Origin of the sequence: Ciceribacter sp. T2.26MG-112.2, from assembly GCF_900492205.1 — a bacterium.
GTDB lineage: Bacteria > Pseudomonadota > Alphaproteobacteria > Rhizobiales > Rhizobiaceae > Allorhizobium > Allorhizobium naphthalenivorans_A.
This window is the reverse complement of sequence record NZ_UEYQ01000001.1, coordinates 603,271-714,440: the sequence shown is the minus strand read 5'-3', so window position 1 is coordinate 714,440 and position 111,170 is coordinate 603,271. Positions and strand designations below refer to the sequence as shown.

Here is a 111,170-nt window from a genome sequence, read left to right as displayed (position 1 = left end):
GAAGCTTATCCTTTCAACTGCGCTCGCAACCCTCATGGCTCTGCCGGCCTTTGCCCCGGCTGAGGCACAGGAGCCGAAGCAAGGCGGCAACATGGTCGTTACCTACAAGGACGACGTCGCGACGCTCGATCCTGCGATCGGCTATGACTGGCAGAACTGGTCGATGATCAAGTCGGTCTTCGACGGCCTGATGGACTACGAGCCCGGCACGACCAACCTGCGTCCGGGCCTCGCCGAGAGCTATGAGATTTCCGAGGATAGCCTGACCTACACCTTCAAGCTGCGCCCGGGCGTCAAGTTCCACAACGGCCGCGAGCTTGTCGCCGACGACGTCGTCTATTCGATCAACCGCGTCATCAATCCCGCCACCCAGTCGCCGGGCCAGGGTTTCTTCTCCATGATCGACGGCTATGACGCTGCCGCGGCAGGCAAGGTCGCGACCGTTACGGGCGTTTCCGCCCCCGATGCGAGCACTGTCGTCTTCAAGCTTTCGCGCCCCGATGCAACCTTCCTCCACGTCATGGCGCTGAACTTCTCGTCTGTCGTGCCGAAGGAAGCGGTTGAGGAAGCCGGCGCAGACTTCGGCAAGAAGCCGGTCGGGACGGGCGCATTCAAGCTGACCGAGTGGACGCTCGGCCAGCGCCTCGTGTTCGAGAAGAACGCCGACTACTGGATCTCGGGTGTGCCCTATCTCGACAGCTTCACGGTCGAAGTCGGCCAGGAACCGGTCGTCGCCCTGCTGCGGGCCCAGAACGGCGAAGTGGACATTCCGGGCGACGGCATTCCGCCGGCCAAGTTCGTGGAAGTGATGAAGGACGAGGCGCAGAAGAGCCTCGTGGTCGAAGGCGGCCAGTTGCATACCGGCTATATCACCATGAACGTCACAAAGGCACCGTTCGACAAGGTCGAGGTGCGCCGTGCCGTCAACATGGCGATCAACAAGGATCGCATCGTTCAGGTCATCAACGGCCGCGCCGTTCCGGCAACCCAGCCGCTTCCGCCCTCCATGCCGGGCTACACCAAGGGCTATGACGGCTACAAGTTTGATCAGGAAGGCGCAAAGAAGCTGCTTGCCGACGCTGGTTACGCAGACGGCTTCGAGACCGAGCTGTTCGTCATGAATACCGACCCCAACCCGCGCATCGCCCAGGCGATCCAGCAAGACCTGAAGGCCATCGGCATCAACGCGTCGATCAAGTCGCTGGCCCAGGCCAACGTGATCGAGGCTGGCGGTGCCGGCAACGCTCCGATGATCTGGTCCGGCGGCATGGCGTGGATCGCCGACTTCCCGGATCCGGCAAACTTCTATGGCCCGATCCTGGGTTGCAGCGGTGCAGTCGAAGGCGGCTGGAACTGGTCGAAGTACTGCAACGCGGACCTCGACAAGCTGGCAGCGGAGGCCGATTCCATTGTCGACCCGGCCAAGGTGGACGAGCGTCTCGCCAAGTGGTCCGAGATCTACATGAAGGTGATGGAAGACGCGCCCTGGGCACCGGTGTTCAACGAACAGCGCTACACGCTGAAGTCCGCCCGCATGGGCGGTGACGACGCGCTCTTCGTCGATCCGGTTTCGATCCCGGTCAACTACGACTACGTCTTCATCAAGGAGTGATGCAGCCATGTGCAAGCACTGCAACCACACGATCCACGCCCACCAGCACCATTTCGGCTGGGACAATTCCTTTTCCCCCGCGTTGACGGCGGCACCGGGCGAAACGATCCTGTTCCAGTGCCTTGACAGTTCTGGGGGCCAACTCGGCCCCCAGTCCACCGTCGAGGATGTGATGGCGCTGGAATTTGCCAAGATCAATCCGGTCTCCGGTCCGATCTACGTTGACGGCGCAAAGCCGGGCGATGTGCTCAAGGTAACGATCGAGAGCTTCACGCCGCAGCTTCGCGACGGCACGGGCTTTGGCTGGACGGCAAACATTCCCGGCTTCGGCCTGCTTGCCGATCAGTTCACCGACCCGGCGCTCAATGTCTGGAAGTTCGACGCGACGAGCATGGAGCCGGCCCTGTTCGGCAAGAACGGCCGCGTGCCGCTCAAGCCCTTTGCCGGCACCATCGGCAATGCGCTGGCCGAAAAGGGTCACCATACGGTTGTGCCGCCGCGGCGCGTCGGTGGCAATCTCGACATCCGCGACCTGTCCGCCGGAACGACGCTCTATCTGCCGGTCGAGGTCGATGGTGCGCTGTTTTCGGTTGGTGATACCCACGCCGCACAAGGCGATGGCGAGGTTTGCGGTACCGCGATCGAAAGCCCGTTCGATGTCGTGCTGACGCTCGACCTCATCAAGGACCAGCCGCTGAAGACCCCGCGCTTCACGACGCCGGGCTCGGTCACGCGTCATCTCGACGCCAAGGGCTATGAGGTCACGACAGGCATCGGCCCGGACCTTTGGGCCGCGGCCAGGGACGCCGTCGCCAACATGGTCGATCTTCTCGCAGCGACGCAGAAGATGGATCCGGTCGACGCCTACATGCTCGTCTCGACCTGTGGCGATCTTCGTATTTCCGAGATCGTCGACATGCCGAACGTCGTGGTCAGCTTCTACTTCCCGAGGTCCGTCTTCGAATGACCGCAGCCATGCTTTCTCCCGTGATCGATGCAACAGCCGACGTGGTCTTGTCGGTTCGCGACCTGCAAGTCTCTGCCCGCTCGCACCAGGGGCTCATTCCGCTGGTCGACGGACTGAGCTTCGATCTTCATCGGGGCGAGACGCTTGCGATCGCGGGAGAAAGCGGCTCGGGCAAGTCGATCACGTCGCTCGCCTGCATGGGGCTTCTGCCGGCACCCGCAGTTCGGGTGACGGGCGGCTCCATCCGCTTCGGCGAAACGGAACTGACGACCCTGCCCGAGAAGACGATGCAGGCGATGCGCGGCGCGCGCATCGCCATGATCTTCCAGGAGCCGATGACCGCGCTCAATCCCGTCATGAGCATCGGTCGCCAATTGATCGAGGCGATCCGCGCGCACGAGCCGCTTTCGGTGTCGCAGGCGAGAGCGCGCGCGCTCGAAGCGGTCAAGGCGGTGCGCCTGTCGCAGCCCGAAAAGCGGCTCGAACAATATCCGCACGAGCTTTCGGGCGGCATGCGCCAGCGCGTGATGATCGCCATGGCGATCGCGCTGCGCCCTGCCGTTCTGATTGCCGACGAACCGACGACGGCGCTGGACGTGACCGTGCAGCGCGAAGTGCTCGATCTGCTCAGAGACCTGCAGAAGGAACTCGGGACGGCCGTCATCCTGATTACCCATGATATGGGCGTGGTCGCCGAGATGGCCGATCGCGTCATCGTCATGCGCAAGGGCAAGATGGTTGAAACTGCATCGACGGTCGACCTGTTCGACGCCCCCAAAGAGCAGTACACGCGCGACCTGCTCGCCGCCGTGCCGCGCATCGGCGCCGGGGCCTTTCGGCCGGCGCCGGAAACGCGCGACGTGCTGGTGCGCTATGATGACGTGTCGGTGCGGTTCCCGATCCGCAAGGGCCTTCTCGGCCGGGTTGCTGCGCATGTCCATGCGGTCGAGCATGTCTCGCTCGAGATCTTCAAAGGGGAAACGCTGTCGCTGGTCGGCGAGTCCGGCTGCGGCAAGTCGACCATGGCCAAGGCACTGGTCGGGCTCGTGCCCCATTCCGGCCGCATCGAGATCAACGGCCAGGCCATGCATGATCTCGATGCCACTGGGCGCAAGGCGATCCGCCGCGATCTCCAGATCGTCTTCCAGGACCCCATGGCGGCACTCGATGCGCGCATGACCGTCGGCGAGCTGATCCGCGAGCCGCTGGTGATCCATGGCATCGGCACGCCGGCCGAACAGAAGGCGCGCGTACGCGAACTGCTGGAGCGGGTCGAGATGTCGCCGAGCGCCTACAATCGCTACCCGCATCAGTTTTCCGGAGGCCAGCGCCAGCGCATCTGCATTGCTCGTGCGCTTGCGCTGAAGCCGAAGCTGATCGTCTGCGACGAAAGCGTTGCGGCACTCGACGTGTCGATCCAGGCCAAGGTGCTGGACCTGCTGCGCGACCTGCAGAAGGAAAGCGGCGTCACCTACCTCTTCATCAGCCACGACATGGCGGTGGTGGAGAACATCTCCGACCGCGTCGCCGTGATGTATCTCGGCCAGATCGTCGAGATGGGAACCCGCGCGCAGCTCTTCGGCAATCCTCAGCATCCCTATACCAGGCGCCTCCTCGACGCGGTCCCCGTTCCCGACCCGCGTCGCGAAAGGGTGCCCGGCCTGCGCTTGGCTGGCGAGATCCCGAGCCCGGTGTGGAAGGTCGGCGAAGGCCCGGAACGGGCGCTGCTCGTCGATATCGGCGGCGGACACTTCGTTGCCCATGCGTCAGCGCCGGGATTGAGCTGACGGCAAGATTGCCAGCGGTATGCAGCCGACGTTCACGAGTGACAGCCTATCTTGCGCTGGCGGGCGAGAAGGAGTGCCGCGCCAGCAAGCCACTTCAGACCAGCAAGTCTCGCCTACTGCTGCCGACGCCCATACCCATCGAGACCGACTGTCATAGCATTGCTATGATGTGCAGTTGAGGGACTTGGCCGATCGGTACCGATTACCAATCAGGTTGGCCGGTTGCCGCAAAACCCGCGACCAGGATATCGACCACCGCCTGAAGTCTTGGCTCCATTTCGAGCCCGGCCACGACAGCCTGCTCCACATGAGCGGGATGGACGAATACCGTGACCGCGTCGCGCACCACGCCGGCAGCGGCATCGAGATCCCGGATGCGGAACTCGCCCCGCGCTATCCCATCCTCCAACACCTGCCGGACGAGTGCAGTCATCCGCCGCGCGTAATCGGCGACGAGGTCCGGGCGCTCCGCCAGGATCCGGCGATAGAGACCGTGGATCTCCGGGTCGTCTCCGAGCTTGGCGCGTTTGCTGCGATGGAGCGCCAGGACGAGGCCGCGAAGCCGCTCCGCCGCAGAACCATCGGATTTTGCGAAGCGGGCCGCCAGATCGGCCTCTTCGGCCATCGTCCGCGCAGCAAGAGCATCGAAAATGTCCGACTTCGACCGGAAGTACCGGTAGATCGCCGAATGCGACAGGCCCATGGCCTTGGCGATATCGACGACGTTGGTCTTGGCCTCACCGAAGCGGCGGACCTGCTCGGCAGCCGTGTCGAGAATGCGATCACGATGATCAGGCGCGTCGTTTGTCATGCGCAGCTCTTAGCCGACATACCGGCGGGCTGCAACATGTAACAGATTTCAGAAAATGTATTGTGTAGTATGTCTAGGCGTGGCACTCTGGGACAAACGACACCCGGGAGACCCGCCATGAGCCACCTTGCCGCACAGACTTCGCCTCGCCTGACCCTCGTCACCGGGGGATCCGGTTTCGTCGGTGGACATCTCATCCGCCGCCTGCTGGCCGATGGTTGGAGAGTTCGCGCGCTCGCTCGCAGCGCCGAAGCGCGGGCGGGCGTTCAGGCGCTCGGCGCCACCCCGGTTGAGGCCGACCTTGCTGACCGCCTCGCGCTGAGCCGTGGGATGGAAGGGGTGGACGTCGTGTTCCACGTCGCGGCGCATTTCAAGCTCTGGGGGCCGATGGCCCTGTTCCGCCGGATCAACGTCGAAGGTACCCGCAACGTCGTCGAGGCGGCTGAGCGAGCTGGCGTGCGTCGCATCGTCTATGTCAGCGCCGCCGCCGTCGTCATGGGCCGCCCCGAACCGATGCGGGCCGTGACCGAGGACATGGCCCTGCAAAGGATGCCGTTCGCTCCTTACGCGGCATCCAAGGCCGAGGCGGAAGAGATGCTGCTGGCGGCGAACGGGAGGCGCGCGGGCTTCTCCACCGTAGCCATCCGCCCACCCTTCATCTGGGGTCCGCACATGCCGGCCCTCGACCATATGGTCGAGACGGTGCGTGCCGGGCGGTTTCAATGGGTCGCGGGCGGCGCACAGGCCCTTTCCACCTGCCATGTCGACAACCTCTGCCACGCGCTGGTCCTCGCCGCCGATCGCGGAGCAGGCGGGCGAGCCTGGTTCGTGAGCGACGGCGAGGATACGACGCTGAAGTCGTTCCTGACGCGCCTGCTCAATAGCCGCGGCGTGACGCCCAGCGATCGCGCCGTGCCGTTCGGCATCGCCTGGACGATGGCCGGCGTGATGGGCGCGGCCTGGCGGATCTTCCGCCGCAAGGGCGAGCCGCCGATTACGCGGCAAATGCTGCGGCTGATCGGCAAGGATTTCACCATCGATATTCGCCGCGCGCGGGAGGAGCTTGGCTATTCCCCGGTGACTTCGGTGGCCGATGGCATGCGCGGGATGCAGCCCCTGGAAGCAACTTCGGTTCGCACGGCCACCGACGGCAACCGTCTGGCGGCCGCGTCATGAGCCTTGTGGCGGTTCGCATGGGCGGCGACGGCGCAACCTTTCTCCGGGTGTGGCTGTCGGACCCGCTCGCGATTGCAGCCATCGCGCCTTCGGGCTGAAGATCTCGCGGGGCCGAGGCGTGCGAGTTCGCGCCTTGCCAAAATCGTAGCTTCGAGCCGACTAGGCCTATTCGGGAATGTTAAACGATCGGCGGAAATATGAACGGACGGCTTCCATCGCCGGTGTAAATTCTACATTGCGCCGCCAGGCGAGGCCGACATCCATGGAGGGGATCGGATCGACCAGCGAAATGGTTTCGATCCGCCGACCTTCGAGCGACCAGGGTCGATGCACCATATCGGACAGGATCGCGACCCCCTGACTGTTGGCCACCAATGAACGCACGGCCTCGACGGAGGAGGTACGAAGCGTGATCTTCGGCAGATAGGCCGACTGGCTCCAGTATTTCAACGTACTGTGCGACGCCTCGTCCACGGTCAGCATGATGTAATCTTCTTCCGAGACTTCCTTGAGACCAACCTTGTCCTTTTCAAGCAACCCGTGGCGCGCCGGCAGCCAGAGGCGGCGCTGCGAGCTCAACAGCTTTTCTGTCATCAGTTCCGGATTGAGAATATTCGACGTCAACATGACGGCGATGTCGTAGCGGTTGGTGAGCAATCCTTCCTCGACCGATTCCCGGTTGAGTTCGAACAACTGGATGTCAATGGCCGGAAACTGGCGCTTCAACCGCTCGATATGGAACGGCAGGAAATAGCCGATGACGGTATAGGTCGTGGCGATGCTCAGGGTGCCCTCGACCTTGTCGGTGACGAGATTGAGCTGCGTCGCTTCTTCAACCTTCTGCAGGATCTCATAAGCCTGCGAGAGAAACCTGCGGCCGGCTGACGTCAGATCCATCCCGTGCGGCGTCCGTTCGAACAGCCCTGCGCCGACCGTCCGTTCAAGGTCCTTGATCGCCGTCGTCACTGCCGACTGCGAGATCGAGAGGTTGACGGCGGCTTGGGAGACCTGCCCGGCCTCCGCCGTGGCAATGAAGTAGCGGATCTGTCTGAGGCTGAGCGACATTGTCATCCATCATTCTGAATCGAGAATACTGAGTATCTGAAAATAAGATCGAAGAGCGCGAGGATTGCAGAACTGGGAGACTCGCCTTTTCCAACATGCGTCAACACTCTGATTTTCATAGGGAAAGGCAAATCCCAGCGCAGCTCGGTCACATATGAATATCAGATAACAACATTCTGAAAATAGAATTTTTCAAATGAAACTTTTCTTCCTACGGTTTTCTGACAAATACGCAGGCATTGCGCTGCGTTGCACAAAATGCAGGCAGGACAGGGAAGAAAAGTGGCACTCGAGGTCGTAGACATCAATTGTGATCTGGGCGAGGCCTTTGGCCGCTGGCGTGTCGGCGACACCGAAGACAGCGCCCTCATGGGACTGATCAGTTCCGCCAACATCGCGGCCGGTTTCCATGCCGGTGATCCGAACCTGATGGACAACACCGTGCGCGTGGCCGTCGAGCACGGCGTCGGCATCGGCGCGCATCCTGGCTACAACGACCTCCAGGGGTTCGGTCGCCGCAAGATCAACGGCACGGCGCGCGAACTGGTCAACGACATCGTCTATCAGGTCGGCGCGATCCGCGAATTCGCCCGTCGCCACGGCGCCTCTCTCCAGCATGTGAAACCGCATGGAGCGCTTTACATGGAGATGGCGGTCAATCCGGAGTTCGCCCAGCTCTTCGTTCAGTACATGCGCACGGTGGCCCCCAATGCCTATGTGTTCTGCATGGCGGGCTCGGCGACGGAGACCGCGGCACTCGAGGTCGGCCAGCCGCTGGTGCGCGAATTCTATGCCGACCGCGACTACGACGAGAGCGGTTCGATCGTGTTTACCCGTGATGTCGGCCGACCGGACCCGATGGCGATCGCCCGCAAGGTGGTGCGCGCCTGCAAGGAAGGGCTGGTCACCACGGTCAGCGGCAAGGAAATCGAGGTGCCGTTCGAATCCATCTGCTTCCATTCCGATACGCTCGGCGCCTTGGACATCGTGCGCAACATGCGCGAAGCCCTGATCGCCGAAGGCATCCGCATCGCCCCCATTTCAGAAATCGTCAGATAACCGGAGACCACCATGAGCAAGCTCGAGATCAGATCGCCTCTGCCCGGCACCTTCTACCGCAAGCCCTCGCCGGACGCCGCGCCCTATAAGGCTGACGGTGACCAGGTGGCCGTCGGTGACGTGATCGGCCTGATCGAGGTGATGAAGACCTTCCACGAGGTCCACGCCGATGCCGCCGGCAAGATCACCTTCGTCGCCGACGACCAGGAGCCGATCATGGCCGGCCAGGCTATTGCCGAGGTCGAGGCATGACGATCCGCTCGATCCTCATTGCCAATCGGGGCGAGATCGCGGTGAGGATCATCCGCGCCGCCCAGGCGCTGGGCATCCGGACCGTCCAGGTCCATTCGGCGGCCGACCGCGACATGCTGGCGGTCAAGCTCGCCGACCAGTCGGTGGAAATCGGGCCGCCATCGGCCGCCAAATCCTATCTCAACATCGAGGCCGTTCTGAAGGCCGCCAGGGAAACCGGCGTCGATGCGGTCCATCCCGGCTACGGCTTCCTCTCGGAGAACGCTGCCTTTGCCCAGGCTGTCGAAGATGCCGGCCTGATATTCGTCGGACCCAAGGCCGGCGCGATCAGCCTGCTCGGCGACAAGGTCGAGGCTCGCAAGGTCGCCCAGCGCGCCGGCGTGCCGACCGTTCCCGGCTCCGAAGGTCGCATCGACGACCTCGAAACGGCCTGCGCCATCGTCGAGCAGATCGGTTTTCCGGTCATGATCAAGGCCGCTGCCGGCGGCGGTGGCCGCGGCATCCGCATCGCCGAGACCATGGCCGATTTCGAGCGCCATTTCCCGCAGGCCTCGGCCGAGGCGCTTGCCGCCTTCGGTGACGGCGGCCTTTATGTCGAAAAGGTCATCACCCGCGCCCGCCATGTCGAGGTTCAGATCCTCGGCGATGGCACAGATGCCGTCCATTGCTTCGAGCGCGAGTGCTCGCTGCAGCGTCGCCGCCAGAAGGTCTGGGAAGAAGCGCCCTCCTTCCGTCTGCCGGAAGACGTGCGCCAGGAACTGTGCGCCAGTGCCGTGGCGCTCGCCCGCGAGGTCAACTACCGCGGCGCCGGCACGGTCGAATATCTCTACGACGAGGTGAGCGGCGAGTTCTACTTCATCGAGGTCAATACCCGCATCCAGGTCGAACATCCGGTCACCGAAATGATCACCGGCATCGACCTCGTGCAGGAGATGATCAAGGTTGCCGGCGGTGCGAAGCTCTCGGTCCGCCAGGAAGACATCCGCGTCACTGGCCATGCGATCGAATGCCGGATCAATGCCGAGGACCCTGCGCGCGGCTTCCTGCCCGGCCCCGGCACGATCGAGGCGCTCGGCGTCCCGACCGGCGAGGGCGTTCGCTTCGACACCATGCTCTACGAGGGCTACACGGTTCCGCCCTTCTACGATTCGCTGCTTGGCAAGCTGATCGTCTGGGGCGAGACCCGCGACGCCTGCATCGCCCGGCTCGCCGAAGCGCTCGACAATCTCGAGATCCGCGGGCTTGCCACCACCATTCCGCTCCACCAGGCCCTTGCCGCCGACCCGTCGGTTGCCTCGGGCGATGTCCATACGCGGTTCCTCGAACCCTGGCTGGAGACGGATTTCCCGGCCTTTGTCGCATCCAAGGAGGTTGCCTGATGCCCATGCGCTATACATTCGGGGGTGACGAACACCTCTTCGTCGAATGCTCGGAGGAAATGTCGCTCGAGGCCTTCTTCAACTCGCTGTCGATGACCACCGGCATCAAGGAAGCCAAGATCAAGGGCGTGACCGAAATCTGCCCGGCCAATGCTTCCTTCCAGATCAAGTTCGATCCGGATGTCATTCATCCGAACGACATCCTGAAGGAAGTCCAGGCGATCGAAGTGGCGGCCGCCAAGTCCGAGCCGGTCATCACCACCCGCATCGTCGAGATCCCGGTCTTCTACAACGACCCGTGGACCCACGAGACGCTGATGCGCTTCCGCGAGCGTCACCAGGAGCCGACCGGCACCGACCTCGAATACGCCGCCCGCATCAACGACTACGGCTCGGTCGACGACTTCGTCGCCGCCCATTCCGGCTCGCCCTGGTTCGTCTCGATGGTCGGCTTCGTCTCGGGCCTGCCCTTCATGTACCAGATGGTCGAGCGCCAGCGGCAGATCCAGGTGCCGAAATACCTGCGCCCCCGCACCGACACCCCGCGCCTGACCGTTGGACACGGCGGCTGCTTCGGCTGCATCTATTCGGTGCGCGGTGCCGGCGGCTATCAGATGTTCGGCATCACTCCCATGCCGATCTACGACCCGACCCAGACCACCTCCTACCTCAAGGATTTCATGGTGTTCTTCCGTCCGGGCGACATCGTCAAGTTCAAGCCGATCGATCGCGAAGCCTATGACCAGGCCGTCGAAGATGTCGACAAGGGCCGGTTCGCCCCGCCAATCCGCGAAGTGAAATTCGATCTGCGTGAATTCCAGAAAGACATTGACGGGTACAACGCGAAGCTGGAGGGCGTTCTCCATGGCCATTAAGGTTCTCCATCAGGGTCTTGCCACTTCCGTCCAGGATCTCGGCCGTCCCGGCTATTTCCACCTCGGTATTCCGCTCGGCGGCGCCATGGACCGACTGGCGATGAAGGCCGCCAACCTGCTCGTCGGCAATGAGGAAGGGGCCGCCGGCCTCGAAGCCGTGTTCATCGGCCCGAAGCTGGAATTCACCGAAGACGCCATGGTCGCCGTCACCGGCGCCGACATGCCGATCAAGGTTGATGGCGAGGAAAAGCCCGGCTGGACCGCCTTCAAGGTCAAGGCCGGCCAGGTCCTGACCTTCGATTTCCTCAAGACCGGCGCGCGCATCTATATCGCCGTTTCCGGGGGCATCGACGTGCCGCTGGCGCTCGGGTCGCGCTCGACCTATGCCATCGGCGCGCTCGGCGGCTTCAAGGGCCGGCCGATCGCCATTGGCGACGAACTGCCGGTCGGCACGGCCGGCAAGGCGGTCGAGGGCAAGTCCATTCCCGAAAATCTGCGCCGCCGGCCGGGGATGCCGGCCGAACTGCGCGTGCTGCCGGGCCTCTACTGGCACCGCCTCACCGACGAGGCGGGCAGGAATTTCTTCGAGGACACCTGGAAGGTGGCGCCGGAGGCCGACCGCATGGGATATCGCTTCCGCGGCGGCCGCAAGCTCGACTTCGTCGACCGTGTCCCGCCTTTCGGCGCGGGCTCCGATCCCTCGAACATCGTCGACGCCTGCTACCCTTACGGCTCCATCCAGGTGCCGGGCGGAACCGAACCGATCATCCTGCATCGCGATGCCGTCTCCGGCGGCGGCTATTTCATGCTCGGCACGGTGATCTCCGCCGACATGGACCTGATCGGCCAGTTGCAGCCGCATACGCCAACCCGTTTCGTCAAGGTGGACATGGAAACCGCCCTGACCGCCCGGAAGGACCGGGCCGCGCTGGTCGACCAGATCCGCGCGCTTTTCTGACCACGCAGCCAAAGACTTCAAACAGGGGAACGACCATGAAACACAAGATCCTAATGACGCTTGCAAGCTCCGCCCTGGCGCTTGCCGTTGCCAGCCCGGTGCTTGCCGAGGCCTGGTATCCTTACCCGGCCCAGGCGATCGAGCCGGCCTTCGCCGCTGACGGCAAGTCGGTCGACGTATCCTACTCGCCGCTCGAAAAGGCGGAAAAGCCGTGGAACATCTGCGTCTCCTTCCCGCACATGAAGGATGCCTACTGGCTCGGCGTCGACTACGGCGTCGCCGAACAGGCCAAGGACCTCGGCGTCAAGATGAACCTCGTCGAAGCCGGCGGCTACACCGAGCTCAACAAGCAGATCAGCCAGATCGAGGACTGCGTCGCCGGTGGTGCCGAGGCCGTGGTCATCGGCGCGATCTCGTTCGACGGGTTGAACAACCTCGTCAGCGAAATCAAGAAGAAGAACATCCCGGTCATCGACGTCATCAACGGCATGTCCTCGCCGGACCTGACCGCCAAGTCGCTCGTCTCCTTCTACACCATGGGCTACGAGACCGGCGCCTATCTCGCCAAGAAGCATCCCGCAGGTTCGGAAGAAGTGAAGGTCGGCTGGTTCCCGGGTCCGGCCGGCGCCGGCTGGGTCGAGGCCGCCAACAAGGGCTTCCTCGAAGCGATCAAGGGTTCTGCCGTCAAGGCGCTCGAGCCGAAATACGGCGACACCGGCAAGGAAGCCCAGCTGAAGCTCGTCGAAGACGTGCTCCAGGCCGAGCCTGACGTGCGCTACGTCGCCGGCACTGCCGTTACCGCCGAGGCAGCCCAGGGCCTGATCCGCGAACGCGGTCTCAAGGGCAAGGTCGACCTTCTCGCCTTCTACATGACGCCCGGCGTCTACGAAGGCATCAAGCGCGGTTTCATTCTTGCGGCTCCGGCCGACTCCATGGTCGTCCAGGGCCGCATCGCCATCGACCAGGCCGTGCGGGCGCTGGAAGGCAAGGAACTGGTGAAGCATGTCGGACCGAAGATCTTCGTCGTCGATCCGTCGAATGTCGAGAGCGTCCCGCAGACCAACATCCTGCCGCCGGACGGCTTCAAGCCGGTCTTTTCGGTCAACTGATACCCCAAGGGCTCGGCGCGCGAATGCGCCGGGCCCGCCCCCTAATTTTTCTAGCAATATTGCCTTACGGACCGATGCGGATGGCCTTGAACGCACCCCTTGTCGAAATGACCGGCATCGCCAAGTCCTATCCGGGCGTGCGCGCGCTGGACGGCGTCGACTTCTCGCTCGAACGCGGCGAAGTGCACGTGCTGTTCGGCGAGAACGGTGCCGGGAAGTCGACACTGATCTCCATTCTTGCCGGCGTAACCACCCCGACCGAGGGGGTGATCCGCATCGACGGTGAAGAAAAGCACTTTTCTTCGGTCAAGGACGCACGGGCCGCCGGCATCGGCGCCGTGTTCCAGGAATTTTCCCTGGTCCCGACCATGACCGTGGCGGAAAACATTTTCCTCGGCCAGGAACCGCGCAAAATGGGCCTGGTCGACCGCCGCGGCATGGTCGAGGAGGCCCGTTCGCTCTTTGCCGGACTGGGATTTGCCATCGATGTGCGCCGCTCGGTCATCTCGCTATCGCGCGCCGAACAGCAGATGGTCGAAATCGCCAAGGCGCTGCACCAGCAGGCGCGTATCCTCATTCTCGACGAACCGACCGCCTCGCTCACCGAACGCGAGACGGAGAAACTGTTCGAATTCATCGGCCAGGCCAAGGCCCGGGGCGTCGGCATCGTCTACATCTCCCACCGCATCCAGGAATTCAAGGCGATCGCCAACCGCATTACCGTGCTGCGCGACGGCCGGCTGATCGGCACGATCGGCGCCGAGAACCTTTCGGAAACCGTGCTGGTCGAGATGATGACCGGGCGAAAGATGGACGAGATCTATCCGCATATCGAACGCAAGACACAGGCTGAGCCGGTGCTGTCGATCCGTGGCCTCAAGGCCTGGGGCGTCGACGGAGTCGACATCGATGTCCGGCGCGGTGAAGTGCTGGGGGTCGCCGGCCTCGTCGGCTCCGGCAAGTCGCGCACCTTCCGCGCCGTCATGGGCCTGCTGCCGGTCGAAGGCGGCACTGTGAGTGTCCATGGCCATGACCGCACCGGCGCACCGACGCGCAGGCTGCTGCAAGACGGCGTCTTCTTCCTGCCCTCCGACCGCAAGGAGGAGGGGCTGCTGCTCGGCGCCTCCGCCCGCACCAACATCGCCCTTTCCGTCCTCAACCGTCGCGAAACCAATGCCGGCCTCGGCCTCATCTCGCCCGGTGGCGTGAAGGCGCTGACCAGTGAGATCGGCGGCAAGGTCGATCTCAGCGAAGCCTTTCTCGAGCGCACCGCCTCCAAGCTCTCCGGCGGCAACCAGCAGAAGATCCTGTTCGGCAAGAGCTTCGGCGAGGACTACGACATCTACATCTTCGACGAACCCACCGTCGGCGTCGACGTTGGCACGCGGGCCGCGCTCTATCGCATCATCAAGGCGATCGCCGAGGCCGGAAAGGCCGTCGTGGTGATCTCCTCCGACCTCCCCGAGGCCATGCACCTCGCCCATCGCCTGATCGTCTTCCGTAATGGCCGGATCTCGGCGGAATTCGAGGGCGAAGCCATTCAGGAACAGGCGGTTCTCGGCGCCTTCTTCGATCAGGAAAGAAAATCAGCATGAACACCCAGCTGGAAACCGCGTCGCCCGCCGACGCCAAGCCAACCTTCTCCGCTCTTTCGGCGCTCAAGGCCGTCTTCATCAAGCTCGGCGTGCTGCCCTTCTTCCTCGTGGCGGCCCTCATCCTGTTCACGCTCGCCTCGAAACAGTTCCTGACGCTCGACAACCTCACCAACGTGGCGCGCCAGTCGGTCTATCTCGTGCTCGTCTCGCTCGGGCAGATGCTGGTACTGGTCACCGGCGGCTTCGATCTGGCGGTCGGCACGTCGATCGCGCTGACCTCCGTCGTCTCGGCTTCGGTCATGGTCTACTTCGCCGCGCAGTTCCCCGACATGGTCTGGCTGGTCATCCTGCTCGGGGTACTTTCGGGCTTCCTCGCTGCGCTCGCCATCGGTTCGCTGAACGGCCTCGGCATCGCCCAGTTCGGCGTCTCGCCCTTCATCATGACGCTGGGCGCGCAATCGGTCGGCGCCGGCATCGCGCTTTATCTCACCGGCGGCGTGCCGATCGGCAATCTGCCGTACGAATTCGGCGATTTCTTCGGTTTCGGCCGCATCTTCGGCGTGCCTGTCCCGGTCCTGGTGGCGATCGTTGCCATCGTCGGCATGTGGATCCTGATGAACCGCACGCGTAGCGGCGCCCGCATCTACGCCATCGGCGGCAACATCAAGGCCGCAAACCTCTCCGGCATCAACACCAAGCGCACGCTGTTCCTCGCCTACATCCTCTGCGCCCTTTTGGCCTCGGTCGCCGGCGTGTTGCTGACCGCCCGCGTCGAGAGTGGTGAGACCAATCTCGGCGGCACGATCGCGCTGGAATCGATCGCGGCCTGCGTCATCGCCGGCGTGTCGCTGCGCGGCGGTATCGGCCGGGTGGAAAGCGTAGTGCTCGGCGCCTTCTTCATCGTGCTGGTGCAGAACGGCATGAACCTGATGCAGATCGGTTCCTACATGCAGATGGTACTGCTGGGCTCGCTGCTCATCCTCGCCGTCGTCATCGACCAGTTCCGCTACCGGATGCTCATCGGGAACCGCTGAATGCTCTGGTCCTTGGTTGTCCAATCAGCCGAGGTGGACGCAGAAGGCTCGGCACGCTCAGATTGAGTTCCTTATTCGCTCCAGGATCGATAGGAATTCCGCGATCAGCGGGCTATTCTTGTTGTCCCGCCGATAGGCGATCTTGTGCGTCGATGAAAAGCCGAAGGCGGCGGGCCGGATGGCGCGCAATTCGCCCCGCGCCACCCATGGTTCGGCGAAATGGCAGGGCAGAAAGCCGATGAACTGGCCCGAAAGGATGAGCATGACCTGCGCTTCCATTGCTACGACCGAGGCGCTCGCGCGCGGATGGCCGACCAGATAGAGGTCGTCGAAATGGCGGTAACGCCGGACAGAGAAGCGCGCGCCGGCAATGACCCGCTGGTCGATCTCATGGTCCGGTCTGTCGAACAGCGGGTGCTCGCGGCCACAATAGAGATTGTGCGGCTCGCTGGCGAAGTCACGGTAGGTCAGGCCGGGAGAACGCTGTGAAAACGGCCCGATGGCGATATCGCGATCACCGTCTGCAACCTTCTGTTCCAGCTCCGAGGGCGTGCCCAGTTCAAGGTCGATGAAGATTTCCGCATCCGGCCGCATGAACTCGGCGATCGCCCTTTGCACCCCCAGTTGCTTGCTGGTCATCACACCGTCCGACGCGCCCAGCCGCAGGCGGCCGGAAAGATTGCCACTCGCCGCACTGACGCGCTGGGTGAAATCGTCGATGTCGCGGAATAGCTTGACGGCAGCGTCATAGGTGGCCCGACCGAGTTCGGTCAGCCGAAACTGCTGCCTGCCGCGATGACACAACTGGCCGCCGACCCGCTTTTCCAACTCGGCCAGGTGGGTGCTCAGCGTCGACTGCGACAGGTTCAGCGCCAGTTGCGCATCCGAAAAGCCATTGGCATCCGCAAGCACGACGAAAACGCGGAGCAGACGGATATCGATATTGTCGAGGCGACGCATTGGCGAGACTCACATTGACGTTCTTCGATGTAATATCCCAAATATTGTGATTTACTCCAATGTAAAAATGCATGACGCTGCCTCAAATTCAAAAAAGGGGAACAACATGAACAAGACACTTGGACTGACGACCGCGATCGCCCTGATCGTGTCTTCGACGAATGCTTTCGCTGCGGACCAGATCCGCATTCTCGCGCCGACCTGGCTCGGCTTTGCGCCGGTCCACGTGGCGCTGGCCAATGGATGCTTCGAACAGGAGAAGCTCGACGTCACGATCAACTTCGAGGACGACCTCAGCAATGTGATGGCGGCCATGGCGCGCGGCGACGTCGAGATCCAGATGCGCAGCGTCGGCGAGTATCAGGGCCGTCCACGCGACAAGACGACACCCGGGATCATCATCGGCACGATCGACGAATCCGTCGGCGGTGACGGCGTGATCGCCGACGGCAGCATCAAGACGGTTGCCGACCTCAAGGGCAAGACCATCGCCGCCGAACCCAATATTCCGGCGCGTCTCCTGCTGCAGATGGAACTCAAGCAGGCCGGCCTCACTCTCAAGGACCTGGACATCAAGGAGATTTCCACGGCCGACACGGGCGCCGTTTTCGTCGATGACAGCATTGCCGCGGTCGCCACTTACGAACCCTTCATGTCGCAGGCCATCAAGGCTTCCTCCCGCGAGGGCGCCAAGGTCCTGATCTCCTCGAAGGATCATCGCGGCCTCATCATCGACGCCATCATCGCGCGCAACGACGACCTCAAGGCGTCGCCGGACAAGTATGGGCGTTTCCTGAAGTGCATCTATGAGGCGGTCGACTTCATCAAGGCCGAGCCGCAGAAGTTCGCCGAGATCGCCGCTCCGAGCTTCGGCCTGACGCCCGAAGAGGTGCTGGACGTGGTCAATGGCAGCCTGGCCTACACCACGCTCGCGGAAGCCCAGGCCTATATGGGTGAGCCGGGCAAACCGGGCAGCCTGTTCGGGATCTTCGATACGGTGATGGCGCTCAATCTGGAGAATGGCGCAGCCGACAACCAGCTGGTGGCGGCCGAGCAGATCGACAGCACTATCATCGCGACCGTCGGCAAGTGAGTTCGGACCGGCACGCGCGGATGTTTCGGAAACTGTTCACCTTTCGAGGCGGGAAGTCGCCGGCCGTCGAACTGATCGTCGGTCTGGCGGCGGCGGCGATCCTGCTGGGTTTCTGGGAACTGGTGGCGCGGCTCGGCCTCGTCAAGCCGCAGTTCCTTCCGTCCCCCGGCGACGTTCTGGCGGCGCTCTGGCGCATGCTGACGCAGCAGGATCTGCTCTGGCATACGGCAGTCTCCGCGGGGCGCGTCTGGTCGGCTTTCCTGCTGGCCGCGCTCATGGCAATCCCGATCGGCATGCTGATGAGCAGCTATCGCATCGTCGGGGCGTCGCTCGAGCCGATGATCGATTTCATCCGTTACCTGCCGGTACCGGCTCTCGTGCCCTTGTCGATCATCTGGTTCGGCGTGGGCGAGTCCACCAAGATCTTCCTGCTGTGGCTCGGTACCTTCTTCCAGCTCGTGCTGTTCGTGGCGGACGATGCCCGCCGCGTGCCCAACGAATATGTCGAGGTGGCCCGCACCGTCGGTGCGCGGTCGCGGCAGGTGATGACGGACGTGATCTTCAGGGCCATGGGGCCGTCGCTGCTCGACAATCTCAGGATCACGCTCGGCTGGTGCTGGACCTATCTGATCATCGCCGAAATCGTCGCGGCCGATTCCGGCATAGGTTTCGTCATCTGGTCGGCGCGCCGTTACGTCAAGACGCCCGAGGTCATGGCCGGCGTTCTCGTCATCGGCCTGGTCGGCCTGGTGACCGACCAGCTGCTGCGTGTCCTGCATCGCAGGATCTTCCAATATGTGTGAGCCCTCCATGGCAGAGAATTACTTGGCATTCGAGGGCGTGACGAAGAGCTTCGGCCCGATGGACGTCGTCACGAAGACCGATCTTTCGATCGGTCGCGGCAGCTTCGTCGTCTTCCTCGGACCGTCCGGCTGCGGCAAGACCACGCTGATGCGCATGGTGGGCGGCCTCGATACGCCCTCCACCGGCCAGATCCGGCTCGGCGGCGATATCGTGCGTGCCCCCGACCGACGCCGCGGCATGGTCTTCCAGGCCTATTCCTCCTTTCCCTGGCTGACCGTTGCCGAAAACATCGCCTTCGGCATGCGCTACCGTTCCGACATTTCCACGCAGGAAAAGGCGGAGCGCAAGGCGCACTATCTGAAGCTGGTGGGGCTCGAGGAATTCGCCGACGCCTATCCGTCGCGCATTTCCGGCGGCATGCGCCAGCGCGTCGCCATCGCCCGCACGCTTGCCGCCGGTTCCGAAGTCCTGCTGATGGACGAGCCGTTCGGTGCACTCGATGCCCTGACCCGCGAACGTCTGCAGGTGCAACTGAGGGCGTTGCAGATCTCCGAGCAGAAGACCGTGATTTTCGTCACGCATGACGTCGAGGAGGCCGTTTTCCTCGCCGACCGCGTCGTGCTGTTTTCAAAGCGGCCGGCGCGCATCGTCGCCGACATCGACGTCAACGCCGCTCTCGGCGTGGAGCGACCATTGGAGATCCGCGAAACACAGGGCTTCTTCGACCTTCGCAACAAGATCCTCCATCTCATCCGCAACGAAACGGGAGACCCCGTATGAACGGCATGTTTTCGGGCCGCACGGTGGTGATCACCGGGGCAAGCCGCGGGATCGGGCTCGGCATCGCCCGGGCCTTTAACCGCGAGGGCGCGCGGCTCCATCTGATAGCCGACGATCCGGCCGTTCACGAACGGGCGGCCGAACTCGGCGCCACCGCCGCTCAGGCGGACATTGCTGACGGCGCGCGCGTCGACGCCGCGTTGAAGGACGTGGGACCGATCGACGTGCTGGTCAACAATGCGGGCCTGGAGCGGCTGACACCGCTCGACGATGCGAGCCCCGAGGGGTTTGCCACCTTCCGCCGCATCATCGACATCAACATTGCGGGCACGGCGCTGGTCACGAGGCGTGCGCTCCGGTCCATGTCTTCGGGCGGGGCTATCGTCAACACGGCGTCGATATGGGGACGGGTGGCGGAGGCGCAGTTCGACGCCTATGTGGCCTCGAAACACGCGATCATCGGGCTCACCAAGACCTGGGCGAAGGAGCTCGGGCCGCGCAATATCCGCGTCAACGCCGTCTGCCCCGGCTGGGTGAGAACGGAGGCCTCGATGCGTTCGCTGGGGCTCATGGCATCGTCGCAAGGGGTTAGCGAAGACAGTCTTCTCGAAGACATCGTCGGCGGGCAGGCTCTGCCCGGCCTGATGGAGCCCGACGACATGGGAGAGGTCTATCTTTTCCTCGCATCCGACAGGGCGAAGAACATCACCGGCCAGTCGATCGGCGCCGATCGGGGAGAAGTTCCATGGTGAATCCGTTGATGGGCAAGAGGGCCCTGGTGACCGGGGCGGCGAGCGGCATCGGCCGTGCTGTCGCGGAGGCGCTTGCGGCCGAGGGCGCCACGGTGATCGGACTGGATCTCAGGCCGCAGGAGGGAAATATCGCCATCCTCGCCTGCGATCTCGCGGACGAGGGGCAGATCGTCTCCTGCGTCGGCGAGGCAGTGCAGCGGTTGGGCGGGCTCGACATCCTCATCAACAATGCGGGCATCCTCGAAGAATCCCCGCTGGGGAGCATCACCACCGCCCATATCGATCGCATGTTCGCGGTCAATGTGCGGGGAGCAATTCTTGTGGTGCGGGAAGCACTGCCGCATCTGCCCGATGGAGGACGGATCATCAACATCGCTTCCGAACTGGCCTATCTCGGCAGGGCGGATACGTCCATCTATTGCGCCACCAAGGCGGCGATCCTCGGCCTGACCCGGTCCTGGGCAAGGGAACTCGCGCCGAAGATCCTGGTCAATGCCGTTGCTCCCGGTCCGACCGACACCCCGCTTCTGGCCTTCGAGACCCTGACGGCGGACCAGAAGGCGGCCGAGACGGCCAATCCCATGGGACGGATCGGCAGGCCTGAGGAGGTGGCGGCGGCCGTGGTTTTTCTCGCCGGGCCGGGTGCCACCTTCTTCACCGGACAATGCCTGGGCGCCAATGGCGGCGCGGCGATGATTTGAGGACCTCACGATGAACGACAGCGTATTCTGGGCCGAACAGACCTGGCCCGAGGCGGCCGCGAAGGTGGCGGGCGGCGCACCGATATTCCTGCCGCTCGGCGCGACCGAGCAGCACGGCCATCACATGGCACTCAATGTCGACGTCGTGCTGCCGACGTCCATATGTGAGACGGTCGCGAGAGCCGTTGGCGGGCTCGTCCTGCCCACCGTCCCCTATGGCAACCGTTCGCAGCCGAAGACCGGCGGCGGATCGGCCTTCGGCGGCACGATCAATCTGACGGCCCACACGTTCTCGCTCGTGGTGCGCGACGTCCTGTGCGAGCTCTACCGGCAGAAGGTCCGGCGGATCGTGGTGGTTAACGGCCATTACGAGAACATCTGGCCCGCGGTCGAAGGCATTGAGCTGGCACTGGATGCGATCGGCCGCGACCGCTGCGACGGGCTGACGATCCTCAGGCTCGACCACTGGGATCTGGTCCAGCCGTCGACCATCGATCGGATTTTCCCGGACGGCTATCCCGGCATCGAGCTTGAACATGCGAGCGTGATCGAGACTTCCATGATGCTGGCGCTGCGCCCCGAGCTCGTGGATCTCGGTCGATCGCTTCACGACGGGCCGGCGAAGTTCAAGCCTTATGACCGCTATCCTGTTCCGCTCGCCGACGTGCCGCCTTCGGGCGTGCTGTCCATGACAGCGGGATCGCAGGCGGAAAAAGGCAATTGGCTGCTGACCGATGTGGTCAGCCGCATGACGCAGATCATTCGAGACGAATTCAGCATTGGAGGCCATCATGATCAACGCTAAGCATCAGCCGGTGGACGCCGCCGAGGTTCCGCGCTTTGCCGGCCAGGCGACGTTCATGCGGCTTCCGGCCGTGCCGTCCGCCGAGGGGCTCGACATCGCCCTGGTCGGGATTCCCTGGGACGGCGGAACCACCAACCGGGCCGGCGCCCGTCATGGACCGCGCGAGATCCGCAGCCAGTCGAGCCTGATGCGCAAGGTGCATCATGTTTCCAAGATCGCGCCCTTCAGCCTCGCCAATATCGCCGACGTCGGCGATCTCTCGGTCAATCCGATCGACCTGATGGACGCGCTGAAGCGCATCGAGGAAGGCATTGCCAGCATCATCGCGGTCGGGGCCATTCCGCTTTCCGCCGGTGGCGACCACCTGACGACGCTGCCGGTGCTGCGTGCGGTGGCCCGGCACAGACCGGTCGGGCTCATCCATTTCGATGCCCATTCCGACACCAATGACAGCTATTTCGGCGGCAACCGCTATACCCATGGCACGCCGTTCCGGCGCGCCATCGAGGAGGGATTGCTCGACCCGAAGCGAATGGTGCAGATCGGCATTCGCGGTTCGATCTATGAGACCGACGAGCATGCCTGGGCCGTCGAGCAGGGCATCCGCATCATCTATATGGAAGAGTTCACCCACCGCGGCGCGGCCGAGGTGATCGCCGAAGCGAAGGCGATCGTCGGTTCGGCGCCGACCTATGTGACCTTCGATATCGACAGCATCGACCCGTCCATGGCACCGGGCACCGGTACGCCGGAGGTCGGCGGCTTCACCACGCGCGAGGCACAGCAGATGATCCGTCTGCTGGAAGGCGTCGATATCGTCGGCGCCGACGTCGTCGAGGTAGCGCCACCCTTCGATCTCGCCGGCATGACGGCGATCGCCGGCGCGACGATGATGTTCGAACTGATGTGCGTGATCGCGGCGAAATTCCGGTCGTGACGCGACCGGTGTCATTGCTACCCGCCGCACCCGCACCTCGTGCATCGTGGCTTTCACGGCTTTCTTCATCAAGGTAAAAGGGCGGGTGGCACCCCACCGTACGTGTGCATCGACAGGCGGCGAGCGGACAAGGGCGGCCAAGGCGTGAGACGAAGTTGGAGAAGATTGTCGATGAGCCTAACCACCTCGCTCTATCCCGAGAGAAATATTGTGGACCGCGCGGCACTGGCAAGACTGCAAGCCGCAGGTTGCCGGGAGCGTCGCACGCGCCTTTCCAATTGGCTCGTTGAGGTTGGCCTGGATGGGGCCGTGATCACGCGACCTCAACATCTGACATACTTTTTTGGGTTGCATGGATGGAGAAGTTCGCCAGCTTCGGGTTTCGTTGGCCGTGATGGCTTCGGTTTGATCTCGGTCGGCAATTCAATGGAGTCTGACGTCTACGCCGATGAAACAGTCCGGTTCGACGATTCGATGTTCGCGACCACTGACGAAGACCGCGAGCGAGCGGCAATTGCCGCGTTGGATATTCGCCTGGCTAAGACGAAGGGGCTCGGCGCTGATTGCACCGAAATCGCAGGACGGACCATCACTCCGATATACAATCAAATCTTGTCGATGCGCCGACGCAAGCATCCGGATGAAGTCGCGCTCATTTCCGCAGCCATTGCCGTTAATGAAGCTGGATACCGTGCGATTGCGCCGCATATCGCCCCCGGACTTCTGGAAACGGAAGTGTTTGCCCTATTTCAGGGAGCTGCAATTGTGGCTGCGGGACAGACGATGGGCGAGCTAGGAAACGATTTTCGTGGGGGACAGCCGGGCGGGCGACCTCGACCCGTGCCCCTGGTGGAGGGCGATCTTCTCCCCGTGGACGCCGGAGCGGTTGTCGCAAACTATTTTTCCGATATGTGCCGGACTTTCGCTGTGGCGGGGACACGAGCGCCCCCTCAGGAGGAAGCCTTCAGCCGCGTTGTTCATGCACTGTCAATAGCCGAAGACATGATCCGGCCGGGCGTTCGATGCGGGACAGTTTGCCAGGAGATTTCATCCATCCTGAATAGCGTCCGCGGCGACTGGCGCTTTGACCATCACCTAGGCCATGGGTTAGGCCTGAACCCGGTCGAGCGTCCCTTCATAAATTCGGGTTCGAACGACATCTTTGAAGAGGGTTGCACGTTCACGCTCGAACCCGGCTTGTACGGAGACAATCTCCGCGGTGGAATACGTCTCGAGCAGAATTACGTCATAGAAAATGGCGCCCTTCGCCGGTTATCCAGCTTACCGCTGGACATCTGAAAATGCCGCGGACCCGAAAGCTCGCACTGGGAAGGCACCGCCATTCCGATGTATTCATTGTTGGCTATCTGGCCGCCAGTGACAGTGTGTTGCGATCGTCCGCGCATTGATCCTGTCGCCGCTCATCCCGATGCTGGATGAGCCGGAAGAAGCCTGAAGGCAGCTCGCGCGAGGCACGGCACGTGAAGCGAAGTTGCGGTGGGATCAGGGGCCGGCCGCCGCCATGACCTTCCCGAGTGCCTCGACGAGCATGTCGGCATTTGCGCGCGAAAAGACGAGCGGCGGGCGGATCTTCAGCACGTTGGCGCGGGGGCCGGATGCGCTGATGAGGACGCGGCGTTCGCGAAGGCCGTTGACGATGCGGGCGGTGAGGGCAGCGTCCGGGCTCCTGGTCGCCGGGTCGGAGACGATCTCGACGCCGATGAAGAGGCCGGCGCCACGGACGTCGCCGATTGCGGGGTGGCGGTCGGCCAGATCCTTCAGGCCGTCCATCAGATAGCGGCCGACGTCGAGCGCATTCTGCTGCAGGCCATCGATGCGGATCGTGTCGAGCACCGCCTTGCCGGCGGCGGCAGCGACCGGGTTTCCGCCGAAGGTGTTGAAGTAGCGCGCCTTCGGGCCGAACTCGGCGATGACCTCCGGCCGCAGCACGATGCCGGCCATCGGGTAACCGTTGCCCATCGGTTTGCCGAGCGTCACCATGTCGGGGGAAATGCCGTGGCGCTCGAAGCCCCACATGGCCTCGCCGGTGCGGCCGAAACCGGGCTGCACCTCGTCGGCGACGAAGAGGCCACCGGCCTCGTGGATGGCGTCCACCGCCGGTTTCAGGAAGCCCTTCGGACCGGCGAAGATGCCGTCGCTGGAAAAGATCGTATCGACGATCAGCATGGCCGGCTTGATGCCGTGGCGCCTCAGGTCGGCGATGGCGGCGCGGACGTCGCGGCCGAACTTCTCCATCGTCTCCTCGGGCGAATGGCGGTAGCTGTCGGGGGCGGGCACCGTGCGCACGTGGGGCCCAAGCGTCACGGATTCGCCGAGCGAGGGCGAGAATTCGGCAACGGCGCTGGTGAGGCCATGATAGGCGAGATCGGTGGCGATGATGCCGGTGCCGCCGGTGACGAAGCGGGCGATGCGCACGGCAAGGTCGTTTGCCTCGCTGCCCGTGCAGGTGAACATCGCCTGGCTCAGCCCCTCGGGGAAGGTTGCAGTCAGGCTTTCGGCATAGTCGACGATGCCTTCATGCAGATAGCGCGTATGGGTGTTGAGAATGGCGGTCTGTCTGGTAATCGCCTCGACGACGCGCGGATGGCAGTGGCCGAGCGAGGCGACGTTGTTGTAGGCGTCGAGATAAGGTTCGCCCGCCGCATCGTAAAGGAAGACGCCTTCGCCGCGTACGAGATGCAGCGGCTTCTCGTAGAACAGGCGGTAGGCCGGGCCGAGCACCTTTTCCCGGCGGGCGATGAGCGCTCGTTCGCCCTCGCTCAGCTGTTCGAAATCCTCGCGAGAGAAAGCATTCACCATCGACATGATCAGGCCTCGGAAAGGTTGGGGACGAGCCTTCTCAGCCCGGCCGCGGTGAGATCGGCAGTGTTCTGCAGGCCACGCCAGGCGGTGGCGTGGTTGCGCATGATATAATCGCGATTTTCCGGGAAGTGGGCCGAGCGCCATTCGGCGATGATGATCGACATGGCGAGGCGCGCCCGGGTGAGAAGGGGCAGGAGCTCGATCTCGGCCTCCTCGAGCGCGCGTGCCGACTGGTAGCCTTCCAGGAAAGCGCTGATGCGGGCGGCCCAGTTGTCGGTTGCGAGATGATAGGAGAGGGCGACGGCGAGGTCGTTGACGACCGGCGCATAGACCATGTCGCCGAAATCGATGATGCCAACCACGCGCGTCGGCTCCGCCGGATCGAGCAGGATATTGTGCGGGTTGAAGTCGTTGTGGATGATCTGCCGGCGCCTGATCGCGGCAATCGCCGGAAGGGCACTCTCGAACTCGGCCAGAACCGCGTCAACCTGGGCGCGACGCTCCGGGGCCACGTGGTCGATCACGGCGGCAAGATCGAGCGTGTGGGAAATGTCCCACATCAGCTTTCCTTCGGGCGGGCGTCCGGCATAATTTTCAAGGCCCAGCCCGAGTTCGGCGAGTGCCCGGCCGACATTGCGGCTTTGGGCTTCGCTGGCCGGCGTGCGGTATTGCAGTTCGCCGTGGAGGAAGGTGAGGAGGCGCATGATGCGCGGACCTTCGGAAGTGAACAAGGTGTGGCAGGGCTTGCCTTCGAGGGTTGGCAAGAGCCGCGGCACGGGTACGCCGGGAGCGGCGACCTGAAGATGGAGGAGGGCGCCGTCCTGAAAGTCCAGCGTTGCCGGATCCTCGGCGGGATTGGCGATCTTCAGGATGAAGGCGGTCCCATCCGTCGCGGTAAAGAGAAAGGTCTCGTCACGCTCGCTGGACAGGCGCTTGACCACGCCGTTCAGGCCATAGACGGCGCGAACGGCGGCCTGTGCATCGTCGAGCGACGTGGGGCTCCATGTCGCAGACATCGAATCCGTCTTCCTGGCGGCCGATTGCTCGGTCATGATTTCTCCGTTGCGTGCGTTTACCCCGCCGGCTGTCGAGGCGGATACCCGCGGTCTTTCAGCACGGGCCGGCATTGCCGCGCTCCTTGTTCGTGTGAACACGTCGCCGGCGGCTAGCGATACTTGAAACACGCAAAAAAAGATGCATCAAGTATCTTGTCACTTTATTTTGCGGATTGGGCCCCATGACCGAGTTTTCGACACTGGAATATGCGAACCTCAACAGCGTCGTTTACGGCGCGTTGTGCGATGCGCTGATGCAGGGTCGGTTCCAGCCCGGCGATCGGTTGAAGATCCGGGATCTCGCCGAGCAGTTCGGCACAAGTGTCACGCCGATCCGCGATGCCATCCTGCGTCTCGTCAACGACGAGGCCGTTACCTTCCGCTCGCCGCGCGACATCCGCATCGCCGGCCTCAGCGAAGAACGCTATCGCGAGATCCGCGCCATTCGCGTGCGCCTTGAGGGGCTTGCTGCGGAAACCGCCGCCCAGGTCGCGACAAGTGCCGAAATCCAGGCCCTGGAGCAGATCGTGCGCGAGAACGAGGCCGCGATCGCGGAGGGAGACCGGTTGCGGGGGACGCAACTCAACCAGGCCTTCCACTTCATGCTGCCGAAGATCGCCGGGCTTCCGGTGCTCACCAGCATCTTGCGCAGGCTCTGGCTGCAGATGGGGCCGCATATTTCCGGCGCCTATCTCGCCGGCGGCCGGGCGATGATCGACCATCACTATCCGGTCATCGAGGCGCTGAAGCGGCACGATCCGGCGGCGGCCTCCATGGCGATCGTCGACGATATCCTGTTGGGTGGAAAGCCGATCCTGGACCGCATCGCCAGCAGCGCGGAGCGGGAGGCCCGTCGCGCTTGACGGCAGCGAGAACAGAGGGCTTGCAATTCATCAGCCGCTGATTACGATGTATCAAGCATCAAGGAGAATTCAGCATGACCGAAGAGCGCCGCTACATGTTGCTGACGGGGGCCAGCCGCGGCATCGGGCATGCGACGGTCAAGCTCTTTCAATCGAAAGGCTGGCGCATTCTGACCGTGTCCCGTCAGCCCTTTTCCGAGGAATGCGCCTGGCCCTCCGCCCGGGAAAGCCACATCCAGGCCGATCTCGCCGATCTTACGCAGATCGACCGGCTTGCGGCGACGGTGCGCGAGCGGCTGCCGCACGGCAAGCTGCACGCGCTCGTCAACAATGCCGGGATTTCGCCCAAGGGCCCCAACAGAAGCCGGCTCGGTGTGATGGACACGGATGCGAGCGTCTGGATGCAGGTGCTCAACGTCAATCTCGTCTCGACCGCGCTGATCGCCCGGGCGCTGATGCCGGAACTCGAGGCGGCCAAGGGCTCGATCGTCAACGTCACCTCGATCGCAGGTTCGCGCGTTCATCCGTTTGCCGGTGTCGCCTATGCGGCGTCCAAGGCGGGGCTGGCGTCGCTGACGCGCGAAATGGCGCATGAGTTCGGCCGACGCGGCGTGCGCGCCAATGCGATAGCGCCGGGCGAGATCGAAACCTCGATTCTTTCGCCCGGCACCGATGCGCTCGTCGCCGCCGAAGTGCCGATGGGAAGGTTGGGCGAACCGCGCGAAGTCGCGGAAACCATCTACTTCCTGTGCACCGAACAGTCCTCCTACATCAATGGAGCGGAAATCCACATCAACGGAGGGCAGCACGTCTGACAAAGGTCAAGCGATCCGAATTGTCCGTTGACCGGCAATGACCGGAATGCATCAATCGGTCGATACGTCCAGGGGAGAAGGATGTGACGACCGAAGTGACCGCAGCCAAAGCCGCAAAGGAATGGCAGGCGGTCCGCGTGATTACGTCACGGAGCCTGCACCGGCTCAACACAACGAAGAAAAGGGGAATGTGATGAAGACAATCATGAAATCCGGCTTCCTGGCGGCAGCTGCCGCAGTGCTCTCGGTCGGCCTCGCTGCACCGGTCGTCGCACGCGACCTGACTGTCGTCTCGTGGGGCGGCAACTACCAGGACGCCCAGCGCAACATCTACTTCAAGCCGTTCTCGGAAAAACTCGGCAAGCCTGTGCTCGACGAGGCCTGGGACGGGGGCATCGGCGTCATCCAGTCGAAGGTCAAGGCCGGGGCGCCGAACTGGGATGTGGTCCAGGTCGAAGCCGAAGAGCTGGCGCTCGGCTGTTCCGACGGCCTCTACGAGAAGATCGACTGGGACAAGATGGGCGGCAAGGACAAGTTCCTCGACAGCGCCGTCAATGACTGCGGAGTCGGCGCCATCGTCTGGTCGACGGCGATTGCCTATGACGGCGACAAGCTTGCTGCGGGGCCGGCATCCTGGGCCGACTTCTGGAACGTTGAGAAGTTCCCCGGCAAGCGTTCGCTGCGCAAGGGGCCGAAATACACGCTCGAATTCGCCCTGCTTGCCGATGGCGTCTCCAAGGACGAGCTCTATGACGTGCTCGGCACCGACGAAGGTATCGAACGCGCCTTCAAGAAGCTCGACGAGTTGAAGCCGAACATCGTCTGGTGGGAATCCGGTGCGCAGCCGCTGCAGTTCCTGGCTTCGGGCGAAGTGGTCATGACCTCGGCCTATAACGGCCGCATCACCGGCATCAACCGCTCGGAAGGCAAGAACTTCAAGGTCGTCTTCCCCGGCTCCATCTATGCGGTCGACAGCTGGGTCGTGCTGAAGGACGCTGAAAACAAGGATGCCGCGCAGGACTTCATCGCCTTCGCCAGCCTGCCGGAAAACCAGTCCAAGCTGCCGGAATTCGTCGCTTACGGCCTGCCGAACAAGGACGCGGCCGCCAAGGTGCCGGCGGAGTTCGCCAAGGATCTGCCGACAGACCCGGCGAACCTGCCGGATGCCATTCCGCTCAATGTCGATTTCTGGATCGACAATGCGGAAACGCTGACTGAGCGCTTCAACGCCTGGCTGGCCCAGTAGGAACATCCGGGGGAAGGCGCTCGCATCGGGTGCCTTCCCCGCATGGCCTGGTGCGTTCCGCAAAGCGCACTTCTCGCCTCAAGCGATGGAGTCTTCCGTGGCCGAATTCATTCGATTTGACCGCATTACCAAATTCTACGGCCCGCTCTGCGTGGTCAAGGACCTCGATCTCGGCATCGAGAAGGGCGAATTCGTCAGCCTGCTCGGACCATCGGGCTCCGGCAAGACGACGCTGCTGATGATGCTTGCCGGCTTCGAACAGCCGACCTCGGGCAGTATCGTGGTCGATGGAAGGGCCATCAACGCGGTGCCGACCCACAAACGGGACATGGGCGTCGTCTTCCAGAGCTATGCGCTTTTCCCCCACATGTCCGTCGGCGACAACATCGCCTTTCCGCTGCAGATGCGCGGCGTCGGCAAGGCGGAGATCGGCGAGCGCGTCAGCCGCGCGCTCGACATGGTTCAGATGTCGGCCCTTGCCGACCGCCGCCCCATCCAGCTCTCAGGCGGCCAGCAGCAGCGCGTGGCGCTGGCCCGCGCCCTCGTTTTCGAGCCGCGTGTCGTCCTGATGGACGAACCGCTCGGGGCGCTCGACAAGCAGTTGCGTGAGCAGATGCAACTCGACATCCGCGACCTGCATCGTCGCCTTGGGCTTACCATCGTCTTCGTCACGCACGACCAGTCCGAAGCGCTCACCATGTCGGACCGGGTCGCCGTCTTCAACAGGGGCAATATCGAGCAGATCGGCACGCCGCGCGAGGTCTATGACGCACCGGCGACGCGTTTCGTGGCCGAGTTCATCGGCGAGACGAATCTCTTTGAAGCTGTTGTGGAATCGGTGAACGGAGAGGAAGCGGTCGTGCGGCTTCCGTCCGGCGCACAGGTTATCTCGGTCGTTTCCGGCGGTGTCGCCCCCGGCCAGGACGTGCTTCTCTCCATCCGTCCGGAACGGGTGGAGCTTGCAGAGACGCGAGGCGAGGCGCGCAACGTACTGGAAACGGAGGTGACCGATTCCGTCTACCAGGGAGATCATCTGCGGGTGCAATTGCACAACTCCATCCATCCGCTGATTGCCAAGCTTGGTCGGCGTTCGCGCGAATTTTCGCCCGGCACCAAGGTCTTTGCGACCTTTGCGGCCGATGATTGTCGGGTCATCGTGCCATGAGCGCAGCCTCCTCCCGCACGGGGCGGTCGCTTTTCCTGCTGGCGCCGCTCATGCTCTTCCTCATCGGCTTCTTCGTCTGGCCGCTCTTCAGCATGATGTCGCAGTCGGTGTCCGATCCCGCCGTATTGCGCCTGTTGCCACGAAGCGCCGAGGTCCTCGCCGATTGGGACCGCACGTCGCCACCGACAATGGAAATGCAGGCTGCGGTCATCGAGGACCTGAAGGCGGTCGATGACGATCAGGCGCTTGGCGACATGGTGCGCCGTCTCAACAGCGCCAGGTCGGGTTTCCGAACGCTGATGGGCAAGACAATGACGGCCGTCGGCGATAGGGCAAATCCGCCCGTCGATCTCGTTTCCATCGACAAGCGCTGGGAGAAACCGGAATTCTGGCTGGCGATCGCCGACGCGCTCTCGCCTTATACCGACCGCAACCTGCTCGCGGCGGTCGATCTCGGGCGAAACGCTGCGGGCGAGATCGAACAGCTGCCGGCGGACCAGTCGGTCAACCGCGTAATCCTGCTGCGCACCTTCTGGATCGCCGCGCTCGTTACCTTCGCCTGCGCCTGCATCGGCTACCCTTACGCCATCATCGCCGCATCGCTTGCCGGCTGGAAGCGCGACCTGATGCTGGCCGCCGTCCTGTTGCCGCTGTGGACCTCGCTCCTGGTGCGCACCGCGGCCTGGTTCATCCTGTTGCAGGAAAAGGGACTGATCAACGATCTCCTGCTGACGCTCGGCATCGTCAATTCGCCGCTCGCGCTGATCTTCAACCGCACCGGTGTCATCATCGCCATGACCCATGTGCTGCTGCCCTTCATGGTCCTGCCGATTTATTCGGTGCTGATCACCATTCCCAAGAACCTGATGCCGGCCGCCGCATCGCTCGGCGCCCATCCGCTGCGCGCCTTCCTGCGCGTACTCTTGCCGCTCAGCCTGCGCGGCGTCGCTTCCGGCGGACTGCTCGTCTTCATCTCGGCGATCGGCTATTACATCACGCCTGCACTGATCGGCGGGCCGGGCGATCAGATGATCTCGTCGATCATCGCCTTCTACGCCACCGGTTCGGCGAACTGGGGCATGGCGGGCGCGCTCGGTGTCGTGCTGCTCGTTGCGACCCTGTTGCTTTACAGTGTCTATGCGCGGCTTTCCCGCGACGAGCCCGGGAGGCACTGACGATGCCGATGAAAATCGCCAAGGCAACCTTCGCCACGCTGACCATCCTCTTCCTCGTCGCGCCCCTGATCGCCATCCTGCCTCTGGCGTTCACCTCGAGCGTCATCCTCACCTATCCCATCCCCTCCTGGTCGCTGCGCTGGTTCGAGGAACTGTTCTTTGCCGATGCCTGGCGGCGGGCGATCGTCAACAGCCTGATAATCGGAACGGGTACCACGCTGCTGGCCACCGTGCTCGGCACTGCCGCCTCGGTCGGCCTGCGTAACCGGCTGCTTTTCTTCCGCGGCTCCATCCGCACGCTCTTCCTTCTGCCGATGGTCGTGCCGGCCGTCGTGCTCGGTGTCGGCATGCAAGTTCTGCTGTCGGGGTTTGGCCTCACCAACAGCTATCTCGGGGTGATCATCGCTCACACCGTCGTCGCCGTTCCCTTCGTGGTGGTGAGCGTCACCGGAGCGCTGGCCGGGATCGACGAGCGCGTGGAACTGGCCGCGCAGAGCCTCGGCGCTTCGCCGTCGACGGTCTTTCGTCGCATCACGCTGCCGCTTGCCATGCCGGGCGTTCTGTCCGGTGCGGTGCTCGCCTTTGCCACCTCGCTCGACGAGGTTGTGTTGACGCTTTTCGTTGCGGGTCCCAACCAGCGCACGCTGGCGCGGCAGATGTTTTCCTCGATCCGTGAGAACATCAGCCCGGCGATCGCCGCGGCCGCCTTCCTGTTCATTGCGGCGACCGTGATCATCGGGCTCATCCTGATGCTGTCGAGATCAATGCTGACCAAGCGCACCGGGTGATCAGAACCTGCGAACCACCCTGTCCCTTTGTCGATGCGGATGGCTGTCGGGAACCGGATAGGGGGGCTGGGCCTTATGTCGAGCGACGAGCACGACAGGAAGGCATGACACGGTGGGCGGCAAGGCCGAGACAAAACTGGTTTATCTCGAGAGCCTGCAAAGCGGGATATCCAGACGGCAAGCCGGAAGAGGTTTTGTCTACAAGGATGCCGCTGGCAAACGGGTCAAGGATCCCGCCGTTCTCGACAGGATCAACGCCCTCGGCATTCCGCCGGCCTATGGCGACGTCGTCATCTCGGAAGATCCGTCCTCGCACCTGCAGGCCATCGGCTTCGATACGCGCGGACGCAAACAGTATCTCTATCATCCCGAATGGCGTGCCATGCGGGATCAAGCCAAGTTCGAACGCCTCCTGCCATTTGCAACCGTGCTTCCCGACATTCGTCAACGCGTCGACGGAGATCTGCGCAAACAGCGCATCGGAATGGGGAAGGCGGTCGCGACGGTGGTGTGGATGCTGGACAATCTCTTCATCCGTATAGGCAATATCGACTATGTGCGAACCAATGGATCCTACGGCCTGACGACGCTCAGGAACCGCCACGTCAATGTCGACGGCTCCAGGATCCGTTTTCGCTTTCGCGGGAAGTCGGGCAAGGAATGGAATCTCGTTCACACGGATAGACGTATCGCCAACGTGGTACGCAGACTGCAGGATCTGCCGGGACAGTCATTGTTCCAGTATCTCGATGACGATGGAAGCCGCCGGCCGGTGTCGTCCCACGACGTCAATTCGTATATCCGCGAAATCTCGGGAGAGGATTTCACGTCGCGGCAATTCAGGACATGGGGCGCAACGTGCATGGCGGTCGCCGCCCTTGCGCCGGTAGAGGTTGCAGACTCCGAGAGGATGGTGAGCCGGCAGATCAACGAGGCGGTGGACGCGGTTGCGGCGAAACTGGTCAATACCCGCACGGTGTGCCGCAGCAACTACATCCATCCCTCTGTCATCGAGGGGTTCAGGGCGGGAACACTCGGAAATGTCCTTACCTTGCCGAAGACCAGGAGCAGGAAGCTCCTGGACTGGATGACGCAGGACGAGATCCGTACGCTGCAGTGGCTGAAGTCACGGTAAATGTCGAGCACCCAGCCTGAACCAAAGGGTTCCCAGGACCGAAGCCTTTGCGACGACAGTCCATGCGAAGGAGCCGTGAACGCGACTATGCCAAGCAAATAGCTGAGGCGATCGATGGTCTCCGCTCAAGGCCGTCGCCAAGTCTCTGATTGCTGTTGCCATCGACCGTAGCGCGCTTATCCGTGCTCATATCGACTGAAAGCCACCAATGAGCTGACGCAGGCCGAACAGTGCGCCGACGATGATGCAGAGCAGCGTGACCGGCCCGGACCAGGCGAGGGCGGCGATGCCGGACACACCTTGCCCGACCGAGCAGCCCATCGCGATGACGCCGCCTATTCCCATCAGGGCCGCGCCGCCGACCTGGCGGCGCAGTTCCCTCGGGTCTTCGCAAGCTTCCCAGACGAACGTACCCTTGAACATCGAGCCGATGAACGCGCCGGCGGCCACGCCGGCGACCGAGCCGACGGAAAAATTGATGCCGCCCGCGGTCGCCGTCATCAGATAGATCAATGTCCTGCCCAAGGGGGCGGTGAAGGAAGGGCCTTCGGGGGATATGGCGCCGAGGCTGAACTGAGACAGATAGGAGGTGCCGGCGAAGCACCATGTCACGGCGAGGCCGGCGGCAACGGCCCAGGCGATCATCCGCCGGTCCTGGCGCAGTCGCTCATAGGAGAGGGCCCAGACAAGGCAGGCCAATGCCGACGCGACGATCGTCGCGATGACCGGAATGCCGAGGGTCGCTTGAAGATCGTCGGCGATGCCGTGCGGACTGACTGCCTCGGATTGGGGAAACAGGAATATTCGCAGTGGAGCAAGGGGTCCGGACAGGGCGACGAAGGCGGCGATGCCCATGACCACGACCAGGACGAGCGAGCGGAGGTCGCCGCCGCCGAAACGGGCAAGCGCCCCAAAGCCGCAATTTCCCGCCATCGCCATGCCGTAACCGAACATGAGGCCACCGACAATCGAAGCGAACGGGTCCCAGTCGAAGGCCTGGTACAGTGTGCCCTTCAGATCGATCAGCCCCGCCAGCGCTCCGAACTGTGTGCCAAGGATAGCGACGCCGAGCACGATGCCCCAGGAGCGCAGGCGCTTCTGCTCAGTGCCATAGACGGCGGATTCAAGGGCGGCGAGCGTGCACAAGCTGCCCAGCCGCCAGGCAAGGCCAAGGACCAGGCCGCCCGCCAAGCCGACCAAAGCGGCCAGAAGGCCGACCGGCAATGTCTCCACGCTATTCACCTCCCAATGAACTCACAGGAACAGGGTTTCCTCAGAAGAGGTTGGCCAAGAATATGATGGTCTGCCTGACCTTGTCATCCTGTATCGAATAATAGATTGCGTTTCCGTCTCGCTGGGCCGACACTAGGCCTTCCAGACGGAGGCGGGCGAGCTGCTGGCTGACCACCGCCTGGCGCGCGCAGAGCAGATTCTCAAGCTCGGTCACGCTTCTCGGGCCCTCCAGCAGATGGCACAGGATGGTCAGTCGGCCGTCATGCCCCAATGCCTTGAGGAATTGCGAGACGGTCGTCGGGTCGGAGATCAGCCCGTCCAGAGCGCCGTCTCTCAGCGCCGGTTCAACGAAATCGTCCACGTCCCCAACAATCCTTCAATCCGCTGCCTTGCTCGCAAGGCTGCCCAAACGGGTTCAGGCCCCATTCAGACAGTCAATATCGCACGTGGGCGGCGGCGCGTCGATGGTGCGATGTCGCGTTCCAGTCGTTATCCCAAGGCCCGGACCGATCGCGCTCCACTGCTCTCAGCGGTCTTCGTCGGCCAGGTGACCGCCCGCCCTGGTGATCATCTCACCCAGCAGGGCCCAGAAGAAATCCTCTCCCGGATATCCCTCGATGCGGCCGGCCTCCACGCCGTCGACGATCAGCACGAAGGTCGGCGTGAAGGCGGGTGGCCGGTTGATCGCAATGCCCGGGGGCAGGTCGGCATGGAAGTCGAGCCGGCGAAGCGGCGCGGCGCGGCCCTCGCTGGTCTTCGGGTATTTCGGTGACACCTCTGCATCCCAGCGGGCGCAATACATGCAACCGGGCTGCTCGAACATCAGGAGCTCCATCGCGGCCCTTGCCGGCGCGGACACCAGCATTACGAAAGCGACAAGAAGGGGCAGCAGGCATCGGGACATATTGACAGACTACATAGAAATATAGAGATATTCTAATTTCAATCCCCTGCGAAAGCAATCCGTGCTTCGCAGGGTCCGAAAGATCCATGTACGGCGCTTGGGAGGGAGCCATGCTCGAGATCAGTTACGGCGGCGCGATCGTCGCTGGACTACTGTCTTTCCTTTCGCCGTGCATCCTGCCGATGGTGCCGTTCTACCTGTCCTACATGGCCGGCCTGTCGGTGCAGGAATTGCGCGGAGCGGACGGCATACCGGCGGGTGCGCAGCGCAGGTTGTTCATCCAGTCGGTCGCCTTTGCGCTCGGTGTCACGACCATCTTCGTCCTGCTGGGGCTGAGTGCGACGGCGCTGGGGCATGTTTTCCTGAAATGGAAGGAGCCGCTCTCCTGGCTGGCGGCCGCGATGCTGATCGCCTTCGGGCTGCATTTTCTCGGTGTCTTCCGCATCGGCTTGTTCTACCGCGAGGCGCGGGTTCAGTCGGGGGCCAATCCGACGACCCTCGGGGGGGCCTATCTGATGGGGCTGGCCTTCGGCTTCGGCTGGACCCCTTGCGTCGGGCCCGCCCTTGCCGCCATCCTGATGGTCGCAAGCGGCATGGGTGACCTCTGGCGCGGGGGCTTGCTGCTTCTCGCCTATGGCGTGGGCATGACTCTGCCTTTCGTCGTGGCCGCCCTTTTCGCCCGCCCGTTCCTCGCCTTCGTCGGGCGCCACCGCGCGATGATGGGGCATGTGGAAAAACTTATGGGAGTGATGCTGATCGTCTTCGGCATCCTGATCGCCACCAATTCCGTCAACCTGATCGCCGATTTCCTGCTGCGAAACTTCGACTGGTCGGCAACACTGCAATAATGGGGAGGAAGAGACCATGCGCCTGTCACAGTTCTTTCTTGCGCTCGCGCTGCTGATCGTGACGGCCGTGCCGTCGTTGCCGGTTGCGGCCGCCGAACTCGGCGATGACGGGCTGCACAAGCCGGCCTGGCTGCGCGAGACGTTCAAGGACCTGCGGGAGGACCTGGCGGATGCCAGGGCCGAAGGCAAGCGACTGATGCTGATCGTCGAGCAACGCGGCTGCATCTACTGCACCAAGATGCATGAAGAGGTGTTTTCCGATCCCAAGATCGAGAGCTTGATCAGGGACAATTATTTCGTCGTGCAACTCAATCTGTTCGGCGATGTGGAGGTGACCGACTTCGACGGAACCGTTCTTGCCGAAAAGGAGATGGTGACCCGATGGGGTCTGATGTTCACGCCGACCCTGATCTTCCTGCCTGAGGAAGTCGCTTCGAATCAGACCGCGGCGCAGGCTTCCGTAGCGACCATGCCGGGCGCTTTCGGCAAGGGGACCACCGAGGCCCTTTTGGTCTGGGTTCGGGACCGCGGCTATGAGTCGGGCGAACATTTCCAGAAGTTTCTGGCGAAGCGGGTCAATCCGTGAGGCAAAAACATGATAAACATCAATAACATAACAGGTTATTCAAAAATATATATATAGGCATTGTCATAGATTACGAGTGCAGGTAACCTACGTTTGGAGAGATGAGGGAGGAGACAATGAAATGGCAGCTCTGTCTGGCAGCGACGATCGCTATTGCAAGCGCGACGCCAGCCTCAAGTGAAACCGCGCCGTCGAGCGTGGCCTTTGAAGAAGGGGCCATCGCGACTTCGCTTTCCGGCAAGCCGGGAGACACGGCGTCGGGCATCAAGGTCATGACCACGAATGCGCTGGGCAATTGCGTGGCGTGTCATACGATCGCGGCGCTGCCCGAGGTGCAGTTCCCCGGGGACATCGCGCCGCCGCTCGATGGCGTCGCGGACCGCTACAGCGAAGCGCAACTGCGCGGCATCGTCGCGAATGCGAAGAAGACATTCGAAGGCAGCTTCATGCCCGCCTTCTACAAGACCGACGGTTTTATCCGTCCCGGTGACGGCTTTACCGGCAAGGCGGCGAAGGGCGAGCTTGCGCCGATCCTCACTGCCCAGCAGATCGAGGACGTCGTCGCTTACCTGATGACGCTCAAGGAATAGGACGAGGAGAAACAAGACATGACTATCACCAGACGTGACATGCTGCTGATCGGCCTGGGGGGCGTCGTTGCCGTCGCTCTGCCGGGTTTGGCAAGCGCTGCGACGACAGAAGAACTAACGAAGGCGTTCACCGGCGGGGCGGCGGAATCGTCCGACGGCATCACGCTGACTGCACCTGAAATCGCTGAAAACGGCAATACCGTGCCGATCTCGGTCGATGCGCCGGGCGCCGTCTCCATCATGCTGTTGGCAAGCGGCAATCCGGAGCCGGCCGTCGCGACGTTCACCTTCGGGCCTGCGGCGGGAAGCCAGATGGCTGCGACGCGTATTCGCCTTGCCAAGACGCAGGACGTGATTGCGCTCGCCAAGATGGCCGACGGTTCCATCAAGAAGGCGCAGGCAACGGTCAAGGTTACCATCGGCGGCTGCGGCGGCTGAGTTCAAGGGAGGATTTTTTTATGGCAGATGATGCAAAACCACGCGTGAAGGTACCGAAGTCGGCCAAGGCTGGCGAAGTCGTGACCTTGAAGGCGCTGATCAGCCACAAGATGGAATCGGGTCAGCGCAAGGATGCTGAGGGCAAGCTCATTCCGCGTTCGATCATCAACCGGTTCACCTGCGACCTCAACGGGGTCAACGTGATCGACGTGACGATCGAGCCCGCGGTCTCGACGAACCCCTATTTCGAGTTTGATGCCAAGGTCGATGCCGCAGGCGAATTCACCTTCACCTGGTATGACGACGATGGTTCCATCTACACGGACAAGAAGCCGATCGAGGTCGCCTGATTTTTCGCTCGATACGATCTCTGGGAGGAGGGCTCATGCAGGACAGGAGCAAGACCAAACTTATCGCGGTAGCGGCAGCATGCGGATTTCTAGCCGCCGCTGTCGCCCATGCGGAACCGGTCGACGATACGCTGACCGTCGAGACTGACGACGGCCCCGTCGAATTCGTCACCAAGACGGCGGCGCCAGAGTTCCTCAAGGATAAACTGGATACGATCTATTCCGGATGGCTGTTCCGCGAGGACGAGACGCGGGAACTGCAGAAGGACGACTTCGACAATCCCGGCATGGTATTTGCCGATCGCGGCCTCGACAACTGGAACAAGGCCATTGGCAAGAACGGCGAATCCTGCGCGGGCTGTCACCAGGGACCCGAGAGCATGGCAGGCCTGCGTGCCGTCACGCCGCGGGTCGATCCGGCCTCCGGCAAGCTGATGCTCGTCGAGAACTACATCAACGAGTGCGTCACCGAGCGGATGGGACAGGAAGCCTGGGGCATGACGTCCGACAAGATGAAGGACATGCTCTCGCTGATCTCGATGCAGTCGCGCGGTCACAAGGTCAATGTCGCCATCGACGGTCCCGCCCAGTCCTTCTGGGAAAAGGGCAAGGAGATCTACTACACCCGCTTCGGCCAGCTGGAAATGTCCTGTGCCAACTGTCACGAGGACAACTACGGAAAGATGATCCGTGCCGACCACCTTTCCCAGGGGCAGATCAACGGGTTTCCCGCCTATCGTCTGAAGGATGCCGGCGTGCTGAGTGCACAACAGCGCTTCGTCGGCTGCGTGCGCGATACGCGGGCCGAAACCTTCAAGGCGGGTTCGGACGAATTCAAGGCGCTGGAACTCTATGTCGCCTCGCGCGGCAACGGGCTTTCGGTCGAGGGCGTCTCGGTTCGCCACTGATGAACAGTCATGCCTGCCAGGTCGGTCGACCCGGCAGGCATGACGACCAATACAACTGAACAAGGCAGGCCTGACCGTGTCATCGACGCGGAACGGGAACCTGTATCTGCCGGAGGACATGCGGGATGATTACCCGTCGGGAATTTTTACAGGCCTCGATGGCCGCGTCGGCGATCGTGGGCGTTTCGGGCTTCGGCAATTTCGCCCGGCTGGCTGCCCAGCAGGCTCTCACCCAGGAGCAGTTGCTGGCGTTCGAGGATTTCGGCAATGTCACGCTGATCCATGTGACCGACATCCATGCGCAGTTGAAGCCGATCTGGTTCCGCGAGCCCGAGGTCAATCTCGGCGTCGGCGATGCGAAGGGTCACGTGCCCCATGTCACCGGTTCCGACTTCCTGAAAATGTTCAACATCGCGCCCGGCTCGCGTGATGCCTATGCGCTGACACACGAGGACTTCTCGTCGCTCGCCAAGGCCTATGGCCGTATGGGCGGCATGGACCGGGTGGCGACGGTCGTGAAAGCGATCCGGGCGGCCCGGCCCGACGCCCTTCTCCTCGACGGTGGCGACACCTGGCATGGGTCCATGACCAGCCTTTTGACCAAGGGGCAGGACATGGTCAATGTCATGAACGCGCTTGGCGTCGAGGCGATGACCAGTCACTGGGAGTGGACCTACGGGACCGAGCGCGTCAAGGAAATCGTCGACGGGCTGCCCTTCCCCTTCCTCGGCGCCAATATCTTCGATGCGGAATGGGACGAGCCGGCCTTCGAGCCGTACAAGATCTTCGAAAAGGGCGGCGTGCGCATTGCCGTCATCGGGCAGGCCTTCCCCTACATGCCGATCGCCAATCCGAAGTGGATGTTCCCGGAATACTCCTTCGGCATCCGCGAGGAACGCATGCAGGAGGTCGTCGACGAGGTGCGGGCGGAGGGCGTCGATCTGGTCGTCTGCCTGTCGCATAACGGCTTCGACGTCGACCGCAAGATGGCCAGCCGCGTCAAGGGGATCGACGTCATCCTGAGCGGACACACGCATGATGCCGTGCCGGAACCGGTGCTCATCGGCGAGACCATCCTGATCGCGTCGGGTTCGAACGGCAAATTCATCAGCCGGATCGACCTCGACGTTCGCGACGGCAAGATGATGGGTTTCCGTCACAAGCTCGTACCGATCTTCTCCGACGTGATCACGCCGGATCCTGACATGGCGGCGCTGATCGACGGCGAGCGGGCGCCATACAAGGCGCAGCTCGAGGAACAGATCGGCACCACCGAAAGCCTGCTCTACCGCCGCGGCAATTTCAACGGGACCTGGGACGACCTGATCTGCGATGCGATCCGCAGCGAGCGCGACGCACAGATCGCCATGTCGCCCGGCGTTCGCTGGGGTACGTCGCTCTTGCCTGGCGACCCGATCACCCGCGAAGACATCCACAACGTCACGTCCATGACCTATGGTGCCTGCTATCGCACCGAGATGACCGGCGAGACGATCAGGACGATCCTGGAAGATGTCGCCGACAATATCTTCAACCCGGATCCCTACTACCAGCAGGGCGGTGACATGGTCCGCGTCGGCGGTCTGTCCTATGCCATCGACGTGACGAAGCCGATCGGCGAACGGATCAGCGAGATTTCGCTGACAGACAGCGGACAAGCCATCGAGGCCGGCAAGTCCTACACGGTGGCGGGCTGGGCCAGCGTCAACGAAGGGACCGAGGGGCCGCAGATCTGGGATGTCCTCGAGGCGCATGTCCGCAAGATCGGCACTGTCAAACTCGAACCCAATACCACTGTCCGCGTCAGCGGAATCTGATTGACAGCAAGGAGCTTTCGCCATGTCCGACGAAACGAATAACGGGACGTCCCGCCGCGGCTTCCTGCGCCAGGCGGCACTGACCGGCGCAGGCATCGTGGCCGGTGCGACGACCGCCCGTGCCAGCGAACCTGATCCGAAGATCACCGAGGTACAGGAGTGGGCCACCGCCTTTGGTGATCCGGTCGATGCGGCACCCTATGGGACGCCGATCCGCTTCGAATCCCATGTCGTGCGCCGCAATGTCGAGTGGCTGACGGAAAGCCCCGTCTCCTCGATCAACTTCACCCCCATTCACGCCCTGGAAGGGACCATCACGCCGCAGGGCTGCGCGTTCGAGCGCCATCATTCCGGCGCGATCGAACTGAGCAAGCAGGACTACCGCCTGATGATCAACGGGCTGGTCGAAAAGCCGCTGGTCTTTACCTTCGAGGACCTGTTGCGCTTTCCCCGCACGATCAACACCGCCTTCCTGGAATGCGCCGCCAATGGCGGCATGGAATGGGGCGGCGCCCAGCTCGAGGGCTGCCAGTTCACCCAAGGCATGATCCATAACATGGAATATACCGGCGTGCCCTTGCGGCTGCTGCTCGAGGAAGCGGGCGTCAAGCCCGAGGGAAAATGGATCTATGCCGAGGGCGCCGATGCAAGCTCGAACGGCCGATCCATCCCGATCGAGAAGGCGCTCGACGATGTCATGGTGGCGTTCTTCGCCAATGGCGAGGCCTTGCGCAAGGAGCACGGCTACCCGGTGCGCCTGGTGGTGCCCGGTTGGGAAGGCAATATGTGGATCAAATGGCTCCGGCGGATTGGCGTCTACGACAAGGCGGTGGAAAGCCGCGAGGAGACCTCGAAATACACCGACCTGATGCCCGACGGCCGGGCCCGGAAATGGACCTGGACCATGGACACGAAATCCGTGATCACGTCGCCCAGTCCCCAGGCGCCGATCCGGCACGGCAAGGGACCGCTGGTGCTGACCGGTCTCGCCTGGTCGGGCAATGGCAAGATCAAGCGGGTCGACGTCTCGCTCGACGGTGGTGTCAACTGGCAGGAGGCACGGATCTCCGGGGATATCAAGTCCAAGGCGCTGACGCGCTTCCATCTCGACATCGATTGGGACGGCAGCGAGATGCTGCTGCAATCCCGCGCGATCGACGAGACGGGCTATGTCCAGCCGACCAAGGATGCATTGCGCGAAATCCGTGGTCTGAACAACGTCTATCACAACAACGGGATCCAGACCTGGTGGGTCAAAGCCGATGGAGAGGTCGAGAATGTCGAAGTTGCGTAACCGTTTGGCCTGCACGGCGCTGGGCCTCCTGTTTCTGGCAACGCCGGCACTGGCCGAAAAACTGGGCCTGGGTCGTCCGGCCCTGCCCGAGGAGGTTTCAGCCTGGGACGTTGCCATTCTTCCCGACGGTACCGGGCTGCGTCCCGGCTCCGGGGACGTGGCGACAGGCGATGAGGTGTTCGCGGAGAAATGCGCGACCTGCCACGGCGAGTTCGCCGAGGGCCTTGACGCCTGGCCGGTTCTCGCGGGCGGCGAAGGCACCCTCACCGACCGGCGGCCGGTCAAGACGATCGGCAGCTACTGGCCCTATCTCTCGACCGTATGGGACTATGTCCACCGGTCCATGCCGTTCGGCTCGGCCCAGACGGTGACGGTCGACGAAACCTATGCGATCACCGCCTTCCTGCTGTATTCGAACGGCCTGGTGGACGAGGACTTCACGCTTTCGAACGAGAATTTTAAGGAAGTCGTGCTGCCCAATGCAGACGGTTTCTATGTCGATGACCGCCCCGAAACCGAGTATCCGAAGTTCCGCGTCGAGCCCTGCATGAAGGATTGCGGCCCGGCGGTGAAGGTCACCAAGCGTGCCGTCGAGCTCAAGGTCACCCCGACCGACGCGGATGGTCGCCCGGCTGGAACCATACCAGCCTATGACGAGGCGAGTGCCGGCGAACCTGCCGCTGCCCCAAGCACTGACACCGCCGAGGCGGCGCCGGTCGAGGGGCAGGAGCAGGCAGCAACGGCGCCTTCAACCGAAGCGGCGCAAGCGGCACCTACCGCTGCGGCAGAGGCACCGCCGGCGACGGACGCAGCGACAGCACCGGCCCCCGCCTCGACGGAAACGGCCGGCGTCGATCCGGCCCTGATCGACCAGGGGAAGAATGTCTTCAAGAAGTGCTCCGCCTGTCACAAGGTCGGGGAGGGAGCCAAGAACGGCACGGGGCCGCAGTTGAACGGCATTGTCGGTTCTGCGGCCGGCCATGCGGAAGGGTTCAAATATTCCAAGGCCCTTGCCGAAAAGGCCGCTGCGGGACTAACCTGGAATGATGCGGAACTTCAGGCGTTCCTCGAGAACCCGAAAGACTTCATGAAGGGCACGAAGATGACTTTTGCGGGCCTGAAGAAGGCGGAGGACCGCGCAGCGGTCATTGCCTATCTGCGCAGCATCGGGAAGTGATGCACGCCCATGCGGTGGAGCCTCGCAGCCATCGCCGCCTCATGGATCGCTGCCGGCTTCACGCCGGCCGCGGGTCAGTCCCTCGGCGATGCGACGCGCGGCGCTGACCTCTTCAAGAATGAGTGCTCCGCTTGCCACCAGGTGGGAAGCGGGGCCCAAAACCGGATAGGGCCGAAGTTGAACGGCGTCTTCGGCCGCAGAGCCGGCTCCATCGAGGGGTTCAAGTATTCCAAGTCGATCGCCCGCATGGGCGCGGACGGTCTGGAATGGCACCTCGAGACTCTCGACGCCTACCTGACAAATCCGAAGACGCTCGTTTCGGGAACCCGGATGAACTATCCGGGATTGGCCAAGCCGGAAGATCGGGCTGCGATCCTCGCCTATCTGCGCCTATGGTCCGACAATCCGCGCGACATTCCCGAGGCCGATCCCACGGCATCCAAGCGCGAGGTGGAACTCGACCCGGCCGTCCTCGCCATCCAGGGCGATCCCGACTTCGGGCAATATCTCTCTTCCGAGTGCACGACATGCCATCAGAGCGACGGTTCGGACAAGGGCATCCCGTCGATCACCAACTGGCCCACGCAAGACTTCGTCATGGCCATGCACGCCTACAAGCGCAAGCTGAGGCCACATCCGGTCATGCAGATGATGGCGGGCCGGCTTTCGGACGACGAGATCGCCGCGCTGGCCGCCTATTTCGAAGGCGTCGACTAGCAAGAGACATGGACTGAACCGCACGACAACAGCCAATCTGGGAGAGAGCACATGAGGCTGACGAGACGGAATTTCATCGGAACCGGTATTGCCACCGCGGCCCTTCTCCATGCGCCTGCGGTGATCGGCCAGTCGAAGCCGAAGGTCGTCGTGATCGGAGGGGGCGCGGGCGGAGCGACTGCCGCGCGCTATCTGGCGAAGGACAGCGCCGGGGCGCTCGACGTCGTGCTCGTGGAGGCCAATCCGCTCTACACGACCTGCTTCTTCTCCAATCTCTACATCGGCGGTTTCCAGGAGTTCGAGAGCCTGCAGCACGGCTATGACAAGATCGCCGCCGGCGGCGTCACGGTGATCAACGACCTGGCGACCGCGGTCGACCGGACGGCCAAGACCGTCACACTGGCGGGAGGGCAGACGCTCAACTACGATCGCCTGATCCTGTCGCCGGGCATCGACTTCAAGGAAGGCTCGGTGCCCGGATGGTCGCTGGATGCGGCGGAGAAAATGCCGCATGCCTACAAGGCCGGCCCGCAGACGCAGCTCCTGAAGAAGATGGTCGAGGAAATGCCTCAGGGCGGGGTCTTCGCCATGATTGCGCCCCCCAATCCCTACCGCTGCCCCCCCGGCCCTTACGAGCGTGTCAGCATGGTTGCGCATGTGCTGAAGCAGAAGAACCCCACGGCCAAGATCCTGGTGCTGGACCCGAAGGACAAGTATTCCAAGCAGGCCTTGTTCGAGGAAGGCTGGCTGAAACATTATGACGGAATGGTCGAATGGATCGGTCCGGAATTCGGTGGCGGTGCCGTCGAGGTTCGACCCGACACGATGGAGGTCGTCGTCGAAGGGACCGCCCAGAAGGTCGATGTCTGCAATGTCATTCCGGGTCAGGTTGCCGGCAAGATTGCCCAGATCGCCGGCGTCACCGACGACAAGGGCTGGGCTCCGGTGCATCCCGACAGCATGAAGGCGAAGGCCGACGCGAACGTCTACGTGCTTGGAGATTCAAGCGCGCAGGGCGACATGCCGAAGTCCGCCTTCTCCGCCAATAGCCAGGCCAAGGTCGCCGCCATGTCCGTTCGTGGCGAACTGCTGGCCTCGAAGGTGTTCCCGGCAAAGTATTCCAACACCTGCTGGTCGCTGATTGCGCCGGATGACGGCGTGAAGGTCGGGGCCTCCTACCAGCCGACGCCGGAGAAAATCGCATCGGTCGAAAGCTTCATCAGCCAGACGGGCGAAGACGCGGCCCTGCGCAAGGCGACCTATGAAGAGAGCCTTGGCTGGTATGCCGGGATCACGTCGGACATCTTCGGATAACTCACAATCACCGGGCGTCGCAGAAGCGCCGGTATAACGCGGGAAGACAGACATGCTGAACAGACGAACCTTTCTTGGCGCCGCGGCGATGTCCGCGGTGATGCTTCCGGCCACGAGGATCTGGGCCGGCTCGAACGTAAAACTCGGCACCATCCAGATCGACACCTTGTCGGACGGCAACCTCGTCCTTCCCGCCGATTTCATCCTCGGCGGCATGCCGCAAGCGGAGCTGAAGGTCATCGTCGAGAAGTTCGGGCTGTCCACCCAACAGCTGACCCCTCCCTGCAACGTGACCCTCGTTCGCGATGGCACCAATACGGTCTTGTTCGACGTTGGCGCAGGGCCCGATTTCCAGCCTTCCGCCGGAAAGCTGGCGGAGGCGCTGGAGGCGCTCGATGTGGCATTCGAAGACGTCACGCATGTCGTCTTCACCCATGGACACCCGGATCATCTGTGGGGGATGCTCGACGAATTCGACGAGCCGATCTTTGCCAATGCGGTCCACATGATGGGGCAGGCGGAATTCGATTACTGGACCGATCCGGACACTGCCCAGACCATCGGCGACGCCAGGACCACCTTTGCCGTCGGTGCCGCCCGTCGGCTCGGCGTCGTCGCGGACCGCATGACTTTCATCGCCGACGGGCAGGAGATCCTGCCCGGAATGGCGGCGCGGCTGACGCCCGGCCATACGCCCGGTCACATGGCGTTCGAGATCCGCTCCGGCTCCGACAGCGTCATGGTTGTCGGCGATGCGATCGGCAATCACCATGTCGCCTTCGAGCGGCCGAAATGGCCCTCGGGATCGGATCAGGACGGGGAGCGTGCCGCGACGACGCGGGCGGCGCTGCTCGACCAACTGGCGGCGGACAAGATGCGCCTCATCGGCTTTCATCTGCCCGATGGCGGGATTGGTCGTGTCGAGAAGGACGGCACTGCCTACAGGTTTGTCGCCGAAAGCTGATTGGCTGCTCTGGGCTCGCCTGCCCGCTGGTCGACGATCAAGTCGGTTGCGACGGCGCCGATCCACATGCACAGAAGCGCAAGCCAGGCGGTCGCCGCGAACACGGAGCCGCCGGTCACGCCCGCGCCAATGGCGCATCCGCCGGCGAGCATGGCGCCGAAACCCATCAGCGCCGCGCCAAGCATGGAGCGGCGCATCTGGCTTTCATCGCTGAACCCTTGAAACTTCAATTCGCGTGACAGCAGGGCGGCCAGGAAGGCGCCAATGACCACGCCGGGCACCAGGCCGATGTCGAAATCCAGTACCGGGTCTTCGGTCAGGAAGAACATCAACATGCTGGCCGACGGTCCGGAGAAGGTGACCGAGTTCACGGAGACGGGCTCGAAGGCGGATTGGGACAGCGAGAATGTCAGGACCCAGCCGACGGCGACGGCAAAACCGACGCCGGAGGCGAAGACCAGCTTCGGCCAACCGAGACGGTGGCGGATCGCCAGCCATATCGCGCCTGCGGCGATGATCAGGCCGAGTGCAAGGGCTGTTCCCGGCGGTGCGGAGACCGAGGCAAGCAGGTCGACATTCTGTCCGGCCGGGGTGGTCCAAAGCGAAGCCAGATAGGTTCTCGCCGGTGCAAGCCAGCCATGCAGTGCCATCTGCGCGACAACGGCGAAGATCAGGCCCGAGACCACGGACCGCAAATTGCCTGTCGAGGCGAGCACCAAGAGGCGCCCCGAGCATCCCCGGGCAAGAACCATTCCCACGCCGAACATCAAACCGCCGATAATCGCGCCGGACCAACTGCCGGTGATCGACATGACGCGCGAGGCGTCCGGACGGAAAAGTCCCATCAGAACGGCCGACTGGACCCATACCAAAGCCGTGGAGAAGGTCAGCAGCCAAACGGCGATCTTCGGTCCAAGCGATCCGCGGGCGAATTCGACGGTCGCTGCCCTAAGGCAGAACGAGGAACGCTGTGCGGCGACGCCAAAGATGCCACCCGTGACCAGCCCGAAAAGGACGGCCAGGTGCGTTTCGTCGAAACGGTCAAGCAGTGGCGTCACATCCATTCGAGGGGCTTTCTCCCAATCCGGGGTCAAACGGCCAGCGCAATCCATCGCTTTCGATGTGGAAACCGACACATTCACAGGTAGCTATATCAAAATGCCTGCCGTGCATAAACAGCGCGATTGTCGCAGGGCTTACAAACTTTGCCGCCGACGGCCGGGGATACACTGTCGGGTGTCCCAGCAATTCCGATGCGGTGACGTTCTCCCGCCAAAGCGCTTCTTGGCGGCTTCCTTGCAGGACGCCGGGGAAGAGCAAGCGGGCGGCAATGTCGGCTTGCTTGTTCTGGATCAACAATGGCCGCAAGCGCAGTCGCTATATTAAAAGATGAGGTCTTTGCAAAAGGGAGAGCAGACATGGGAATCATCGAAAGAGTCGGCATGCGGCTCGAACGCCAGTCGCATTTGATGAGCGTGATGATGGAGCGGCTGGGCGTCGACCAGGAACTGGCGGGACAGGAGCAACTCGGACTGGGCCTGGCCCGGGCCGTGCGGTCCTGCATGTTCTGTCACCACAGCGCCGAATGTGAGGAATGGCTTTCCGCCCATGGCGAACGCCAACCGGAAGCCGGCCCGGAATTCTGTGGCAACAGGCGCTTCTTCGGTGCTCACAGCTGATTGCCGGTCCGCAACAGGAGCCTTTGTTTCGTTCCCAAAGACTCCAAGGGTCGAGCCGGAGGTGCCGGTGCTGTCCGCTCTCGATCCTATCCGCCGAACGCTGTCGTTGGCGCCATTCGATGCTGGGTTCTTGCGCAGGCTAGGCGGTGTTTCTTTTCAAGGTCACCGCAACAGACAGGCCACCCTCGTTACGATTGCGGAAGTCAAGGCGCCCGCCGAGGCGCTCGACGGCCATCTGGACAATCGATAGACCAAGGCCGCTGCCGGACGAGGCGCTGAGCGGCCCCCGGTAGAAGCGTTCGACCGCTCGCGTCTGCTCGGTTTCGGACATGCCGGGTCCGACATCGTCGATCTCGATCGTCAGGCCATCGGCAGAGGTGCTGACGGTGCAGACGGCCTCGGTGCCTTGGGGAGCATGCTGAAGCGCGTTTTCCAGGAGGTTTCGCAGGGCGAGCCGCAACAGGGTCCGATCGGTCGGGATTGAAATCGCGCCACTCTCGGCATCGCGGCGAACATTGATGCGCACATCCCGCTGAGCCGCCACGGGCGACAGTTCGGCGGAAAGCTCTTCGAGCAGTCGATACACGTCGACCGGGTCGCGTGCGACGGCATCGTCCCGTGCATCCACGCGCGCCATGTCGATCAACTGGCGGACCATGCGGCTGGTGCGGTCGACGCTGCTGAGGATCTGGCCGAGCGCCTGACGGCGCGTGTCGGGATCATCGCTGCGAATGGCGATCTGCGCCTGGGTTCTGAGGCCGGCCAGCGGTGTCTTCAATTCATGGGCGGCGTAGGCGGTGAAGTCGCTCTCCCTTGCGCGCACGTCTTCGACGCGCCGGAAGAGACTGTTCAATGCGGCGATCATCGGCCGGATTTCGCGGGGCGCCGGTGCTTCGGGAAGGGGATGAAGCTCGGTCGCGGAGCGGGACGAAAGGCTGGCCGCGATCCGGTTGAGGGGGGCAAGGCCGCGACCGACGCTCAACCAGATGAGCAATGCCAGCAGGGGGAGGATGGCCAGGGCCGGAATCAGCAGGCCCTTGATCACGTCACCCACCAGCCGCTCGCGGATCTCGAGGCTGTCGCCGACCAGGACCCGGACCCCGAGCGTCGGATTGATCACGGCAAAGACCCGCCAGCGCTCCCCGTTGATCTCGGTTTCGGCGAAGCCTTCCCGGTGGTCGGCGAGAGAGGTGGCCGGCGCGCTTTCCGACCGGCTGACAAGCGTTCCCTGCAAGGACCAGATCTGACAGGACAGCTGGCGATTGTAGTCACCCTCTACACGCTCGAACTCGCTGCTCGGCTGCCGGGCATTGGCGGCATCCACCGCCGCGGCCACATCGATATGGTGGTCGGTGATCAGGGAACTGACCATGCGCGCGGCTTCGGTGAGGCGCGCATCGAGCACTCGCTCGACCTCGGCCTGGGTGTTGCTATAGGTCCAGACGACGGCAAAAAGCCAGACCGCGCCGGTGGTGGCGAGCAAGATGGTGAAAAGCCGGAAGCGGATCGAGATCATGGTGTATCGTCCTTCAGCCGGTAGCCGACGCCGCGCACGGTTTCGATCAGGTCAGGGCCGAGCTTGGCGCGGATCTTGTGCACGTGGACCTCGACGGTGTTGCTCTCGACATCCTCTTGCCAGCCATAGAGCTTCTGCTCCAGCGCCGTCTTGGACTGGATGGTGCCCGGGTTGTCCATCAAGGCCTGCAGGATGGTGAATTCCCGACGCGACAGCGGCACGGTCCGGCCGTCGCGTTCGGCGCTCATGCGCGCCGGGTCCAGCGTGACGCCACGCCATTGCGGCCGGCTTTCCGCTCGCCCCTGCGCCCTGCGGATGATGGCGCGCAGGCGTGCGGCCAGTTCGTCGAGGTCGAAGGGCTTGCCGAGATAGTCGTCGGCGCCGGCGTCGAGGCCGGCGATCCGATCGCCCACCTCGTCGCGGGCGGTGAGCAGCAGGACCGGCGTGCGCTCGCCCGAGGCGCGCAACTGGGCCAGCACATCGAGACCGGAGCCGTCCGGCAGCATCAAGTCGAGTACGATGGCGTCGAAGCGGTTGACGGCAACGGCTTCGCAGGCGTCGGCCACGCGGCCGACCGCGTCGACGGTGAAGCCGAGCATGTTCAGCCCGACCTTCAAGCCATCCGACAGGACCTCGTCGTCCTCAACCACCAGCAGACGCATCACACCTCCGTGAACCTGACCTTGGCCGCCTCCATGCGCGGTTCACCTTAAGCCTGCCTTAAGGTAGCCGGTCGATCGGTGCCCCCAACGACAAATGGTGCGCCGCCGGAAGGACGCAAGGCATGAACTTTTCCAAACCCGTCATCGGGCTCCTGTTTTCCGCTCTGTTTGCCATCCCCGTCGGCGCGCTCGAACGGCCGCTCGACATGGACAAGGCATTCGTCTTCAGCGCCGAGCGAAGCGAGGAGGGCCGGGTTTCCCTGCGCTGGGACATCCAAAAGGGCTATTACCTCTACCGCGAATATCTTGCCGCCGCGACCCCGGACGGACGGCCGGTCGCGCTGGAAACCAGGCCCGGCACGCTCAAGGACGATCCAGGCTTCGGAAAGGTAGAGGTCTACTTCGATCATGCAGAGGCACTCGCATCGACAGATGCCGCGGCAATCGAAGTCACCTACCAGGGATGCCAGGACCAGGGTATCTGCTATCCGCCGACCACGCGCACGATAGAACTCGCTGCCCTCGCGGCGGAGAGCGGGAGCAAGTGGACGCCGCCCGGCACAACGGAGACGGGTGCCTCTACGCCGATCTCCGTCGAGACGCCGACAGTAGCAGTCGAAACGGGTTCGGCCGCCGGCGTCACCGGACTGGCCAGTGCCGCCTCGCCGTCGGCCGGCATGGTCGAGGGTTTCCTCGCCCGTGGCGGCGTACCGCTGCTTCTGGCGGCCTTTCTCGGCCTCGGCATGCTGCTCGCCTTCACCCCTTGCGTCTTCCCCATGTACCCCATAGTCGCCGCGACGCTGGCCCGCGAAGGTGAGCGTCTGACGGCGCGGCGCGGTTTCCTGCTTTCCCTGACCTATGGGCTGGGGCTGGCGACTGCCTTCGGCATGCTCGGTCTTGTTGCCGCCTGGTCCGGGCAAAACCTGCAATTTGCCCTGCAGTCGCCGGTGACGATCGCCCTGACCGCCATACTGTTCGTCGTCCTCGGTCTCGCCAGCTTCGGTCTGTTCGAATTGCAGCTGCCGGCGGCTTTCACCCGGCGGTTCGTGGGCAAGAAGACAAACGGTTCCGGATCGATCGCGTCGGTGGCGGCGCTCGGTTTCACTTCCGCCCTGATCATCGGGCCCTGTGTCACCGCGCCTCTGGCGGGCGCCCTTCTCTACATCGCCGGCTCGGGTGACCTTTTTCTCGGCGCGGCGGCGCTCTTTGCCCTCGGGCTCGGCAAATCCGTTCCGCTCGTCGTGATGGCCACGTTCGGCTCGGGAATACTGCCGCGTGCCGGTGCCTGGATGGAGCGCGTCCGCCAGATCTTCGGTTTCCTCTTCATCGCCACGGCCGTCTGGCTTGCCGAGCCGCTGCTGCCGGTAGCGGCCGTGCTGGCGCTCTGGTCGATCCTTCTCGTCACCTTCGGCGTGTTCATCGGCGCTTTCGACAGCCTGCGCCCCGAAACCGGTGCAATGGCTCGGCTCGGCAAGTCCGCGGGCCTGCTCTCTGCGCTTTACGGCGCGGTGCTCGTTGTCGGTCTGGCGGCGGGTGCCAGCGATCCCCTGGCGCCGCTCGCGCCATTTTCTGCAGGTAGTACCACCCTGTCCCCGGCCGGTGTGTCGAAGAAGGACTTCTCCCCGATTGCATCCGCGCGCGAGCTCGAAACCCTGCTTGCCGCGAGCGCCAAGGGAAAAAGGCCTGCCCTCGTCTATGTCACGGCCGACTGGTGTGTCAGCTGCCGGACGATCGAAAGAAGTGTCTTGTCGCATCCCGAAGTCGGCGATGCGCTGGCCGGTTTCGATCGGCTGAGCGTCGATCTCACGACGAACAATGCGGATCTCTCCGGCTTGATGAAATCCCTCGATATCATCGGTCCGCCGACCATGCTGTTCTTCGACGGGACGGCGGAAGTGCCGGAAACCCGGCTTGTCGGCGAGGTCGACACGGTCAATCTGGTCCGCTCCGCCGGGCGAGCACAGGGGGCCGTGCAATGAATGCAGTGTCCATTGGTCCGCTGGCCTTCGACGTCGAAAGACTGGCCGCGATCCTCGGCATCGGCGCCTTCGTCGCGCTGGCGAGCCTGCTTTCCTCCCGTGTCGACAGTCGTCTGGGGCCCTGGTCGACGATGACGCTTGTTCTCGGTCTGATCGGCGCGCGCGCCGGTCATGTCCTCGCACACTGGGAAAGTTTCCTCGCCGAGCCGTGGCGCATCCTGGCCTTCTGGCAGGGTGGCTTTTCGGCGACCGGGACTCTGGCCGGCATCCTGATCGCGGCCGTGCCCCTGCTCCGGCGGTCATCCCGTCTGATGCCATGGGCGGCAGGCAGCCTGGCGGCCGGTGCTGTTGCCTGGTTCTCGATCCTTGCACTGCTTGGCAGCAATGGGGCAATCGCCGCGCCCGACACGCGGCTGGCGACGCTGGATGGCCGCTCCATCGCCCTTTCCGAACGGGATGGCCGCCCGCTCGTCGTCAACCTCTGGGCAAGCTGGTGCCCGCCCTGCCGGCGCGAAATGCCGATGATGGCGGAGATGGCGCGCCGCCATCCGCAGATCGATTTCGTCTTCGCCAACCAGGGAGAGGCGCAAGAACGGGTCGCGGACTATCTCGCCGATGCCGGCCTCGCGATCGACACCGTGATCGCCGACCGGACCTCGCTTCTGTCGCGGCACTACAAGGCGCCGGGCCTGCCCGCGACGCTCTTCATCCACCCCGACGGCACGCTCGCCGCATCCCATCTCGGGGAGATCTCGCGCGAGACCCTGTCGGAACAGATCAAACGAATTGCAGCTCCGCTTGCGGAAAAGGACATATGAATGCGTAAATCCATCCAACCGGGGCCGGTGCGCCGTGTGCGGCTCCTGGCCCTGCCCCTGGTCCTGCTTTCCCTGTCGGCCTGCGTGCAGACGACAAAGCCAGCCGTCGAACCGGAGGTGGCGAAAGTCGACCCGTCCGTCGCCAGCATGTATGCGGCGATCGACGACGGCGGGAACTTGATCCCCGCCGTGGATGCGACGAAGATCGAGTCGAAGAATGTGCGCCAGTTGGTCGATTACCAGACCAAGGAGCCGCCGGGCACCATCGTCGTCGATCCGCACGCACGCTTCCTCTATCTCGTCATGGAGAACGGCAAGGCCATGCGCTACGGCGTCGGCGTCGCCAAGGCAGGCCTCGAATTCGTCGGCGAGGCGGACATCGCCCGCAAGGCGCAATGGCCGGGCTGGACGCCGACCCAGGACATGATCAAGCGGGATCCCGAGCGCTACGAGCCGCTCGCCAAGGGATTGCCGGGCGGGCTCAAGAACCCGCTCGGTGCCCGTGCGCTCTATCTCTACAAGGGCGGGCAGGACACGCTCTATCGTATCCATGGAACCAACGAGCCCTGGTCGATCGGCAAGTCCGTCTCGTCCGGCTGCATCCGCATGCTCAACCAGGACATCATCGATCTGCACAGTCGCGTGCCGAAGGGGTCGCGCGTTGTCGTGCTCGGCCCCGAACAATCCGGAAAAGGAGAAATCTGATGCTCACCCGCAGGAACCTGATCAATGCCACGCTCGGTACCGTGGCCCTGTCGACCCTCATGCCGCGTCTCTCATTTGCACAGGACGTCACCAAGGAAGAGATCTACTTCGACAAGGATGCCCCCGTGCTCGGCAATCCGAAGGGCGACGTCACCCTCGTCGAATTCTTCGACTACCAGTGCCCCTATTGCAAGAAATCGCATCCGACGGTGAAGAAGCTGGTTGAGCAGGACGGCAATATCCGCCTCGTGCTGAAGGACTGGCCGGTCTTCGGCGGTGCCTCGATCTTTGCCGCCCAGGCCGTTCTCGGCGCCGCCCAGATCGGCCAATATGAAAAGGCAATGGAAGCCCTGATGCGCACCTCCGGCAAGCTGACGGAGGAGGTGGTGGAGAAAGCGCTGACGGGCGCCGGCCTGAAGATGCAGGACATCGTCGCGGCCGTGAACAAGCACAGTGGCAAGATTTCCGGTCTGCTCGACCGCAACTACAGCCAGGCGCTCGCCCTGAATTTCGTCGGCACGCCGTCCTTCGTCATCGGGTCGCACCTCTATCCCGGCGTACTGGATGAGAAGGGGCTCAAGGAGGCCATTGCCACGGCACGGGGATGAACGGGCGCAGCCAACCTGACCGGCCGGCTCGGCGGGACGGGTTGGCTGCGTGCGCGAAAACCGGCTAGATGAGCTTGCGCCGCAGGATGAGCGGGCCATAGAAAGCCGCGAAGCTCAGGAAGGCGATGATCCATAACAGGCCGGCGAGCGGCAGGAGGATCATCGTGTATTCCGGGGCGAGCGCCACGCCGATGCGCAGCAGGGTCGCCAGCACGATCGGGATGTAGATGCCGATCGTGGTCGAGGCGGGCGAGCGCAGCGCCTGGCCGGAATGGCCGCGCGTGGCCCGGGTCATCACGGCCAGCGTCATGGCCCCGATCGCCCCGGATGTCCAGGCATGGACACCGGCGGTGCGCAAGCCGGGATCGTCGAGCAGCAGGGCAGCCCCGGTCATCAGGAAGCCGAGCGGAATGAAGAAGAAGGCGATGTGCAGGATCGTCACCAGTGGTTCGGCCAGCGTGCGCTCCGGCCTCCAGCGGAGTTGACGGAGAAACTGGGCGAACCCGGCCATGATGAGCAGAAGGCCGGCGTAAGGGGTGAGGGCGGTGATGCCGGTGGCGATCGGCCATGCGGCAAGCGCGAGGCCGGAGAGCACCATGGCCGAAAGGTCGAAGCGGTTGAAGGCCGGAGGGATCGCACCCGGATTGTTCTGGCGCAGCCAGTTGCCGGTGAAGCTCGGGATAATGCGGCCGCCGATGAGCGAGATCAGGAAGATGATGGTCGCGATGGCAATCCGGTCGGCAAGTTCGATGCGGCCGTAGCGGTCGAATTCCCAGAAGAAGGTCAGTTGCGCGGCAAACAGTATGCCGATGACGGCGATGACCTTGTAGTTGCGGCTGTTGCGGGCAGCGACCAGTTCCCTGAGTATCAGACCTGCCAGGCCCGGAAGGAAGGCGCCGGCCATGACCATGGCGGTCAAAAGACCGATGGTTTCCGAGCCTGCGATCGCCAGACGGCCGGCGAGCCAGAGCCCGAACAGCAGGGCGAGGGGCCAGCCGGTAAATGCCTTGCGGCCGGTCCAGTTGGGCACGGCGGTGAGGAGGAAACCGGCGATCACGGCGGGGACGAAGCCGAACAACAGTTCGTGCTGATGCCAGACGATCGGTGAAAGGGCCGTCGGAACGTGGATGAAGCCGAGAAACCACGGCACCCAGAGCGCGATCATCAGTGCGGCATGCAGGGCGGCGAGGAGGAAGAAGGGGCGAAAACCGCCGGAGAAGAAATGGGCGATCAGCGAGGGGGAGTGTTTATCGACGGGGTGGGACATTCTCAGCAGCTTTCGGAGGCAAGGGTTGTGGCTCGCGGTCGCGGGCGATCAGGCAAAGACGTCCCGCCCCTCGGCCTTGGCGGCAAGAAGTGTTTCGATCATCAGCCGCTCTGAGGAGACGTGGCGGCGCAGGCCTTCGAGGAAACCCTGCAGCATGTAGCGAACCGTCTCGGGCGGCAGCGGGCATTTTCCCTCGGCCACGGTCTCGAGCGTCTTGACCATTTCCTCGCTGGCCAATCCGTCACAGCGATGCTCGGCCTTCAGCCGTTCGATCATCATGGCGGCGAAGCAGGAGCCGGCGTTCCTGTCGAAGTCGGGAAAGAGGATTTGCTCCTCGAGCCTGTGCGCCTCGGTCAGCAGCGGGCCGAGGGTTTCGCTGACCTCGCGGCACGTGGCGCTGTCGACGTCGAAGGGAATGGAGTCGGCAATCTCCTCGAGCGTCAGGCAAAGGCCAAGCAGCCCGGCATGGTTGCGCTCAAGCGCGACGATTCCTGCTGCATCGAGATCAATGGTCAAGGACATGTTCGTTTCTCCCTGGAGCAGGCCGGAGCTTGACCGGTGCCAACCGATCGGCCGGTTCAACGCCCGCCACTCTTCCGACTGCAATCCCACCCTGCGTCAGGTCACGCAGGCCTTCTTTGTCGAGACGCAAGGAATTGTGCGACGCACCGGATTGCGGCGCGTCGCCGGCTAGCGTCTCCCGGGCGGCAGATTGAGCTGCCAGTTCGTCACCAGGCGCACCAGCCAGTCGACGAAGACCCTGACCTTGTTGCTCAGGTGCCGGTTGGGGGGATAGACGACATAGAGGGCAATCGGCTCGGTGCGCCATTCTGGAAGGACGCGCACGAGGTCGCCCTTTGCCAGCGCCTCTGCCGCCATGAAATGGGGGAGCGGAGAGATGCCGAGACCGTTCAAGGCCGCCGTCAGATAGCTGCGCGCATCGTTTACGGCGACGAGATAGCGACCGTTGACCTCGATCTTCTCACCGTCCCTTTCGAAGTCGAAGGCCATGGTTCGATTGTTCTGGGCCATGAAATAGCTGACGCAGTGATGTCTGTCCTCCAGTTCCAGGGGGTGTTGCGGGGTTCCGTGCCTTTCCAGGTACCCCGGCGCGGCGCAGGTGATCATGGATAGTTCCGACACCCGACGGGCGATCAGCGACTGGTCGGCCGGAACGCCGCCGCGCAAGGCGCAGTCGACATTTTCCGCGAGATAGTCGACGGGACGGTCGCCAACGCCGAGGTCGATGCGGATCTCCGGAAAGCGGGCGTGAAAATCGTGAAGGGCCGGGATGACGATCCAGTCGGCAAAGGCGCCCGCCATTTCCACGCGCAGCCGGCCGCTCGGCGCCATCTGCGAGTTTGAGAGGCTGGTGTCGAGTTCGTCGAGCTGGGCGATGATCTGCGTTGCCCGCTCGTAATACAAGGCGCCGTCCGTGGTCACCATGACGCGCCGGGTAGTGCGGTTCAAGAGCTTGGTATGAAGGTGCGCCTCCAGCCCCTGGATGAGATTGGTGACCGTCGCCTTGGGCAGGCTGAGCGCTTCGGCGGCGCGGGTGAAATTGCCCGTTTCGACCACCCGGACGAATGCGCGCATGGCTGATAGCTGATCCATGTGTCGGTTCCTGTCAGTATGCGATGCGAAATTGTTCGAGATCTTGAATAGTGCGCTCGCATTTGCCGTACTTGTTCAATAATGCGAATAAAGTACATTGGTTCTCAAGAGAAGCCAATCATGCCGAGGGATGGTGAAAACAGCCGGCCCTCAACATGTGCTTGGATTGAACTCCTGTATCTGAAATGCCGATCGGTGCCCGGTAAGACCGCCTTTGGCAACTTCCCGGTGACCCGAGCCGTTGGCCGTTTAACAAGGGAAGGGTTGTTGTCATGCGCATTCCCCGCTACCTGCCGGTTCTGATCCCGCTCTTTGTGAGCGCGGTCCGGGTCCTGTGGCGCGCGGAGTGAATGTTCGATGCCTGTCGAGATCAAGGATATGACGCTGGACAATGTGGCCGTTGGGCCCATTGCCGTTCGGGTCTACCAGGGAGCGGAATATGGCAAGGGTCCTCCGGTCCTGATCTATTTCCACGCGGGTGGGTTTCGTCATGTAGGGCTTGGCGATTGCCCGATGGCGGAATGTCTCGCCGGGACGGGCGCGATCGTCGTGGTGCCGGATTACAATGCCCTCGGTTCGGTTTTCCCCAAGCCGCTCGAGGTGGGATTTGCCCTCTTCTCCTACATGGCGAAGAAGCGGGCAGGCTTCGGTGACCGCAAGTCCTTGCTGCTGGTCGGCGGCTCGGAAGCTGGCGGCAATATCGCTGCTGCGGTCAGCCTCAAGGCGCGCGACCATTTCGCCGACGAACTGGACGGTCAGGTGCTGGTCTCACCGCTGCTCGACCCCTTCATGGGGACGCCCTCGTTCCGCAAGGCCGAAGCAATCGGCATGCGGGATCTCTGGGCGGAGGGATGGAGCCATTATCTGAGCGGCGGGATCTGCCATCCGTATGCGGCTCCGTCCGGTTGTTCTCGGTTGGCGGGACTTGCGCCGGCGCTGCTGCTTTCGTCGGAGGATGATCCGCTTCTCGACGAGACCCTCTCCTATGCCCAGCGACTGAAGAGCGCGGGTGTCGAGGTTCGACAGCATGTCCTTCCCGCCAGGGCAGGCTGGCCATCGGTATATGGCGGGAAGACGGAGGAAGCCCCGAGTTGGCAGGAAAGCGCAAGCAGCGAGTTCGCAGGCTTCGTACGCGACATCTGCGCTCGCAGAGCTGATTTGAAGACGATTTGATCTTAAGCGGCCGTGAGGGCCGCAAGGAGCTAGACCATGACAGAGAAAGCAAGACGCTGGGCCCTCCTGGGCACCGGCCTGGGACTGGCTGCGTCCATTTCGGCCGCCGCACTATTCCTCGACACGCCGTTCAGCCGAGCCGCCGCGGAGACGGCGGCGGGTGCCGCGACCGCCGCTCCGCCGGCGACGCCGGTGACCGTGGCCGTGGTAAAGAGCCGCGACGTCACCACCTGGCAGGAATTTTCGGGCCGGCTGGAAGCCGTGGACCGGGTCGAGATCCGTCCCCGTGTCGGCGGGGCGATCCAGTCCGTCAATTTCCGCGAGGGCGCGTTGGTGAAGGCCGGAGACCTCCTCTTCACCATCGATCCCGCGCCCTATGAGGCGACCGTTGCCCAGGCCAATGGGCAGGTCGCCTCCGCGGAAGCCCGTGTGGCGCTGGCGAATACCGAACTCGAACGCGGCCGCCGGCTGGCGAGCAATCGCACGATCTCGCAGAGCGATCTCGACCAGCGTCAGCACGCCGTTGCCGAAGCGGAAGCCGCGCTGAAGACGGCCCAGGCCGTTCTTCGTTCCGCCGAACTCGAGCTGGACTATACCAAGGTGCGCGCACCCGTTTCCGGCCGCGCCGGCAAGATCGAGATCACCGTCGGAAACCTCGTCGCTGCGGGCTCCACCTCGTCGGCATTGACGACGCTGGTCTCGTCCGACCCGATCTATGCCAGCTTCAACGCCAGCGAGGAGATCGTCGCGCGGGCGCTTTCCAGGCTGCCGGCGACCGACGGCGCGCTGCCGCCGATCGACCAGATCCCGGTCGAGATCGGCACGCTCGCCGACGAAGGGACACCGATCAAGGGCAAGCTGCAACTGATCGGCAATGAAGTGGATGCCTCGAGCGGCACCATCCCGGTTCGCGCCGTGATCGACAATCCGCACGGGCTGCTGATCCCCGGGCAGTTCGTGCGCATTCGCATGGGCGAACCGCGACCGGACAACCGGATCCTTGTCAGCGAAAAGGCGATCGGAACCGATCAGGACAAGAAGTTCGTCTTCATCGTCGATGCCGAAAACAAGGTGGCCTATCGCCCGGTCGAGCTCGGCGGCATTGCCGATGGCGAGCGGATCGTCGCGAGCGGGCTTGCCGATGGCGACAAGGTCATCGTCAACGGGCTGCAGCGCGTACGTCCTGGCGCGCTTGTCGATCCGCAGACCAAGGAGGCCGTCGCGGCCGTCAACTGAATCTAGAGGGCGGGGCGTCGGCCTCGCCGCTTTGCGCATCGCATTCGATCCTCTGGCGGACACTGGTCCGCCGGCTAGGACTTTTTGTCGAAATTTCACCCTGGAGAGGGCTTCGAAATGAGTATTTCCCGCTTTTTTGTCGACCGGCCGGTGTTTGCTGCCGTGTTGTCGATCCTCATCGTCGTTGCCGGCCTGATCGGCATGCGGTCGCTGCCGATCTCGGAATATCCGGAGGTCGTGCCGCCATCGATCGTCGTGCGCGCAGTCTATCCCGGCGCCAATCCCGTGGTCATTTCCGAGACGGTGGCAACCCCGCTCGAGGAGCAGATCAACGGCGTCGACGACATGCTCTACATGAACAGCCAGGCGACGTCCGACGGCGTGCTGACGACGACCGTCACGTTCAAGCTCGGCACGGATCCGGACAAGGCGCAACAGCTCGTGCAGAACCGTGTCTCACAGGCCGAACCGCGCCTGCCGGCGGAGGTTCGCGCGATCGGGGTGACCACGGTCAAGAGTTCGCCCGACTTCATCATGGTGGTCAACCTGGTATCGACAACCGACCGCTACGACGTGACCTATCTGCGCAATTACGCGACGTTGAACATCAAGGACCGTCTCGCCCGCATCGAGGGCGCCGGCCAGGTTCAGGTCTTCGGTGCCGGCGACTATGCCATGCGCATCTGGATCGATCCGCAGAAGGCTGCCGAACATGCGCTCGCCGCAAGCGACATCACCAATGCCATCCGCCAGCAGAACGTGCAGGCCGCGGCCGGCATCATCGGCGCATCGCCGAGCCCGAGCGGTGTCGAGCTGCAGCTCAACGTCAATGCCCAGGGACGCCTCAGCACGCCGGAGGAATTCGGCGAGATCATCGTCAAGACGGGCAATGAGGGTGAGATCACACGCCTCAAGGACGTCGCGCGCATCGAGATGGGGGCGGCCGACTATACGCTGCGTTCGCTGCTCGACGGTCAGCCGGCAGTGGCGATCGCCGTGCTGCAGGCGCCCGGTTCCAATGCCATCGAGATCGCCGACAATGTGCGCGCCACCATGGACCAGCTTCAGCTCGCCATGCCTGACGGGGTGAAATACGAGATCGTCTACGACACCACCGAGTTCGTGCGTGCGTCGATCGAGAAGGTCGTCGACACGCTGCTGGAGGCCGTGGCCCTCGTGGTCCTTGTCGTGATCCTCTTCCTGCAAACCTGGCGCGCGTCGATCATTCCGCTGATCGCCGTGCCGGTCTCGATCATCGGCACCTTTGCGGTGATGTATGCCTTCGGCTTCTCGATCAATGCGCTGACGCTGTTCGGGCTGGTGCTTGCCATCGGCATCGTGGTGGACGACGCGATCGTCGTCGTCGAAAACGTCGAGCGTAATATCGAGAACGGGCTGACGCCGCGCGAGGCGACCTATCGCGCCATGCGGGAAGTGTCGGGGCCGATCATCGCGATTGCGCTGGTGCTGGTCGCGGTCTTCGTGCCCTTGGCGTTCATTAGCGGTCTTTCCGGCCAGTTCTATCGCCAGTTCGCGCTGACCATCGCCATCTCGACCGTGATTTCCGCCATCAACTCGCTCACCCTGTCGCCGGCCCTGGCCGCCCTTCTGCTGAAGGATCATCATGCGCCCAAGGACTGGCTGACACGGGCCATGGATCGGGTCTTCGGCTGGTTCTTCCGCGGCTTCAACCGGGCGTTTGGCGCGGCATCGAACGGCTACGGCCGCAGCGTCGGCGGTCTCCTGTCGCGCAAGTCGCTGGTCATGGTCGTCTATCTGGCCCTGATCGGCGCCACCTATGCCGTCTTCAACGCGGTTCCCGGTGGCTTCGTCCCGGCGCAGGACAAGCAGTATCTGATCGGCTTTGCGCAATTGCCGGACGGTGCGACGCTGGACCGAACGGAGGACGTGATCAAGCGGATGAGCGACATCGCGCTGGAACAGCCGGGCGTCGCCCATGCCATTGCCTTCCCCGGCCTGTCGATCAACGGTTTCACCATCGGTTCGAACTCGGGCATCGTGTTTGCCGTTCTCGACGATTTTTCCGAGCGCACGACGCCGGAACTCTCCGGCGGTGCCATCGCCATGCAGTTGAACCAGAAGTTTTCGGGCATCCAGGACGCCTTCATCGCCATGTTCCCGCCGCCGCCGGTCAACGGCCTCGGCTCCACCGGCGGCTTCAAGCTGCAGATCGAGGACCGTGCCGGGCTTGGCTACCAGGCGCTCGACGAGGCGACCAAGGCGTTCCTCGGCAAGGCCTACCAGGCGCCGGAGCTTGCGGGCCTGTTCTCCAGCTTCCAGATCAATGTGCCGCAGCTCTATGCCGATCTCGACCGCGCCAAGGCGGAACAGCTCGGTGTGTCGGTGACGGACGTGTTCGAGACGCTGCAGATCTATCTCGGCTCGCTCTACGTCAACGACTTCAATGCCTTTGGCCGCACCTACAGCGTCCGGGTCCAGGCCGATGCCGCCTTCCGGGCGAGGCCGGAGGATATCGGCCAGCTCCAGGTGCGCTCGCGCAGCGGGCAGATGATTCCGCTTTCGGCGCTTTTGAAGGTCGACAGCACTACGGGCCCCGAGCGCACCACGCGTTATAACGGGTTCCTCGCCGCCGACATCAATGGCGGTCCGGCGCCGGGCTTTTCGTCGGGTCAGGCGCAGGCGGCGATCGAGCGCATCGCCGACGAGACGCTGCCGAACGGCATCACCTTCGAATGGACGGATCTGACCTATCAGCAGATCCTCGCCGGAAATTCGAGCATCGTCGTCTTCCCCTTGGCGCTTCTGCTCGTCTATCTGGTGCTGGCGGCCCAGTATGAAAGCCTGACGCTGCCGATCGCGATCATCATGATCGTGCCCATGGGCGTGCTCGCCGCGCTGGCCGGTGTCTGGTACACGGGTGGGGACAACAACATCTTCACCCAGATCGGCCTGATGGTGCTTGTGGGGCTCTCGGCGAAGAACGCGATCCTGATCGTCGAATTCGCCCGGGAACTGGAGTTCGAAGGCCGAATGCCGCTCCAGGCGGCGATCGAGGCGAGCCGTCTTCGCCTTCGACCGATCCTCATGACGTCGATGGCATTCATCATGGGTGTCGTGCCTCTGGTGCTGTCGACCGGAGCGGGGGCGGAAATGCGCGCTGCCATGGGCCTTGCCGTCTTCTCCGGCATGATCGGTGTCACCTTCTTCGGCATCTTCATGACGCCGGTCTTCTATGTGCTGCTTCGTCGCCTCACGGGCAATCGCCCGCTGATCCACCACGAGGCGAACGTGCACCCGGAAGGCCGAGCGGACAACCACCGCATCGCTGCGGAATAGGCCATGCGGAGGTGAGCTGGAAAGGAGGTCCGAACGACGGGCCTCCTTTGCTGTCTGCTGTTCTTCAGGGTTCCGAACAATGCCGTGGCGAGAAATCCGGGCTATGGCCGGCGTCACCGATCCGGATCGACGGACCGACCGGCGGGATAGCGTATGAAGGGGCTGATACAGAACGATACAAATCGATACGGCGGTGAAAGACAGCGGCCAAGTCCGGCGCGCATCCTTTTCCTATTCCGGCTGCGCTGGCAGCCTTGGACAAATGGAGAGAAGGATGCTGAAAAAACTGCTGTTCGCCCTCGCAATCCTAGCGGGGGCCCCGTCGGTCGCCGCAGCGGCGACCGTTGCGGTTACGACCGGAAACGTCAATCTGCGGGCAGGGCCCTCGACCGCCTATCCCGTCGTCACCGTGGTTCCGGTCGGCGCCCGCATCGACACATACGGCTGTCTTGCTGGATACAGCTGGTGCGACATCACATTCGGATCCTATCGCGGCTGGGTCGCGGCCAACTATATCCAGATCGTCCACCAGGGCGCGCCCGTGGTGCTGACGCCGGCCATCGCCCCGGCCGCGGGCGTCACCGTGGTTGCCTACAACCGGGCCTATTGGGATAGGTATTACGCCGCCTATCCGTGGTATCGGAACTGGGGCCATTACGGTCCATATCCGGCCGGTCGGGTGACGTCCTATGACCGCTCGGTCGATTGCGCCGATGGCCGTTGTACCGCGACCCGCTCGACCACGGGTGTCTATGGAGGCTCCGCGAACCAAACCCGCAGCTGCTCGGGCGGCGAATGCACGGCGACCCGCAGCGTGGTCGGCCCCTATGGCAGCAACGCGTCGCGGGTGCGCAGCTGTAGTGCGAACGACCGCAGCTGCACGGTGACCCGAACCGGCCCGCGCGGCGGCACGGCGACCGGCACACGCGTTTTTCGGCCCTGAAGACGAGAGGCGCGAAACACCATGGATAAAATTGCAGTCATGACATTGGTCGCGATCTACTCCGGCCTTGCCTTCCCCCTGTCTGCGCGGGGGGAAATGCAGGAGGCGCCCGACACCGACGGACTTGACGAACCGGTAGCGGAGATTTGCCTGCTGCCGGACGGAATGAAAGGCAATACCTGCGCTGCCTTCTTTCTCGACGACGACGGCTTCGAAATCTGCCTCAGGGACGAGATGAGCGGCACGATACGCTGCACAAGCAACTATGACACGCATCTCGACCCGCCCGACATGCCCTCGGTATTCCGGTCCGGATCGCTGGGTATCTGATGTCGCGATCACCGATCGATCCTGCCGCCACTTTCGTCTCAGAGACGCGGGTGGACCGCACCGGTGGTTCAAAGCAGCTGTGTCAGTTCCGCCCGGTGCCGCATCATGATCAGCAGCGCCGCATAGTCCCGTTCGTAATGGTTCCGGGTCGCCGCGTCGGGTGGGGTCGCGTTCGTGCGGATCGCCATGGCGCGGCCGGCGGAGGCCATGTCGGCGAAAAGGCCGGCGGTCACCGCCGCATGCTGCGCCGTTCCGAGCAGGACGGCATCCTGGTCGACCGGCGTCAGGATCGTGTAGCCCAGCACGTCGGCATAGAGTTGCGGGATGAGCGGATGATGGGAAAAGCCGCCGGCAATCGCCAGCGTCTCGATCCGATCCGGCTCTCCCGGCATCTGCCCGATGATGTGGCGGATGCCGCAGGCGAGTGCGACGCAGGTGCGCCAATACAGGCGGCACAGGCCCTCGAAGCTGCGATCGAGCGTCATTCCGGCAATGGTGCCGGTCAGGTCCGGATCGGTGGTCGGCGAACGGGTGCCGTGGAAATCGGGCAGGACATGGATGGGAAGGCCATAGCCCGGACCGCGCTCTGCCCGACGCCCGGCGATATGGTCGAGCACCTGGGCGTGGCGTGTCTGGGTCGGCTCTCCGCCGGCGGGATGGGTCCGCAATATATGATCGAGCAAGGCACCTGAGGCGGATTGCCCAGCCTCCGTCAGCCAGAGGCCGGCGATGGCCACGTCGCGAAACGCGCCCCAGCACCCCTCGGCCTGGCGTTCGTCGTGTGTCAGTTGCACGACGCAGCTGGAGGTTCCGGCGATCAGGGCGGCATGGGTTTCCAGGCGGTCAACCGCCGTCGCGAGCTTCGATGCGAACAGGGCGATCGTGCCGGCATAGGCATCGATCAGCCCCGGCGCGACCAGGCAGGCCGGGCTGAGGCCCAGTTCGTCCGCGGCCCATTCGGAGAGATTGCCGACCGGCCGCGTCGGCGGCAGGGCGCTTGGCGGCAAGCCGGCACGCTCGGCCAGGTCGTCGAGCCCGACGAGCCTGTAGAAATCGTCCGGCCGCGTGCCGGGGCCTTCCGGCGTATAACCCCATTTCGATGCCAGCGGCGAATGGGAGCGGGCCGAAGAGCCCGTCGCGCGCCATGTGAGATAGTCGCACAGGTCGAAGATCAGGCCTGCTTCATCCCAGACAGCGGGCATATTCTCCTTCAGCCAGAGGAGTTTCGGCACCTGCATTTCGGCGGAGAGACGCCCACCATAGCGGCGCAGCAGCGGGGCCTCCGTCGCATTGCAGCGTTCGGCCTGTTCGGCGGCACGGTGGTCCATCCACAAGAGCGTATCGAGATTGTCTCGGCCCGTGGTCGAGATCGAGAGCGGCTTTCCTGTGCGGTCTCGCACGACCAGCGAGCATGTCGCATCGAAGCCGATCGCCGCGATGTCGTCACCCGACAGGCCCGCCAGTTCGATCGCGGCGCGGACCGACCGGCAGACCGCCGTCCAGATCTCCTCGCTGTCCTGCTCGAGGTGTTTTTCCCGCGGCTGATGCAGTGAAATCGGCGTGGTGTGGCGGGCGCGTTGCGTACCGCGCAGGTCGAATATGCCGGCCCTCACGCTGCCGGTGCCCACGTCGACGGCCATCAGATAGTCACGCATCAGGGTTGTCTTTCGTCGCCGGGACCACAAACTGAAGCAAATCCGCCATGTCGTCAAACCGCACATCCGGGGAAAGTTGGTCGAGCGCGGCGCGATAATCGGCAAACCGGGTGTGCGACCCGCCGGTAAAGGCAATCACCCGCATCCCGGCGGCGCGGGCTGCCTCGATGCCGGACGGACTGTCCTCGATGACGAGACATTGTTCGGGCGAATAGCCCATCGCCTGCGCCGCATGGAGGAAGAGATCCGGCGCCGGCTTGCCGCGTGCGACCATGGTGGCGCTGAAGATATGCGGGGCGAAATGGTCGATCAGCCCGGTGGCGCGCAGACACAGCTCGACGCGTTCCTTCTGGCTGGACGAGGCGACGCACCAGTCAATGCCGGCCGCGGCAAAGCCTGCGACGACAGCGGGGATACCGTCGATCGGGCGAAGTTCGGCGCGGAAGCGGGTGTAGAGCACATCGCGCATGCGGCTCAGGAAGGCCTCGTCGATTTCGAGGCCGAACTCGTCGCGCACCGTCTCTCGAACGGATGCGAGGCTGCGGCCGAGAAAGCGCCGGGCAACACCCTCCTCGTCGATGGCGACACCCGCCTGGCCGAGGAAGTCGGCGAGAACGGCAAGGGCGATCGGCTCGCTGTCGACGAGTACGCCGTCGCAATCGAAGATCACCAGCCGTTTTTCCGCGTGGTTCATCCGGCCTGGTCCGCGAGCTTGCCGTCGAGATATTGCTTAAGCGTAGCGGCGGTGCCGATGCTCCGCAAGCTCCCGATGGCGCGGGTGAAGCGGGCGACGAAGCGGGGATCGGTGCCGATCGCGCCGAAGATGTCGCCAAGGGCGAGGAAGGCGGTCGGATCGCTTTGCGACCTGAGAGCTGCGGCGTGCAGGCGCTCAGCGCTCGGGTCGTTGAAGACGATCGGCTTGCCGCTGTCGGTCGTGCCCTCAAGATAGCGGCACCAGAGCGCCGAGACGAGGGCGAGGCCGGTGACGTCGAGATCCCTGGCGAGGCGGTCGGCGGTCGAGGGCAGGATGAATTTCGGCTGGCGGTTGGAGCCGTCCTGGGCAAGGCGGGGAATGGTGTCGCCGATCTTCGGATTGGAGAAACGGCTTTCGATCAGGCGGAAATAGTCTTCGAGACTGGTGTCCGGCACCGGCGGCACGACGGGGATGATCTCCTCGCGTTCAAGCTTGGCGAGGAAGCCGCGGATCAGCGCGTTCTCCATCGCCTCGTGGACGAAGTGGATGTCCAGCAGCGCCGCCGGATAGGCGATCGCCGCATGGCCGCCATTGAGGATGCGCAGTTTCATCAACTCATAAGGAGCCACATCCGGCACGAAGGTGACGCCGACCTTTTCCAGCGCCGGCCGACCGAGCGGGAACTTGTCCTCCAGCACCCACTGCTTGAACTCCTCGCAGAAAACCGGCCAGGCATCGTCTATACCGTAGGTGTCGCGGGCAATGGCGATCTCGCGCTCACCGGTCGCCGGCGTGATGCGGTCGACCATGGCGTTGGGGAAGGCGACGTTCGCGTGGATCCAGTGGGCGAAATCGGGGTCGGACAGGCGGGCGAGGCCGGTGATGGTTGCCTCGGTCACCTCGCCATTGCCGGGAATGTTGTCGCAGCACATCACGGTGAAGGGCGGAATGCCGGCCGCGCGGCGACCCTTGAGGCCGGCGATGATCAGGCCGAAAACGCTCTTCGGATGGGCCGGATCGGCCGCATCGGCGACCATGGCCGGATGATTGGGATCGAACTTGCCGGTCGCGGGATCGATGAAATAGCCGCCCTCGGTGATCGTCATCGAAACGATGCGGATCGCCGGGTCCTCGAGGGCGGCGATGATCGCATCGAAATCGGGCGCCGCCAGCATGCCCGTCATCGGGCCCGTCACGGTCGCGGCGCTGCGGTGATTGTCCTGCTCGACGATGGTGGTCAGATAGTCCTGGCTTTCGAGCTTTTCCTTCATCAGCCGGTCGGACGGCATGACGCCACAGCCGAGGATGGCCCAGTCAAGATCCCGGCCCTGGTCGAACAGTTCGTGCAGGTAGACGGCCTGATGGGCGCGGTGGAAGTTGCCGACGCCGAAATGCAGGATGCCGGCCTTCAACTGGTCGCGGCGATAGGCCGGGACGGCGGCGGTCCTTTCGATTTCGGCAAGGTTTGCCAGCGATAGCTTGCGGGTCATTTGATAGGTCCTCGATGACGAGATGTCAGGCAGCGGCGGGGCGAGCGTCAGCTCATCCAGTTGCCACCATCCACATTGTAGGTCTGGGCGACGATGTAGTCGGCTTCGGGCGAGGCCAGGAAGATTGCCATGCCGGTCAGATCCTCGGCGCGCCCCATGCGGCCGAAGGGCACGGCCTCGCCGACCAGCCTCTTCTTTTCACCGGGCGGCCGCCCTTCATATCTGGCGAAGAGCGCATCCACGCCGTCCCAGTGCTCGCCGTCGACGACGCCGGGAGCGATCGCGTTGACGTTGATGCCATGCTTGATGAGGTCCAGGCCGGCCGACTGGGTGATCGAGATGATGGCCGCCTTGGTGGCGCAATAGATGGCCACCAGCGCCTCGCCGCGACGACCCGCCTGACTGGCCATGTTGATGATCTTGCCGCCCTTGCCACGGGCGATCATCGACCGGGCCGCTGCCTGCAGCATGAACAGCGAGCCGGCGACATTGATCGAGAAAAGCCTGTCATAGCTCTCGCGGGTGATCTCGACGATCGGCGCCAGATCGAACAGCGCGGCATTGTTGACCAGGATGTCGATACCGCCGGTCCTTTCCTCGACCGCCTTGATCGCTGCCTCGATCGATGCCTGATCGGTGACGTCGAGCCGCACCGGATAGGCCTTGTCGCCGATCTCGGCCGCCGTCCGTCCGGCCCGCTCGACGTCGATGTCGGCGATGGCGACGGTGGCGCCTTCGCGTACATAGGCTTCGGCGAAGGCGCGGCCTATGCCGCGCGCCGATCCGGTGATGAGTGCCGATTTGCCCTCCAGCCTGCCGCTCATAGTGACAGTCCCTTGTCATCGAAACGGTGGATCCGGGCGGAATCCGGGGTGACGAAGACGGTGTCGCCGTGACGCGCGGCAAATTCGCCGTCGGCCCTTGCGGTCACCTGACCGATGCCGTCGACGGCGATGTGCAGGAAGGTGTCCGATCCCAGATGTTCGGCAACCGTGACCGTACCCTTCCATATGCCGCTCTCCGTCGACAGCGTGACATGCTCGGGACGTATGCCGATCGTGGGGGCGCCGTAGGGCTCGGCCGCTGCGCCGGAGATCAGGTTCATCTTCGGCGAGCCGATGAAGCCGGCGACGAAGAGGTTGGCGGGCTTGTGATAGAGTTCGAGCGGTGAGCCCACCTGCTCGATGCGGCCCCTGTTCAGGACGACGATCTTGTCGGCCATGGTCATCGCCTCGACCTGGTCATGGGTCACATAGATCGAGGTGGCGTTGAGCTGCTGGTGCAGTTGCGAGATTTCCAGGCGCATGTTGACGCGCAGCGCCGCATCCAGATTGGACAACGGTTCGTCGAACAGGAAGCACTCCGGCGAGCGCACGATCGCGCGGCCGATGGCGACGCGCTGGCGCTGGCCGCCGGAGAGCTGGCGCGGCTTGCGGTCGAGATAGTCGGTGAGATTGAGGATGCGGGCTGCATCGGCGACCTTGCGGTCGATCTCCGCCTTGTCCATGCCGGCCATCTTCAGCGGGAAGCCGATGTTGGAACGCACGCTCATATGTGGGTAGAGCGCATAGGACTGAAACACCATGGCCAGACCGCGCTGCGACGGCGGCTTGGCGGTGGCGTCGACGCCGTCGATCAGGATGCGGCCGCCGGAGACATCCTCGAGGCCGGCGATCAGCCGCAGCAGCGTGGACTTGCCACAGCCCGAGGGGCCGACGAAGACGACGAACTCGCCATCGTTGATCTGAAGGTCGATCGACGGGATGACGGCGGCCTCGCCGAAGGACTTGGATACATTCTGGAGTGTGATGCTACCCATCTTGCTATTCCTATTTGACGGCGCCGAAGGTCAGGCCGCGGACGAGTTGTTTCTGGCTGAACCAGCCGAGGATCACGATCGGCGCGATGGCCATGGTCGAGGCGGCCGACAGCTTGGCGTAGAAGAGACCCTCGGGGCTCGAGTATGAGGCGATGAAGGCGGTCAGTGGCGCTGCCTTGGAGGCCGTCAGGTTGAGGGTCCAGAAGGCTTCGTTCCAGGACAGGATGACGTTGAGAAGGAGCGTCGAGGCGATGCCGGGAATGGCCATCGGGGTCAGGACGTAGACGATCTCCTTCATCAGCGAGGCGCCATCCATGCGGGCGGCCTCGAGGATCTCGCCGGGGATTTCCTTGAAATAGGTGTAGAGCATCCAGACGATGATCGGCAGGTTGATGAGGGTCAGCACGATCACCAGGCCGGTGCGGGTGTCGAGCAGGCCGCCGTCGCGGAACAAGATGTAGAGGGGCACCAGAACGCCGACCGGCGGCAGCATCTTGGTGGACAGCATCCACATCAGGATGTCCTTGGTCCGCCGGGTGGGCGAAAAGGCCATGGACCAGGCCGCCGGAACGGCGATGACGAGGCCGGCCAGCGTCGAGCCGAGGGAGATCACCACCGAGTTCATGAAGTGGCGGAAATAGTTCGACCGCTCCTGCACCTCGGCATAGTTCTCGGTCGTCCACTCGAAGAACAGGAAGGACGGCGGCGAGGCGATCGCCTCCGCCTCGGTCTTGAAGCTCGTCAGGAAGGTCCAGAGGATCGGGAAGAAGATCAGGATGCCGATCGTCCAGGCGAGCGCGGTCCACAGGATCTTGCGGCGAACGGGAATGGCGCGGGCCATGGTCAGCTCTCCAGGTTCTTGCCGATCAGGCGGATGAGGAAAAAGGCGACGATGTTGGCGAGCACCACGGCGACGATGCCGCCGGCCGAAGCGCCGCCCACGTCGAACTGCAGCAGGGCCTGGGCATAGACGAGATAGGTGATGTTTGTGCTCTGCGTGCCGGGACCACCATTGGTGGTGACCAGGATCTCGGCGAAGACCGACAGCAGGAAGATGGTCTCGATCAGGATGACCACCGTGATGGCGCGGGCCATGTGCGGCAGGATGATGTAGGCGAGCTTCGACAGCGGACCTGCGCCGTCCATTTCGGCGGCTTCCTTCTGTTCCTCGTCGAGCGATTGCAGCGCGGTCAGAAGAATGAGCGTGGCAAACGGCAGCCATTGCCAGGCGACGATGATGATGATCGAGGTGAGCGGGGCCGCCGCCAGCCAGTCGAGCGGCTGGAGGCCAAGCGACTTGGCGATCCAGGCAAACAGGCCGTTCACCGGGTTCATCAGCATGTTTTTCCACACCAGCGCCGAGACGGTCGGCATGATGAAGAAAGGCGCGATCACCAGGATGCGCACGATGCCCTGGCCGAACATCGGCTGGTCTAGGAGAAGTGCCAAGGCGATACCGCCGATGACGGTGATCGCCAGGACCCCGCCGACGAGGAGCAGCGTATTGGCAAGGGCATCGAAGAAGGCGGGATCGGTGAGGAAATAGCGGTAGTTCATGAAGCCGGCGAACTCTTCCGTGCCGGGCATCAAAAGGTTGTAGCGCAGGAAGGAGAAGTAGACCGTCATCGCCAGCGGCACGATCATCCATGCCAGGAGCAGGATCACGGAGGGCGCCATCATCAGGCGCGCCGCGGAATGGGTGTGTGTCGTCGCCATGGGGTCAGCGCCTTTTCGCCATGTGCAGGTTGATTGAGTGCCGCGCCAGTTGCGCAAGGGCGCCTATGCGGCCCTCCGGCCTCCCGGTCCCGGTCATACGACCGATGCCAGGAGGCTTCGATAAAGGGGGAGCCCAGTCGGCCCGGCCATGCGGCCAGCCGGCCTTGCTCCAGTCGGAGCGGGGAGGAGAGGTCTCCCCGCTCTTCGTCGGGGAGCTTACTTGATGTAGCCGGCCTTCATCATTTCCCGTTCCGTCAGCTTCTGGGCGTTGTCGAGCGCCTGGTCGATGCTGACCTGTCCGGCGAGAGCGGCCGAGAACTGCTGGCCGACCGCGGTGCCGATGCCCTGGAATTCCGGAATGGCCACGAACTGGACCCCGACATAGGGAACCGGCTTGACGGTCGGGCTCTTCGGGTCCGCCGCATTGATGGAGTCGAGCGTCATCTTCGCAAACGGCGCCGCCTTCTGGTATTCCGGGTTCTCGTAGAGCGAGGTGCGGGTGCCCGGCGGTACGTTGGCCCAGCCTTCCTTGTCGGCGACCATCTTCAGATAGTCCTTGCCGGTTGCCCAGGCGACGAACTTCTCGGCCGCTTCGGCCTTCTGGGTGCCGGCCGGAATGGCCAGGTTCCAGGCCCACAGCCAATTGCCGCGCTTGCCGAGCCCCGTGTCGGGAGCGAGTGCGAAGCCGACCTTGTCGGCGACGGTCGAGTCCTTCGGATTGGTGACGAAGGAGGCGGCGACGGTGGCATCGATCCACATGCCGCACTTGCCGGTCTGGAAGAGCGCCAGGTTCTCGTTGAAGCCGTTCGAGGAGGCACCCGGAGGGCCGGCATCCTTCATCAGGTTGACATAGAATTCGAGCGCCGTCTTCCATTCCGGCTGGTCGAACTGCGGCTTCCAGTTCTCGTCGAACCAGCGCGCGCCGAAGGCGTTGGCGGTCGCGGTCAGGAAGGCCATGTTCTCGCCCCAGCCGGCCTTGCCGCGCAGGCAGATGCCATAGATCTCGTTGTCCTTGTCCGTCATCTTGCGGGCAGCGTCGGCGACGAAGTCCCAGGTGGGGGCGTCGGGCATGGTGAGCCCGGCCTTTTCCATCAGGTCCTTGCGATACATGACCATCGAGCTCTCGCCGTAGAAGGGTGCGGCGTAGAGCTTGCCGTCCTCGCCGGTCAGGCCGGAGCGGATCGCGGGCAGGAGGTCGTCGACGTCATAGTCGGCGCCAAGATTGTCGAGCGGCAGAAGCCAGCCCTGCTTGGCCCAGATCGGCACTTCATAGGTGCCGATGGTGAGAACGTCGAACTGGCCGCCCTTGGTGGCGATGTCGGTCGTCACCTTCTGGCGCAGCACGTTTTCCTCGAGGGTTACCCATTCGAGGTCGATGCCGGGGTTCTTTGCGGTGAAATCATCCGTCAGCTTCTGCATGCGGATCATGTCGCCGTTGTTGACGGTCGCGATGGTGAGGGTTTCGGCCGAAGCCATGCCGGTAAGGGCCAGTGCCGAGCAGGCGCCCAGCAAAATCGTCTTCAATGTCATATCTTCCTCCCAGAAGAAAAATGAGCATTTGCTTTGCTCATGGGCAATTACTCACTTTTAGGCAAGGCATTGTCAATGCAGAATCCATGCTGCGGTGCCGAAGGCGAAGCCCAAGGCATTGTCTCGGCGATGAAAAATAAATGTGGAGGTCTGCTCAGCCGGCCAGCAGATGGCGGGCGGCATCCTCGTCGGTGATCAGCCCGTTGATGTAGCCGCCGATCGTGGCGGCGCGGATCGCATCGCGTTTGCGCCGGCCGCGGGCCAGGCCGATGACGATCGAAGTCTCGCGCGAGGGTATGGGGATGCTCGCCACGCGCTCGTTGACCGGATGGTCGAGCAGTTTGCCGTCCGCGCCGAAGACCCAGCCGCAGACTTCGCCGGCTGCGCCGGCATCGAGAAGTTCGGCCATCTCGTCCTGGCGCAGGAACCCGTCGACCAGAAGCGGTGCGCTGCTTCCCATCTCGCCGATCCCGACAAAGGTCACATCGGAGCGCCGGCCAAGCTCGATCGTCGGCGCGACGAGCGGCTGCCGGTGCAGCAGGTCGCGTTCGTCGCGGGACGAGACGATGACGGGAAGCGGCATCGGGAAATGCGGCGCCTTCACCGCGTCGGCCATGGAGAAGATGACGTTGAAGTAGGCGGCGGACCCGTCCGGGCTGATATTGCCCGTCAACGAGACGATTCTGTGCTGCGGGCATTCCATCGGCGGCAATTGGTCGACCATGGCGCGCAGCGTCCGTCCGGTTCCCATGCCGATGATCAGCGGATCCGGCTGCTTCAGCCAGCGCTCCAGTTCGGCGGCCCCGGCTTCGGCGACGCCGACGGATGCCGAGTCCGAACCCGGATCGGTGGGCACGATCTCGACCTGTCTGAGGCCGAACTTCGCTTTTACCGCCTCGGCCAGTTCCATGCAGGCCGCGATCGGATGGTCGAGACGGACCTTGATCAGCTTCTCGGCGACGGCGAGCGAGACCAGGCGCTGGGCACTCTGGCGCGAAATGCTCATGGCGGCGGCGATCTCGTCCTGGGTGCGGCCGGCAACATAATAGAGCCAGCCGGCTCGCGCCGCATCGTCCAGCCTTGTCTGTGCTTCGCCTCGTCTTGCCATGCGGATCGGCACCACCCTTTCAAAGAGCAGTGCTGCCAAGTTTTGGCAAGGCTGTCAAATCGCTCGCGCTGGTCCGTGACCGGATTTACTCTGCCAGCAGGCCGTCGAATACTTCCAGCATGGCGTCGGCTATGGCCTTGCCGAGTCCGGCGGCGCTCGAGGCGAGCGCCTCCTCGTCCATGTCGCGCGCGGCGAGCGCGAAGGTTGCGCCCTCGATCGTGACGATCTCCTGCGCCCGCTGGATCGCCCACAGCGCAAATTCCGCCCGACTGCCAATTTCCGTCGTTTCCATCACTGGTCTCTCCATAGATTTCCGTTGTGCCGCTTATAGCGATTGCGGGTCGCTGTGACAGTCGCTCCGCGGCAAAAATGAAGGGAGATCGCATGGGGGCCGGTCCGGACTTGTGCCCTTTTCTGCGGCTGTCCCGTCATTGGATAGTGATATTCCTATATTACTGAAAAGGGGCTAGTCTGCGCCTGTGGCATCTGGCGCCACAGCGAGACTTCGTTTCCTCTTTCACACATGTAAGGGAGATACCCAATGAGACGAACAATGAAATCCACGGTGAGCGCGATGGTCACGGTGATGCTGCTCGCCGGCGTGGCCGAGGCGCAGCAATTCGGTTATGGTTCGGGACCCGGCTGGGGACGTGGCAACATGATGATGGGCAATATGCCCGGGCGTGGCCGCTTTCCGATCATCGATGCCGATGACAATGGTGTGGTCTCCGCGGAGGAGGCGGCTTCGGCCGCCGAGGAAGTCTTCGCCGCGATGGACGCCGACGACAATGCCGAACTGACCATGGAAGAATATATGCTGGTCCGCATGGGGCCGCAGGACGGCTGGAACAAGACCCGCCAGGCCGCGCGCGAGAAGGAGAAGACCGAGCGTTTCGGCGAGATGGATCTCGACAAGAACGACACGGTGTCCCAGGCCGAGTTCATCGCCGGCGCCAAGGCCCATTTCAATGCTGCCGATGGCGACAAGGACGGCAAGGTGACCCCGTGGGAATGGCGCAGCCAGCAGTGGAACTGATCTCGTCGGATTCCAATTCAGGGGCTTGATGATGCCTCTTTGGAAAAATGGCAAAGGCCCGCGGCAGATGCCTGTCGCGGGCCTTCGTTTCTTCACGCCGCCTTCAGGCGCGGTTGTCCGGCCTCAGTCCTCTTCCTGGAAGACCTCTTCGCGCTTGGCCTTGACCGAGGGCAGGAAGACGATGACGAGGACGGCCAGCGCGAGAAGCAGGAGAACGGCGCTGATCGGCCGGGTGACGAAGGTCATCGGGTCGCCGCGCGACAGGATCATGGCGCGGCGCAGGTTCTCTTCCAGAAGCGGGCCGAGCACGAAACCGAGCAGCAGCGGCGCCGGCTCGCAGCGCAGCTTGACCAGGACATAGCCGAGCAGGCCGAAGCCGGCGACGGCATAGAGGTCGTAGACGTTGGAATTGACGCTGTAGACCCCGATCGAGCAGAAGGCCATGATGATCGGGAAGAGCACGTAATAGGGAATGGTCAGCAGCTTCACCCACAGCCCGATCAGCGGCAGGTTGAGGATCACCAGCATCAGGTTGCCGATCCACATCGAGGCGATGATGCCCCAGAACAGCGCCGGTTGTTCGGATGCGACGTTCGGTCCGGGAACGATGCCCTGGATGATCATCGCGCCGACCATCAGCGCCATGACCGGATTGGCCGGGATGCCAAGCGTCAGGAGCGGGATGAAGGAGGTCTGGGCGCCGGCATTGTTTGCCGATTCCGGACCGGCCACGCCTTCGATCGCGCCTTGTCCGAATTCCTCCGGATGCTTGGAAATGCGCTTTTCGACGGTGTAGGAGGCGAAGGCCGCGAGAATGGCGCCGCCGCCCGGCAGGATGCCGAGCGCCGAGCCGATCGCCGTGCCGCGCAGCACGGGCGCCACCATGCGGCGGAAGTCGTCGCGCGTCGGCCAGAGGTTGGTTACCTTCGACATCAGCACGGTGCGGGTCTTTTCCCCTTCCAGGTTGCGCAGGATCTCGGCGATGCCGAAGACGCCGACGGCGACCGCGACGAAGTTCAGGCCGTCGGCATATTCGCGGATGCCAAGGGTGAAGCGCGGCGTGCCGGAATAGATGTCGGTGCCGACGAGCCCGAGCAGCAGGCCGAGGGAGACCATCGCGAGCGCCTTGACGATCGAGCCGTGGGCGAGCGCGATCGAGGAGACGAGGCCGACGACCATCAGCGAGAAATATTCGGCGGCGCCGAACTTGAGCGCCACGGCGGTGAGCGGGATGGCGAGGATGGCGACCAGGAAGGTCGAGACCGAGCCGGCGAAGAACGAGCCCAGTGCGGCGATCGACAAGGCCGCTCCGGCGCGGCCCTTGCGGGCCATCTGGTAGCCGTCGATGGCGGTGACGGCAGACGAGGATTCGCCCGGCATGTTGATCAGGATTGCCGTGGTGGAGCCGCCATACTGGGCACCGTAATAGATGCCGGCGAGCATGATCAGCGAGGAGACCGGCTCCAGCTGGAAGGTGATCGGCAACAGCATGGCGATGGTGGCGGTGGCGCCGATGCCGGGCAGGACGCCGATCAGGGTGCCGAGCAGCACGCCGATCAGGCAGAAGAACAGGTTTTCCGGCGAGGCCGCGGTGGAGAAGCCGAGGGCGAGATTGCTGAGAAAATCCATGCCGCGCTCCTAGAACCGGACCCAGGGTCCGAACCGCTCGAAGGGCAGCCCGAGCGCATAGCTGAAGACGAGCACGGAGAAGACCGTGATGGCGGCTGCCAGCAGCACCGCCATGAGCGGCCCCATGCGATGCGAGGCGAAGGCGGCGATCAGAGCGGCGAAGAACAGCGATGGTACGAAACCGAGCCCCCTGACGGTCAGGCCGAAGAAGATCGGTGCCGGCAGTATGAGAAGGATGCCCCGGAGCGCGATCGGTCCGAGCGGCTCGCCTTCGACCTTGCCGGACTGGATCAGGATGACAGCCCCGAGCAGGATCAGGATGGCGGCGAGGACGAGTGGGAAGAAGCCGGGTCCCATGCGGAACGCCGTGCCAAGATCGAGACCAAGGCTTTGATAGGCGAAGAAGCCGCCGAGCGCGATGAACAGGGCGCCACACAGCGCGTCCGTCCGGTCGAATTTCATTGATTTCATGGTGTCCCCCATGGTGGCCATCACGGCCGCGGTGTCGCGCCGAGCGCGCGAATGCCGCCCGCAAGGTCGCGGGCGGCGTCCTTACAGGTGGGCGGTCAGTCGGCGAACTGGCCGGCGGCCTCGATCACCGGCTTCCAGCGGGCGATCTCACCTTCGAGCTTGGCCTTGAGCGCTGCCGGAGTGGCATCCGCTTCCGGCGAAGGCGCGGTGCCGAGTTCGGCGAAGCGTGCGACGACGTTTTCGTCCTTGAGGGCGACCTGAAGCGACTTCGACAGGCGTTCGACGGCCTCCGACGGCGTGCCCTTCGGCGCATAGACGCCGTGCCAGATGCCGACCTGGAAGTCGGCAAGGCCGCCTTCGACCGCGGTCGGCACGTCCTTGAGCACGTCGAGACGGGCGGGCGAGGTCACGGCATAGGCCTTGATCGTGCCGCCCTGGATCTGCTTCGTCGTATTGGTGGTCTGGTCGCACATGATGTCGACCTGGCCGCCGAGCAGGTCGGTCATGGCCGGGCCGGTGCCCTTGTAGGGGACGGTGACGAGGGGCGTGTCGATCGCGCTCATCAACAGCATACCGCAGAGATGCGAGGCGGCGCCGATGCCGGCATTGGCCACGGTGACGGTGTCCTTGTTGGCCTTCATGTAGTCGATCAGGCCCTTGAGGTCGGTCGGCTCGAGGTCCTTGCGGGCGACGATCGTCATCGGCACGTCGGTGACGAGGCCGACATATTCAAAGGCGTTCAGCGTGTCATAGGCGAGCTTGCGATAGAGTGTGGCGCTGGTCGCCATGCCGATATGGTGCAGAAGGACGGTGTAGCCGTCCGGCTCTGCCGCGGCGACGCGACCGGCACCGAGCGTTCCGCCGGCGCCGCCGACATTTTCGACGACGATCTGCTGGCCGAGATCCTTCGACATGGATTCGGCGACGAGGCGGGCCACGGTGTCGGTCGGGCCGCCGGCGGCGAAGGGCACGACCATGGTGATGGTGCGCTCGGGATAGCCGGCTGCGAAGGCGGCAGCGGAAGACAGGGTGACGGCAATGGCAGCCGTGAGGCCGAGCACGGTTTTCAGGGTTTTCATCGAATTCCTCCCGGATGAAACACGCCAGGCCGATGCGGCTCCTTCCGCGTCGGTCCTGGATGCGCCATCAGCGCGGCGAAGGAGGTGGCTCGCAAGTCGGGTGGAGCAGCGAACAGTGGATTTTGAGGGTTCATGCAACGCAGCATGGGTAGGTTCGGGAACAAATGGGCTGGGCAATGGGTGGAAATCCACCCATTTCTTGCTCAGTTGTCGAATGGGTCTGGATCGGTGCCCGGCTTTCGTTCGAGGCCGTATTTCTGCATCTTTTCGTAGAGCGTCTTGCGGGAAATGCCGAGCTGCTCATAGACCCGCCGCAGATTGCCGCCATGGGCGGAAATCGCACTGGCGATCAGGCCGCGCTCGTAGGCGCCGACCTTGTCGGAGAGCCGCTGGCGGCTGACGATCGGCTGGCTCTCGTCAGGAACGGGATCAAGTCCGAGGACCAGGCGGTCGGCGGCGTTGCGCAGCTCCCGGACATTGCCGGGCCAGGACCGGGCGGCGATTTCGGCCAGAAGATCGGGCGAGACCTCGATGTCGTCGCGCATGTAGCGGGCGGCTGCCTCGCGCACGAGCTGGAGAAACAGGATCGGGATGTCGGCGAGCCTGTCCGCCAGGGCCGGCACATGGATGGTTGCGACATTCAGGCGATAGAACAGGTCGGCGCGGAAGCGCCCCGCGGCGACCTCGGCCTCGAGGTCCGCCTTGCTGGTGGCGATGAAGCGTACGTCGAGCGGCACGAGTTCGTTCGAGCCGAGCCGGGTAATGACGCGCTCCTGCAGCACGCGCAGAAACTTTGCCTGCAGGTCGAAGGGCATGGAGCCGATCTCGTCGAGCAGGATCGTGCCGCCGCGGGCATGTTCGAACTTGCCATAGCGCGGGCGAAGCGCGCCCGGAAATGCCCCCGCCTCGTGGCCGAACAATTCGCTCTCGATCAGGTTTTCCGGCAGGGCCGCGCAGTTGATGGCGATCAGCGGCCGGTTGGCGCGGGCGCTCACATCATGCAGGGCGCGCGCCACCACTTCCTTGCCGACCCCGGTGTCGCCGATGATCAGGGTGTCTGCATCCGTGGCGCCGATCGCCCGCAGCCGGTAGCGCAGGTCGACCATGACCTGGGTGCGGCCGGGCAGGCGGGTTTCGATGTCGTCGCGCTTGCCGGCGACGGCGCGCAGACGGCGGTTCTCCAGGACCAGACCGCGCCGGTCGAGCGCCCGGCGAATGATGCCGGCGAGATGCTGAGCGGTGAAGGGTTTTTCGAGGAAGTCGTAGACGCCGGCGCGCATGGCGCTGACGGCAAGCTGCACATCGGCGTGGCCGGTCACCAGAATCACCGGGATTTCCGCGTCCACTTCCCGGATGCGCTGCAAGAGCGTCATGCCGTCCATGCCGGGCATGCGGATGTCGCTGACCACGACGCCGTCGAAGCCGTAGCCGATCAGCTCAAGCACCGGCTCGGCCGTCGAAAAGGTCGTCACCTCCAGGTCGAAGAGTTCGAGCGCCTGGGCCGAGGAGCGGCGCATGTCCTCCTCGTCATCGATCAGAAGGATGCGCCGGCCGCTCATTCCGCTGCGTCTTTCATCTTCTCTGCGGCGTCGAGCTCGATGCGAAACACCGCGCCCCCATCGGCATGATTGGTGACGGAAAGGCTGCCGCCAAAATCCTTGACGATGTTGTAGGAGATCGACAGGCCAAGCCCGAGCCCCTTGCCGACCCCCTTGGTGGTGAAGAAGGGGTCGAAGATGCGTTCGGCGATGGATGCCGGCACGCCGGGGCCATGGTCGCGCACCGTCAACAAGACCCTGCCACCCTTGCGGCGCGCCTTGAGCTCGATCGTTCTATTCCTCTGGCCCTCTACCGCGTCGGCGGCATTGGTGATGATGTTGACCAGGACCTGCTGCAGGCGCACCGGACCGGCGACGACAGCCGGCGGATGCCTGCCGAGATCGACGTCGAGCGTGGCGTCGGCCGCCTTCAGCCGCGCTGCGACGATTTCCAGCGTGTCGTCGACCACTGCATCCAGCCCTATCGGCCCGAGCTTCTCGTTCGGCTTGCGGGCAAAATTCCGCAGGTGCCGACTGATCGAGGCCATGCGGTCGACGAGGCCGGAAATGCGCGAGAGGTTGTCGCGCGCCTCCTCCGTCCGGCCGCGGTCGATCAGCAGCGCGGCACTGTCGGCATAGGTCTTGGCGGCGGCCAGCGGCTGGTTGAATTCGTGCGACAGGGCGGCCGACATCTGGCCGAGGCCGGCGAGCTTGCCGGCCTGGATGAGATCGGCCTGGGTCTTGCGCAATTCCTGTTCGGTCAGGCGCCGCTCGGCGATTTCCAGTTCGATCTGCTCATTGACGCGGGCGAGGTCGGCGGTGCGTTCGGCGACGCGGTGCTCGAGTTCGTTGCGGGCCCGCTCCTCCAGGCGCAGACGTTCGGCAGTGCGGGCCCGCCGCTGCAGGAGGATGGCGAGGGCCAGTCCGGCGAGGCAGACGAAAAGGATGAGGGCGATGACGACGGTGCGCGCCTGGCCGCGCACCGATGCTGTGTCCATCAGCACGTTCACCGTCCAGTCGGCCTCGGGCATGTAGTGCGACAGCACGAGATATTCGCGCGCGGCGGCGTCGTCCGTGACCGTCATCAGGCTATGTCCGTCCTCGGTCTTCCGCTTGAGCGGCAATTCCTTGAGCGGCGCGTCGGCATAGCGGCGCGAGGCCTGGGTGCGGGCGAGCCTCGCGGCGTCGAGCGGCAGGATGCCATTATAGAGCCATTCCGGGCTGCCGGTCATGAAGATGATGCCTTCCGGATCGGCGACGAAGATCTTGTACTCGCCGCCCTTCCACGATGTCTCGATCGAATCGATGTCCACCTTGAAGACGATCACGCCGCGGATGGCGCCATCGACGCTGACGGGCGAGGCGAAATAGTAGCCTCGTTTCAGCGAGGTGGTGCCGAGCGCGTAGAAGCGCGACTGGAGCCCTCTGGCGGCATCCTGGAAATAGGGGCGGTAGCTGAAGTTCTGGCCGACGAAGCTGGCCGGTCCGTCGTAATTGCTGGCGGAGATCGTCTCGCCGTCCATGGTCATGACATAGATGTCGGAGGACCGCAGCAGCGTGTTGATTTGCTGGAGATAGGTGTTCGCTGTCTCTCTCAGGGCCGGGTCGGAGGGCGCGCGAAGCAGCGCCTTGATGTCGTCGTGATCGGCGATCAGCGCGGGGAGCGGTTCGTAACGGCTCAGGTGGCCACCCAGAGCCGAAACGGCAAGACGCAACGCCGAACTGGCCTGGAGGGAGGCCTCGTCCATATAGGCGCGCGTGGCAACGGCACCGCCCTGGAGGGCGGCAAGCCCGATGAAAACCGGCAGAATGACAAAGACCAGCGCATGTCGCAGTTTCACGAAGACAACGGCCTCCTCCTCCGCTCCTCCCGGCCGAAGCGGCCGCGGGGAGCAAGTCTAGAGAGCCGGACCGCCGTTTCCTAGAGGCGATCTGTGCGAAACTGTTTCGAAGCGGCGGCCGCTTGCCTCAATTGGCCATGGTCGAGCGGTGCGCCCAACCCGTCATGCGCCGCTCGAGCCAGGCCATTAGCGCATACATGGCGATGCCCTCGACGGCGAGCATGAGCAGGCCGGCAAAGACCAGCGGCACGTTGAACTGGCTCTGGGCCGAGCTCATCATGTTGCCGAGGCCGTAATTCGAGGCGACCGTTTCGGACACCACGGAACCGACGAAGGCAAGCGTGATGGCGATCTTCAGCGAGCCGAAGAAATAGGGCATGGAGCGCGGGATGCCGACCTTCAGCATGATGTCCATCTTCTTCGCGCCAAGCGCCCTCAGGACGTCCTCCGTCTCCGGCTCGATGGTGGCAAGCCCGGTCGCCACGTTGACGACAATCGGGAAGAAGGAAATGAGGAAGGCGGTGAGCACCGCCGGCACCGTGCCGATGCCGAACCAGATGACGAGGATGGGGACGAGCGCCACCTTGGGGATGGCGTTGAAGCCGATCATCAGCGGATAGAGGCCGGCATAGATGGTCTTCGACCAGCCGATAAAGAGGCCAATGCCTAGGCCGGCGACGACGGCGATGATGAAGCCGAGCGTCGTCGTGTAGAGCGTCTGCAGCGAGTTCTTCCAGATCGGCGACCAGTATTGCACGATCGCCTCGAAGACGCGGGTCGGCGAGGGCAGGATGGTCGGCGGCATGTCGAGGCCGAGAACCAGCAATTCCCAGGCGGCAAAAAGGGCGAGCGTATAGAGCCAGGGAGCGGCGCGCACCCAGTTGACGCGGGCGATCAGCGGTGTGCGGACAGGCGCTGCCATGGCTGGCTTCTCCACGATCGTGCTCATGCGGCCACCCGCGCATTGGCGATCTCGCCGTGCAGGGCGTGGACCATGTCGTTGAACGGTGTCTCGTACATCAGCTCAAGATCTCGCGGGCGGGCAAAGGGTACCTTGTGTTCGGCGAGTACGCGGCCGGGGCGGCTGCTCATGACGAAGATCTTGTCGGCGAGAAAGGTCGCCTCGCGCAGGTCATGGGTGACGAGGATGATGGTGACGCCCTGGGCTGCATGCAGGTCGCGGATGACGCACCACAGTTCCTCGCGGGTGAAGGCGTCGAGCGCGCCGAAGGGTTCGTCCAGCATCAGCAGTTCCGGTTCGTGGATCAGCGCGCGGCAGAGATTGGCACGCTGCTGCATGCCGCCAGACAACTGCCAGGGGAATTTCGATCCGAACCCCTTGAGGCCGACGATCTCCAGCAGGTTTTCGGCTTTCTCGATGTATTCCTTCTTGTGCGCGCGCAGCCGGTGCCGGTGCCTCTCGACAATTTCGAGCGGCAGGAGAATGTTCTCCAGCGTCGTGCGCCAGGGCAGCATGGTCGGGTTCTGGAAGGCCATGCCGACGATCGATACGGGTTCGGTTACCTGTCGACCCGCAACGATTACGTCGCCTGCCTGGGGAATATGCAGCCCCGTCACCAGTTTCATGAGCGTCGACTTTCCACAGCCGGAAGGGCCGACGACGGCGGCGAATTCGCCCTTGTCGACGCGCAGGGTCAGGCCGGACACGGCGAGCGTGCCCTCCGCGCCGCCATAGCGCATGTCGACATTGTCGATGGAAACGAGGTGGGACAATGGGGTCTCCGTGTTGGGCGGCGTCGACCTCTTCTCCCTAGCGGGGAGAAGTGCCGAGCGTATGCGAGGCGATGAGGGGGATGCAGGTCGCCAGCTTTCCTGGCTTCGCCCCCCTCATCCGGTCCTTCGGACCACCTTCTCCCCGTTGGAGAGAAGGGGACATGGTCAGGGCAGCATCCGCTCTTCCTTGGCCGGCAGATAGCTTGCGTCGAATACGCGCTCGGCCGTGACATTGCCCTTGAGGCCCATGGAGAGCTTGAGCGTTTCGATCGAGGCGGAGAGGCGGGCCATGTCGACGCCGCCCATGCCGTTTTCGACGACGTAAGGGGTCTTGATGTTCATCGCATTGGCCATGCCGAGGCGTTCCAGCTCGATGTCGGAATTCAGCGTCTCGTTGCGCTTCAATACTGCGGCGACGCCTTCTTCCGGATTGGAAACGGCATCGGCAAAGCCCTTGGCGAGCGCTCTCAGGAAGCCCTTGACGGCATCCGGATTGGCCTCGGCGAAGTCGGTATTGACCAGGACGGAGTTGCCGTAAAGGTTCAGGCCGTGTTCGGCCATCAGGATGGTGGCGATGTCGTCGGCCGGTACCCCTTGCGCCTTCAGGTTGAGGATGACCGAGAAGGCGAAGCCGAAGACCGCGTCGACGTCGCCCTTGGCGAGCATGGGTTCGCGGACCGGGAAGCCGATCGATTCGATCGCGATCTTGCTGTCGTCGATGCCGGCCACCTGCTTGAAGGCCTTCCACTGCGCAAAGGCGCCGTCCGGCGGCGGGGCGCCGAGCTTCTTGCCTTCGAGCGACTTCGGATCTTCGGTGATGCCGAGGGCCTTGCGGCCGACGACGGCGAAGGTCGGGCGTTCATAGACCATGTAGACGGCCTTGACCTTCTGCGAGGCGTCTTCGTCGAGGAACTTGATCACCGAGTTGATGTCGCCAAAGCCCATCTGGTAGGCGCCGGTGGCCACGCGCGGGATCGCTTCGACGGAGCCATTGCCGCTGTCGATCGTGACGTCGAGGCCTTCGGCCTTGAAGTAGCCCTTGTCGAGCGCCAGCAGGAAGCCGGCGGCCGGGCCTTCGAATTTCCAGTCGAGCGTGAACTTGATCGGCGTTTCCGCATGTGCCGGGGCGGCCGGCATGGAGAGGCCGAGCGTGAAGGCAAGGGCTGTGGTTGCGGCCAGACTGGAAAACAGTCGTCTCGAAAGCATGGTCAGAATTTCCCTCTGTTGGTTTGTTGCGGCGATTGAAGCCAAAGTTCGGCCTTTGTGCAAGTGAATAATGCACATAAAGAGTGCAATACTTTATGTTGATTAAATGATGTGCAAATGACGTGGTGCTTGCTGTTTTTGGTGGCACGCTGCGCGGCCGGCGCCCTTGGCCCGGTCGAGCATGAGCTTGCGCGAAGATAGCGCGGACCAAGACCCCCGGATCGGCCGCTGCACTGCGATAAGATTTCGACAGACCGCACGAGCCGTGACATAAGGCGCGGAAATTCTTCTCCAGCTCCACGTCCGGTCATGATTCGTATCGAAAACATCAGCAAGCAGCTCAGCCACCGCATTCTGTTCATCGAGAGCTCCGCCGCGCTCAACAAGGGCGAAAAGATCGGCCTGGTCGGTCCGAACGGGGCGGGAAAGACCACGGTCTTCCGCATGATCACCGGTGAGGAGCAGCCCGACGAAGGCCAGATCTCGGTCGAGAAGGGCATGACGATCGGTTACTTCAACCAGGATGTCGGCGAGATGTCCGGCCGCAGCGCGGTGGCCGAGGTAATGGACGGGGCAGGCCCGGTCAGCGTGGTCGCCGCCGAATTGCGCGAACTCGAGGCCGCCATGGTCGATCCGGACCGGCTCGACGAGATGGATCAGATCATCGAACGCTATGGCGAGGTGCAGGCGCGCTACGAGGAGCTAGACGGCTATGCGCTGGAGGGTCGCGCCCGCGAAGTGCTGGCGGGCTTGAGCTTCAGTCAGGAGATGATGGATGGCGACGTCGGCAAGCTGTCGGGCGGCTGGAAAATGCGCGTCGCGCTGGCCCGCATCCTGCTCATGCGTCCCGATGTCATGCTGCTCGACGAACCGTCGAACCATCTCGACCTCGAAAGCCTGATCTGGCTCGAGCAGTTCCTCAAAGGATATGAAGGCGCGCTTCTGATGACCTCGCACGACCGCGAGTTCATGAACCGCATCGTCAACAAGATCATCGAGATCGATGCCGGCTCGCTCAACACCTATTCCGGCAATTACGAGTTCTACGAGCAGCAGCGGGCGCAGAACGAAAAGCAGCAGCAGGCGCAGTTCGAGCGGCAGCAGGCGATGCTGGCCAAGGAAATCAAGTTCATCGAGCGATTCAAGGCGCGTGCCAGCCATGCCTCGCAGGTGCAGAGCCGGGTGAAGAAGCTGGAAAAGATCGACCGCGTCGAGCCGCCAAAGCGCCGCCAGGTCGTCGCCTTCGAATTCCAGCCGGCACCGCGCTCGGGCGAAGACGTGGTCAACCTGAAGAACGTGCACAAGAAGTACGGCCAGCGGGTCATCTACGAGGGCTTCGATTTCATGGTCCGGCGCAAGGAACGCTGGTGCATCATGGGCGTCAACGGCGCCGGAAAATCGACCCTGCTGAAATTGGTGGCCGGCGATTCCACGCCTGACGAGGGTACGGTGAGCGTCGGTGCCAGCGTCAAGATGGGTTATTTTGCCCAGCATGCGATGGACATTCTCGATGGCGAGATGACCATATTCGAAACGCTGGAAAGCACATTTCCGCGGGCAGGGCAGGCGCCGCTGCGTGCCCTTGCCGGCTGTTTCGGCTTTTCCGGCGACGATATCGAAAAGCGCTGCCGCGTGCTTTCCGGCGGCGAGAAGGCGCGCCTGGTGATGGCGATCATGCTGTTCGACCCGCCGAATCTGCTGGTGCTCGACGAACCGACCAACCATCTCGATCTCGACACAAAGGAAATGCTGATCAAGGCTCTGTCGCAGTATGAGGGCACGATGCTGTTCGTCAGCCACGACCGCCACTTCCTCGCGGAGCTTTCCAATCGGGTGCTGGAGCTGACGCCGGAAGGCGCGTTTCAGTATGGCGGCGGCTACACCGAATATGTGGCGCGGACCGGCCACGAGGCACCGGGTCTGCGGAGCTGAAAATCCAGGGGAAGCCTGGCCGATCCGCTTGATCGGCCAGGTGGATCGTCAGGCCATGGCGCCGCTGGCGACGTCGCGGGCGCGTGCCACCCAGGCCGCGCCCTCGCGGGCGTGGTGGAAACCGTTGGACAGAGGCGCTGCAGGATAGATGTCCCGCAGCCGGTCGATCGCCTCTTCGGCCTCCAGCGAACCGTCGAGCACGGCGCGATAGAGGTCGGCGACCGCGACCATGTCGCAGTCCTGCGGCGACAGCCGGATCGCCGAGACGCCGCAAGCAGCCAGATCTGCCAGTTCGCCAAGAAGTGCCTGGCAGGTATGGGACACCGTCTGAACGCCATTGAGGGCCAGGAAGGACTGACGGTCGAGCGTTTTGACCGGCAGACCGTTCGGCTCCTCACCGCAGACGAACAGGCAGTTGTCCTTGATCTTGCCCTTCGAGCGGGCATGGGCGCAACGCGCCGATATGGCGAGGGGCATGCGGCCGAAGGCAAAAACCTCGAAATCGATGCCGGGGCTGTCGCCGACGATCTTTTCCACCGATGAGAAGGGCAGTTCCGGCGGCAGGCAGATGGTCTGGGCGCCCCGGCTCGCCAGCAGCCTTGCGGTCGCCGCATTGTAGACGTTGACCAGCGGCCCGACATTGTGCGGTTTGCCGTTCAGCAGCCCGAGCGCCGAAAGGTCGTTCGCTTCGATCAGGTGATCGCTCTCCTCGACCAGTTCGCGCACCTGCCGGCTTTCCCGCTCCAGCGTCACCAGCGCCAGCGTGGAGAACACCACGGTCTTGCCGGCGGCCTCAAGCCGTTCGGTCACTTCGGCGAGATGCGGTTCGATGAAATGCTGGCGCTTGGAGCACACGGTCTCGCCGATCACGACGGTGTCGAAGGGCGATTCGTCGGCGATGCGGAAGTGGAAGTCGCGCCATTTGGGGCCGTCCCACAGATAGTAGACGGGGCCCATGGTAAGCGAGGGGGAAGGGGTATCGGTATCGGTCATGCTCATCTCCAGCGCTTCTCATAGGCGCCCGATGTGGTCTTCTGCCCTTCGCTCAGGCCGCGCAGGCCGGCGAGAAGCGCAGTACGCTGTTCGGGCTTGGCCGAGAGCGCCTTCTTCAACGTCGAGACGACTTCGGCGACGTAGGCCTTGCCGCGCTGGCGTCCCTCGATCTTCAGCGCGCTGACGCCGGCGGCGGTCAAGGCGTCGATCTCGCTCATGACGTCGAGCGAGACAGGATCCTCGAAAGCGTAGGCCTGGTCGTCGGCGATGTCGAAGCGGCCCTTGCACAGCGTCGGATAGCCGGCGGCCTCGCCGGCCGGGAAGCGGTTGATGGTGTAGTCGCCAAGCTCGGAGACGAGCTCATTGCCCTCCTTGCGGTAATGGACATGGCTTGCCGGCGAGCAGACGCCGTTCATGTTCGGCGACTTGCCAGTTGCGTAAGAAGAGAGCGAGCAGCGTCCCTCGGCCATGACGCAGAGGCCGCCGAAGACGAAGACCTCGATCTCGCAGCGGATCTTCGGGGCGATGCGGGCGATGTCGGCGATGGTCAGCGTGCGCGGCAGAACGACCCGCTTGGCGTTGAAGGCGTCGACGAGGAAATTGATCGCGTCGGCATTGGAGGCGGAGGCCTGGACCGAGACGTGCAGCCGCTGTTCGGGATAGCGTTCCGTCACATGTGCCATCAGGCCGAAATCGGCGAGAATCAGGGCATCGGCGCCAAGGGCCACGGCATCGGCCGCGGCGCGGTACCAGATTTCTTCGTCGCCGGCGCGCATGAAGGTGTTGAGGGCGACGAAGGTCTGCGTCTTGTGGCGACGGGCATAGGCGATCGCCTCGCGCAACTCGTCGCGGCTGAAGTTGAGGCCGGGAAAGTTGCGGGCGTTGGTCTCGTCGCGGAAGCCGCAATAAACGGCATCGGCGCCGGCATCGACGGCCTCGCGGAAGGCGGCGGGGGTGCCGGCCGGACAGATCAGTTCCATGCCGATCCCTCCCCTGCAAGGGCACGGCGACGAATACCCTCCGCCATCCGTCCGAAGATCGGGGCGAAGGGACCGGCCAGCGTCGAGAGGTCGCGCGGCAGGTCAATGTCGCAGTCGTCGAGGGCGTTGCGCATGGCGAGCATGGCCTCCATGTCGCCGGTGACGTTGAGGTCACGGGAGAAGAACAGCGCGTCGGCGTCGCAGCGGCCTTCCAGCAATGCGAGCAGCATGAAGAGCGGACCTTCGACCGTCGCATCTGCGGTCAGCGTCGAACCGTTCTTGCGCAGCACGCGGATCGACGGGCGGGCGGGCTCGACGACGAAGGCGAGCGGAATGTCGCTGGGCAGGAAGGCGAAACGCTTGGCCTTGTGCTCGCCCAGGCGTTCGAACAGGCCGGGATGCTCTTTCATCATGCGGCTGAACAGCAGGCCCGTCGCTCGCTCGATCACCGCTATGGGGACATAGTTCAGGGGCGTGGCGAGCGTTCTGGGAAATTCCATATTTTCAAGGCCTTTGCGGAAAGCGGTGCGCGTCATGCTAACGGCTCGCTCGACGCACGCGTTTGAGCCAGCGCAAAGACTCGATGATTTTTAGCCGCCACACAGGCGGGATGACAAACGCATCCTCCGCCGCAAGGCGTTATGCCGACCTTCAGGATTTCGCCGCCGCGCTGGAACGCCGCGGCAGCCTCAAGCGCATCGAAAAGCCGGTGTCACTGGTACATGAGGTGACCGAAATCCATCGGCGCGTGCTCGCCTCCGGCGGGCCGGCACTGTTGTTCGAAAAGCCCGTCAATGCGGCCGGCGAGATCGTCCCGATCCCGCTGCTCGCCAATCTGTTCGGCAAGCGCGACCGGATCGAATGGGGCTTCGGGCTCCACAGTGGGGGTATCGGCGAACTCGCGGATCTGCTCGGCGAACTGCGCGAGCCGCAGCCGCCGCGCTCGCTCAAGGAGGCAATGGGGAAACTGCCGCTCTTGCAGTCGGCTCTGGCACTTCGGGTCAAGCAGGTTTCCGGTGCGTCCTGCCAGGAGGTCGTCTGGCGTGGCGATCAGATCGACCTTGGCCGCCTGCCGATCCAGTGGTGCTGGCCGGGCGAGCCGGCGCCGCTCGTCAGCTGGCCTCTGGTCATCACGCGTTCGCCGGATGGTCCCAATGATGTGAATGTCGGTATCTATCGCATGCAGGTGCTGGGTCGCGACAAGCTGATCATGCGCTGGCTCGCCCATCGCGGCGGGGCAAAGCATCATCTCCAGTGGCAGAAGCTGGGGCAGGACATGCCGGTCGCCGTGGTGATCGGTGCGGACCCGGCGACGATTCTTGCGGCCGTCATGCCGCTGCCGGAAGGCATAAGCGAACTCGGTTTCGCCGGGGTTCTGAAGCGACGACGTAGCCGGGTGGTGAAGGCGGTGAGCCAGCCGCTCTGCGTGCCGGCCAATGCGGAGATCGTGCTCGAGGGTACGGTTTCGATGCGCGAGCTGGCTGAGGAGGGGCCTTATGGCGACCATACCGGCTATTACAATTCGGTCGAGCGCTTCCCGGTGATGACGCTTTCGGCGATCACCATGCGCAAGAAACCGATCTATCTCTCGACCTATACCGGCCGGCCGCCGGACGAGCCTTCGAAGCTCGGCGAGGCGATGAACGAACTGTTCCTGCCGCTGGTGAAGAAGCAGTTCCCGGAGATCTCCGACCTCTGGCTGCCGCCGGAGGCCTGCTCCTATCGCGCCATCGTCGTGTCGATCGACAAGCGTTATCCGGGTCAGGCGAAGCGGATCATGATGGGGCTGTGGTCGATGCTGCCGCAATTCAGCTATACCAAGCTGATCATCGCGGTCGACCCCGATGTCGACGTGCGCAATTGGCACGACGTGATCTGGGCACTGTCGACGCGCTTCGACGCCAGCCGTGACGTCACGATCATCGCGGACACGCCGATCGACTATCTCGATTTCGCCTCGCCGAAGCCGGGGCTCGGCGGCAAGCTCGGGCTCGACGCCACGACCAAGATCGGGCCGGAGACGGACCGCGAATGGGGGCGGGTGCTGGATATGGCACCTGAGGTGGCCGCAAAGGTCGATGCCATGTGGAGCGAACTGGGTTTGGGGGATCTACCATGAGCGTCAAACGCGTCGTGCTCGGTGTTTCCGGCGCATCCGGAGCGCCGATTGCCATGAGGATCGCCGAGCGGCTGGTCGCGCTTGCGGGTGTAGAGACGCATCTGGTCGTGTCGGCGGCGGCGGAGCGGACCTTTGTGCATGAACTCGGAGAGGGGGCGCTGGACCGGCTCGAGGCGCTCTCCGTTCGTCGCTATGCGATCCGTGATATCGGCGCGGCGATTGCCAGCGGCTCGTTTCGCACGGCCGGCATGATCGTCGCTCCGTGTTCGATGCGCAGTCTCTCCGGTATCGCGACCGGGCTTGCGGATACGCTGCTGATCCGGGCTGCGGATGTGCACCTGAAGGAGCGCCGGCCGCTCGTTCTCCTCGCTCGCGAGACGCCGCTGCATCTCGGGCATTTGCGTAACATGGTGGCGGTAACCGAGATGGGGGCGATCGTCATGCCGCCGGTCCCGGCCTTCTACCGACGGCCGGAGACGGTTGATGCTATCGTCGACCATATCGCCGCGCGTGCCATCGATCTGTTGCGGATCACGGACGAGCCGTTGGCGGCCGAATGGGGCGGCGACGTGTCAGGCTAGAAACTGGTGGCAAGCAGCGGATCGGCGCCGAACAGAAGGGCGTGCCCGCCGGAGAGCAGCCATCCGGTGATGGCGGCAGCGGCGAGCGCCGAGAGCAGGAGGGGACCATCGACCCGCAGCCGGTTGCGGCCGGAAAGAGCGGCGGCGAAGGGCACGAGCGAGGAAGCCTTCGCCATCTGCTCGAAGCGTCCGCCGAGGCGCTTGCGGGCACGGCGGTCGAGAAGCGCGAAACCTGCAATCGTGAAAAGTGCGAGGCCGCCGAACAGGATCAGCGAGCGCAGGTCGCCGTTCGGCACCAGATGGCCGAGCGACCAGAACAGGAAGCCCCAGAGTACCGGATGGCGGGTGATCGTGGTGATGGCACCGGGGGCCATTTCCTGCCGCATGGTGATCGATAGCGGGTTGGCGCTCGCAAGGCCGGCAAGCACGAGGAACATGCCGATCGGTGCGGTGACCAGCGTCACCTTGGCCTGCCAGCCGGCCGGCTCCCAGAGCGGGATGTATTCGGTCGTGAGTGCCGCCTGGAACACCCAGGCCAGCACCAGAACCGAGATCAGCGAATAGAGCCCGAGATAGGTGCGCCGGCCGAGCATGGCGATGGCGCCGGCGCGGATCGGAGGGATGGCCGGCACGGAGTGAAGGGCGAGAAAGGCGCCGAGCGCGATCAAAAGGTTGGTCATGCGAGTGTCATCCGCGATTCCGGCTCAGGGGAAATCAACTGGTGGATCATCGCCTTTTCCGAGGCGACGTGGCGGCGCACGCATTCGAAGAAGCCCCGCAGCATGTAGCCGATGGTCTCGAAGGTCAGGCCGCAATGGCCGCGCAGCATGGCCTTCAGCGTCAGCGAGATTTCCTCGGCGGCGAGGCGGTCGCAGCGATGCTCGTTCTTCAGCCGCTCGATCATCATCGCCGTGAAGCAGGAACCGGCGCTTCGGTCGAGATCGGGGAAAAGCAGTTGCTCCTCGAAGTCCTGGGTCCGGGCGAGAAGCGGGAGAACCTGTTCCGCCACCTCGCGGCAGAGGGCCTCGTCGATCGCGAAGGGCAGGCTGTCGGCCAGGCTCTCGAGGTCGCTGCAGAGCTGCAGCAGGTCCTCGTGGTTTCGTCCCAGTGTCGTCAGGTCCTGTCGGTCGAGGGGGCGGACGGTGCGCATGTCGAACTCCTCTTCACTGACTGACGAAAAGCACGGTGGCGATGGCGATCGAGGCGAGCACGGCCGAGATCGTTCCGCCGCGCTGTAAGACGCCCATGCGGTAGAGCATGACCGCAAAGCCGATGATGATGGGTGTGGCGACGGCAAGGCCGATCTGGGCGTCAGTCATGGAAGCAATCTCCTTCGATCGTGTGACCGTAACTTGGCGACTGTCATTTTTCTTTGTGCTGCCGCAAAGACGCGCCCATCGCCGGCGCCTAAAAATCAACCCATGATGACGGGAACCAATATTTCAGCGGTCGCCTTGGCGCCCACGGTCGATGAGGAGGAGAGCGACGTTCTTCTGCTCTGGGTGCTGGTGTGGAGCGAGCTTGTCGCCTTCGGCATTCTGATCGGTGCCTTCCTGGTCATGTCGGCTTTCGAGCCGGAACGGTTCGCCCTGGCGCGGTTGCATTTGAGCCCCGGGCTCGCGGCCATCAACACGGTCGTGCTTCTCACCAGTGGTTGGCAGGCGGCGGTGGCGGCTCGCCCCACCGCCTCGGCCCGGCAGGTCCGTCGCTCGCTGATCGCGGCGGCCCTGCTGGGTTTCGTTTTCCTTCTCGTCAAGCTCGCCGAATATGCCGGGGAGATCCGCTATGCCGGGGATGCGGCGGTCAGTGGCTTCTTCGAGCTCTATTTCATCCTCACCGGTTTCCATCTGCTGCATGTGGTGTTCGGGGCGCTTGTCATGCTCCTGATCGCCTGGCGGCCGACCCGCGGCAATGTCGCGCTGATCACCACCCTGTGGCACGCGATCGACCTGGTCTGGATCGTCATGTTCCCGATCATCTATCTGGCCTGATCCGATGGACCGCTTTTCCCAAGAACGCCTTCACTGGGCTTTCGTCACCGCAAGCGTGCTGGCCGCCGGCGGGGCGATCACGGCCGCGCTCAGCGGCCACATGCTGGTCCCGATCGGCATCGTCCTGATGGCCGCGCTTGCCAAGGCGCGCATCATCATCCTCGACTTCATGGGCCTGCGCCACGCCGGTGGCGTGCTGCGTTTCGCGCTCGTCGCCTGGCCGCTGACCTTCGTACTGCTGGCGCTTTCGCGCGCCGTCTTCGTGGCGATTACCGCTCCGGTCTGAGCGATCGGACCATCGCCCGCTTATTTGCCAAATAGCAAAGAAGGCTTTTCGTCCGCCGCTAGAAAGGGACCGTCCCGCAGAACGGCATGAGGGGCGGCCAGGCCGCCGACCGCTGCAGGGGGATTTCACCAGGCCGACGGCGGAATGAAAGCTGCGGCGAACGAAAGGACCATGGGGATGGCAGAGCGCCTAACCAAGACAGGGGCCCGCAACGTCTTCTATGGCGGGTCCATCTTCTTCTTCACGATCTTCGTGGGCCTGACGGCCCACAGCCACTACTACATGAAGACCACGTCCACCGACGAATCGACGCTGACCGACGGAGTGGCGCGCGGCAAGCACGTCTGGGAAAAGAACTCCTGCATCAATTGTCACACCCTGCTCGGCGAAGGCGCCTATTTCGCGCCGGAAGTGGGCAATGTCTGGGTGCGCTGGGGCGGCAAGGAAGATCCGGAGGGTGCTCGCGAGACGCTGAAATCCTGGATGGCCGCGCAGCCATCGGGCGTCGAAGGTCGCCGGCAGATGCCGCAGTTCAACCTCAGCGAACAGGAACTGAACGATCTGGCCGACTTCCTCGAATGGACGAGCCGCATCAAGACGCAGAACTGGCCGCCGAACGACGCCGGTTGAGCAAGCGCCGCGACAAGGAGAAACGACAATGAAATACCAAACCCAGAAGGTCGCGATGCTGTATTTCTACGGCGCGCTCGGCCTTTTCCTCGCCCAGGTGCTGTTCGGCGTACTCGCCGGCACGGTCTACGTGCTGCCCAACACGCTGTCCGAGCTTCTGCCGTTCAACATCGTGCGCATGGTCCATACCAATGCCCTGATCGTCTGGCTGCTCATCGGCTTCATGGGCGCCACCTACTACCTCCTGCCGGAAGAGGCGGAGACGGAACTCTATAGCCCCAAGATGGCAATCGCCCAGTTCTGGATCTTCCTGATTGCTGCCGCGGTTGCCGTGGTCGGCTATCTGTTCGGGATCCACGAAGGCCGCGAATTCCTCGAGCAGCCCTTCATCATCAAGGTCGGCATTGTCGTCGTCATGCTGATGTTCCTGTTCAACATCACGCTGACGGTGCTCAAGGGCCGCAAGACCGTCGTGACCAATATCCTGATCTTCGGGCTCTGGGGGGTCGCGATCTTCTTCCTGTTCGCCTTCTACAACCCGGTCAATCTGGCACTCGACAAGATGTACTGGTGGTATGTGGTGCATCTGTGGGTCGAAGGCGTGTGGGAACTGATCATGGCTTCCGTTCTCGCCTTCCTGATGATCAAGCTCAACGGCATCGACCGCGAAGTGGTCGAGAAGTGGCTCTATGTCATCGTCGGCCTGGCGCTGTTCTCCGGCATTCTCGGCACCGGCCACCACTATTACTGGATCGGCGCGCCGGGCTACTGGCAGTGGATTGGTTCGCTGTTCTCGACGCTGGAAGTCGCGCCGTTCTTCACCATGGTGATCTTCACCTTCGTGATGACCTGGAAGGCCGGCCGCAAGCATCCGAACAAGGCAGCGCTGCTGTGGTCGATCGGCTGCTCGGTCATGGCCTTCTTCGGCGCCGGCGTCTGGGGCTTCCTGCACACGCTGTCCTCGATCAACTACTATACCCACGGCACGCAGGTGACCGCGGCGCATGGCCACCTCGCCTTCTTCGGCGCCTATGTCATGCTCAACCTCGCCATCATGGCCTATGCCATCCCGGAAATCCGCGGTCGCCAGCCGTATAACCAGTGGTTGTCGATTGCCAGCTTCTGGATGATGTGCACGGCCATGTCGGTGATGACCTTCGCGCTCACCTTCGCCGGTGTGCTTCAGGTCCACCTGCAGCGCGTGCTGGGCGAAAGCTACATGGCCGTCCAGGATCAGCTCGCGCTGTTCTACTGGGTGCGTCTCGGCTCCGGCGCCGTTGTGCTGGTCTCTGCCCTGATGTTCGCCTGGTCGGTGCTGATGCCCGGCAAGGAAAAGGCCCCGGCCTTCGGCGGTGTCGCCGAACCGGCCGAGTAAGCATTGCTGCTCCCCCGAACCCGGGGGAATAGGGCCCGGAGGGCCGGATGGGGGGATGTCCACAAGTCCCCTCATCGCCCCGCCGGAGCCTGCCGCAGGGCGCTCGGCAGATTTCCCCTGCGGGGGAAAGACCGGCCTGCCACTGCATGGCGTCGATATCGCCCAATCTTGAAGGAAACACCCCATGAACCTCATGCTCACCAATCCGCCCATGCCTGACATCCCGGCCTATTCGCAGGCCGGCAATGAATGCGCCCTGTTCGAGACGGCCTGGACCCGCCAGCTGCCGCTTCTTCTCAAAGGGCCGACCGGCTGCGGCAAGACCCGCTTTGTCGGGCATATGGCCGCCAAGCTCGGCCTGCCGCTGTCGACCGTTTCCTGCCATGACGACCTGGCGGCTGCCGATCTCACCGGCCGTTACTTGCTGAAAGGCGGCGATACGGTCTGGGTCGACGGGCCGCTGACGCGGGCCGTACGCGAAGGCGGTATCTGCTATCTCGACGAGGTCGTCGAGGCGCGCAAGGACGTGGCGGTGGTGCTGCATCCGCTGACCGACGACCGGCGCATCCTTCCGCTCGAGCGTACCGGAGAAGTGCTGAACGCACCGCCCGGTTTCATGCTGGTCGTCTCCTACAACCCCGGTTACCAGAACCTCTTGAAGACGCTGAAGCCGTCGACCCGCCAGCGTTTCGTCGCCATCGAGTTCGATTTCCTGCCGAAGGATCGCGAGATCGCCGTGGTCTCGGCCGAGAGCGGACTGGACGAGGCGCGGGTCGCCCCGCTGGTCGAACTGGCCCGTCGGTTGCGGGCGCTCAAAGGACATGATCTGGAAGAGGGCGTATCCACGCGTCTGCTGGTCTATTGCGCCAGCCTGATCGACGCGGGCCTTGCGCCGAAGGAAGCCGTGCGCTCGGCGATGATCGAGCCGCTGACCGACGAGCCGGACGTGCGCTCGGCCCTTCTCGAGCTGGCGAGCGCGGTCATCCGCTAAAGAGGTGCATCATGCTGGACTTCCTGGAACTGGAAGAGACCGTCGGGCGCGCCTGGCACAACATCGCCGGCAATACCCGCACATGGCCGCGCTATCCGGAAGCCGCCGTCCTGCTCGAGGACGTCCAGCCGGTGCTCTCCGTGTGCTTTCGTGGCTTCGGTGGTGAACGGGCGGTGCAACTCGCCCCGGCGCGTGGCCGCACGTCAAGTCATCGCCTGAAGTTTCGCCAACGGCTGGGTCTCGGCGAGGAGAAGCTGGTTCAGCCGGGCCGCGATCACGCGACCGTCATGCTGCCGCCGGTGCTCGATCTGCTGCCCAGGGCCGAGCTCAACCGCGATCTCTATGTCTGGCTGGCGGCCGCCATGGCAGTCATGCCGCTCGATCCGGTTTCGGCAAGCGATCCGCTGGCCCGCGACCTCGCCTTGATCGACCGGGCCGGCGAAACGGCTCACGCGGTGCTCGAGCGGTTTCCCGGTCTCAGGTCCCGCTATCGCACGCTTTGCACCGCCGTCCTGGTGGAGAGGCAGCGCGGCAAGCTGCCGCGCGTCGAGCGACTGGTCGAGGACCGCATCATCGATCTGCTGCGCGAGGGGGCGGGACTTGCGCCGCTCGCCTATCCCGAACCCTTGCCGGCAAGGGCGCCGCCCGGCTACCTGCCGATGATGCCCGTGCCGCTCTGGCCCGATGCGCTGCTGCGCGAGGAGAGCGCGCCGCGCACGGAAGAGGACAGGCCGGCCGCCGGCGGGGACCGTCAGGGGGCCACGACCGGACGCCAGATCGCCACGCGTGAAAAGAGCGACGGCCGCGACAAGGACCGCAGTCCTTTCATCCTCAACCGTTTCGAAAAGATCCTGGCGATGGCGGAGATGGTCAATGTCGATCGCCCCGGTGACGACAGCGACGACCATGACGCCGCAGCGGCGGATGAACTGGACGAGATGACGCTCGGCGAGCGCAAGGGGCGTCCGTCGGCGCGCTTCCGCTTCGATCTCGATCTTCCGCCCGAGGCGCTCGACCGGACGCCGCTGACGGCGGAGCTGAGCTATCCGGAGTGGGACTATCGGCGCAATGCCTATCTCAAGGATTATTGCCGCGTACTGGCAGGACCTGCTCCCGAAGAGGCGCAAGGCCCGGAAGCAAGCGCCGCGATGAAGAGCCTGATCCGCCGCGTCCGCCGCCAGTTCGAGGTGCTGCGACCCAAGCACGAGATGCTGCGAGCCCAGCTCGACGGCGCCGATCTCGACCTCGATGCGGTGGTGCGCAGCCGGACAGACCTCAAGGCCGGCGGCGAGGGCAGCGACCGCATTCACCTGATGAGCCGGCCGCAGGCGCACGATCTCGCCGTCACTCTGCTCGTCGATGTCTCTCTGTCCACGGATGCGTGGTTCGACGACCTGCGGGTGCTCGACGTCGAAAAGGAGGCGCTTCTGGTGCTGGCCAATGGACTTGCGGCCTGTGGCGACAATCACTCCATCCTGACCTTCACGTCGCGCCGCCGCTCCTGGGTGCGGGTCGAGACGGTCAAGGATTTTGGCGAGAAGATGGGGCCGGTGGTAGAGAACCGCATCGCGGCGCTGAAGCCCGGCTATTATACCCGGATCGGCGCGGCGATCCGTCATGCGACGGCCAAGCTCACCGAGCAGCCGAACCGGCGCCAGCTGTTGCTGGTGCTGACCGACGGCAAGCCCAACGACGTCGATCACTACGAGGGGCGCTTTGCGCTGGAAGACAGCCGCCGCGCGGTGATCGAGGCGCGGCGCAAGGGTGTCAGGGTGTTCGGCGTGACGGTCGACCGCGACGCGAAATCCTATGTGCCGGCGATCTTCGGCCAGCACGGCTATGCCGTGGTCTCGAACATCGCCCGACTGCCGGCAGCCCTGCCGGCCATCTATCGCGGCCTTGCCGGCTGAGGCGGACACGGCAAGGCACGCAAAGGGAGGCCCGGCATCGGGGTGGTGCCGGGCCTCTTCTTGTTGAAGGGTGAAGGTTCGGCTTTCAGGCCGCCTTGGAATGGGTTCGCGCCGACTGGTCGAGATAGGCGTCGAAGCTCGCCGCGACCGCGCGGATGATGAAGCGGCAATCATCCTTGACGGTGATGACACCTTCGGCGATTTCGGTGATCCCGTCTTCCAGCAGGCGCTGGAACATGGCATTGCCGGACAGCAATTGGTCGACGGCAAAACCGTGTTGCGCGCAAAGGTCGGCCAGATCGGCGCGGAAGTCGCACATCAGTCGTTCGATCACCTGTGCTCTCAGCCGGTCTTCCGCCGTCAGGCGGTAGCCCTTGGCCGTGGCGAGCTGGCCGGAGGCGATGCGCTGGGCATATTGGCCGATCGCCACGTCGTTCTGGACATAGCCTTCAGGTGTGCGGCCGATCGCCGAGGCGCCGAGCCCGATCAGGGTCTTGCAGGCATCCGTCGTATAGCCCTGGAAATTGCGGTGCAGGCTACCGGTCTCGGCGGCGAGCGCCAGATCGTCCTCAGGCAGGGCGAAATGGTCGAGGCCGATGCGGCGATAGCCGGCAGCAACCAGCGTCTCGGCGATGGCTTCGGCCTGGGCATGGCGCGCGGCGGCGTCCGGCAGGGCGTTTTCATCGATCAGCCGCTGGTGCTTCTTGAACGAGGGGATATGGGCATAGCCGAACACGGCAAACCGATCGGGCCGCATGGCGATTGCGGCCTTGGCTGTCTCGATGCAGGATTTCACCGTCTGGTGCGGCAGGCCATAGATAAGGTCGAAATTGATGCCGTCGATGCCGGCGGCGCGCAGCCCGCGGGTTGCCTCGCCCGTCTGTTCCTCGGTCTGGATTCGGTTGATCGCTTTCTGCACCACCGGATCGAAACTCTGGACGCCGAGGCTGGCGCGCGTCACGCCGGACTGGCCGAGCGCCCGGATCATCGCCGGCGTCAGTGTCCGCGGGTCGATTTCAACCGCGATGCCGGCGGATGAGGTGATGTCGAACTCCTGCAGCAGGAAGATCGACAGATCGAGGAATTCCTGCGGGGTCATGATGGTCGGTGTGCCGCCGCCAAAATGGATCTGGCCGACCTTCAGCGGTTTGCCGGCCGCCTTCGCCACCAGTCGGATCTCGCGCTTCAACACGTCGAGATAGTCGAGGATGGGCTGGTCCTTCTGGGTGATGGAGGTGTGACAGCCGCAATACCAGCACATCGACCGGCAAAAGGGGATGTGCAGGTAGAGCGAAACCACCTCGTTGGCCGGGATGGCAGCCAGCCAGTCGCCATAGGTGCCGGCACCGATGCCCGGGGCAAAGCGCGGTGCGGTCGGATAGCTGGTGTAGCGGGGCAGGCGGGCCTCTCCGTATTTTTCGATCAATTCTCGGGACATGGGGCTACTCCGGGTTCACAGTCATCCCCTGCCTAAACCCGATCGCATTCTTGCTCTTTGCCAAATCCCAAGGAACGAGGCGAAAGGCCACATTCGCCTTCGCCGTTTTATTTGCGCGGCGACAAGGTCGATTCCGAGGCTTGGGGCTAGATCCAAAGCATCGGCCGGGCCCGGGCCGTCGATGATGATTTGCGGGCCGAACGGAGACAGGACGAACCAATGACCGATATTGCAGAGACCAGGCCCCATATCGACGTGCGCCTCATTCCGCCGCCGGAACGCCATCCGCGGATTTTCGGAATGCTGCATGCACTGCCGCCGGGGGCGGCAATGTTGATCACCAGCGATCATGATCCCCGTCCGCTTCACTATCATCTGCAGTCGAACTTCTCCGGCCTGTTCGGCTGGGAATATCTCGAGCAGGGACCTGAGGTGTGGCGGGTCGCGATCGAACGGCTGAACGAGGCTGCCGCGGCCGGCGCCGATACCGGCTCCAATTGCGGTTGCGGCTGCGGCGGAGCCCATTGAGCGGATCGCCGTCGACGGCGCCGCAATGAGGAGACGGACATGCCGGGTGCGAGCCTTTCCCGCTGGACGATGGCCTATTTCGCGGCCAGCTGCGTCTTTCTGCTGCTGGCCGAGGGACTGCTGGTCACGGGCTACGGTTATCCCGGAGCAGCGATCGAGGCACCGCCGACATTGGCTGTCGTTCATCTGCTGACCACCGGCTGGTTCGGCCTACTGATGTCCGGCGCCCTGCTGCAATTCGTGCCGGTGCTGGTGGCCAAGCCGTTGAAGGGCGGCGGTGCGGCCCTGTCGGGCCTCGCTGCAATCGTCATCGGGGAGGCCTCACTCGTGCTCGGCTTCATGCTCATGGACAGGGGCGGGGCGTTCGCGGCCCCGCTGCTCTCGTTCGGCGCCCTGGGCCTTTCCGCAGGCTACCTGACGATCGCCGGCATTGTCGGCATCACGCTTGCCAGTGCATGGCCGCTAGCCCTGCCTGCCCAATTCGTCGGCCTCGGGCTGGTCGCGCTGCTGGCGACGCTCGGGCTCGGGGCGACATTCGCGCTCGTCCTTTCCGGCTATCTGCCGTCGTCCTGGACGGGTTTCCTGCCGGCCGGACTGCCGCTGCATGCGGCGCTCGGCCTTGGCGGCTGGCTGACGGTCTCGGCCGTCGGCGTCAGCTACAAGCTGCTGCCCATGTTCCTTCTTTCGCCGGATAGCGCCTCCGGCGGAGCCAGGCGAGTCTGGCTTGCGGGTGCGGCGTCGATCGCCATGCTTCTGGTCGCCGTGCTCTTGTCCGTCAACGAGGATGAGGCCGGCTTCATGACGTCGACCTTGACCCTGGCCCTCGTGTTTTCACTCGCCGCCCTAGGGTTCTACGCCGTCGATCTTTATGCCATCTATCGTGCGCGTCGGCGGCCGAAGCTCGAGCTCAACAGCCTTGCCAGCATCGCTGCCTTTGCCGCGCTGTTCGTCGGTGCGGGCTGGCTCGGCGCGGCAGCGGTGGTGGGGCGACTGTCGAGCGACATGGTGCCGATCGTCTATCTTCTTGGTTTCGGATGGCTGACGGGCCTCGGCCTTGCCAAGCTCTTCAAGATCATTCCCTTCCTGACCTGGCTCGAATGCTACGGACCGGTACTGGGGCGCGTTCCCACCCCGCGCGTGCAGGATCTCGTCAGCGAGCCGCGCAGCCGGCGCTGGTTCCTGCTGTTCCATGCCGGGGTGCTGCTTTCGACCCTTGCGCTGGCGCTGGACCAGCCATTGCTCTATCGCGCCGGCGCCGGGTTGCAGCTTGGCGGAAGCATTGCGCTGGTTGCCGAATTCCTGCGCACGCGTCGTCTTCTGGAAATAGTGCCAGACAAGCGCTTGCCTGCCGGAGCCATCCGTCCCAATTTCTTCCTGCCGTCCTTTCAGCCCACGAGGTCCAGATGACACACGCCTATAAAGAACTCGACGTCCGGCCGATCCTGCGCAATGGCGGTGAACCGTTCCAGGCGATCATGGAAGCCGTTCAGTCCCTCAAGCCGGGCGAGGGACTTCGCCTGATCGCCACGTTCAAGCCCGAACCGCTGTTTCGCGTCATGGGACAGCGCGGCTTCTCGCACGAGGCATCGGAAATCGGCGGTGGCGAATGGGAGGTGCTGTTTACGCCCGAAGCGGGCGGGCCGGCCGATGTCGCGGTTTCCGACGATGCGGTGTCTGCGGCGATGTGGGCCGAACCGGTGTTCCACCTCGACCTGACCGAGCTCGATCCGCCCGAGCCGATGGCACGCATTCTTTCCAAAACCGAACTCATGGACCCCGGCGAGGTGCTGTTCGCCTTGCTGTCGCGCGAGCCGGTGTTCCTGATGCCGGAACTCGAAAAGCGCGGCCACCAGTGGGTCGGCAATTACGACGAGACGGGAACCGCCTATCGCATGCTCATCCGCATCGGCGATGCAGGAGTGAGGTGATGGACATCGACAGCCTGCCGGGGCTTGCCGGAGAAATCGTCGCCGCGCTCAAGGGGATCACGGATCCCGAGATCGGCGGCAATATTGTCGATCTCGGCCTGATCTACGATGTGACGGTCGATGTCGGCGGCAGAGCGCTCGTCGTCATGACGACAACGTCGCGTGGCTGCCCTGCCGCCGGATTCTTGCAACAGGCAGTGCAGGCAGCCGTCGAAGCGATCGACGGGGTCAATATGGCGGTTGTGGAACTGACCTACATACCGCATTGGACGCCCGATCTCATCCGATCCGGCGTGTTTCCTGCAGCCGTCCGTCACTGACCACCGATGATCGACATGGTTTGAGATGGAGCGGCGGACGCAGGACTGTCGGTCTCAGCGATCGGCCAGCCCGACGCGCCGGACGCGGGTCAGCATCGGCCCGTATTCGACGACGAACAGAGCGAATGCTGCGATCCAGAACAAGCCTGCGGCCGCGTAGAATGTCGTCATATGGTTCGGCATGAGGTCGGCCGCGGGGCGCAGGAGGGCGGCGAGGAGGATCGACGCGTATGACAGTGTCGTGGTGCGGGAGCCGGCCAGGACACGGCCGGTGTGGCCTCTGGTCGCGCGGGTCATCACTGCCAGCATCATCGTTGCCATGGCACCGACCGTCAGCACATGGAGTACCGAATTGGCACCAAGATAGTCTTGTGTGCCCAGTGCGATCGCCAGGAACCCCAAGGGGATGAAGGCGTAGGCGGTGTGCAGGATGAAGAGCAGTTTTTCCGCAAAGACTGTGTGCCCTCGCCAGCGCCCCAGGCGCACGATGTGCAGGCCGAAGGCGACAAGGGCGATCAGGCCCGTCAGGCGGCTTTCTGGCAATAACGTCCAGCCGCCGAGCGCCACGGCTCCGCCGGCAATCGCGACGGTGTCAAAGGTGTTGAAGGGGATCGGGAAGCGCTTCTCCCCACGCTGGTTCAGCCAGTTGCGCGAGAAACTGGGAATGATGCGGCCGCCCATGATCATGATGAGGACGGTGTAGGCCGAGACGGCCAGCCTCTGGGCTAAGCCGCCGTGTTCACCGCTCAGCGTCGCGGCATGAAATCCGATATTGGCTGCGGACAGCAAGGCCAGCACTATCAGAACCTTGAGGTCCTTCCACTTCCGCCCCGCGACGATTTCGCGGGCGAAGATCAGGAGCAGTGCGGGCAGGAACAGGCTGTCTATGGCGATGGCGATGGCGATCCCGATGCCGCTGAGGTCGGGTTGCAGAAGCACGATGCGGCCTGCGACCCACAGGCCGAATAGAGCCATCAGAGGGCGGCCGGATACCGGGAGCCGACCCGTCCAGTTCGGGACGGATGTCAGCAGGAAGCCCGCCACCACCGCAGGGGCAAAACCGAACAACATTTCATGGGCATGCCAATGCGCAGCGCCATAAGAGCCACCGACCGGCAGTCCGGATGTCAAGGCGAGAATCCACAAGGCCATCGCCACGATCGCCATCAGGGCGGCGCCGAGGAAGAACGGCCGGAAGCCATAGGAGAAGAGGACCGGGCCGGTCGTCGCCAGGCCGCGCGGAATGCCGCCGCTACGTCGTTTCTGTGGACCGGCCATGGGTGAGGCTCCGTGGTTTTGATAAAGCGCAAGCATTGATACGGTGCGATGCACCAATTCTCTTTGATCGCGCGCAAGCAAAACCTTGTTCTGTCAATATATTCAGCGTCTTCCAAGGAACGTTTTCTGCCAAAATGACGCAGGGGGCCCCGCGCCAGGGGAAGTTTGTGCTGGCACAAATTGCGCAGTGCAGTGCGGGCGTAAAACCATTCTCGACCGGACGATATTCGCTCCGCTCTACTCTAAAGGAGATATTCCGATGACCGAGAAGTTTCAGGTAACTCGCCGCACGATACTGGCCGGTGCGGCCTTCGCCGGCGCTCTGGCGCCGATCGTCATGCCGACCGCAGCTCGCGCCGAAGGCGGCGACATCAAGACCAACGCTTCCGCGACCGCTGCCGACATCGCCAAGCTTCCCCGCGTCAAGGTCGACCTGGTCAAGCCTCCCTTCGTCCATGCCCACACGCAAAAGGCCGAGGGCGGACCGAAGGTGGTCGAGTTCACCATGACCATCGAGGAAAAGAAGCTCATCGTCGATGACCAGGGAACCGAGGTTCATGCCATGACCTTCGACGGTTCGGTCCCCGGCCCGCTTATGGTCGTCCATGAAGGCGACTATGTCGAGCTGACGCTGATCAATCCCGAAACCAACACGCTGCAGCACAATATCGACTTCCACTCCTCGACCGGTGCCCTGGGCGGCGGTGCACTCACCATCGTCAATCCCGGCGAGAAGACCATCCTGCGGTTCAAGGCCACCAAGGCCGGCGTCTTCGTCTACCATTGCGCACCTCCCGGCATGGTTCCGTGGCACGTTACTTCGGGCATGAATGGCGCCATGATGGTTCTGCCGCGCGACGGTCTGAAGGATCACAAGGGCAACGAACTGGTCTATGACAAGGTCTACTATGTCGGCGAACAGGATTTCTATGTCCCCAAGGACGAGAAGGGCAATTTCAAGAAGTATGAAACTGCCGGCGACGCCTATCAGGACGTCCTGCAGGTCATGCGCACCCTGACCCCCAGCCATATCGTCTTCAACGGTGCGGTTGGTGCCCTGACCGGCGAAAATGCCCTCAAGGCCGAAGTTGGTGATCGCGTGCTGATCGTCCATTCGCAGGCCAACCGCGACACCCGTCCGCACCTGATCGGCGGCCATGGCGACTATGTCTGGGCCACCGGCAAGTTCCACAACCCGCCGGAAACCGACCAGGAAACCTGGTTCATCCCGGGTGGTGCTGCCGGGGCTGCCTATTACACCTTCCTGCAGCCGGGCATCTACGCCTATGTCAACCACAACCTGATCGAGGCCTTCGAACTCGGCGCCGCTGCCCACTTCGCCGTCACGGGCGACTGGAACGACGACCTGATGACCTCGGTTCTCGCTCCCTCGGCCAGCTGATCGGCCAAGGCTTAAGCCCATGCCCGCGCGCTGTGCGGGCATGGGTCTCTTCCCAAATCAATCGACTGCCTCTGGAAGGTCGTCATGTCCGCTCTCAGTTCACCCCATCTTTCTCCAAGTGCTTCAATAGCTCTTCCGGCTTTGCTGATGCTGGCTTTTGCCGGAGGGCTTGCCTTTCAAGCCGGGCTGTTCCGGCCGGCCACGACCGATATCCCGGTGCCCGCCACCATCCTCATCGAGCCGCACAGCTTCACCTATCGACCCGCCGGCGAGTTCTACAAGAACGGCTTTGCCGTCGATGCGCCGAAAGTGGAGGTCAGGCGGACGCGGACGCTCGACATCATGAAATATCAGGTCACCACCGCCGAATATGACGCTTGCGTGGCCGAGGGGGCTTGCCCTGCTCGCGAGCAGCAAACCCCGTCTTCGCTGGACCTGCCGGCCACCGGCATCAGCCATGATGATGCCACGGCCTATGCCCTGTGGCTGAGCCGCCGTACCAATGCTGTCTGGACCCTGCCCAGCGACGAGGACCTCGCCTTCGCGGCCGGGTCGAAATTTCCCGACGATGCCCTCGGGGTCGATCCCGACAGCAAGAACCCGGCGCTTCGCTGGTTGGCCGATTACCAGCGGGAGGCCTCGCGCAAGGCGTCCCGTGATCCGACGCCGCAGTCCCTGGGGCGCTTCGGCGAGGGCGAATACGGTCTTGCCGATTTCGCCGGCAATGTCTGGGAATGGACGACGACGTGCAACCGCAAGGTCACGCTCGCGGAGGGCGGGGTGACAGCCAGCGCCAGTGAGAGCTGCGGCATTTACATCGCATCCGGCAAGCACCGGTCCCCGCTCAGTTCCTTCATCCGCGACCCGAAAAGCGGCGGATGCTCGGTCGGTACGCCGCCGGACAATGTCGGCTTCCGGCTGGTTCGGGACAATACCTGGTATTCGAGGCTAGTTTTTACCTTTCGTCACGCGGCATCCTAGTCTAGAAGGACAATTCAGTTTGTAGCCATGAATTGTTTCGCTCGCCGCCCGGATTTTCCGGGCGACGGGCGCGCGCAGAAAGGAACAGCGGCGGTGAAGATCGATCGGACCGTCGTCAAGGCTCTTCCCCTGTTCGACCGGATGAGCGACGAGGATCTCGACAAGCTTCTTGGCCACGCCGCAGCCCGGCGGGTTCCCCAGGGGGAATCGGTTTTCGAACAGGGTCAGCCGGCGGTCAGCTTCTATCTGCTGCTGCACGGACGCCTGAAGGTGACGCAGGTGACCGAAGACGGCCAGCAGATCATCGTGCGGGTCGTACATCCCGGTGATCTCTTCGGTTTTGCCAAGGCGCTCCAGCGCACCGACTATCCGGGAACGGCGATCGCCGCGGCCGAAAGTCTGACGCTTGGCTGGCCGACCGATCTTTGGCCCAGTTTCGTCGAACACAATCCCCGCCTTGCGGTGACGGCGATGCAGACCATCGGGCAGCGGCTCGAGGAGGCGCATACGCGTATCCGCGAAATGTCGACCCAGGAGGTCGAGCGGCGTGTGGCCCATGTGGTGCTGCGGCTGGCGCGCAAAGCGGGCCGCAAGGAGGAAGGCGGCATCCGGATCGACTTCCCCATTTCACGCCAGGACATTGCCGAGATGACCGGGACGACACTGCATACCGTGTCGCGCATTCTCAGCGCCTGGGAAGGCCTGGGCCTTGTCGAAGGCGGGCGGCAGAAACTGCTTGTGCGCAATATCCCGGGCCTGTCCGAATTGGCCGAAGGGCTCAAGGATCACTCGTGAGCCTGGGAATGAGAATGTTTTGCAATTTGCGCTTTGTTAGTTGCGCAAGGTCAAAGAAGCCTCACCCTGAACATCGTATCTCCTGTCCCAACGGATCCGAAGGGTCCTGATTTCAAGGAGATAGAGAAATGTCCATGATGTTGAAGCGCCTTGCCGCCACCGCTGTCGTGCTTGCAGCCTTTGCCGGTTCTGCCGCCGCTGCCGACCACGAAGTCCTCATGCTGAACAAGGGTAAGGACGGCGCCATGGTCTTCGAACCGGCCGGCGTGAAGATCGCCGCCGGCGACACCGTCACCTTCGTCCCGACCGACAAGGGTCACAATGCCGAGATCATCAAGGGTCTGCATCCGGAAGGTGCCGCCGAGTTCAAGGGCAAGATGAACGAGAAGATCACCGTGACCTTCGACGTCCCGGGCGCCTATGGCGTGAAGTGCGCGCCGCATGTGGGCATGGGCATGGTCGCCCTGGTGGTCGTCGGCGATGCGCCGGCCGACCTTGAAGCCTACAAGGGCGTGAAGGTGCCGAAGAAGGCTCAGGAACGTCTCACCGCCGCGCTGGCTTCGCTCAAGTAAGGTCGGGTCATTCGCCTCTGCAAGCCCGTTCCGGCTCAACCGGAACGGGCTTTTTCATGGGCGCGGCCCGAGGCAGCACGGCGTGCCGCTGATTGCGTCACCATGGCTTTGCTTCTAGTCTGAGGATGAAGCACGAGCAGGACCGACGCGTGAAAGCATGTATTGCATATAGTCTGATCATCGCCTGCCTGACGGTCGCCCCATCGGCTGCTGTGAGTGAATGGCAGCCTGTTGAAAAGGTCGAGAATTACTCCGTCACGGGCAAGAATGGACCGGAACTCTATGAATCGATCGGCGCCAGGGGGCCGAAGCTGGCCATCGGGGTCCGGTCGATCGCCCATACCAGCTTCGCCCTGACGTGGAGCCGGAAATATGAAACCCGCGGCGATGCCTGCGTGCTGGCGAGCGCCAGACCGAAGCTCATCATCACCTATGTTCTGCCAAAGGCGGCAAATCCCCTGCCGGGCCCGGTCCAGGGGAACTGGAACAGTTTCATTGCCGGCGTGACCGAGCACGAACGGGTGCATGGCGATTACATCGTCGACATGGTGCGCCAGATCGAGGCGGCGACCGTCGGCTTGACGGTGCCCGGCGATCCCAAGTGCCGCAAGATCCGGGAAGAAATGACGAAGCGGCTGGGCGCGCTCTCCAATGAACAGCGCCAGCGCAGCCGAGATTTCGATCGCGAAGAACTCAATCCCGGCGGGAATGTGCACACGCTGATCCTGCAATTGGTGAACGGTGGATAGCGGGCGGCTCACCGGTTCGCATTGAAAAGCAAAGTGGTTGTGTCCGGCGGTGGCGGGTCGACCGGGGCCAATGGAGAACAAGCCGTGGTTTTCGGTGGGGACGCTGCCCAGGCCCGTACGCCATTACGCCACAATCCTAGGTGAAGCGTAAGTTAATGCTAACTTAAAGATCCGGAAAGCTATATGAAATATAGCTTATTTACAATAAGTTAGCCGTCGACATCCGCCGACCGGCGAGCAAGATCAGGACGGTCACCTCGGCAATTGCGCAGTCCCCGAATCTGTGCAACAAATTACGTGTGGTTGCGTTTGGGAGAGCCCGACCACGCTAGGGAGCGGAAATATTATCCATGGCATACGGGGCGGTTGGAGGCTGCTCCGCTGATGACAATCAGGAAGTATTTTTGGGAGGAAAGCCATGTCGCGGGCCGAAATGTCCGACCACTTGCTTTCGATAAAATCGGCGTTGGTGATCGACGATCATCCGCTCTATTGCGATGCTCTCGCCACCACGATGGAGAGCATATTCAATACCCGACGGATTCGAACAGCGACTTCGCTGGGCGAGGCGCTGCAGCAATTGCGGATGCGCTTCTCGCCCGATCTTATCATGCTTGATCTGAATTTGCCGGATGCCTCCGGTTTGAGCGGTTTCCTGAAGATCAAGGAGCGCACACCGGATATTCCGGTCATCGTCATTTCCGCCATCACGACGGAAGGCATCGTCCAATCCGTGCTTGCGGCCGGGGCGGCGGGCTTCATCCCGAAGGATACGGGGCGCCAGACCTTCCAGGATGCGATGCGTGACATCTGGAACGGCAAGACCTATGTGCCGCCGGGCTTCACGCATCCGGCGCGGGCCCAATCCACTGACCGATCCGTGGAAACCATATCGCGCAAAATCGCCCATTTGTCGCAGCAGCAGACCCGCATCCTCAGCCTGATCTGCGAAGGCATGCCGAACAAGCTGATTGCCTATGAAATGCAGTTGGCGGAAGCGACGGTCAAGGCGCACATCACCGCCCTGCTGCGGCGGCTCGGCGTGCACAATCGTACGCAGGCGGCCATGCTGGTGCGCGAGGTCTCGATCCGCCACAGCCTGCAATGACGGAGCCGCAGATGGTGGCCGGTCTTGTCCATCCGCAGGGCAGCGCAGCGGTCCTCGAGGACCTGGATCACCGGCCGGCGAAAGCCGTTCGCATCGCGGTCTCCCATGCCGAGGACCCGGTGACGGCGCTCGCCGAGATACGACGCCAGCTCGCGCATGCCCGGCCGAGCTTCATCCTGCTGTTCGTACCGAGCCGGCTTTCGCCCGAAGGCCTTGCCGCCGCACTGCCGGCGGCCTTGCCGGATGCCGTCGTCTTCGGCTGCACGACGGCGGGCCAGATCACGCCGCGTGGCTATGAAGACGACGCCCTGGTGGCGCTTGCCTTCGAGCGGAGCCATTTCCGCGTCGCCTCGACACTGTTCGTCCCCATTTCGCCGGTGTCGATCGCCGAGGTGGTGCAGCAGACCGAGCGATTGTCCGAGCAGTTTCGCGCCACGCCCGGACGCCAGCGTTTGGCGCTGATCTTCGCCGACGGGCTGTCGAAGCAGGAGGACATCCTGGTGGCGGCGCTGGAGGCGGGATTGAAGGACATCCCCGTCTTCGGCGGCTCGGCCGGTGACGGTCTTCGGTTCGAGCGAACCCAGGTCCTGCGCAATGGAGAGTTCCACAGCAATGCGGCGCTATTGTTGCTGCTCGAGACGGATCTCGCCTTTTGCGGTCTCGGTTTCGATCATTTCCAGCCGACAGAGAGCCGGATGGTCGTAACCAAGGCCGTCCCCGAGGAGCGACTGGTGCTGGAGATCAACGGTGCTCCGGCGGCGCAGGAGTATGCGCGGCTGGTCAAGGTGCCGGTCGGCGCCCTTTCGCCGACCATCTTTGCCGAAAACCCGGTCCTCGTGCGCAATGGCAACATCTATCACGTGCGGGCAATCCAGCAGATCCACGGCGAGAATGGCCTGACCTTTCTGTCCGCGATCGATGACGGCCTGCTGCTGACGCTCGGTCGCGGCAAGGAGATCATCCGCACGCTGGACAGCGGCCTGACGGTCACCGACCGGCAGGGAGAGCCGCCGGACTTCATTCTCGGCTTCGACTGCTATCTGCGCAAGCTGGAAATCGACCGCAAGGGGCTGGAGGCCGAGGCTTCCGGCCGCTTCCGCGAGCGCCGCGTCGTCGGTTTCAGCACCTATGGCGAACAGCACCTGGGCGTGCACGTGAACCAGACCTTCGTCG

110 protein-coding genes (2 of these 110 only partly in view) are annotated in these 111,170 nt (G+C 63.6%); 70 read left to right on the top strand and 40 right to left on the bottom strand.

What is annotated here, in order from left to right; translation table 11 throughout:
* The 3 genes in view from DYZ14_RS03450 to DYZ14_RS03440 are tightly spaced (at most 7 nt apart) and all read left to right on the top strand, a layout consistent with a single transcriptional unit that may run on beyond the window.
* Window positions 1-1,612: the 3' portion of an ABC transporter substrate-binding protein gene (locus DYZ14_RS03450; protein WP_154719357.1), read on the top strand. It extends 5 nt beyond the left edge of the window; the window shows 1,612 of its 1,617 coding nt (coding positions 6-1,617); its start codon lies off the left edge, out of view; the stop codon is at window positions 1,610-1,612.
* Window positions 1,613-1,619: 7 nt separating this feature from the next.
* Window positions 1,620-2,579, top strand: coding sequence for an acetamidase/formamidase family protein (locus DYZ14_RS03445; protein ID WP_154719356.1), 960 nt, complete (start codon window positions 1,620-1,622; stop codon window positions 2,577-2,579).
* Entirely contained in the window at window positions 2,576-4,366 is a 1,791-nt protein-coding gene (locus tag DYZ14_RS03440; protein ID WP_154719355.1) for an ABC transporter ATP-binding protein, read from the top strand. The genes DYZ14_RS03445 and DYZ14_RS03440 overlap by 4 nt, the downstream gene beginning before the upstream one ends.
* A 202-nt stretch (window positions 4,367-4,568) precedes the next feature.
* Here DYZ14_RS03440 and DYZ14_RS03435 read toward each other — a convergent pair whose 3' ends face one another.
* Window positions 4,569-5,177, bottom strand: a complete 609-nt coding sequence (locus tag DYZ14_RS03435; protein ID WP_154719354.1) for a TetR/AcrR family transcriptional regulator — start codon at window positions 5,175-5,177, stop codon at window positions 4,569-4,571.
* Window positions 5,178-5,294: 117 nt separating this feature from the next.
* Between DYZ14_RS03435 and DYZ14_RS03430 the strand changes: the two genes are divergently transcribed.
* Window positions 5,295-6,353 (top strand): NAD-dependent epimerase/dehydratase family protein, encoded by a 1,059-nt coding sequence (locus DYZ14_RS03430; protein ID WP_154719353.1) that lies wholly within the window; start codon window positions 5,295-5,297, stop codon window positions 6,351-6,353.
* A gap of 165 nt (window positions 6,354-6,518) precedes the next feature.
* Here DYZ14_RS03430 and DYZ14_RS03425 read toward each other — a convergent pair whose 3' ends face one another.
* Window positions 6,519-7,418: a LysR family transcriptional regulator gene (locus tag DYZ14_RS03425; protein WP_115671819.1), complete on the bottom strand. Its 900-nt coding sequence runs from the start codon at window positions 7,416-7,418 to the stop codon at window positions 6,519-6,521.
* 258 nt (window positions 7,419-7,676) lie between these two features.
* Between DYZ14_RS03425 and DYZ14_RS03420 the strand changes: the two genes are divergently transcribed.
* The 8 genes from DYZ14_RS03420 to DYZ14_RS03385 all read left to right on the top strand — a co-directional run bounded on the left by DYZ14_RS03420 (window position 7,677) and on the right by DYZ14_RS03385 (window position 15,679).
* Window positions 7,677-8,477, top strand: a complete 801-nt coding sequence (locus tag DYZ14_RS03420; protein WP_154719352.1) for a 5-oxoprolinase subunit PxpA — start codon at window positions 7,677-7,679, stop codon at window positions 8,475-8,477.
* A 12-nt stretch (window positions 8,478-8,489) separates the two neighbouring features.
* Window positions 8,490-8,729 carry an acetyl-CoA carboxylase gene (locus DYZ14_RS03415; protein ID WP_154719351.1) on the top strand — a complete coding sequence of 80 codons (240 nt, stop codon included), beginning with the start codon at window positions 8,490-8,492 and terminating at the stop codon, window positions 8,727-8,729.
* Window positions 8,726-10,108 (top strand): acetyl-CoA carboxylase biotin carboxylase subunit, encoded by a 1,383-nt coding sequence (locus DYZ14_RS03410; protein ID WP_154719350.1) that lies wholly within the window; start codon window positions 8,726-8,728, stop codon window positions 10,106-10,108. Before DYZ14_RS03415 ends, DYZ14_RS03410 begins: the two co-directional genes overlap by 4 nt.
* The gene (locus DYZ14_RS03405; protein ID WP_154719349.1) at window positions 10,108-10,983 is read left to right on the top strand and encodes a 5-oxoprolinase subunit B family protein; all 876 of its coding nucleotides are present in this window, start codon (window positions 10,108-10,110) and stop codon (window positions 10,981-10,983) included. Before DYZ14_RS03410 ends, DYZ14_RS03405 begins: the two co-directional genes overlap by 1 nt.
* On the top strand, window positions 10,973-11,941 hold the full coding sequence (locus DYZ14_RS03400) for a 5-oxoprolinase subunit C family protein (RefSeq protein WP_154719348.1): 969 nt from the start codon (window positions 10,973-10,975) through the stop codon (window positions 11,939-11,941). Before DYZ14_RS03405 ends, DYZ14_RS03400 begins: the two co-directional genes overlap by 11 nt.
* A gap of 35 nt (window positions 11,942-11,976) precedes the next feature.
* Entirely contained in the window at window positions 11,977-13,050 is a 1,074-nt protein-coding gene (torT, locus tag DYZ14_RS03395) for a TMAO reductase system periplasmic protein TorT (RefSeq protein WP_154719347.1), read from the top strand.
* Window positions 13,051-13,130: 80 nt separating this feature from the next.
* Window positions 13,131-14,645, top strand: a complete 1,515-nt coding sequence (locus DYZ14_RS03390) for a sugar ABC transporter ATP-binding protein (protein ID WP_154719346.1) — start codon at window positions 13,131-13,133, stop codon at window positions 14,643-14,645.
* Window positions 14,642-15,679, top strand: a complete 1,038-nt coding sequence (locus DYZ14_RS03385; protein ID WP_154719345.1) for an ABC transporter permease — start codon at window positions 14,642-14,644, stop codon at window positions 15,677-15,679. Before DYZ14_RS03390 ends, DYZ14_RS03385 begins: the two co-directional genes overlap by 4 nt.
* A gap of 57 nt (window positions 15,680-15,736) precedes the next feature.
* Here DYZ14_RS03385 and DYZ14_RS03380 read toward each other — a convergent pair whose 3' ends face one another.
* Window positions 15,737-16,639, bottom strand: coding sequence for a LysR family transcriptional regulator (locus DYZ14_RS03380; RefSeq protein ID WP_154719344.1), 903 nt, complete (start codon window positions 16,637-16,639; stop codon window positions 15,737-15,739).
* 106 nt (window positions 16,640-16,745) lie between these two features.
* Here DYZ14_RS03380 and DYZ14_RS03375 point away from each other — a divergent pair, with 106 nt between their 5' ends.
* The 8 genes from DYZ14_RS03375 to DYZ14_RS03340 all read left to right on the top strand — a co-directional run bounded on the left by DYZ14_RS03375 (window position 16,746) and on the right by DYZ14_RS03340 (window position 23,810).
* A complete protein-coding gene (locus tag DYZ14_RS03375) occupies window positions 16,746-17,732 on the top strand; it encodes an ABC transporter substrate-binding protein (RefSeq protein ID WP_154719343.1) in 987 nt (328 codons plus the stop codon).
* A 20-nt stretch (window positions 17,733-17,752) separates the two neighbouring features.
* Window positions 17,753-18,535, top strand: a complete 783-nt coding sequence (locus tag DYZ14_RS03370) for an ABC transporter permease (RefSeq protein WP_154719342.1) — start codon at window positions 17,753-17,755, stop codon at window positions 18,533-18,535.
* Between the two features lie 7 nt (window positions 18,536-18,542).
* Window positions 18,543-19,316: an ABC transporter ATP-binding protein gene (locus DYZ14_RS03365; RefSeq protein ID WP_115671807.1), complete on the top strand. Its 774-nt coding sequence runs from the start codon at window positions 18,543-18,545 to the stop codon at window positions 19,314-19,316.
* On the top strand, window positions 19,313-20,068 hold the full coding sequence (locus tag DYZ14_RS03360; RefSeq protein ID WP_154719341.1) for an SDR family NAD(P)-dependent oxidoreductase: 756 nt from the start codon (window positions 19,313-19,315) through the stop codon (window positions 20,066-20,068). Before DYZ14_RS03365 ends, DYZ14_RS03360 begins: the two co-directional genes overlap by 4 nt.
* Window positions 20,062-20,769 (top strand): SDR family NAD(P)-dependent oxidoreductase, encoded by a 708-nt coding sequence (locus DYZ14_RS03355; RefSeq protein WP_154719340.1) that lies wholly within the window; start codon window positions 20,062-20,064, stop codon window positions 20,767-20,769. The genes DYZ14_RS03360 and DYZ14_RS03355 overlap by 7 nt, the downstream gene beginning before the upstream one ends.
* Before the next feature lie 10 nt (window positions 20,770-20,779).
* Window positions 20,780-21,574 (top strand): creatininase, encoded by a 795-nt coding sequence (locus tag DYZ14_RS03350; RefSeq protein WP_154719339.1) that lies wholly within the window; start codon window positions 20,780-20,782, stop codon window positions 21,572-21,574.
* Window positions 21,561-22,511, top strand: coding sequence for an agmatinase (gene speB / locus DYZ14_RS03345; protein ID WP_154719338.1), 951 nt, complete (start codon window positions 21,561-21,563; stop codon window positions 22,509-22,511). Before DYZ14_RS03350 ends, speB begins: the two co-directional genes overlap by 14 nt.
* 171 nt (window positions 22,512-22,682) lie before the next feature.
* On the top strand, window positions 22,683-23,810 hold the full coding sequence (locus DYZ14_RS03340; RefSeq protein ID WP_154719337.1) for a M24 family metallopeptidase: 1,128 nt from the start codon (window positions 22,683-22,685) through the stop codon (window positions 23,808-23,810).
* 204 nt (window positions 23,811-24,014) lie between these two features.
* Here DYZ14_RS03340 and DYZ14_RS03335 read toward each other — a convergent pair whose 3' ends face one another.
* On the bottom strand, window positions 24,015-25,337 hold the full coding sequence (locus DYZ14_RS03335; protein WP_154719336.1) for an aspartate aminotransferase family protein: 1,323 nt from the start codon (window positions 25,335-25,337) through the stop codon (window positions 24,015-24,017).
* A gap of 2 nt (window positions 25,338-25,339) precedes the next feature.
* The gene (locus DYZ14_RS03330; RefSeq protein WP_154719335.1) at window positions 25,340-26,386 is read right to left on the bottom strand and encodes a phosphotransferase; all 1,047 of its coding nucleotides are present in this window, start codon (window positions 26,384-26,386) and stop codon (window positions 25,340-25,342) included.
* 185 nt (window positions 26,387-26,571) lie between these two features.
* Here DYZ14_RS03330 and DYZ14_RS03325 point away from each other — a divergent pair, with 185 nt between their 5' ends.
* The 7 genes from DYZ14_RS03325 (at window position 26,572) to DYZ14_RS03295 (ending at window position 33,576) form a co-directional block, all read left to right on the top strand.
* The gene (locus DYZ14_RS03325) at window positions 26,572-27,252 is read left to right on the top strand and encodes a GntR family transcriptional regulator (protein WP_154719334.1); all 681 of its coding nucleotides are present in this window, start codon (window positions 26,572-26,574) and stop codon (window positions 27,250-27,252) included.
* Window positions 27,253-27,326: 74 nt separating this feature from the next.
* A complete protein-coding gene (locus DYZ14_RS03320) occupies window positions 27,327-28,067 on the top strand; it encodes an SDR family NAD(P)-dependent oxidoreductase (RefSeq protein WP_154719333.1) in 741 nt (246 codons plus the stop codon).
* 205 nt (window positions 28,068-28,272) lie between these two features.
* Window positions 28,273-29,313: an ABC transporter substrate-binding protein gene (locus DYZ14_RS03315; protein ID WP_445292249.1), complete on the top strand. Its 1,041-nt coding sequence runs from the start codon at window positions 28,273-28,275 to the stop codon at window positions 29,311-29,313.
* A gap of 85 nt (window positions 29,314-29,398) precedes the next feature.
* The gene (locus DYZ14_RS03310; RefSeq protein WP_154719331.1) at window positions 29,399-30,478 is read left to right on the top strand and encodes an ABC transporter ATP-binding protein; all 1,080 of its coding nucleotides are present in this window, start codon (window positions 29,399-29,401) and stop codon (window positions 30,476-30,478) included.
* Complete coding sequence (locus tag DYZ14_RS03305) at window positions 30,475-31,653, top strand: ABC transporter permease (RefSeq protein ID WP_154719330.1); 1,179 nt, start codon at window positions 30,475-30,477, stop codon at window positions 31,651-31,653. Before DYZ14_RS03310 ends, DYZ14_RS03305 begins: the two co-directional genes overlap by 4 nt.
* Window positions 31,654-31,655: 2 nt before the next feature.
* Complete coding sequence (locus DYZ14_RS03300) at window positions 31,656-32,441, top strand: ABC transporter permease (protein WP_154719329.1); 786 nt, start codon at window positions 31,656-31,658, stop codon at window positions 32,439-32,441.
* A gap of 112 nt (window positions 32,442-32,553) precedes the next feature.
* The gene (locus DYZ14_RS03295) at window positions 32,554-33,576 is read left to right on the top strand and encodes a DNA topoisomerase IB (RefSeq protein WP_232365414.1); all 1,023 of its coding nucleotides are present in this window, start codon (window positions 32,554-32,556) and stop codon (window positions 33,574-33,576) included.
* A gap of 186 nt (window positions 33,577-33,762) precedes the next feature.
* On the opposite strand, the gene DYZ14_RS03290 is transcribed toward DYZ14_RS03295, so the two are convergent.
* From DYZ14_RS03290 to DYZ14_RS03280, 3 genes are all read right to left on the bottom strand, one after another.
* Entirely contained in the window at window positions 33,763-34,809 is a 1,047-nt protein-coding gene (locus tag DYZ14_RS03290) for a YeeE/YedE family protein (protein WP_154719328.1), read from the bottom strand.
* Window positions 34,810-34,849: 40 nt separating this feature from the next.
* Window positions 34,850-35,170 (bottom strand): ArsR/SmtB family transcription factor, encoded by a 321-nt coding sequence (locus DYZ14_RS03285; RefSeq protein WP_154719327.1) that lies wholly within the window; start codon window positions 35,168-35,170, stop codon window positions 34,850-34,852.
* Between the two features lie 165 nt (window positions 35,171-35,335).
* Complete coding sequence (locus DYZ14_RS03280) at window positions 35,336-35,632, bottom strand: thioredoxin family protein (protein ID WP_232365413.1); 297 nt, start codon at window positions 35,630-35,632, stop codon at window positions 35,336-35,338.
* Window positions 35,633-35,823: 191 nt separating this feature from the next.
* On the opposite strand from DYZ14_RS03280, the gene DYZ14_RS03275 reads away from it, so the two are divergent.
* The 12 genes from DYZ14_RS03275 to DYZ14_RS03220 all read left to right on the top strand — a co-directional run bounded on the left by DYZ14_RS03275 (window position 35,824) and on the right by DYZ14_RS03220 (window position 46,716).
* Window positions 35,824-36,561 (top strand): cytochrome c biogenesis CcdA family protein, encoded by a 738-nt coding sequence (locus DYZ14_RS03275; protein WP_115671791.1) that lies wholly within the window; start codon window positions 35,824-35,826, stop codon window positions 36,559-36,561.
* Window positions 36,562-36,577: 16 nt separating this feature from the next.
* Window positions 36,578-37,147 carry a thioredoxin family protein gene (locus tag DYZ14_RS03270; RefSeq protein WP_154719325.1) on the top strand — a complete coding sequence of 190 codons (570 nt, stop codon included), beginning with the start codon at window positions 36,578-36,580 and terminating at the stop codon, window positions 37,145-37,147.
* A gap of 116 nt (window positions 37,148-37,263) precedes the next feature.
* Window positions 37,264-37,737, top strand: a complete 474-nt coding sequence (gene soxX / locus DYZ14_RS03265) for a sulfur oxidation c-type cytochrome SoxX (RefSeq protein WP_195949802.1) — start codon at window positions 37,264-37,266, stop codon at window positions 37,735-37,737.
* An 18-nt stretch (window positions 37,738-37,755) separates the two neighbouring features.
* Window positions 37,756-38,175 carry a thiosulfate oxidation carrier protein SoxY gene (gene soxY / locus DYZ14_RS03260; protein ID WP_154719323.1) on the top strand — a complete coding sequence of 140 codons (420 nt, stop codon included), beginning with the start codon at window positions 37,756-37,758 and terminating at the stop codon, window positions 38,173-38,175.
* A gap of 20 nt (window positions 38,176-38,195) precedes the next feature.
* Window positions 38,196-38,525 carry a thiosulfate oxidation carrier complex protein SoxZ gene (gene soxZ, locus DYZ14_RS03255; protein WP_154719322.1) on the top strand — a complete coding sequence of 110 codons (330 nt, stop codon included), beginning with the start codon at window positions 38,196-38,198 and terminating at the stop codon, window positions 38,523-38,525.
* A gap of 35 nt (window positions 38,526-38,560) precedes the next feature.
* Complete coding sequence (gene soxA, locus DYZ14_RS03250; RefSeq protein WP_154719321.1) at window positions 38,561-39,433, top strand: sulfur oxidation c-type cytochrome SoxA; 873 nt, start codon at window positions 38,561-38,563, stop codon at window positions 39,431-39,433.
* Between the two features lie 125 nt (window positions 39,434-39,558).
* A complete protein-coding gene (gene soxB / locus DYZ14_RS03245; protein ID WP_154719320.1) occupies window positions 39,559-41,250 on the top strand; it encodes a thiosulfohydrolase SoxB in 1,692 nt (563 codons plus the stop codon).
* A 22-nt stretch (window positions 41,251-41,272) separates the two neighbouring features.
* Window positions 41,273-42,544 (top strand): sulfite dehydrogenase, encoded by a 1,272-nt coding sequence (soxC, locus tag DYZ14_RS03240; RefSeq protein WP_154719319.1) that lies wholly within the window; start codon window positions 41,273-41,275, stop codon window positions 42,542-42,544.
* Complete coding sequence (locus DYZ14_RS03235) at window positions 42,528-43,721, top strand: c-type cytochrome (RefSeq protein ID WP_154719318.1); 1,194 nt, start codon at window positions 42,528-42,530, stop codon at window positions 43,719-43,721. Before soxC ends, DYZ14_RS03235 begins: the two co-directional genes overlap by 17 nt.
* 9 nt (window positions 43,722-43,730) lie before the next feature.
* Entirely contained in the window at window positions 43,731-44,438 is a 708-nt protein-coding gene (locus DYZ14_RS03230) for a c-type cytochrome (protein ID WP_154719317.1), read from the top strand.
* Window positions 44,439-44,489: 51 nt separating this feature from the next.
* Window positions 44,490-45,752 carry an NAD(P)/FAD-dependent oxidoreductase gene (locus DYZ14_RS03225; protein WP_154719316.1) on the top strand — a complete coding sequence of 421 codons (1,263 nt, stop codon included), beginning with the start codon at window positions 44,490-44,492 and terminating at the stop codon, window positions 45,750-45,752.
* 52 nt (window positions 45,753-45,804) lie between these two features.
* Window positions 45,805-46,716: an MBL fold metallo-hydrolase gene (locus tag DYZ14_RS03220; protein WP_154719315.1), complete on the top strand. Its 912-nt coding sequence runs from the start codon at window positions 45,805-45,807 to the stop codon at window positions 46,714-46,716.
* Here the strand turns inward: DYZ14_RS03220 and DYZ14_RS03215 are convergent.
* Window positions 46,692-47,780 (bottom strand): YeeE/YedE family protein, encoded by a 1,089-nt coding sequence (locus tag DYZ14_RS03215; RefSeq protein ID WP_154719314.1) that lies wholly within the window; start codon window positions 47,778-47,780, stop codon window positions 46,692-46,694. The genes DYZ14_RS03220 and DYZ14_RS03215 overlap by 25 nt on opposite strands.
* 354 nt (window positions 47,781-48,134) lie before the next feature.
* Here DYZ14_RS03215 and DYZ14_RS03210 point away from each other — a divergent pair, with 354 nt between their 5' ends.
* Window positions 48,135-48,395: a DUF6455 family protein gene (locus DYZ14_RS03210; protein WP_154719313.1), complete on the top strand. Its 261-nt coding sequence runs from the start codon at window positions 48,135-48,137 to the stop codon at window positions 48,393-48,395.
* Window positions 48,396-48,534: 139 nt separating this feature from the next.
* Here DYZ14_RS03210 and DYZ14_RS03205 read toward each other — a convergent pair whose 3' ends face one another.
* Together DYZ14_RS03205 and DYZ14_RS03200 are read right to left on the bottom strand one after the other, a co-directional pair.
* Window positions 48,535-49,911, bottom strand: coding sequence for an ATP-binding protein (locus DYZ14_RS03205; protein ID WP_154719312.1), 1,377 nt, complete (start codon window positions 49,909-49,911; stop codon window positions 48,535-48,537).
* Complete coding sequence (locus DYZ14_RS03200) at window positions 49,908-50,573, bottom strand: response regulator (protein WP_115671776.1); 666 nt, start codon at window positions 50,571-50,573, stop codon at window positions 49,908-49,910. Before DYZ14_RS03200 ends, DYZ14_RS03205 begins: the two co-directional genes overlap by 4 nt.
* A 122-nt stretch (window positions 50,574-50,695) precedes the next feature.
* Between DYZ14_RS03200 and dsbD the strand changes: the two genes are divergently transcribed.
* From dsbD to DYZ14_RS03180, 4 genes are read left to right on the top strand one after another with little or no spacing between them, the layout of a single operon-like run.
* Window positions 50,696-52,552, top strand: coding sequence for a protein-disulfide reductase DsbD (gene dsbD / locus DYZ14_RS03195; RefSeq protein ID WP_154719311.1), 1,857 nt, complete (start codon window positions 50,696-50,698; stop codon window positions 52,550-52,552).
* Complete coding sequence (locus DYZ14_RS03190) at window positions 52,549-53,370, top strand: TlpA disulfide reductase family protein (RefSeq protein ID WP_154719310.1); 822 nt, start codon at window positions 52,549-52,551, stop codon at window positions 53,368-53,370. The genes dsbD and DYZ14_RS03190 overlap by 4 nt, the downstream gene beginning before the upstream one ends.
* Window positions 53,371-54,075 carry a L,D-transpeptidase gene (locus DYZ14_RS03185; protein WP_115671773.1) on the top strand — a complete coding sequence of 235 codons (705 nt, stop codon included), beginning with the start codon at window positions 53,371-53,373 and terminating at the stop codon, window positions 54,073-54,075.
* Window positions 54,075-54,683 (top strand): DsbA family protein, encoded by a 609-nt coding sequence (locus tag DYZ14_RS03180; RefSeq protein WP_115671772.1) that lies wholly within the window; start codon window positions 54,075-54,077, stop codon window positions 54,681-54,683. The genes DYZ14_RS03185 and DYZ14_RS03180 overlap by 1 nt, the downstream gene beginning before the upstream one ends.
* Window positions 54,684-54,747: 64 nt before the next feature.
* Here the strand turns inward: DYZ14_RS03180 and DYZ14_RS03175 are convergent, their stop codons facing one another.
* The 3 genes from DYZ14_RS03175 to DYZ14_RS03165 all read right to left on the bottom strand — a co-directional run bounded on the left by DYZ14_RS03175 (window position 54,748) and on the right by DYZ14_RS03165 (window position 57,564).
* Window positions 54,748-55,950 (bottom strand): NnrS family protein, encoded by a 1,203-nt coding sequence (locus DYZ14_RS03175; protein ID WP_154719309.1) that lies wholly within the window; start codon window positions 55,948-55,950, stop codon window positions 54,748-54,750.
* Window positions 55,951-55,998: 48 nt separating this feature from the next.
* A complete protein-coding gene (locus DYZ14_RS03170) occupies window positions 55,999-56,472 on the bottom strand; it encodes a hemerythrin domain-containing protein (RefSeq protein WP_154719308.1) in 474 nt (157 codons plus the stop codon).
* A 168-nt stretch (window positions 56,473-56,640) separates the two neighbouring features.
* Window positions 56,641-57,564 (bottom strand): LysR family transcriptional regulator, encoded by a 924-nt coding sequence (locus DYZ14_RS03165; protein ID WP_115671769.1) that lies wholly within the window; start codon window positions 57,562-57,564, stop codon window positions 56,641-56,643.
* A 357-nt stretch (window positions 57,565-57,921) separates the two neighbouring features.
* Between DYZ14_RS03165 and DYZ14_RS03160 the strand changes: the two genes are divergently transcribed.
* The 5 genes from DYZ14_RS03160 to DYZ14_RS03140 all read left to right on the top strand — a co-directional run bounded on the left by DYZ14_RS03160 (window position 57,922) and on the right by DYZ14_RS03140 (window position 64,564).
* Window positions 57,922-58,737 (top strand): alpha/beta hydrolase fold domain-containing protein, encoded by an 816-nt coding sequence (locus DYZ14_RS03160; protein ID WP_154719307.1) that lies wholly within the window; start codon window positions 57,922-57,924, stop codon window positions 58,735-58,737.
* Between the two features lie 36 nt (window positions 58,738-58,773).
* On the top strand, window positions 58,774-59,973 hold the full coding sequence (locus tag DYZ14_RS03155; protein WP_154719306.1) for an efflux RND transporter periplasmic adaptor subunit: 1,200 nt from the start codon (window positions 58,774-58,776) through the stop codon (window positions 59,971-59,973).
* Between the two features lie 117 nt (window positions 59,974-60,090).
* Window positions 60,091-63,291, top strand: coding sequence for an efflux RND transporter permease subunit (locus tag DYZ14_RS03150; RefSeq protein WP_154719305.1), 3,201 nt, complete (start codon window positions 60,091-60,093; stop codon window positions 63,289-63,291).
* Between the two features lie 274 nt (window positions 63,292-63,565).
* Window positions 63,566-64,234, top strand: coding sequence for an SH3 domain-containing protein (locus DYZ14_RS03145; protein WP_154719304.1), 669 nt, complete (start codon window positions 63,566-63,568; stop codon window positions 64,232-64,234).
* A 21-nt stretch (window positions 64,235-64,255) separates the two neighbouring features.
* A complete protein-coding gene (locus tag DYZ14_RS03140) occupies window positions 64,256-64,564 on the top strand; it encodes a hypothetical protein (RefSeq protein WP_154719303.1) in 309 nt (102 codons plus the stop codon).
* Window positions 64,565-64,632: 68 nt separating this feature from the next.
* Here DYZ14_RS03140 and DYZ14_RS03135 read toward each other — a convergent pair whose 3' ends face one another.
* The 10 genes from DYZ14_RS03135 to DYZ14_RS03090 form a co-directional block, all read right to left on the bottom strand.
* Complete coding sequence (locus DYZ14_RS03135) at window positions 64,633-66,219, bottom strand: FGGY-family carbohydrate kinase (RefSeq protein ID WP_154719302.1); 1,587 nt, start codon at window positions 66,217-66,219, stop codon at window positions 64,633-64,635.
* Window positions 66,212-66,913: an HAD family hydrolase gene (locus DYZ14_RS03130; protein WP_154719301.1), complete on the bottom strand. Its 702-nt coding sequence runs from the start codon at window positions 66,911-66,913 to the stop codon at window positions 66,212-66,214. The genes DYZ14_RS03135 and DYZ14_RS03130 overlap by 8 nt, the downstream gene beginning before the upstream one ends.
* Window positions 66,910-68,403: a mannitol dehydrogenase family protein gene (locus DYZ14_RS03125; protein ID WP_154719300.1), complete on the bottom strand. Its 1,494-nt coding sequence runs from the start codon at window positions 68,401-68,403 to the stop codon at window positions 66,910-66,912. The genes DYZ14_RS03130 and DYZ14_RS03125 overlap by 4 nt, the downstream gene beginning before the upstream one ends.
* A gap of 47 nt (window positions 68,404-68,450) precedes the next feature.
* Complete coding sequence (locus tag DYZ14_RS03120; RefSeq protein ID WP_154719299.1) at window positions 68,451-69,227, bottom strand: L-iditol 2-dehydrogenase; 777 nt, start codon at window positions 69,225-69,227, stop codon at window positions 68,451-68,453.
* A complete protein-coding gene (locus tag DYZ14_RS03115) occupies window positions 69,224-70,222 on the bottom strand; it encodes an ABC transporter ATP-binding protein (protein ID WP_154719298.1) in 999 nt (332 codons plus the stop codon). Before DYZ14_RS03115 ends, DYZ14_RS03120 begins: the two co-directional genes overlap by 4 nt.
* Window positions 70,223-70,232: 10 nt before the next feature.
* Window positions 70,233-71,063, bottom strand: coding sequence for a carbohydrate ABC transporter permease (locus DYZ14_RS03110; protein WP_154719297.1), 831 nt, complete (start codon window positions 71,061-71,063; stop codon window positions 70,233-70,235).
* Window positions 71,064-71,065: 2 nt separating this feature from the next.
* Complete coding sequence (locus DYZ14_RS03105; RefSeq protein WP_154719296.1) at window positions 71,066-71,938, bottom strand: carbohydrate ABC transporter permease; 873 nt, start codon at window positions 71,936-71,938, stop codon at window positions 71,066-71,068.
* 216 nt (window positions 71,939-72,154) lie between these two features.
* Window positions 72,155-73,468 (bottom strand): ABC transporter substrate-binding protein, encoded by a 1,314-nt coding sequence (locus DYZ14_RS03100; RefSeq protein ID WP_154719295.1) that lies wholly within the window; start codon window positions 73,466-73,468, stop codon window positions 72,155-72,157.
* Window positions 73,469-73,622: 154 nt separating this feature from the next.
* Entirely contained in the window at window positions 73,623-74,576 is a 954-nt protein-coding gene (locus DYZ14_RS03095) for a sugar-binding transcriptional regulator (RefSeq protein WP_154719294.1), read from the bottom strand.
* 85 nt (window positions 74,577-74,661) lie between these two features.
* Window positions 74,662-74,868, bottom strand: a complete 207-nt coding sequence (locus DYZ14_RS03090) for a hypothetical protein (RefSeq protein WP_154719293.1) — start codon at window positions 74,866-74,868, stop codon at window positions 74,662-74,664.
* A 261-nt stretch (window positions 74,869-75,129) separates the two neighbouring features.
* Between DYZ14_RS03090 and DYZ14_RS03085 the strand changes: the two genes are divergently transcribed.
* Window positions 75,130-75,612 (top strand): hypothetical protein, encoded by a 483-nt coding sequence (locus DYZ14_RS03085; protein WP_195949800.1) that lies wholly within the window; start codon window positions 75,130-75,132, stop codon window positions 75,610-75,612.
* A gap of 123 nt (window positions 75,613-75,735) precedes the next feature.
* Here DYZ14_RS03085 and DYZ14_RS03080 read toward each other — a convergent pair whose 3' ends face one another.
* The 8 genes from DYZ14_RS03080 to DYZ14_RS03045 all read right to left on the bottom strand — a co-directional run bounded on the left by DYZ14_RS03080 (window position 75,736) and on the right by DYZ14_RS03045 (window position 85,110).
* Window positions 75,736-77,241: a tripartite tricarboxylate transporter permease gene (locus DYZ14_RS03080; RefSeq protein ID WP_154719291.1), complete on the bottom strand. Its 1,506-nt coding sequence runs from the start codon at window positions 77,239-77,241 to the stop codon at window positions 75,736-75,738.
* 9 nt (window positions 77,242-77,250) lie between these two features.
* A complete protein-coding gene (locus DYZ14_RS03075; protein WP_154719290.1) occupies window positions 77,251-77,712 on the bottom strand; it encodes a tripartite tricarboxylate transporter TctB family protein in 462 nt (153 codons plus the stop codon).
* A 95-nt stretch (window positions 77,713-77,807) separates the two neighbouring features.
* Window positions 77,808-78,791: a tripartite tricarboxylate transporter substrate-binding protein gene (locus tag DYZ14_RS03070; protein ID WP_154719289.1), complete on the bottom strand. Its 984-nt coding sequence runs from the start codon at window positions 78,789-78,791 to the stop codon at window positions 77,808-77,810.
* Between the two features lie 203 nt (window positions 78,792-78,994).
* A complete protein-coding gene (locus DYZ14_RS03065; protein ID WP_154719288.1) occupies window positions 78,995-80,350 on the bottom strand; it encodes a sigma-54-dependent transcriptional regulator in 1,356 nt (451 codons plus the stop codon).
* A complete protein-coding gene (locus DYZ14_RS03060; RefSeq protein WP_445292235.1) occupies window positions 80,347-82,170 on the bottom strand; it encodes a sensor histidine kinase in 1,824 nt (607 codons plus the stop codon). Before DYZ14_RS03060 ends, DYZ14_RS03065 begins: the two co-directional genes overlap by 4 nt.
* 127 nt (window positions 82,171-82,297) lie before the next feature.
* On the bottom strand, window positions 82,298-83,119 hold the full coding sequence (locus DYZ14_RS03055; protein WP_154719287.1) for an ABC transporter permease: 822 nt from the start codon (window positions 83,117-83,119) through the stop codon (window positions 82,298-82,300).
* On the bottom strand, window positions 83,116-83,904 hold the full coding sequence (locus tag DYZ14_RS03050) for an ABC transporter ATP-binding protein (RefSeq protein ID WP_195949797.1): 789 nt from the start codon (window positions 83,902-83,904) through the stop codon (window positions 83,116-83,118). The genes DYZ14_RS03055 and DYZ14_RS03050 overlap by 4 nt, the downstream gene beginning before the upstream one ends.
* 165 nt (window positions 83,905-84,069) lie before the next feature.
* Window positions 84,070-85,110 carry an ABC transporter substrate-binding protein gene (locus DYZ14_RS03045; RefSeq protein WP_154719286.1) on the bottom strand — a complete coding sequence of 347 codons (1,041 nt, stop codon included), beginning with the start codon at window positions 85,108-85,110 and terminating at the stop codon, window positions 84,070-84,072.
* 309 nt (window positions 85,111-85,419) lie between these two features.
* Here DYZ14_RS03045 and DYZ14_RS03040 point away from each other — a divergent pair, with 309 nt between their 5' ends.
* Entirely contained in the window at window positions 85,420-87,042 is a 1,623-nt protein-coding gene (locus DYZ14_RS03040) for an ABC-F family ATP-binding cassette domain-containing protein (protein WP_154719285.1), read from the top strand.
* Window positions 87,043-87,090: 48 nt separating this feature from the next.
* On the opposite strand, the gene ubiV is transcribed toward DYZ14_RS03040, so the two are convergent.
* From ubiV to ubiT, 3 genes are read right to left on the bottom strand one after another with little or no spacing between them, the layout of a single operon-like run.
* On the bottom strand, window positions 87,091-88,035 hold the full coding sequence (ubiV, locus tag DYZ14_RS03035) for a ubiquinone anaerobic biosynthesis protein UbiV (protein WP_154719284.1): 945 nt from the start codon (window positions 88,033-88,035) through the stop codon (window positions 87,091-87,093).
* Window positions 88,036-88,037: 2 nt separating this feature from the next.
* Window positions 88,038-89,015, bottom strand: a complete 978-nt coding sequence (gene ubiU / locus DYZ14_RS03030) for a ubiquinone anaerobic biosynthesis protein UbiU (RefSeq protein ID WP_154719283.1) — start codon at window positions 89,013-89,015, stop codon at window positions 88,038-88,040.
* On the bottom strand, window positions 89,006-89,515 hold the full coding sequence (ubiT, locus tag DYZ14_RS03025; protein ID WP_154719282.1) for a ubiquinone anaerobic biosynthesis accessory factor UbiT: 510 nt from the start codon (window positions 89,513-89,515) through the stop codon (window positions 89,006-89,008). The genes ubiU and ubiT overlap by 10 nt, the downstream gene beginning before the upstream one ends.
* A 110-nt stretch (window positions 89,516-89,625) precedes the next feature.
* Here ubiT and DYZ14_RS03020 point away from each other — a divergent pair, with 110 nt between their 5' ends.
* Together DYZ14_RS03020 and DYZ14_RS03015 are read left to right on the top strand one after the other, a co-directional pair.
* Window positions 89,626-91,134 (top strand): UbiD family decarboxylase, encoded by a 1,509-nt coding sequence (locus tag DYZ14_RS03020; protein ID WP_195949796.1) that lies wholly within the window; start codon window positions 89,626-89,628, stop codon window positions 91,132-91,134.
* Window positions 91,131-91,715, top strand: a complete 585-nt coding sequence (locus DYZ14_RS03015) for a UbiX family flavin prenyltransferase (protein WP_154719280.1) — start codon at window positions 91,131-91,133, stop codon at window positions 91,713-91,715. Before DYZ14_RS03020 ends, DYZ14_RS03015 begins: the two co-directional genes overlap by 4 nt.
* Here DYZ14_RS03015 and DYZ14_RS03010 read toward each other — a convergent pair.
* Genes DYZ14_RS03010 through DYZ14_RS03000 form a run of 3 tightly spaced genes read right to left on the bottom strand, consistent with a single transcriptional unit; the run spans window position 91,712 to window position 93,034 of the window.
* Entirely contained in the window at window positions 91,712-92,395 is a 684-nt protein-coding gene (locus DYZ14_RS03010) for an NnrU family protein (protein ID WP_154719279.1), read from the bottom strand. The two genes, DYZ14_RS03015 and DYZ14_RS03010, sit on opposite strands and share 4 nt — an antisense overlap.
* A complete protein-coding gene (locus tag DYZ14_RS03005) occupies window positions 92,392-92,865 on the bottom strand; it encodes a hemerythrin domain-containing protein (RefSeq protein ID WP_154719278.1) in 474 nt (157 codons plus the stop codon). Before DYZ14_RS03005 ends, DYZ14_RS03010 begins: the two co-directional genes overlap by 4 nt.
* Window positions 92,866-92,878: 13 nt before the next feature.
* Window positions 92,879-93,034 (bottom strand): hypothetical protein, encoded by a 156-nt coding sequence (locus tag DYZ14_RS03000; protein WP_154719277.1) that lies wholly within the window; start codon window positions 93,032-93,034, stop codon window positions 92,879-92,881.
* Window positions 93,035-93,136: 102 nt separating this feature from the next.
* Between DYZ14_RS03000 and DYZ14_RS02995 the strand changes: the two genes are divergently transcribed.
* The 6 genes from DYZ14_RS02995 to DYZ14_RS02970 all read left to right on the top strand — a co-directional run bounded on the left by DYZ14_RS02995 (window position 93,137) and on the right by DYZ14_RS02970 (window position 98,898).
* The gene (locus tag DYZ14_RS02995; protein ID WP_154719276.1) at window positions 93,137-93,706 is read left to right on the top strand and encodes a cytochrome c oxidase subunit 3; all 570 of its coding nucleotides are present in this window, start codon (window positions 93,137-93,139) and stop codon (window positions 93,704-93,706) included.
* Window positions 93,707-93,710: 4 nt separating this feature from the next.
* Window positions 93,711-93,992 (top strand): cytochrome C oxidase subunit IV family protein, encoded by a 282-nt coding sequence (locus tag DYZ14_RS02990; RefSeq protein ID WP_154719275.1) that lies wholly within the window; start codon window positions 93,711-93,713, stop codon window positions 93,990-93,992.
* Window positions 93,993-94,169: 177 nt separating this feature from the next.
* Window positions 94,170-94,622 carry a c-type cytochrome gene (locus tag DYZ14_RS02985; protein ID WP_154719274.1) on the top strand — a complete coding sequence of 151 codons (453 nt, stop codon included), beginning with the start codon at window positions 94,170-94,172 and terminating at the stop codon, window positions 94,620-94,622.
* A 28-nt stretch (window positions 94,623-94,650) separates the two neighbouring features.
* A complete protein-coding gene (locus DYZ14_RS02980) occupies window positions 94,651-95,997 on the top strand; it encodes a nitric-oxide reductase large subunit (RefSeq protein WP_154719273.1) in 1,347 nt (448 codons plus the stop codon).
* Window positions 95,998-96,181: 184 nt separating this feature from the next.
* The gene (locus DYZ14_RS02975; RefSeq protein ID WP_154719272.1) at window positions 96,182-96,988 is read left to right on the top strand and encodes a CbbQ/NirQ/NorQ/GpvN family protein; all 807 of its coding nucleotides are present in this window, start codon (window positions 96,182-96,184) and stop codon (window positions 96,986-96,988) included.
* Window positions 96,989-96,999: 11 nt separating this feature from the next.
* The gene (locus DYZ14_RS02970) at window positions 97,000-98,898 is read left to right on the top strand and encodes a nitric oxide reductase activation protein NorD (RefSeq protein ID WP_154719271.1); all 1,899 of its coding nucleotides are present in this window, start codon (window positions 97,000-97,002) and stop codon (window positions 98,896-98,898) included.
* 85 nt (window positions 98,899-98,983) lie between these two features.
* Here the strand turns inward: DYZ14_RS02970 and hemN are convergent, their stop codons facing one another.
* Window positions 98,984-100,336, bottom strand: a complete 1,353-nt coding sequence (gene hemN, locus DYZ14_RS02965) for an oxygen-independent coproporphyrinogen III oxidase (RefSeq protein WP_154719270.1) — start codon at window positions 100,334-100,336, stop codon at window positions 98,984-98,986.
* Between the two features lie 219 nt (window positions 100,337-100,555).
* Between hemN and DYZ14_RS02960 the strand changes: the two genes are divergently transcribed.
* From DYZ14_RS02960 to DYZ14_RS02945, 4 genes are read left to right on the top strand one after another with little or no spacing between them, the layout of a single operon-like run.
* Window positions 100,556-100,864 (top strand): DUF2249 domain-containing protein, encoded by a 309-nt coding sequence (locus DYZ14_RS02960; protein ID WP_154719269.1) that lies wholly within the window; start codon window positions 100,556-100,558, stop codon window positions 100,862-100,864.
* A 39-nt stretch (window positions 100,865-100,903) separates the two neighbouring features.
* Window positions 100,904-102,271 (top strand): hypothetical protein, encoded by a 1,368-nt coding sequence (locus DYZ14_RS02955; protein WP_154719268.1) that lies wholly within the window; start codon window positions 100,904-100,906, stop codon window positions 102,269-102,271.
* Complete coding sequence (locus DYZ14_RS02950) at window positions 102,268-102,792, top strand: DUF2249 domain-containing protein (RefSeq protein WP_154719267.1); 525 nt, start codon at window positions 102,268-102,270, stop codon at window positions 102,790-102,792. Before DYZ14_RS02955 ends, DYZ14_RS02950 begins: the two co-directional genes overlap by 4 nt.
* Entirely contained in the window at window positions 102,792-103,112 is a 321-nt protein-coding gene (locus DYZ14_RS02945) for a metal-sulfur cluster assembly factor (protein ID WP_154719266.1), read from the top strand. The genes DYZ14_RS02950 and DYZ14_RS02945 overlap by 1 nt, the downstream gene beginning before the upstream one ends.
* Before the next feature lie 54 nt (window positions 103,113-103,166).
* On the opposite strand, the gene DYZ14_RS02940 is transcribed toward DYZ14_RS02945, so the two are convergent.
* Entirely contained in the window at window positions 103,167-104,426 is a 1,260-nt protein-coding gene (locus DYZ14_RS02940) for an NnrS family protein (RefSeq protein ID WP_445292248.1), read from the bottom strand.
* A 223-nt stretch (window positions 104,427-104,649) separates the two neighbouring features.
* Here DYZ14_RS02940 and nirK point away from each other — a divergent pair, with 223 nt between their 5' ends.
* From nirK to DYZ14_RS02905, 7 genes are all read left to right on the top strand, one after another.
* On the top strand, window positions 104,650-105,792 hold the full coding sequence (gene nirK / locus DYZ14_RS02935; protein WP_154719265.1) for a copper-containing nitrite reductase: 1,143 nt from the start codon (window positions 104,650-104,652) through the stop codon (window positions 105,790-105,792).
* A gap of 84 nt (window positions 105,793-105,876) precedes the next feature.
* Complete coding sequence (locus DYZ14_RS02930) at window positions 105,877-106,773, top strand: SUMF1/EgtB/PvdO family nonheme iron enzyme (protein WP_154719264.1); 897 nt, start codon at window positions 105,877-105,879, stop codon at window positions 106,771-106,773.
* A 93-nt stretch (window positions 106,774-106,866) separates the two neighbouring features.
* On the top strand, window positions 106,867-107,568 hold the full coding sequence (locus DYZ14_RS02925) for a Crp/Fnr family transcriptional regulator (protein ID WP_115671729.1): 702 nt from the start codon (window positions 106,867-106,869) through the stop codon (window positions 107,566-107,568).
* Between the two features lie 128 nt (window positions 107,569-107,696).
* Entirely contained in the window at window positions 107,697-108,140 is a 444-nt protein-coding gene (locus DYZ14_RS02920; RefSeq protein WP_154719263.1) for a pseudoazurin, read from the top strand.
* A 125-nt stretch (window positions 108,141-108,265) separates the two neighbouring features.
* A complete protein-coding gene (locus tag DYZ14_RS02915) occupies window positions 108,266-108,889 on the top strand; it encodes a DUF922 domain-containing Zn-dependent protease (RefSeq protein ID WP_154719262.1) in 624 nt (207 codons plus the stop codon).
* Window positions 108,890-109,307: 418 nt separating this feature from the next.
* Window positions 109,308-109,997 (top strand): response regulator, encoded by a 690-nt coding sequence (locus DYZ14_RS02910; protein WP_154719261.1) that lies wholly within the window; start codon window positions 109,308-109,310, stop codon window positions 109,995-109,997.
* A gap of 11 nt (window positions 109,998-110,008) precedes the next feature.
* Window positions 110,009-111,170, top strand: the 5' portion of a protein-coding gene (locus DYZ14_RS02905; protein WP_154719260.1) for an FIST N-terminal domain-containing protein. The gene runs 41 nt beyond the window's last position; 1,162 of the gene's 1,203 nt are visible here — the first part of the coding sequence; it begins with the start codon at window positions 110,009-110,011; its stop codon lies beyond the right edge, outside the window.

Excerpts from the sequence above, each read along its gene's own strand:
- DYZ14_RS03005 (WP_154719278.1), bottom strand. The coding sequence starts at position 92,865 with ATGCGCACCGTCCGCCCCCTCGACCGACAGGACCTGACGACACTGGGA.
- DYZ14_RS03200 (WP_115671776.1), bottom strand. The coding sequence starts at position 50,573 with ATGCGTCTGCTGGTGGTTGAGGACGACGAGGTCCTGTCGGATGGCTTG.
- DYZ14_RS03115 (WP_154719298.1), bottom strand. The coding sequence starts at position 70,222 with ATGGGTAGCATCACACTCCAGAATGTATCCAAGTCCTTCGGCGAGGCC.
- soxB (WP_154719320.1), top strand. The coding sequence starts at position 39,559 with ATGATTACCCGTCGGGAATTTTTACAGGCCTCGATGGCCGCGTCGGCG.
- DYZ14_RS02955 (WP_154719268.1), top strand. The coding sequence starts at position 100,904 with ATGCCGGGTGCGAGCCTTTCCCGCTGGACGATGGCCTATTTCGCGGCC.
- DYZ14_RS03190 (WP_154719310.1), top strand. The coding sequence starts at position 52,549 with ATGAATGCAGTGTCCATTGGTCCGCTGGCCTTCGACGTCGAAAGACTG.
- dsbD (WP_154719311.1), top strand. The coding sequence starts at position 50,696 with ATGAACTTTTCCAAACCCGTCATCGGGCTCCTGTTTTCCGCTCTGTTT.
- DYZ14_RS02960 (WP_154719269.1), top strand. The coding sequence starts at position 100,556 with ATGACCGATATTGCAGAGACCAGGCCCCATATCGACGTGCGCCTCATT.
- DYZ14_RS03405 (WP_154719349.1), top strand. The coding sequence starts at position 10,108 with ATGCCCATGCGCTATACATTCGGGGGTGACGAACACCTCTTCGTCGAA.
- DYZ14_RS03400 (WP_154719348.1), top strand. The coding sequence starts at position 10,973 with ATGGCCATTAAGGTTCTCCATCAGGGTCTTGCCACTTCCGTCCAGGAT.
- DYZ14_RS03370 (WP_154719342.1), top strand. The coding sequence starts at position 17,753 with ATGTTTCGGAAACTGTTCACCTTTCGAGGCGGGAAGTCGCCGGCCGTC.
- DYZ14_RS03320 (WP_154719333.1), top strand. The coding sequence starts at position 27,327 with ATGACCGAAGAGCGCCGCTACATGTTGCTGACGGGGGCCAGCCGCGGC.
- ubiV (WP_154719284.1), bottom strand. The coding sequence starts at position 88,035 with ATGACCGATACCGATACCCCTTCCCCCTCGCTTACCATGGGCCCCGTC.
- DYZ14_RS03000 (WP_154719277.1), bottom strand. The coding sequence starts at position 93,034 with ATGACTGACGCCCAGATCGGCCTTGCCGTCGCCACACCCATCATCATC.
- DYZ14_RS03090 (WP_154719293.1), bottom strand. The coding sequence starts at position 74,868 with ATGGAAACGACGGAAATTGGCAGTCGGGCGGAATTTGCGCTGTGGGCG.
- DYZ14_RS03185 (WP_115671773.1), top strand. The coding sequence starts at position 53,371 with ATGCGTAAATCCATCCAACCGGGGCCGGTGCGCCGTGTGCGGCTCCTG.
- DYZ14_RS03135 (WP_154719302.1), bottom strand. The coding sequence starts at position 66,219 with ATGCGTGACTATCTGATGGCCGTCGACGTGGGCACCGGCAGCGTGAGG.
- DYZ14_RS03410 (WP_154719350.1), top strand. The coding sequence starts at position 8,726 with ATGACGATCCGCTCGATCCTCATTGCCAATCGGGGCGAGATCGCGGTG.
- DYZ14_RS03375 (WP_154719343.1), top strand. The coding sequence starts at position 16,746 with ATGAACAAGACACTTGGACTGACGACCGCGATCGCCCTGATCGTGTCT.
- DYZ14_RS03445 (WP_154719356.1), top strand. The coding sequence starts at position 1,620 with ATGTGCAAGCACTGCAACCACACGATCCACGCCCACCAGCACCATTTC.
- DYZ14_RS03120 (WP_154719299.1), bottom strand. The coding sequence starts at position 69,227 with ATGAGCGGCAGGCTGGAGGGCAAATCGGCACTCATCACCGGATCGGCG.
- DYZ14_RS03145 (WP_154719304.1), top strand. The coding sequence starts at position 63,566 with ATGCTGAAAAAACTGCTGTTCGCCCTCGCAATCCTAGCGGGGGCCCCG.
- DYZ14_RS03155 (WP_154719306.1), top strand. The coding sequence starts at position 58,774 with ATGACAGAGAAAGCAAGACGCTGGGCCCTCCTGGGCACCGGCCTGGGA.
- DYZ14_RS03415 (WP_154719351.1), top strand. The coding sequence starts at position 8,490 with ATGAGCAAGCTCGAGATCAGATCGCCTCTGCCCGGCACCTTCTACCGC.
- DYZ14_RS03355 (WP_154719340.1), top strand. The coding sequence starts at position 20,062 with ATGGTGAATCCGTTGATGGGCAAGAGGGCCCTGGTGACCGGGGCGGCG.
- speB (WP_154719338.1), top strand. The coding sequence starts at position 21,561 with ATGATCAACGCTAAGCATCAGCCGGTGGACGCCGCCGAGGTTCCGCGC.
- DYZ14_RS03070 (WP_154719289.1), bottom strand. The coding sequence starts at position 78,791 with ATGAAAACCCTGAAAACCGTGCTCGGCCTCACGGCTGCCATTGCCGTC.
- DYZ14_RS02995 (WP_154719276.1), top strand. The coding sequence starts at position 93,137 with ATGATGACGGGAACCAATATTTCAGCGGTCGCCTTGGCGCCCACGGTC.
- DYZ14_RS02915 (WP_154719262.1), top strand. The coding sequence starts at position 108,266 with ATGAAGCACGAGCAGGACCGACGCGTGAAAGCATGTATTGCATATAGT.
- DYZ14_RS03095 (WP_154719294.1), bottom strand. The coding sequence starts at position 74,576 with ATGGCAAGACGAGGCGAAGCACAGACAAGGCTGGACGATGCGGCGCGA.
- DYZ14_RS03315 (WP_445292249.1), top strand. The coding sequence starts at position 28,273 with ATGAAATCCGGCTTCCTGGCGGCAGCTGCCGCAGTGCTCTCGGTCGGC.
- DYZ14_RS03270 (WP_154719325.1), top strand. The coding sequence starts at position 36,578 with ATGCGCCTGTCACAGTTCTTTCTTGCGCTCGCGCTGCTGATCGTGACG.
- DYZ14_RS03080 (WP_154719291.1), bottom strand. The coding sequence starts at position 77,241 with ATGGATTTTCTCAGCAATCTCGCCCTCGGCTTCTCCACCGCGGCCTCG.
- DYZ14_RS03110 (WP_154719297.1), bottom strand. The coding sequence starts at position 71,063 with ATGGCCCGCGCCATTCCCGTTCGCCGCAAGATCCTGTGGACCGCGCTC.
- DYZ14_RS03055 (WP_154719287.1), bottom strand. The coding sequence starts at position 83,119 with ATGAGCACGATCGTGGAGAAGCCAGCCATGGCAGCGCCTGTCCGCACA.
- DYZ14_RS03045 (WP_154719286.1), bottom strand. The coding sequence starts at position 85,110 with ATGCTTTCGAGACGACTGTTTTCCAGTCTGGCCGCAACCACAGCCCTT.
- soxZ (WP_154719322.1), top strand. The coding sequence starts at position 38,196 with ATGGCAGATGATGCAAAACCACGCGTGAAGGTACCGAAGTCGGCCAAG.
- soxY (WP_154719323.1), top strand. The coding sequence starts at position 37,756 with ATGACTATCACCAGACGTGACATGCTGCTGATCGGCCTGGGGGGCGTC.
- DYZ14_RS03220 (WP_154719315.1), top strand. The coding sequence starts at position 45,805 with ATGCTGAACAGACGAACCTTTCTTGGCGCCGCGGCGATGTCCGCGGTG.
- DYZ14_RS03300 (WP_154719329.1), top strand. The coding sequence starts at position 31,656 with ATGCCGATGAAAATCGCCAAGGCAACCTTCGCCACGCTGACCATCCTC.
- DYZ14_RS02940 (WP_445292248.1), bottom strand. The coding sequence starts at position 104,426 with ATGCTTGCGCTTTATCAAAACCACGGAGCCTCACCCATGGCCGGTCCA.
- soxA (WP_154719321.1), top strand. The coding sequence starts at position 38,561 with ATGCAGGACAGGAGCAAGACCAAACTTATCGCGGTAGCGGCAGCATGC.
- ubiU (WP_154719283.1), bottom strand. The coding sequence starts at position 89,015 with ATGGAACTGATCTGTCCGGCCGGCACCCCCGCCGCCTTCCGCGAGGCC.
- DYZ14_RS03165 (WP_115671769.1), bottom strand. The coding sequence starts at position 57,564 with ATGGATCAGCTATCAGCCATGCGCGCATTCGTCCGGGTGGTCGAAACG.
- DYZ14_RS03390 (WP_154719346.1), top strand. The coding sequence starts at position 13,131 with ATGGCCTTGAACGCACCCCTTGTCGAAATGACCGGCATCGCCAAGTCC.
- DYZ14_RS03305 (WP_154719330.1), top strand. The coding sequence starts at position 30,475 with ATGAGCGCAGCCTCCTCCCGCACGGGGCGGTCGCTTTTCCTGCTGGCG.
- DYZ14_RS03180 (WP_115671772.1), top strand. The coding sequence starts at position 54,075 with ATGCTCACCCGCAGGAACCTGATCAATGCCACGCTCGGTACCGTGGCC.
- DYZ14_RS03150 (WP_154719305.1), top strand. The coding sequence starts at position 60,091 with ATGAGTATTTCCCGCTTTTTTGTCGACCGGCCGGTGTTTGCTGCCGTG.
- DYZ14_RS03280 (WP_232365413.1), bottom strand. The coding sequence starts at position 35,632 with ATGTTCGAGCAGCCCGGTTGCATGTATTGCGCCCGCTGGGATGCAGAG.
- DYZ14_RS02985 (WP_154719274.1), top strand. The coding sequence starts at position 94,170 with ATGGCAGAGCGCCTAACCAAGACAGGGGCCCGCAACGTCTTCTATGGC.
- DYZ14_RS03420 (WP_154719352.1), top strand. The coding sequence starts at position 7,677 with ATGCAGGCAGGACAGGGAAGAAAAGTGGCACTCGAGGTCGTAGACATC.
- DYZ14_RS03125 (WP_154719300.1), bottom strand. The coding sequence starts at position 68,403 with ATGACCCGCAAGCTATCGCTGGCAAACCTTGCCGAAATCGAAAGGACC.
- DYZ14_RS03360 (WP_154719341.1), top strand. The coding sequence starts at position 19,313 with ATGAACGGCATGTTTTCGGGCCGCACGGTGGTGATCACCGGGGCAAGC.
- torT (WP_154719347.1), top strand. The coding sequence starts at position 11,977 with ATGAAACACAAGATCCTAATGACGCTTGCAAGCTCCGCCCTGGCGCTT.
- DYZ14_RS03175 (WP_154719309.1), bottom strand. The coding sequence starts at position 55,950 with ATGTCCCACCCCGTCGATAAACACTCCCCCTCGCTGATCGCCCATTTC.
- DYZ14_RS03140 (WP_154719303.1), top strand. The coding sequence starts at position 64,256 with ATGGATAAAATTGCAGTCATGACATTGGTCGCGATCTACTCCGGCCTT.
- DYZ14_RS03010 (WP_154719279.1), bottom strand. The coding sequence starts at position 92,395 with ATGACCAACCTTTTGATCGCGCTCGGCGCCTTTCTCGCCCTTCACTCC.
- DYZ14_RS03430 (WP_154719353.1), top strand. The coding sequence starts at position 5,295 with ATGAGCCACCTTGCCGCACAGACTTCGCCTCGCCTGACCCTCGTCACC.
- DYZ14_RS02990 (WP_154719275.1), top strand. The coding sequence starts at position 93,711 with ATGGACCGCTTTTCCCAAGAACGCCTTCACTGGGCTTTCGTCACCGCA.
- DYZ14_RS03040 (WP_154719285.1), top strand. The coding sequence starts at position 85,420 with ATGATTCGTATCGAAAACATCAGCAAGCAGCTCAGCCACCGCATTCTG.
- DYZ14_RS03205 (WP_154719312.1), bottom strand. The coding sequence starts at position 49,911 with ATGATCTCGATCCGCTTCCGGCTTTTCACCATCTTGCTCGCCACCACC.
- DYZ14_RS03235 (WP_154719318.1), top strand. The coding sequence starts at position 42,528 with ATGTCGAAGTTGCGTAACCGTTTGGCCTGCACGGCGCTGGGCCTCCTG.
- DYZ14_RS03365 (WP_115671807.1), top strand. The coding sequence starts at position 18,543 with ATGGCAGAGAATTACTTGGCATTCGAGGGCGTGACGAAGAGCTTCGGC.
- DYZ14_RS03100 (WP_154719295.1), bottom strand. The coding sequence starts at position 73,468 with ATGACATTGAAGACGATTTTGCTGGGCGCCTGCTCGGCACTGGCCCTT.
- DYZ14_RS03160 (WP_154719307.1), top strand. The coding sequence starts at position 57,922 with ATGCCTGTCGAGATCAAGGATATGACGCTGGACAATGTGGCCGTTGGG.
- DYZ14_RS03340 (WP_154719337.1), top strand. The coding sequence starts at position 22,683 with ATGAGCCTAACCACCTCGCTCTATCCCGAGAGAAATATTGTGGACCGC.
- DYZ14_RS03425 (WP_115671819.1), bottom strand. The coding sequence starts at position 7,418 with ATGTCGCTCAGCCTCAGACAGATCCGCTACTTCATTGCCACGGCGGAG.
- DYZ14_RS03380 (WP_154719344.1), bottom strand. The coding sequence starts at position 16,639 with ATGCGTCGCCTCGACAATATCGATATCCGTCTGCTCCGCGTTTTCGTC.
- DYZ14_RS03275 (WP_115671791.1), top strand. The coding sequence starts at position 35,824 with ATGCTCGAGATCAGTTACGGCGGCGCGATCGTCGCTGGACTACTGTCT.
- DYZ14_RS03350 (WP_154719339.1), top strand. The coding sequence starts at position 20,780 with ATGAACGACAGCGTATTCTGGGCCGAACAGACCTGGCCCGAGGCGGCC.
- DYZ14_RS03015 (WP_154719280.1), top strand. The coding sequence starts at position 91,131 with ATGAGCGTCAAACGCGTCGTGCTCGGTGTTTCCGGCGCATCCGGAGCG.
- DYZ14_RS02930 (WP_154719264.1), top strand. The coding sequence starts at position 105,877 with ATGTCCGCTCTCAGTTCACCCCATCTTTCTCCAAGTGCTTCAATAGCT.
- DYZ14_RS02950 (WP_154719267.1), top strand. The coding sequence starts at position 102,268 with ATGACACACGCCTATAAAGAACTCGACGTCCGGCCGATCCTGCGCAAT.
- hemN (WP_154719270.1), bottom strand. The coding sequence starts at position 100,336 with ATGTCCCGAGAATTGATCGAAAAATACGGAGAGGCCCGCCTGCCCCGC.
- DYZ14_RS03065 (WP_154719288.1), bottom strand. The coding sequence starts at position 80,350 with ATGAGCGGCCGGCGCATCCTTCTGATCGATGACGAGGAGGACATGCGC.
- DYZ14_RS03330 (WP_154719335.1), bottom strand. The coding sequence starts at position 26,386 with ATGACCGAGCAATCGGCCGCCAGGAAGACGGATTCGATGTCTGCGACA.
- DYZ14_RS02910 (WP_154719261.1), top strand. The coding sequence starts at position 109,308 with ATGTCGCGGGCCGAAATGTCCGACCACTTGCTTTCGATAAAATCGGCG.
- DYZ14_RS03385 (WP_154719345.1), top strand. The coding sequence starts at position 14,642 with ATGAACACCCAGCTGGAAACCGCGTCGCCCGCCGACGCCAAGCCAACC.
- DYZ14_RS03085 (WP_195949800.1), top strand. The coding sequence starts at position 75,130 with ATGAAATCCACGGTGAGCGCGATGGTCACGGTGATGCTGCTCGCCGGC.
- nirK (WP_154719265.1), top strand. The coding sequence starts at position 104,650 with ATGACCGAGAAGTTTCAGGTAACTCGCCGCACGATACTGGCCGGTGCG.
- DYZ14_RS03020 (WP_195949796.1), top strand. The coding sequence starts at position 89,626 with ATGACAAACGCATCCTCCGCCGCAAGGCGTTATGCCGACCTTCAGGAT.
- DYZ14_RS02920 (WP_154719263.1), top strand. The coding sequence starts at position 107,697 with ATGTCCATGATGTTGAAGCGCCTTGCCGCCACCGCTGTCGTGCTTGCA.
- soxC (WP_154719319.1), top strand. The coding sequence starts at position 41,273 with ATGTCCGACGAAACGAATAACGGGACGTCCCGCCGCGGCTTCCTGCGC.
- DYZ14_RS03215 (WP_154719314.1), bottom strand. The coding sequence starts at position 47,780 with ATGGATGTGACGCCACTGCTTGACCGTTTCGACGAAACGCACCTGGCC.
- DYZ14_RS02975 (WP_154719272.1), top strand. The coding sequence starts at position 96,182 with ATGAACCTCATGCTCACCAATCCGCCCATGCCTGACATCCCGGCCTAT.
- DYZ14_RS03435 (WP_154719354.1), bottom strand. The coding sequence starts at position 5,177 with ATGACAAACGACGCGCCTGATCATCGTGATCGCATTCTCGACACGGCT.
- ubiT (WP_154719282.1), bottom strand. The coding sequence starts at position 89,515 with ATGGAATTTCCCAGAACGCTCGCCACGCCCCTGAACTATGTCCCCATA.
- DYZ14_RS03310 (WP_154719331.1), top strand. The coding sequence starts at position 29,399 with ATGGAGTCTTCCGTGGCCGAATTCATTCGATTTGACCGCATTACCAAA.
- DYZ14_RS03105 (WP_154719296.1), bottom strand. The coding sequence starts at position 71,938 with ATGGCGACGACACACACCCATTCCGCGGCGCGCCTGATGATGGCGCCC.
- DYZ14_RS03225 (WP_154719316.1), top strand. The coding sequence starts at position 44,490 with ATGAGGCTGACGAGACGGAATTTCATCGGAACCGGTATTGCCACCGCG.
- soxX (WP_195949802.1), top strand. The coding sequence starts at position 37,264 with ATGAAATGGCAGCTCTGTCTGGCAGCGACGATCGCTATTGCAAGCGCG.
- DYZ14_RS03210 (WP_154719313.1), top strand. The coding sequence starts at position 48,135 with ATGGGAATCATCGAAAGAGTCGGCATGCGGCTCGAACGCCAGTCGCAT.
- DYZ14_RS03335 (WP_154719336.1), bottom strand. The coding sequence starts at position 25,337 with ATGTCGATGGTGAATGCTTTCTCTCGCGAGGATTTCGAACAGCTGAGC.
- DYZ14_RS03130 (WP_154719301.1), bottom strand. The coding sequence starts at position 66,913 with ATGAACCACGCGGAAAAACGGCTGGTGATCTTCGATTGCGACGGCGTA.
- DYZ14_RS02970 (WP_154719271.1), top strand. The coding sequence starts at position 97,000 with ATGCTGGACTTCCTGGAACTGGAAGAGACCGTCGGGCGCGCCTGGCAC.
- DYZ14_RS03230 (WP_154719317.1), top strand. The coding sequence starts at position 43,731 with ATGCGGTGGAGCCTCGCAGCCATCGCCGCCTCATGGATCGCTGCCGGC.
- DYZ14_RS02945 (WP_154719266.1), top strand. The coding sequence starts at position 102,792 with ATGGACATCGACAGCCTGCCGGGGCTTGCCGGAGAAATCGTCGCCGCG.
- DYZ14_RS02980 (WP_154719273.1), top strand. The coding sequence starts at position 94,651 with ATGAAATACCAAACCCAGAAGGTCGCGATGCTGTATTTCTACGGCGCG.
- DYZ14_RS03170 (WP_154719308.1), bottom strand. The coding sequence starts at position 56,472 with ATGTCCTTGACCATTGATCTCGATGCAGCAGGAATCGTCGCGCTTGAG.
- DYZ14_RS03440 (WP_154719355.1), top strand. The coding sequence starts at position 2,576 with ATGACCGCAGCCATGCTTTCTCCCGTGATCGATGCAACAGCCGACGTG.
- DYZ14_RS03075 (WP_154719290.1), bottom strand. The coding sequence starts at position 77,712 with ATGAAATCAATGAAATTCGACCGGACGGACGCGCTGTGTGGCGCCCTG.
- DYZ14_RS03325 (WP_154719334.1), top strand. The coding sequence starts at position 26,572 with ATGACCGAGTTTTCGACACTGGAATATGCGAACCTCAACAGCGTCGTT.